Annotated in this window: 101 protein-coding genes and 1 tRNA gene (2 of these 102 cut by a window edge); 40 read left to right on the forward strand and 62 right to left on the reverse strand. The window is 45.6% G+C overall.

The genetic code is table 11. From position 1 onward, the window contains the following. The 3 genes from ACMXI2_RS27825 to ACMXI2_RS27835 form a co-directional block, all read right to left on the reverse strand. Positions 1-1244, reverse strand: the 5' portion of a protein-coding gene (locus ACMXI2_RS27825; protein ID WP_483779159.1) for a D-alanyl-D-alanine carboxypeptidase/D-alanyl-D-alanine-endopeptidase. It extends 49 nt beyond the left edge of the window; the window shows 1244 of its 1293 coding nt (coding positions 1-1244); its start codon is at positions 1242-1244; its stop codon lies beyond the left edge, outside the window. Positions 1245-1350: 106 nt separating this feature from the next. Then, on the reverse strand, positions 1351-2682 hold the full coding sequence (locus ACMXI2_RS27830) for a Gfo/Idh/MocA family protein (RefSeq protein WP_483779160.1): 1332 nt from the start codon (positions 2680-2682) through the stop codon (positions 1351-1353). A gap of 40 nt (positions 2683-2722) precedes the next feature. Next, on the reverse strand, positions 2723-3691 hold the full coding sequence (locus ACMXI2_RS27835) for a formylglycine-generating enzyme family protein (RefSeq protein ID WP_483779161.1): 969 nt from the start codon (positions 3689-3691) through the stop codon (positions 2723-2725). A 178-nt stretch (positions 3692-3869) separates the two neighbouring features. On the opposite strand from ACMXI2_RS27835, the gene ACMXI2_RS27840 reads away from it, so the two are divergent. The 4 genes from ACMXI2_RS27840 (at position 3870) to ACMXI2_RS27855 (ending at position 7481) form a co-directional block, all read left to right on the forward strand. Then, positions 3870-4802, forward strand: a complete 933-nt coding sequence (locus ACMXI2_RS27840; RefSeq protein WP_483779162.1) for a hydroxypyruvate isomerase family protein — start codon at positions 3870-3872, stop codon at positions 4800-4802. A 105-nt stretch (positions 4803-4907) separates the two neighbouring features. Then, positions 4908-5258 (forward strand): phage holin family protein, encoded by a 351-nt coding sequence (locus ACMXI2_RS27845; protein ID WP_079471432.1) that lies wholly within the window; start codon positions 4908-4910, stop codon positions 5256-5258. Between the two features lie 34 nt (positions 5259-5292). Further along, positions 5293-7266 (forward strand): alpha-ketoacid dehydrogenase subunit alpha/beta, encoded by a 1974-nt coding sequence (locus ACMXI2_RS27850; protein ID WP_483779163.1) that lies wholly within the window; start codon positions 5293-5295, stop codon positions 7264-7266. Between the two features lie 71 nt (positions 7267-7337). Further along, a complete protein-coding gene (locus tag ACMXI2_RS27855) occupies positions 7338-7481 on the forward strand; it encodes a hypothetical protein (protein WP_483779164.1) in 144 nt (47 codons plus the stop codon). 138 nt (positions 7482-7619) lie between these two features. Here the strand turns inward: ACMXI2_RS27855 and ACMXI2_RS27860 are convergent, their stop codons facing one another. From ACMXI2_RS27860 to ACMXI2_RS27870, 3 genes are all read right to left on the reverse strand, one after another. Beyond that, complete coding sequence (locus ACMXI2_RS27860) at positions 7620-8162, reverse strand: O-acetyl-ADP-ribose deacetylase (RefSeq protein ID WP_483779165.1); 543 nt, start codon at positions 8160-8162, stop codon at positions 7620-7622. A gap of 4 nt (positions 8163-8166) precedes the next feature. Then, a complete protein-coding gene (locus ACMXI2_RS27865; RefSeq protein WP_483779166.1) occupies positions 8167-8919 on the reverse strand; it encodes an NYN domain-containing protein in 753 nt (250 codons plus the stop codon). A 120-nt stretch (positions 8920-9039) separates the two neighbouring features. Further along, on the reverse strand, positions 9040-9510 hold the full coding sequence (locus tag ACMXI2_RS27870; protein ID WP_079471436.1) for a Dps family protein: 471 nt from the start codon (positions 9508-9510) through the stop codon (positions 9040-9042). 177 nt (positions 9511-9687) lie between these two features. Here ACMXI2_RS27870 and ACMXI2_RS27875 point away from each other — a divergent pair, with 177 nt between their 5' ends. Beyond that, a complete protein-coding gene (locus tag ACMXI2_RS27875; RefSeq protein WP_483779167.1) occupies positions 9688-10881 on the forward strand; it encodes an MFS transporter in 1194 nt (397 codons plus the stop codon). A 51-nt stretch (positions 10882-10932) separates the two neighbouring features. Here ACMXI2_RS27875 and ACMXI2_RS27880 read toward each other — a convergent pair whose 3' ends face one another. From ACMXI2_RS27880 to ACMXI2_RS27895, 4 genes are all read right to left on the reverse strand, one after another. Continuing rightward, entirely contained in the window at positions 10933-12375 is a 1443-nt protein-coding gene (locus tag ACMXI2_RS27880; RefSeq protein WP_483779168.1) for a DNA recombination protein RmuC, read from the reverse strand. A 148-nt stretch (positions 12376-12523) separates the two neighbouring features. Continuing rightward, a complete protein-coding gene (locus tag ACMXI2_RS27885; protein WP_483779169.1) occupies positions 12524-13600 on the reverse strand; it encodes an iron-containing alcohol dehydrogenase family protein in 1077 nt (358 codons plus the stop codon). Positions 13601-13620: 20 nt separating this feature from the next. Next, positions 13621-14346, reverse strand: a complete 726-nt coding sequence (gene kdsB, locus ACMXI2_RS27890) for a 3-deoxy-manno-octulosonate cytidylyltransferase (protein WP_483779170.1) — start codon at positions 14344-14346, stop codon at positions 13621-13623. 71 nt (positions 14347-14417) lie between these two features. Continuing rightward, positions 14418-15608 carry a DegT/DnrJ/EryC1/StrS family aminotransferase gene (locus ACMXI2_RS27895; RefSeq protein ID WP_483779171.1) on the reverse strand — a complete coding sequence of 397 codons (1191 nt, stop codon included), beginning with the start codon at positions 15606-15608 and terminating at the stop codon, positions 14418-14420. A gap of 118 nt (positions 15609-15726) precedes the next feature. Here ACMXI2_RS27895 and ACMXI2_RS27900 point away from each other — a divergent pair, with 118 nt between their 5' ends. Next, a complete protein-coding gene (locus ACMXI2_RS27900; protein WP_483779172.1) occupies positions 15727-16164 on the forward strand; it encodes a YybH family protein in 438 nt (145 codons plus the stop codon). A 459-nt stretch (positions 16165-16623) separates the two neighbouring features. Continuing rightward, positions 16624-17169 carry a CAP domain-containing protein gene (locus ACMXI2_RS27905; protein ID WP_483779173.1) on the forward strand — a complete coding sequence of 182 codons (546 nt, stop codon included), beginning with the start codon at positions 16624-16626 and terminating at the stop codon, positions 17167-17169. Here the strand turns inward: ACMXI2_RS27905 and ACMXI2_RS27910 are convergent, their stop codons facing one another. After that, a complete protein-coding gene (locus tag ACMXI2_RS27910; protein WP_079471445.1) occupies positions 17170-17439 on the reverse strand; it encodes a hypothetical protein in 270 nt (89 codons plus the stop codon). A 20-nt stretch (positions 17440-17459) separates the two neighbouring features. Continuing rightward, a complete protein-coding gene (locus tag ACMXI2_RS27915; protein ID WP_483779174.1) occupies positions 17460-18209 on the reverse strand; it encodes a glycoside hydrolase family 25 protein in 750 nt (249 codons plus the stop codon). A 132-nt stretch (positions 18210-18341) separates the two neighbouring features. On the opposite strand from ACMXI2_RS27915, the gene ACMXI2_RS27920 reads away from it, so the two are divergent. From ACMXI2_RS27920 to ACMXI2_RS27930, 3 genes are all read left to right on the forward strand, one after another. Next, positions 18342-19367 (forward strand): SPASM domain-containing protein, encoded by a 1026-nt coding sequence (locus ACMXI2_RS27920; protein WP_483779175.1) that lies wholly within the window; start codon positions 18342-18344, stop codon positions 19365-19367. A gap of 109 nt (positions 19368-19476) precedes the next feature. Further along, complete coding sequence (locus ACMXI2_RS27925) at positions 19477-19839, forward strand: BlaI/MecI/CopY family transcriptional regulator (RefSeq protein WP_079471448.1); 363 nt, start codon at positions 19477-19479, stop codon at positions 19837-19839. Between the two features lie 5 nt (positions 19840-19844). Beyond that, positions 19845-21545, forward strand: a complete 1701-nt coding sequence (locus ACMXI2_RS27930) for a TonB family protein (protein WP_483779176.1) — start codon at positions 19845-19847, stop codon at positions 21543-21545. On the opposite strand, the gene ACMXI2_RS27935 is transcribed toward ACMXI2_RS27930, so the two are convergent. Genes ACMXI2_RS27935 through ACMXI2_RS27945 form a run of 3 tightly spaced genes read right to left on the reverse strand, consistent with a single transcriptional unit; the run spans position 21493 to position 22550 of the window. Beyond that, a complete protein-coding gene (locus tag ACMXI2_RS27935; protein ID WP_483779177.1) occupies positions 21493-21840 on the reverse strand; it encodes a hypothetical protein in 348 nt (115 codons plus the stop codon). The genes ACMXI2_RS27930 and ACMXI2_RS27935 overlap by 53 nt on opposite strands. Positions 21841-21860: 20 nt before the next feature. After that, positions 21861-22331, reverse strand: coding sequence for a hypothetical protein (locus ACMXI2_RS27940; protein WP_483779178.1), 471 nt, complete (start codon positions 22329-22331; stop codon positions 21861-21863). A gap of 24 nt (positions 22332-22355) precedes the next feature. After that, positions 22356-22550 carry a YtxH domain-containing protein gene (locus ACMXI2_RS27945; protein ID WP_291916028.1) on the reverse strand — a complete coding sequence of 65 codons (195 nt, stop codon included), beginning with the start codon at positions 22548-22550 and terminating at the stop codon, positions 22356-22358. 218 nt (positions 22551-22768) lie between these two features. Between ACMXI2_RS27945 and ACMXI2_RS27950 the strand changes: the two genes are divergently transcribed. Further along, positions 22769-23845 carry an AI-2E family transporter gene (locus tag ACMXI2_RS27950; protein ID WP_483779179.1) on the forward strand — a complete coding sequence of 359 codons (1077 nt, stop codon included), beginning with the start codon at positions 22769-22771 and terminating at the stop codon, positions 23843-23845. Here ACMXI2_RS27950 and nadD read toward each other — a convergent pair whose 3' ends face one another. The 5 genes from nadD to paaA are packed head-to-tail and all read right to left on the reverse strand — an operon-like array spanning position 23846 to position 27182. Then, complete coding sequence (gene nadD, locus ACMXI2_RS27955) at positions 23846-24523, reverse strand: nicotinate (nicotinamide) nucleotide adenylyltransferase (protein ID WP_483779180.1); 678 nt, start codon at positions 24521-24523, stop codon at positions 23846-23848. Next, entirely contained in the window at positions 24498-24992 is a 495-nt protein-coding gene (paaD, locus tag ACMXI2_RS27960; RefSeq protein ID WP_483779181.1) for a 1,2-phenylacetyl-CoA epoxidase subunit PaaD, read from the reverse strand. The genes nadD and paaD overlap by 26 nt, the downstream gene beginning before the upstream one ends. 3 nt (positions 24993-24995) lie before the next feature. Beyond that, positions 24996-25760 carry a 1,2-phenylacetyl-CoA epoxidase subunit PaaC gene (gene paaC / locus ACMXI2_RS27965; RefSeq protein WP_483779182.1) on the reverse strand — a complete coding sequence of 255 codons (765 nt, stop codon included), beginning with the start codon at positions 25758-25760 and terminating at the stop codon, positions 24996-24998. Then, positions 25757-26125 (reverse strand): hypothetical protein, encoded by a 369-nt coding sequence (locus tag ACMXI2_RS27970; protein ID WP_483779183.1) that lies wholly within the window; start codon positions 26123-26125, stop codon positions 25757-25759. Before ACMXI2_RS27970 ends, paaC begins: the two co-directional genes overlap by 4 nt. Before the next feature lie 58 nt (positions 26126-26183). Then, positions 26184-27182, reverse strand: a complete 999-nt coding sequence (gene paaA, locus ACMXI2_RS27975; protein WP_079471457.1) for a 1,2-phenylacetyl-CoA epoxidase subunit PaaA — start codon at positions 27180-27182, stop codon at positions 26184-26186. Positions 27183-27345: 163 nt separating this feature from the next. Between paaA and ACMXI2_RS27980 the strand changes: the two genes are divergently transcribed. Both ACMXI2_RS27980 and ACMXI2_RS27985 read left to right on the forward strand, forming a co-directional pair. Beyond that, complete coding sequence (locus ACMXI2_RS27980) at positions 27346-27999, forward strand: hypothetical protein (protein ID WP_483779184.1); 654 nt, start codon at positions 27346-27348, stop codon at positions 27997-27999. 52 nt (positions 28000-28051) lie between these two features. Next, positions 28052-29497 carry a S41 family peptidase gene (locus ACMXI2_RS27985; RefSeq protein WP_483779185.1) on the forward strand — a complete coding sequence of 482 codons (1446 nt, stop codon included), beginning with the start codon at positions 28052-28054 and terminating at the stop codon, positions 29495-29497. Positions 29498-29542: 45 nt separating this feature from the next. Here the strand turns inward: ACMXI2_RS27985 and ACMXI2_RS27990 are convergent, their stop codons facing one another. From ACMXI2_RS27990 to ACMXI2_RS28005, 4 genes are all read right to left on the reverse strand, one after another. Further along, positions 29543-30475 (reverse strand): M28 family peptidase, encoded by a 933-nt coding sequence (locus tag ACMXI2_RS27990; protein WP_483779186.1) that lies wholly within the window; start codon positions 30473-30475, stop codon positions 29543-29545. A gap of 45 nt (positions 30476-30520) precedes the next feature. Then, positions 30521-32653 carry a ferrous iron transport protein B gene (gene feoB / locus ACMXI2_RS27995; protein ID WP_483779187.1) on the reverse strand — a complete coding sequence of 711 codons (2133 nt, stop codon included), beginning with the start codon at positions 32651-32653 and terminating at the stop codon, positions 30521-30523. Positions 32654-32830: 177 nt separating this feature from the next. Then, on the reverse strand, positions 32831-34585 hold the full coding sequence (locus ACMXI2_RS28000; protein ID WP_483779188.1) for a PspC domain-containing protein: 1755 nt from the start codon (positions 34583-34585) through the stop codon (positions 32831-32833). 35 nt (positions 34586-34620) lie between these two features. Continuing rightward, positions 34621-34959, reverse strand: coding sequence for a PadR family transcriptional regulator (locus ACMXI2_RS28005; RefSeq protein ID WP_079471462.1), 339 nt, complete (start codon positions 34957-34959; stop codon positions 34621-34623). 382 nt (positions 34960-35341) lie between these two features. Between ACMXI2_RS28005 and ACMXI2_RS28010 the strand changes: the two genes are divergently transcribed. The 3 genes from ACMXI2_RS28010 (at position 35342) to ACMXI2_RS28020 (ending at position 38254) form a co-directional block, all read left to right on the forward strand. Next, positions 35342-35635 carry a hypothetical protein gene (locus ACMXI2_RS28010; protein ID WP_133256129.1) on the forward strand — a complete coding sequence of 98 codons (294 nt, stop codon included), beginning with the start codon at positions 35342-35344 and terminating at the stop codon, positions 35633-35635. A gap of 208 nt (positions 35636-35843) precedes the next feature. After that, the gene (locus tag ACMXI2_RS28015; protein WP_483779189.1) at positions 35844-37493 is read left to right on the forward strand and encodes a SulP family inorganic anion transporter; all 1650 of its coding nucleotides are present in this window, start codon (positions 35844-35846) and stop codon (positions 37491-37493) included. Between the two features lie 83 nt (positions 37494-37576). Then, on the forward strand, positions 37577-38254 hold the full coding sequence (locus ACMXI2_RS28020) for a carbonic anhydrase family protein (RefSeq protein ID WP_483779190.1): 678 nt from the start codon (positions 37577-37579) through the stop codon (positions 38252-38254). A 123-nt stretch (positions 38255-38377) separates the two neighbouring features. Here ACMXI2_RS28020 and ACMXI2_RS28025 read toward each other — a convergent pair whose 3' ends face one another. The 3 genes from ACMXI2_RS28025 to ACMXI2_RS28035 form a co-directional block, all read right to left on the reverse strand. Then, positions 38378-39514, reverse strand: a complete 1137-nt coding sequence (locus ACMXI2_RS28025) for a methionine aminotransferase (protein WP_483779191.1) — start codon at positions 39512-39514, stop codon at positions 38378-38380. A 99-nt stretch (positions 39515-39613) separates the two neighbouring features. Then, complete coding sequence (locus ACMXI2_RS28030) at positions 39614-40705, reverse strand: mannose-1-phosphate guanylyltransferase (RefSeq protein ID WP_483779192.1); 1092 nt, start codon at positions 40703-40705, stop codon at positions 39614-39616. Positions 40706-40707: 2 nt separating this feature from the next. Further along, complete coding sequence (locus tag ACMXI2_RS28035; protein WP_483779193.1) at positions 40708-41682, reverse strand: KpsF/GutQ family sugar-phosphate isomerase; 975 nt, start codon at positions 41680-41682, stop codon at positions 40708-40710. A 156-nt stretch (positions 41683-41838) separates the two neighbouring features. Here ACMXI2_RS28035 and recQ point away from each other — a divergent pair, with 156 nt between their 5' ends. The 3 genes from recQ (at position 41839) to ACMXI2_RS28050 (ending at position 44994) form a co-directional block, all read left to right on the forward strand. Then, positions 41839-44040, forward strand: coding sequence for a DNA helicase RecQ (gene recQ, locus ACMXI2_RS28040; RefSeq protein WP_483779194.1), 2202 nt, complete (start codon positions 41839-41841; stop codon positions 44038-44040). A 30-nt stretch (positions 44041-44070) separates the two neighbouring features. Further along, on the forward strand, positions 44071-44835 hold the full coding sequence (locus tag ACMXI2_RS28045) for a DUF3050 domain-containing protein (protein ID WP_483779195.1): 765 nt from the start codon (positions 44071-44073) through the stop codon (positions 44833-44835). 86 nt (positions 44836-44921) lie between these two features. Next, positions 44922-44994, forward strand: a tRNA-Phe gene (locus ACMXI2_RS28050). Between the two features lie 117 nt (positions 44995-45111). Here ACMXI2_RS28050 and ACMXI2_RS28055 read toward each other — a convergent pair. Further along, positions 45112-45234, reverse strand: a complete 123-nt coding sequence (locus ACMXI2_RS28055; protein WP_483779196.1) for a hypothetical protein — start codon at positions 45232-45234, stop codon at positions 45112-45114. A gap of 167 nt (positions 45235-45401) precedes the next feature. Here ACMXI2_RS28055 and ACMXI2_RS28060 point away from each other — a divergent pair, with 167 nt between their 5' ends. Together ACMXI2_RS28060 and ACMXI2_RS28065 are read left to right on the forward strand one after the other, a co-directional pair. Then, positions 45402-45725, forward strand: coding sequence for an ISAon1 family transposase N-terminal region protein (locus ACMXI2_RS28060; protein ID WP_483777571.1), 324 nt, complete (start codon positions 45402-45404; stop codon positions 45723-45725). A 40-nt stretch (positions 45726-45765) separates the two neighbouring features. Then, the gene (locus ACMXI2_RS28065; protein ID WP_483782418.1) at positions 45766-46701 is read left to right on the forward strand and encodes an ISAon1 family transposase; all 936 of its coding nucleotides are present in this window, start codon (positions 45766-45768) and stop codon (positions 46699-46701) included. A 3-nt stretch (positions 46702-46704) separates the two neighbouring features. Here ACMXI2_RS28065 and ACMXI2_RS28070 read toward each other — a convergent pair whose 3' ends face one another. The 5 genes from ACMXI2_RS28070 to ACMXI2_RS28090 form a co-directional block, all read right to left on the reverse strand. Next, complete coding sequence (locus ACMXI2_RS28070; RefSeq protein WP_483779197.1) at positions 46705-46914, reverse strand: hypothetical protein; 210 nt, start codon at positions 46912-46914, stop codon at positions 46705-46707. A 126-nt stretch (positions 46915-47040) separates the two neighbouring features. Further along, positions 47041-47241, reverse strand: coding sequence for a hypothetical protein (locus ACMXI2_RS28075; RefSeq protein WP_483779198.1), 201 nt, complete (start codon positions 47239-47241; stop codon positions 47041-47043). A gap of 112 nt (positions 47242-47353) precedes the next feature. Further along, a complete protein-coding gene (locus ACMXI2_RS28080) occupies positions 47354-47824 on the reverse strand; it encodes a hypothetical protein (RefSeq protein WP_483779199.1) in 471 nt (156 codons plus the stop codon). Positions 47825-47951: 127 nt separating this feature from the next. After that, positions 47952-48752: a lipid II flippase Amj family protein gene (locus ACMXI2_RS28085; RefSeq protein WP_483779200.1), complete on the reverse strand. Its 801-nt coding sequence runs from the start codon at positions 48750-48752 to the stop codon at positions 47952-47954. A gap of 35 nt (positions 48753-48787) precedes the next feature. Continuing rightward, positions 48788-51193, reverse strand: a complete 2406-nt coding sequence (locus tag ACMXI2_RS28090) for an ABC transporter permease (protein ID WP_483779201.1) — start codon at positions 51191-51193, stop codon at positions 48788-48790. Positions 51194-51420: 227 nt separating this feature from the next. Between ACMXI2_RS28090 and ACMXI2_RS28095 the strand changes: the two genes are divergently transcribed. The 3 genes from ACMXI2_RS28095 to cls all read left to right on the forward strand — a co-directional run bounded on the left by ACMXI2_RS28095 (position 51421) and on the right by cls (position 56152). Then, positions 51421-53568, forward strand: coding sequence for an alpha-galactosidase (locus ACMXI2_RS28095; protein WP_483779202.1), 2148 nt, complete (start codon positions 51421-51423; stop codon positions 53566-53568). Positions 53569-53749: 181 nt separating this feature from the next. Continuing rightward, positions 53750-54634: a carotenoid biosynthesis protein gene (locus ACMXI2_RS28100; protein WP_483779203.1), complete on the forward strand. Its 885-nt coding sequence runs from the start codon at positions 53750-53752 to the stop codon at positions 54632-54634. A 39-nt stretch (positions 54635-54673) separates the two neighbouring features. Beyond that, positions 54674-56152, forward strand: coding sequence for a cardiolipin synthase (gene cls, locus ACMXI2_RS28105; protein ID WP_483779204.1), 1479 nt, complete (start codon positions 54674-54676; stop codon positions 56150-56152). Between the two features lie 3 nt (positions 56153-56155). Here cls and ACMXI2_RS28110 read toward each other — a convergent pair whose 3' ends face one another. From ACMXI2_RS28110 to mnmG, 4 genes are all read right to left on the reverse strand, one after another. Beyond that, positions 56156-56569 carry a hypothetical protein gene (locus tag ACMXI2_RS28110; RefSeq protein WP_483779205.1) on the reverse strand — a complete coding sequence of 138 codons (414 nt, stop codon included), beginning with the start codon at positions 56567-56569 and terminating at the stop codon, positions 56156-56158. A 109-nt stretch (positions 56570-56678) separates the two neighbouring features. Further along, a complete protein-coding gene (locus tag ACMXI2_RS28115; protein ID WP_483779206.1) occupies positions 56679-58028 on the reverse strand; it encodes an outer membrane beta-barrel protein in 1350 nt (449 codons plus the stop codon). Next, on the reverse strand, positions 58021-58608 hold the full coding sequence (locus tag ACMXI2_RS28120) for an RNA polymerase sigma factor (protein WP_483779207.1): 588 nt from the start codon (positions 58606-58608) through the stop codon (positions 58021-58023). The genes ACMXI2_RS28115 and ACMXI2_RS28120 overlap by 8 nt, the downstream gene beginning before the upstream one ends. Positions 58609-58964: 356 nt before the next feature. Beyond that, positions 58965-60833 carry a tRNA uridine-5-carboxymethylaminomethyl(34) synthesis enzyme MnmG gene (gene mnmG, locus ACMXI2_RS28125; protein WP_483779208.1) on the reverse strand — a complete coding sequence of 623 codons (1869 nt, stop codon included), beginning with the start codon at positions 60831-60833 and terminating at the stop codon, positions 58965-58967. A gap of 1168 nt (positions 60834-62001) precedes the next feature. On the opposite strand from mnmG, the gene ACMXI2_RS28130 reads away from it, so the two are divergent. Then, positions 62002-63210, forward strand: coding sequence for an IS256 family transposase (locus tag ACMXI2_RS28130; RefSeq protein WP_483782419.1), 1209 nt, complete (start codon positions 62002-62004; stop codon positions 63208-63210). 128 nt (positions 63211-63338) lie between these two features. On the opposite strand, the gene ybeY is transcribed toward ACMXI2_RS28130, so the two are convergent. Then, positions 63339-63773, reverse strand: coding sequence for an rRNA maturation RNase YbeY (gene ybeY, locus ACMXI2_RS28135; protein WP_483779209.1), 435 nt, complete (start codon positions 63771-63773; stop codon positions 63339-63341). A 164-nt stretch (positions 63774-63937) separates the two neighbouring features. Here ybeY and ACMXI2_RS28140 point away from each other — a divergent pair, with 164 nt between their 5' ends. Next, the gene (locus tag ACMXI2_RS28140; RefSeq protein WP_079471780.1) at positions 63938-64174 is read left to right on the forward strand and encodes a FeoA family protein; all 237 of its coding nucleotides are present in this window, start codon (positions 63938-63940) and stop codon (positions 64172-64174) included. 1610 nt (positions 64175-65784) lie between these two features. On the opposite strand, the gene nadA is transcribed toward ACMXI2_RS28140, so the two are convergent. Beyond that, complete coding sequence (gene nadA / locus ACMXI2_RS28145; protein WP_483779210.1) at positions 65785-66786, reverse strand: quinolinate synthase NadA; 1002 nt, start codon at positions 66784-66786, stop codon at positions 65785-65787. A gap of 771 nt (positions 66787-67557) precedes the next feature. Here nadA and ACMXI2_RS28150 point away from each other — a divergent pair. Further along, complete coding sequence (locus ACMXI2_RS28150) at positions 67558-69648, forward strand: peptidylprolyl isomerase (RefSeq protein WP_483779211.1); 2091 nt, start codon at positions 67558-67560, stop codon at positions 69646-69648. A 138-nt stretch (positions 69649-69786) separates the two neighbouring features. Beyond that, the gene (locus tag ACMXI2_RS28155) at positions 69787-70293 is read left to right on the forward strand and encodes a DUF2480 family protein (protein ID WP_483779212.1); all 507 of its coding nucleotides are present in this window, start codon (positions 69787-69789) and stop codon (positions 70291-70293) included. On the opposite strand, the gene corA is transcribed toward ACMXI2_RS28155, so the two are convergent. Further along, positions 70290-71396: a magnesium/cobalt transporter CorA gene (corA, locus tag ACMXI2_RS28160; protein WP_483779213.1), complete on the reverse strand. Its 1107-nt coding sequence runs from the start codon at positions 71394-71396 to the stop codon at positions 70290-70292. The two genes, ACMXI2_RS28155 and corA, sit on opposite strands and share 4 nt — an antisense overlap. A 299-nt stretch (positions 71397-71695) precedes the next feature. Continuing rightward, positions 71696-72955, reverse strand: a complete 1260-nt coding sequence (locus ACMXI2_RS28165; protein ID WP_483779214.1) for a DUF3472 domain-containing protein — start codon at positions 72953-72955, stop codon at positions 71696-71698. Positions 72956-73221: 266 nt separating this feature from the next. Here ACMXI2_RS28165 and ACMXI2_RS28170 point away from each other — a divergent pair, with 266 nt between their 5' ends. Next, the gene (locus ACMXI2_RS28170; RefSeq protein ID WP_483779215.1) at positions 73222-73818 is read left to right on the forward strand and encodes a type 1 glutamine amidotransferase domain-containing protein; all 597 of its coding nucleotides are present in this window, start codon (positions 73222-73224) and stop codon (positions 73816-73818) included. Between the two features lie 37 nt (positions 73819-73855). On the opposite strand, the gene ACMXI2_RS28175 is transcribed toward ACMXI2_RS28170, so the two are convergent. After that, positions 73856-74248: a septal ring lytic transglycosylase RlpA family protein gene (locus tag ACMXI2_RS28175; RefSeq protein WP_483779216.1), complete on the reverse strand. Its 393-nt coding sequence runs from the start codon at positions 74246-74248 to the stop codon at positions 73856-73858. A 150-nt stretch (positions 74249-74398) separates the two neighbouring features. Between ACMXI2_RS28175 and ACMXI2_RS28180 the strand changes: the two genes are divergently transcribed. Next, positions 74399-76135: a thiamine pyrophosphate-dependent enzyme gene (locus ACMXI2_RS28180; protein WP_483779217.1), complete on the forward strand. Its 1737-nt coding sequence runs from the start codon at positions 74399-74401 to the stop codon at positions 76133-76135. 46 nt (positions 76136-76181) lie between these two features. Here ACMXI2_RS28180 and tamL read toward each other — a convergent pair whose 3' ends face one another. The 6 genes from tamL to gltB all read right to left on the reverse strand — a co-directional run bounded on the left by tamL (position 76182) and on the right by gltB (position 91865). Next, on the reverse strand, positions 76182-78659 hold the full coding sequence (gene tamL / locus ACMXI2_RS28185; protein ID WP_483779218.1) for a translocation and assembly module lipoprotein TamL: 2478 nt from the start codon (positions 78657-78659) through the stop codon (positions 76182-76184). Then, positions 78643-83724 (reverse strand): translocation/assembly module TamB domain-containing protein, encoded by a 5082-nt coding sequence (locus ACMXI2_RS28190; protein ID WP_483779219.1) that lies wholly within the window; start codon positions 83722-83724, stop codon positions 78643-78645. The genes tamL and ACMXI2_RS28190 overlap by 17 nt, the downstream gene beginning before the upstream one ends. Positions 83725-83992: 268 nt before the next feature. Beyond that, a complete protein-coding gene (gene dinD, locus ACMXI2_RS28195; protein WP_111577204.1) occupies positions 83993-84823 on the reverse strand; it encodes a DNA damage-inducible protein D in 831 nt (276 codons plus the stop codon). Positions 84824-84931: 108 nt separating this feature from the next. Then, a complete protein-coding gene (locus ACMXI2_RS28200; protein WP_483779220.1) occupies positions 84932-85543 on the reverse strand; it encodes a hypothetical protein in 612 nt (203 codons plus the stop codon). 253 nt (positions 85544-85796) lie between these two features. Next, entirely contained in the window at positions 85797-87272 is a 1476-nt protein-coding gene (locus ACMXI2_RS28205) for a glutamate synthase subunit beta (RefSeq protein ID WP_483779221.1), read from the reverse strand. A 63-nt stretch (positions 87273-87335) separates the two neighbouring features. After that, entirely contained in the window at positions 87336-91865 is a 4530-nt protein-coding gene (gene gltB, locus ACMXI2_RS28210) for a glutamate synthase large subunit (protein ID WP_483779222.1), read from the reverse strand. Between the two features lie 352 nt (positions 91866-92217). Between gltB and ACMXI2_RS28215 the strand changes: the two genes are divergently transcribed. Then, positions 92218-92409 (forward strand): hypothetical protein, encoded by a 192-nt coding sequence (locus ACMXI2_RS28215; protein ID WP_483779223.1) that lies wholly within the window; start codon positions 92218-92220, stop codon positions 92407-92409. Positions 92410-92555: 146 nt separating this feature from the next. On the opposite strand, the gene ACMXI2_RS28220 is transcribed toward ACMXI2_RS28215, so the two are convergent. From ACMXI2_RS28220 to ACMXI2_RS28235, 4 genes are all read right to left on the reverse strand, one after another. After that, on the reverse strand, positions 92556-94097 hold the full coding sequence (locus ACMXI2_RS28220) for a glycoside hydrolase family 10-like protein (protein WP_483779224.1): 1542 nt from the start codon (positions 94095-94097) through the stop codon (positions 92556-92558). A 90-nt stretch (positions 94098-94187) separates the two neighbouring features. After that, positions 94188-96056, reverse strand: coding sequence for a mechanosensitive ion channel domain-containing protein (locus ACMXI2_RS28225; RefSeq protein ID WP_483779225.1), 1869 nt, complete (start codon positions 96054-96056; stop codon positions 94188-94190). A gap of 49 nt (positions 96057-96105) precedes the next feature. Beyond that, complete coding sequence (locus tag ACMXI2_RS28230; RefSeq protein WP_079471502.1) at positions 96106-96558, reverse strand: methylglyoxal synthase; 453 nt, start codon at positions 96556-96558, stop codon at positions 96106-96108. Positions 96559-96606: 48 nt separating this feature from the next. After that, the gene (locus ACMXI2_RS28235; protein ID WP_483779226.1) at positions 96607-97122 is read right to left on the reverse strand and encodes a ferritin; all 516 of its coding nucleotides are present in this window, start codon (positions 97120-97122) and stop codon (positions 96607-96609) included. Between the two features lie 154 nt (positions 97123-97276). On the opposite strand from ACMXI2_RS28235, the gene ACMXI2_RS28240 reads away from it, so the two are divergent. The 4 genes from ACMXI2_RS28240 to ACMXI2_RS28255 all read left to right on the forward strand — a co-directional run bounded on the left by ACMXI2_RS28240 (position 97277) and on the right by ACMXI2_RS28255 (position 100909). Then, on the forward strand, positions 97277-97873 hold the full coding sequence (locus tag ACMXI2_RS28240; RefSeq protein ID WP_370908889.1) for a NifU family protein: 597 nt from the start codon (positions 97277-97279) through the stop codon (positions 97871-97873). 123 nt (positions 97874-97996) lie between these two features. Further along, positions 97997-99694 (forward strand): PNGase F N-terminal domain-containing protein, encoded by a 1698-nt coding sequence (locus tag ACMXI2_RS28245; protein WP_483779227.1) that lies wholly within the window; start codon positions 97997-97999, stop codon positions 99692-99694. 70 nt (positions 99695-99764) lie between these two features. Then, the gene (gene pnuC, locus ACMXI2_RS28250; protein WP_483779228.1) at positions 99765-100388 is read left to right on the forward strand and encodes a nicotinamide riboside transporter PnuC; all 624 of its coding nucleotides are present in this window, start codon (positions 99765-99767) and stop codon (positions 100386-100388) included. Beyond that, the gene (locus ACMXI2_RS28255; protein WP_483779229.1) at positions 100385-100909 is read left to right on the forward strand and encodes an AAA family ATPase; all 525 of its coding nucleotides are present in this window, start codon (positions 100385-100387) and stop codon (positions 100907-100909) included. Before pnuC ends, ACMXI2_RS28255 begins: the two co-directional genes overlap by 4 nt. On the opposite strand, the gene mtgA is transcribed toward ACMXI2_RS28255, so the two are convergent. Then, on the reverse strand, positions 100910-101626 hold the full coding sequence (gene mtgA / locus ACMXI2_RS28260) for a monofunctional biosynthetic peptidoglycan transglycosylase (protein WP_483779230.1): 717 nt from the start codon (positions 101624-101626) through the stop codon (positions 100910-100912). It abuts the gene before it with no gap. Positions 101627-101701: 75 nt separating this feature from the next. Between mtgA and ACMXI2_RS28265 the strand changes: the two genes are divergently transcribed. Together ACMXI2_RS28265 and ACMXI2_RS28270 are read left to right on the forward strand one after the other, a co-directional pair. Further along, positions 101702-102319 (forward strand): L-threonylcarbamoyladenylate synthase, encoded by a 618-nt coding sequence (locus tag ACMXI2_RS28265; protein WP_079471508.1) that lies wholly within the window; start codon positions 101702-101704, stop codon positions 102317-102319. A 4-nt stretch (positions 102320-102323) separates the two neighbouring features. After that, the gene (locus ACMXI2_RS28270) at positions 102324-102692 is read left to right on the forward strand and encodes a hypothetical protein (RefSeq protein WP_483779231.1); all 369 of its coding nucleotides are present in this window, start codon (positions 102324-102326) and stop codon (positions 102690-102692) included. Between the two features lie 324 nt (positions 102693-103016). Here the strand turns inward: ACMXI2_RS28270 and ACMXI2_RS28275 are convergent, their stop codons facing one another. From ACMXI2_RS28275 to polA, 3 genes are all read right to left on the reverse strand, one after another. Then, positions 103017-104162 (reverse strand): C1 family peptidase, encoded by a 1146-nt coding sequence (locus ACMXI2_RS28275; RefSeq protein ID WP_483779232.1) that lies wholly within the window; start codon positions 104160-104162, stop codon positions 103017-103019. A gap of 127 nt (positions 104163-104289) precedes the next feature. After that, positions 104290-104814: a GNAT family N-acetyltransferase gene (locus tag ACMXI2_RS28280; RefSeq protein WP_483779233.1), complete on the reverse strand. Its 525-nt coding sequence runs from the start codon at positions 104812-104814 to the stop codon at positions 104290-104292. 149 nt (positions 104815-104963) lie between these two features. After that, the gene (gene polA / locus ACMXI2_RS28285) at positions 104964-107777 is read right to left on the reverse strand and encodes a DNA polymerase I (protein ID WP_483779234.1); all 2814 of its coding nucleotides are present in this window, start codon (positions 107775-107777) and stop codon (positions 104964-104966) included. A gap of 99 nt (positions 107778-107876) precedes the next feature. Between polA and ACMXI2_RS28290 the strand changes: the two genes are divergently transcribed. Continuing rightward, positions 107877-108206, forward strand: a complete 330-nt coding sequence (locus ACMXI2_RS28290; protein ID WP_483779236.1) for an arsenate reductase family protein — start codon at positions 107877-107879, stop codon at positions 108204-108206. A gap of 73 nt (positions 108207-108279) precedes the next feature. Here ACMXI2_RS28290 and ACMXI2_RS28295 read toward each other — a convergent pair whose 3' ends face one another. Next, positions 108280-109374: a glycosyltransferase gene (locus tag ACMXI2_RS28295; protein WP_483779237.1), complete on the reverse strand. Its 1095-nt coding sequence runs from the start codon at positions 109372-109374 to the stop codon at positions 108280-108282. Positions 109375-109740: 366 nt separating this feature from the next. Here ACMXI2_RS28295 and ACMXI2_RS28300 point away from each other — a divergent pair, with 366 nt between their 5' ends. Further along, on the forward strand, positions 109741-109989 hold the full coding sequence (locus ACMXI2_RS28300) for a hypothetical protein (RefSeq protein WP_079471515.1): 249 nt from the start codon (positions 109741-109743) through the stop codon (positions 109987-109989). A gap of 119 nt (positions 109990-110108) precedes the next feature. Next, positions 110109-111248: a formimidoylglutamase gene (locus ACMXI2_RS28305; RefSeq protein ID WP_483779238.1), complete on the forward strand. Its 1140-nt coding sequence runs from the start codon at positions 110109-110111 to the stop codon at positions 111246-111248. Positions 111249-111293: 45 nt separating this feature from the next. Here ACMXI2_RS28305 and ACMXI2_RS28310 read toward each other — a convergent pair whose 3' ends face one another. The 5 genes from ACMXI2_RS28310 to ACMXI2_RS28330 form a co-directional block, all read right to left on the reverse strand. Beyond that, the gene (locus tag ACMXI2_RS28310) at positions 111294-111695 is read right to left on the reverse strand and encodes a lysozyme inhibitor LprI family protein (protein ID WP_483779239.1); all 402 of its coding nucleotides are present in this window, start codon (positions 111693-111695) and stop codon (positions 111294-111296) included. 65 nt (positions 111696-111760) lie between these two features. Further along, positions 111761-112165: a lysozyme inhibitor LprI family protein gene (locus ACMXI2_RS28315; RefSeq protein ID WP_483779240.1), complete on the reverse strand. Its 405-nt coding sequence runs from the start codon at positions 112163-112165 to the stop codon at positions 111761-111763. 1 nt (position 112166) lies between these two features. Next, the gene (locus tag ACMXI2_RS28320) at positions 112167-112973 is read right to left on the reverse strand and encodes a class I SAM-dependent methyltransferase (RefSeq protein ID WP_483779241.1); all 807 of its coding nucleotides are present in this window, start codon (positions 112971-112973) and stop codon (positions 112167-112169) included. Positions 112974-113089: 116 nt separating this feature from the next. After that, on the reverse strand, positions 113090-114370 hold the full coding sequence (locus ACMXI2_RS28325) for a M16 family metallopeptidase (protein WP_483779242.1): 1281 nt from the start codon (positions 114368-114370) through the stop codon (positions 113090-113092). Between the two features lie 43 nt (positions 114371-114413). Beyond that, positions 114414-115343, reverse strand: the 3' portion of a protein-coding gene (locus ACMXI2_RS28330) for a M16 family metallopeptidase (RefSeq protein WP_483779243.1). 309 nt of this gene lie beyond the right edge of the window; the window shows 930 of its 1239 coding nt (coding positions 310-1239); its start codon lies off the right edge, out of view — the gene reads right to left on this strand; its stop codon occupies positions 114414-114416.

Raw genomic sequence — 115343 nt, forward strand, 5'->3', positions numbered from 1 at the left:
ACACTGGTAGCCGATTCATGATGATTATTCACCAGTACACTGAATACCAGTGTTCTCTTTTTCTTTGTTTCCAGGTAACCGCTTAACGCTACCACGCCATTCAGCGTACCCGTTTTGGCGTGTATCTTCTGTTGCTGATAGTAGTTCTTTAATGTGCCCCTGCCACCGGCGGGAAAAATCTGCCAGAGACGTTCCTGCGGAAACTGTTCCCGCATCAGGGTGAGCACGGTTACAAAGTCGCGGGGCGTAAACAGGTTATACCGGGAAAGACCGGAACCATCCTCCCACTGCGGCGGATGCGGCAGGCTTTTGAGGTCGCCGGCGAGCAGGTACTTAATGGTGCGGGCGCTGCTGATGGTATCCCATAAAGCGGAAGAAGCCATCATCAGTGTTTGTTCTGCAAAGAAGTTATCGCTGCGCTCCATCATCGGGATAAACAACGAATCTGCCGGGATGCTTTTCAGCACCCTGTAGTTTCCCGCCGGCGGTATAACGGCCAGCCCTATACGTTTATGCAAAGTGTCTTCCAGCCGTTGCCGCAGCTCCTGCACAGATCCGGTGATGAAAGGCACTTCCGCTTTTTTCAATGCCTGATCTTTCGGATTGTATTTCAGGTAGAATAAATTATTTCGTTCGTCCCTCGACGTGATAGTTTCGCTCAGGGTATCATCTTCCATAATATCCAGGTCATAGAAGGCTGGCGCGATACTGTTATTGTTCCCCTGGTGATAGATACGTACTACATTGCCATACATGGGCCATTCGTTCAGCTCCGGCTGATAGTCGTCGGCATAGTCGCCCCAGCCCCAGCCCGGCCCGAAGCGTTGATTGGCATTCACACCTGGCACCAGGTAGATCTTTTTAGCGGTTTGCTGCAACAGCTGCAGCAGGGGTTGGTAGTTATAGTCCGGGTGAAGAAAAGCCGGGTCGCCCATTCCTTTTACAAAGAGGGCCGTATCATTTTCATAATACCGCGCCGCCGGAAGAGAATCCCCCAGCAACTTCAATCCTGCGTACAACGAGAAGATCTTGATATTGGATGCGGGCGTAAAAAACTTATTGTCCTGGTATTGATACCAGTATTTCCCGGTAGCCGGTTCATAAATACAGATGCCCACATGCGCCTGCTCCATTGGTATTTTATGGAGCAGTTCTGCTGCTGCCCATTTCTTTATCGCCGCTACCTGGGCGGTTACACTTCCCCCGGTTAATATGGATATAATTACTACCAGTAATTTTTTCATAGATGGAAATTACGAATTGTGCATTATGAAACAGGGATTTATGAGAAGACCAATAAATGATCTTCCCATAAATCCCTGCTACGTTTTTTATGCCTGGTAACTTTTATCAGGTAAAGTATTTGGTAATCCCTGGTTTTGCGTAAGCATAATTACCAGATGCGTCCGGCATTACCGGCGGCTGCGCATCAAATGAATATGACTTAGGATGCAGATCCAGACCAGAGTTCAGCGCTACATTCCAGTCGATCACCTGACCGGAATAAGTAGCCAAACGGCCTATGATCGCAGAAAGGCTAGCCTGTGCGCCTCTTTCCGCATCTGCAAATTTGTATTCGCCTTTGGCAATGGCGGCAAACAGTTCGTCGTGTTCCGTCTGGTAAGGATTGTTTTCTTTCTTCTTATCAAACTGGTACAACACTTTACCTTTATGATCTACTATCTGGGCTTTATCACAGAAGATACGGCCCTTTGTTCCTACAATTTCCTCGTCTACTTTGCTGGGAGCGTCTTTCCAGTGGCGGCACTGGCTGTTCATCACAACGCCGTTGGCATAGCGGTATTCCACAAAGTGGTGGTCAAATATTTCACCAAACTCTTTGCCGGTACGCACAGCACGGCCGCCCATACCACCTGCGGTAACAGGGGTAGCGCCCATGAACCAGTTGCCGACGTCAATATTGTGGATATGCTGTTCTACGATATGATCGCCGCAGAGCCAGTTGAAATAATACCAGTTACGCATCTGGTATTCCATTTCTGTATATTCAGGCTTGCGGGGTTTTACCCACAGCGCGCCCTGGTTCCACCACACCTGCGCCGACAGCATATCGCCGATCATCCCATCCTGGAAGCGTTTGTATAGCTCGCGGTAAGAGTTCTGGTAGCGGCGTTGTAAACCTACTACTACGTTCAGTTTCTTGGTTTTAGCCACCGCAGCAGCTTCCAATACCTTTTTAATACCGGCGGGATCTGTTGCTACCGGTTTTTCCATGAAGATGTGTTTCCCCTGTTTAACCGCTTCTTCAAAATGAATGGGTCTGAAACCCGGAGGGGTGGCGAGGATCACTACATCTGCCAGTGCAATGGCTTGTTTGTATGCGTCGAAGCCAATAAATTTATTGCTTTCCGGAACGTTCACCCGGCTGGCTTTATCGCCCAGTGCTTCTTTAATATCGTTGAAGCTGTTACTCAGCCTGTCGGGGAAGGCATCAGCCATCGCTACCAGCTCCACATTTTCTTTTGTGCTGAGCGCCTGTGTGGCAGCACCTGTACCACGGCCACCGCAGCCTATCAGTGCTATTTTGATAACACCGGTAGATCCTGAGAAATAATTTGCTTTTGATAAAATAGGCATAGCCAGCAAACCGCCCGCAAGCAAGGTAGTTTGCTTTACGAACTCGCGGCGGCCTTCACCGTGGAATTTCTTTTCGTTGTCCATAAATGAATAAGATTTTTAGATTTTTGGATGTTGAATCTTTCTAGCGTGCTCCTTTATATTTTGCGATCATCTCTTCAAAAAATGTTGTGGCTTCTGCTGCTGTTGGTTGTTTCACCGGTCTTACTATCCTGAAGCCAACAAAGGGGGCGTCTGCATTCCACCAGGAGCTTTTAGGGATCTGCGGGTCCCGGCGGTTCCAGATGGGATCCGACTTCAGGCGTGCGGCGCTGCGGAGCAGCGGGGCTTCATCCTGGAAACTGCCGCCTTTCAGCAGCCGAGGAGTTTTAGCGGTAGGCTGTGTCCAGGGATCAGTAGCAGCCGCATTGGCTACGCCGTTTTCATCATATTGGTCCAGCGTCCATTCTTCCACATTGCCCAGCATATCGTATAATCCCCAGGCATTGGGTTTCAGCTGTCCCACCTTATGGTATTTATTATCGCTGTTGCCCTGGAACCAGGCATACTCTTTCAGCTGACCGGCATCGGCGCCAAAAGGATACGCTGTAGCGGAACCTGCCCTGCAGGCATATTCCCATTCTGCTGCTGTTGGCAGGCGATAAAAAACGCCTGTTTTTATATACAGCCACTGGCAATACATCAGGGCCGCATACTGGCTCATGCTGTTGGCCGGGAATCCACCGGATTTACCCATTCCCAAAGTTAGGTCAATATATGGCGGACTGGGGCGGGTCATTCCATCCGGTGTGGGGGTTTTATCCTTTTCCGCATCGGCATATATATCGTATTGGTCAAAAGTAACTTCAGTGGCGCCCATCCAGAAATCGGAAATTTCCACCTTCTTTGCCGGACCTTCATCTTTATTCCTTCCTTTTTCACTGTCGGGGCTTCCTAATTGAAAGCTGCCTCCTTTTACTGGTACCATTTTGAAACTGACATCGGTTCCGGGGATTTGCTGGCTATACGCTTCGAATGCCTGTTTGGATTGTGCTACAACAACAACCTGGCTGAACAATCCGCCCAACACTAAGGTCACATACTGTTTAATCATCTAACGTGTTTGAAAATATATAAGTGGGTGAATCTAAAAAAAACTAATCTGGAAAGCAATATTTTTTTATGAATGCGAAAATGGGCTGATGAATTGAAAATTTTTCATCAATATTAGTATTTCCTTAGAAAAGCGATTAAATTTAGCTCCCTGTCAATTATACAATCAATCAAACGTTATGGAAAGAAGAAAATTCCTGCAAAACGGCGCCCTGGCCGGTATTTCAGCACTGGCACTGGGAGGCGTCAGCAACGCTGCGCAGGCTGCCGGCGCCAACAACGCCAGCGTGGCCGGAAAGCCGTTTAACATGAACTATGGTCCTCATGATGGCATGTTTAAAAACAGTACCAATGGCGGCAACTTCCTGGACCAGATAAAATATATGCACGACCAGGGATTCCGGTCTATTGAAGACAACGGCATGCTGGGGCGCTCACCAGAGGAACAATCCAAAATAGGCGACCTCCTGAATAAATTGGGCATGACAATGGGCGTGTTTGTAGTAGATACCGGCAACAACTGGAAACCCTCCCTGGCCACAGGCAAACAGGAATTTAAAGATGCCTTTATTAAAACCTGCAAAGCCAGTCTGGAAACAGCCAAACGTTGTAACGCCAAATGGGCCACCGTTGTACCCGGCTACTTTGAACGAACACTCCCGATCGGCGTACAAACGGCACACGTTATCGATGCACTACGCAGCGGCGCGGAAATCTTTGAACCGCATGGCCTGATCATGGTGCTGGAACCCCTGAGCGATAACCCCGACCTGTTTCTCCGTACCGCCGAACAAAGCTTTGAAATATGCAAAGCCGTTAAAAGTCCTTCCTGCAAAATTTTATACGATATCTACCATATGCAGCGCAATACCGGCAACCTCATTCCTGTAATGGACTGGTGCTGGGATGAAATTGCCTATATCCAGATCGGCGACAACCCCGGTCGTAAGGAGCCAGGCACCGGTGAAATCAATTATAAAAACATCTTTAAACATCTCCACAACAAAGGATATAAAGGTGTACTGGGCATGGAACACGGGATAGCCGGAAAAGGAAAAGAAGGCGAAGACGCACTGATAAAAGCATACCGCGAAGCCGACAGCTTTATATAACAACTGATATTTAACTGTTGGCAGCAGGCAGATGATCTGCTACCAACAGTTAAACTTTGCCATTCACTTTTTTTTTCATTACCTTAACTAGTAAAATGACGTACAATGGGTTTCCTGCTTCGTATACTAGTTAGTGCTTTAGCTGCCATGTTAACCGCTTACCTGCTGAAACCGGCAGTAAAAGTAGATAGCTTTATTACCGCGCTGATACTGGCGCTGGTATTAGCGCTGTTAAATGCCCTGGTTAAACCCCTGCTCATTTTACTGACGTTCCCGGTAACTATCGTTACCCTCGGGCTTTTTCTCTTTGTTATCAATGCCCTGATTATCCTGCTCGCCGCTAAACTGGTACCCGGTTTTAAAGTGGACGGTTTTTGGTGGGCCCTGCTTTTCAGTATAGTCATGACCGTAATCAACAGCGTCATGATCAGCCTTGCCGGCGGTAACAACGATTAGCCCTTACCTTTACTGCCTGTTAAAAAGCCAATTCATGCACTTTGACCGGTCAGACCTTAGCGATGCGCAATTACTGTCTTTCTATAAAGCACTGGTATACCCACGGCTTATAGAAGAAAAAATGCTGTTGTTACTTCGACAGGGTAAAATAAGTAAATGGTTTTCAGGCATCGGGCAGGAGGCTATTGCCGTAGGCGCTACCCTGGCGCTGGAAGCAGACGAGTGGATACTTCCGCTGCACCGTAACCTCGGCGTGTTTACCACCCGCGAAATGCCGCTCCACAAACTACTGCAGCAATGGCAGGGAAGCGAAGACGGCTACAGTAAAGGCCGCGAACGCTCCTTTCACTTTGGCAGCAAGCCACATCATATATGTGGTATGATCTCCCATCTCGGGCCCCAGCTCTCCATTGCCGATGGCATCGCGCTGGCACATCAGCTGAAAAAAGAAGAAAAAGTATCCCTCACTTTTACCGGTGAAGGCGGTACCAGCGAAGGAGAATTTCATGAAGCGCTCAATGTGGCCGCAGTATGGGGCCTGCCGGTCATCTTCCTGATAGAAAATAATGGCTACGGACTAAGTACCCCTGTCAGTGAACAATATCACTGCGCCAACCTGGTGGATAAAGCCATCGGTTACGGCATGGAAGGCGTACAAATAGACGGCAACAACCTGCTGGAAGTGTATCAAACCATACGAACCGCAAGAGCTTATGCCATCAAAGAACAGAAACCAGTACTCATAGAAGCCATGACCTTCCGCATGCGCGGCCATGAAGAAGCCAGCGGCGTGAAATATGTGCCTCCGGCCCTGTTTGAGGAGTGGGGTAAAAAAGATCCCGTCACACAATATGAATCTTTCCTGGTAAAGACAAACATACTTTCTGCAGAAAGTATGGCCGCCATCCGGGAAGAGCTGAAACATGAAATAGAAGTACAAGTGGCCAGAGGCCTTACCGATACCCCGTTTAATGCCAATACACAAACAGAACTAAATGACCTTTATGCCCCGGCTCCTCCTCCTGTAGCCGCTTCGGGCCCATCTTCAGAAAAGCGTTTTATCAATGCCTTGTCCGACGGCCTTAAACAGGCGATGGAACAACACCCGGAGCTGATCCTGATGGGGCAGGACATTGCTGCCTATGGCGGCGCTTTTAAAATCACGGAAGGCTTCCTGGAACAGTTTGGCGCAAACAGGGTGCGGAATACCCCGCTGTGTGAAAGCGCGGTGATTGGCGCTGCGCTGGGCCTCTCCATCGGGGGATTCAAGAGCATGGTGGAAATGCAGTTCGCCGATTTTGTGACCTGTGGCTTCAACCAGATTGTAAACAACCTGGCGAAAATACATTACCGCTGGGGCCAACCGGCCGATGTGGTGATCAGGATGCCCGCCGGTGGCGGCGTTGGCGCAGGTCCTTTTCACTCACAAACCAATGAAGCCTGGCTTACCCATGTACCCGGCCTGAAAGTGGTATACCCTTCCAACCCGGCAGATGCCAAAGGTTTGCTGACCGCGGCTTTCGCCGATCCCAACCCCATCATGTATTTCGAACATAAGGCGCTTTACCGCAGTATCAGCGGACAGGTACCTGATAATTATTACACCCTGGAAATAGGAAAAGCAGCACTGGTACAGCCCGGAGAAGATATCGGCATCATTACCTGGGGCAGCGGCGTACACTGGGCGCTGGACTACGCCCAACAACACCCCGCGCTTTCTATCGCTGTACTGGATCTGCGTACCCTGCTGCCACTCGATTACGCCGCTATCCGCGAAATAGTAGCGGCAACCGGTAAAGTGCTGATCCTGCATGAAGCCACCCTGACAGGCGGCTTTGGCGCGGAAATCAGCGCCTGGATCGCCGAACATTGCTTTCCCCTCCTGGACGCCCCGGTGATGCGGTGTGCCAGCCTGGATACCCCCGTGCCTTTTGCCGGCGCCCTGGAAAAAAATTTTCTCGCCAAATCAAGGCTGGACAAGTACATTCAGCAATTAACCAACTGGTAACCGGCCGTTTGATTGGGAATATGCATTGAAAGTTTTAATTTGCATCCGGAATAATATAAAATCATTATACAATGTTGATGAATCTTTTAACAGTAGTACACACCACCAATTTTTATAAAGTTGGCGATAGTATCGGAGGTTTTCTGGCACCTGTGGCCATTATCATTTTTGCTGCCATGTTCATTTATGCATGGGTTAAATATGCAAAACTCTAATTGTAATAGTTTTTACATCGCATTATAAAAAGGGGCCATCTCAATGAGATGGCCCCTTCTATGTTTGGCATACTATAAAGTGTGTTTAAACTTCCAGCTTCTGATGGTAAACTGCTGCCACGCAGCAACAACGCCAGATTACTCCTCCGGTCGTATGTACTGATTATAATAGTGCTCCGTGTAACGTAAATTCTCTTCGTCAAAACATACCAGGATCACTTCTTTTATTTCAGTATTTTTCTCCAGGTACTCCACGATGCTATCCATCGCTATTTTTGCGGCAAGGTCTTTAGGAAAATGGTAGATGCCTGTGCTGATATTAGGGAAGGCAATACTTTTCAAATGATGGCGGGTGGCCAGCTCCAGTGAGTGCCTGTAGCAATTGGCCAACAGGAGATCTTCTTCACGGGCGCCGTTGTTCCAAACCGGGCCTACCGTATGAATAACATGTTTTGCCGGTAAACGACCGGCAGTGGTAATTACTGCTTCGCCGGTTTTACATCCTCCCTGCCGGGCAACAATGGCCCTGCAATCATTGAGTATATCCGGCCCGCCGGCGCGATGAATGGCTCCATCCACACCACCTCCACCCAAAAGTGAAGAGTTGGCCGCGTTGACGATGGCATCGGCCTTTACTTTTGTGATGTCGCCTTTAATTACGCTGATCTTTCTATATGCCATAGGATTATACAGTTCTTACGTACACCAGCTTCCCGGTTTTCTTTCCACTGTCCCTGATATCTATTTCAAAGTCCGGAAAACTTTTCAGCAATTGCACCAGTTTATTGAATCCAAAGTTACGGGAGTCAAAATCCGGTTGTTTCTTTAGCAACAGGTTACCAAGTTCTCCCAGGTAGGCCCATCCGTCTTCATCTGCAATATCATTGATGCTGGTGGATATTAAAGATACCAGTTGCTTATCCGCTTTACTGATGCTGTTCCGTTTATCTTTGGTGGTCTTGGTTGTTTTTTCGGTATCTGTTTTCTTTTCCCTGACCTGTAAAATTTCCAGGTAAATAAATTTGTCGCAGGCTGCCCTGAAGGCACTGGGTGTTTTTTGTTCCCCCATACCGTATACAATCATCCCGGCCTCGCGCAGGCGGGTAGCCAATCGGGTAAAATCGCTGTCGCTGGATACGAGGCAAAAGCCATCCACCCTGCCGGTATACAGTATATCCATCGCGTCAATGATCATCGCGGAATCGGTGGCATTTTTACCGGAGGTATAACTGTATTGCTGGATGGGAGTGATGGCATAATCGAGGAGTACCCCCTTCCATCCTACTACCGTGGGCTTCGTCCAGTCGCCGTAAATTCTTTTAAAGGTAGGATTACCATACTTGGCTATCTCTTCCAGCATACCTTTAATATTGTGATACGGGATGTTATCAGCGTCTATCAGCACTGCCAGGCGGAGATCTTTCGTGGTATTATCCATTATTTTAATTTTTGGGTTGAAGGGGAACACCAACAAATGTAGCCAATTACTGAAAACTAAAAACGTGCCGGCCACAGTTATTTACTGCCGCCAGCACGTTAGTTATTTTAAATGCTTTGTTTAGCTCAGGTATGCGCGGATCATCCAGGCCAGCTTCATGTGCTTTTGCAGCATTTGTGTGGCAAAATCTGCAGCGCCTTTATCTTTGTATTTCTCATCAAATTCATCGATGAGCCTGCGCAGGTTGCGGATAATTGTTTCATGATCATCCAGTAATTCTTTGAGTTGTTTTTTCTGGTCGTTGGAATACTCTGATTCGAGCAGGTTGGTCAGTTTCAATACATCGGCGTAGCGGCCTTCTGCGTAGTGTCCCAGTGAACGGATGTATTCTGCTACCTCATCACCAAAATCCTGCAGCTCTTCATATTGCGCTTCATAAAACTTATGCATTTCCATGAAATTACTTCCTTCGATATTCCAATGAGAATTGCGTGTTTTAGCATAAATCAGTAATTCATCAGCCAATACTTTATTCAGTTCTAGTGCTATTTTCTTTGTGTTTTCTGCTGAAACACCAATGTTTGCTTTCATATCATCAAGTTTTTTGGTTATTATAAATTTAATATTTCCCTGGTTAGCGGACTATGATGATTGTCATAATTTAACAACCGGTTAATATAAACAGACCACTGCTGATTTTTGTTCATAAGATCGCCGGGATGGCAATTACTTTGCTAAAATTGTACCATAGTTCCTAATTTTGTGTGCATGTATCAGTCGAAGGAAAGAATTTACACCCTGCATTTTATACTACTTTGTCTTAGTAATGCGCTCTTTTCTGCCAGCTTCAATATGATGATCCCTGAGCTGCCAGCTTATCTTACCCGGATGGGCGGCGCCGACTACAAAGGATATATTATTGGTCTGTTCACCTTAATGGCGGGGCTGTCGAGGCCATTCAGCGGGAAACTTACAGACACCATAGGACGTGTGCCTGTTATGATTTTCGGGTCGCTGGTATGTGTGGTGTGCAGCCTGATATATCCGCTGATCAGTTCTGTGGGTGCATTTCTGTTACTGCGGTTCTTTCACGGGTTTTCTACGGGGTTTAAGCCTACGGGTACTTCTGCCTACGTGTCTGATATGGTACCGGTTACGCGGCGTGGCGAAGCAATGGGGATGGTGGGACTATTCAGTACCATTGGTATGGCTATGGGGCCGGCTATTGGTGGATATGTGGCGGTACGATGGAATATTAACATTATGTTCCAGTTGTCCGCAGTATTTGCGTTGTTGTCGGTGGTTATTCTCATTGGAATGAAAGAAACCCTTACCAATAAGCAGCCTTTCCGGTTTTCCCTGCTAAAGATCTCCGGTAGTGAGATTTTTGAACCGTTGGTATGGTCGCCAGTGATCATTACTTTCCTCACCTATTTCAGCTATGGCGCTATTCTTACTATCATCCCGGATTTTAGCGCTTACCTGGGAATAAGCAATAAAGGACTCTTCTTTACTTTCTTCACTGCCAGCTCTATCGGTATCCGGTTATTGGCGGGCAGGGTATCAGATCAGTTTGGCCGTGTACCTGTTTTAAAGATCTCCGCGCTGATGATGGCTGGCTCCATGCTGATGATGGCGCTGGCCCACAATAGTATATTACTTCTTTCCTCTGCGGTGGTATACGGAATTTCTGTGGGGCTCAACTCCCCTGCCGTTACCGCATGGACGGTTGATTTGGGCCGGCCTGAACACCGTGGGCGTGCACTGGCCAGCATGTATATTGCTATGGAAGCCGGTATTGGCCTGGGGGCTTACTTTTCGGCATTCATTTATAACAATCACGCCACCAATTTCCCGGTTACGTTCTATGTATTTGCCGGTATCACGATAATGGCTACTTTATATCTCAGTTTTATTTATAAACCCCGGAAGACAGTTGATGCCGCCCCTCAGCAGGTGTAGTAAATTACGCCCTCCCTCCGGGGTCATTGATGCCCCCGCTTTTCCCGCATACTATTCCACAACATCCGCGTCAGTAATCCCTTTTGCAGGAATTACAGTAACCTGCTCTTCATCAGGTAATGACAGGTCTGCAGCCGGATCTGCTTTCAAATCTTTTGGCAGTACCTTCTTATTGTCAAGACCCAATTTGCGCATTCTTTCCGCACGGCCCACAAGATTGCCGTTCCCGGTGGACAGCTTAGTCATGGCGCTTTCATAAACATTCTGGCTGCGTTTCAGGTGTTCACCGATCAAGCCCATATCTTCTGCGAAGCCCACAAACTTATCATACAGGGCGCTTCCCTGTCTCACAATTTCTTCCGCGTTCTTATTTTGTTTATCCAGTCGCCACATATTATCAATCACGCGAAGTGTGGCCAGTAAAGACGGTACACTCACCAGTATGATCCTTTTACGGAAAGCGAAATCATACAAGTCTTCATCCACCTGCATAATGGCCAGTGCATAAGCCGGCTCAATGGGAATAAACAACATCACAAAGTCGGTGGTGTTTTTATACAGCGTATGATAGGCTTTGGCACTTAGTTCAGTTACATGGTTTTTCACCGACTGCAGATGCATCCTGAGTGCATGCTTCTTTTCTTCTTCATTAGTGGCGCTGCAATACTGTTCATATGCTTTCAGCGACACTTTGGAGTCGATCACCAGTTGCCGGTTTTCCGGCAACTGCAATACCAGGTCAGGTTTTCTCAGTTGTCCGGTTTCATCACGTTGCGCATCCTGGGTAAAATAATGCACTCCTTTTTCCAGCCCGGAAGCCTCCAATACCCTCTCCAGGATCATTTCCCCCCAGTTTCCCTGCTTCTTTGTATCTGCCTTCAGTGCATTTGTTAAGTTATTCGCTTCTTTAGACAGCGTTTGATTGAGCAGTAACAACCGCTGCAACTCATTCTTTAACTCGGTGCGCTGCGCCGTTTCCGCCACCAGTGACTGCTGCACACTACTGCGGAAGTTGTCAATCTTCTCGGCCAGTGGCTTCAGTACATCATCCATTTTCACCTTGTTCTGCTCCATGAACGTACCGGAAATACGGTGTAACAGCTGCTGGGCAATATTCTCAAACTGGATTTTAAAATCCTGCTGCACCTGTTGCAGCCGCTCCTTCTCCCCGCTCAATTGCAACTGGAAATACTTATTCTGCTCCATGATACGGCCCTGTTCAGACATCAGCGCCGAAAACTCTTTGTTTATCCGTTCCAGTTGCTCCTGCTTCTCTTTCACCAATGTCCCTTTATCATCCAGCATGTTCTGCAGGTACTGCTGCCGGGCCTCCAGCAGGTTATACCTTTCCTGCAGGGCGGCCTGGCTGGCCTGCCAAATACCCTGCTGCTGCGTTAGCACCGCCTCCTGGGCGCGCTGCTGTTGTTTAGCAGCGAACAAAAGGTAGCCGAACACCAGTATCACAATTCCCGAAATGACTATTAATGTGATCATGATAATTTCTTCTGAATGCAAAATAACTTGTTACTACGCATTGAATCTGCGTGGCGGTGGATGGATAAACTTCTTCAAAAATCATTAAAAAAGCAGGAACAACCGGAAATTGTTCCGCCCGTTCCTGCTTTAAATATAGTTAACCCTGTTATAAACGCTCGTACAGCTTACGCAGTCTTTCGCGGGTCATAATCTGCTGCCAGTCTTTGCCCAACGCATTTTCCCACAACGGGGCCATACCCAGCGACACATTGATCATCGTTTCAAACTGCTCATCTGTTAACCCTTTGGTGATACCCTGGGGGATATCAATCTTGTGCTTTTTCACCATCTGCTTAAACTTTATCACTCCTTCGGGATAAAATTCTTCCAGCTTATCGAACACTATACAGTTACCAATACCATGCTTGGTACCGAGCAGGTACGCCAGGCCATAACTCACCGCATGCGCCACTCCCACCTGGGAATACGCTATGCTCATCCCCCCTGCATAGGAAGCCATCATCAGCTTTTCATCGGCATCATCATCCCACTCATTCTTTTGGAGGAAAATTTCTTCACACAGTTCCTGTGCCTTTTCACCATATGATTTACTGAATGCGTTCAGGTAAGTACCTTCCAACGATTCCACACAATGAATAAAGCAGTCCATAGCAGTATAAAAACGCTGGTTTGCCTCTACGGTCCTGGTCAGCGCCGGGTCCAGCACAATCTGGTCAAACGGCGTAAAGTCGGAGTTCATACCCAGCTTACGGGTGGGTCCTGTTAATACACAGGTACGGCTAACTTCGGCTCCTGTACCGGAAATAGTAGGGATACCCACTTTATATACGCCGGCTACTTTCACAAGATCCCATCCCTGGTAATCAGCAGAAGAACCCGTATTGGTCATCATCAGGGATACTGCTTTAGCCATATCCATCACAGAGCCGCCGCCAATACCAATGATACCGGATACCGTACCGAATTCTGCTTTTAGTTCATCACGGATCTTATCTACCGTTTTCGTTTTGGGCTCATCGGTCACATCAATCACCACAATTTTGTCCTTACCTTCCAACGGAAGACGGGCCAAAAATTCGTTCTTATCCTGGAAGTACTCATCCACGAAGAATATCATGGGAGCATCACCTATGCGCCTGGGGGCCAGTATTTCACCCAGCTGATCAAAACATCCGCTGCCGTAAACTACATAGTCCACCATTTTAAAATTCCTGAATTTCATATATCCGTGTTAGTTAGGTATTATAAAAGTTTTGCAGCCTTCTCCAGGTCTTCCGGAGTATCTATTTCCACGCCCATGTAGGAAGTCACCACCATTTTCATGGGAATGCCATTCTCCAGGTAACGCAAACATTCAATTTTTTCGGCGGCCTCCAGCGGAGTCATCGCCAGCTGTGTGAAATCCAGCAGGGTTTGCTTACGGAAAGCGTAAATACCGATATGCTCATAGTAGATGCTTTTGACATCTTTATTCCGCGGGTAGGGAATAACGGAACGGGAGAAGAATAATGCGTTGAAGTTCTTATCTACCGCCACTTTCACGTAATTAGGATCTTCTATGGATGCGGGTTCTTTCAGTTCCTGCATCAGTGAAGCCACCTGTACTTTTTTTCCTTCTTCTCCTTCAAATACCTTCAACAGCTTTTCCAGCGGCTCTTTCTGTGTAAAAGGCTCGTCTCCCTGCACATTCACCACAATATCCACATCCATATCTACAACGGCTTCGGCGATACGATCGGTGCCGCATTCATGTTCCTTTTTGCTCATAACGGCCTTGCCTCCGTTATTTACAATTTCATTATAGATAAGATCACTGTCTGTCACTACCATTACATCGTCAAAAACCCCGGTGTTTACAGCAGATTCATAAGTTCTGAGTATCACCGTTTTATCACCCAGCTTAGCCATCATCTTACCTGGAAAGCGGGATGCTCCATAACGGGCAGGTATCAACGCTATTTTTCTCATGTAGTATTGGTTTAACTGCAAAGGCGCAGACAACAAATATACATTGCTGCCAGGCGCCTTTACCAGGTCAATTATAATGCGCTTTTAACCGCCTTCACGAGTTTATCTGCTCTTTCGCGGATTTCCTCATCGCTCCAGCCCAGGTTAATCGGGGTGGAAATGTTTCTGCCGATAATAGCATCTGAAGCAGGGAATTCTTTGGTTTTGTAAACGGCCATCGCCTGTTTCAGTTCTTTTGCAAAGGGAGTTAACACACTTCCTTCTTTAAAATGTTGCCACTGGCGGATGTAGTGCCAGTTGTTATCATAGTAATGGAAGGCGGCCAGTCCTGCGGCTTTCATCGCGGCAGCCGCTTTGGCTGCCAGGGCTGTTTCCGGCAGGAAAAACGACAGGAAGGTAGCGCTGTCGCCGGCTTCATCGGGCAAACGGCGGAAGGTTACACCCGGCACGGCAGCCAGTACATCTTTAAATATCTTCTTGGTTTTACGCTGTATTTCCAGGAAGGTATCCAGTTTGCGGATCTGCGCCAGTCCCACTGCAGCATGCAGTTCAGAAATACGGTAGTTGTAACCGATAAACGGATGAAGGTCAGCACCGCGGTCTACCCCCAGATGATCATGGCCATGATCCGTATAGCCGTCACATTTAGTATAAATGTCTTTATTATTGGTAATGATGGCTCCGCCTTCTGCGCAGGTGATTGTTTTTACGAAATCAAAAGAAAACGTACCGGCATCACCGATAGAACCCAGCGCTTTCCCTTTATAGGAAGCGCCGAAGCTCTGGCAGGCATCTTCCAGCAGGAACAGGTTATGCTTTTTGCAAATGGCCTGCAACGCGTCCAGATCGGCCATTGCACCACACATATGCACCGGCATTACCGCCTTTGTACGGGGAGTGATGGCGGCTTCTACTGCTTTGGGGTCCAGGGTAAGGGTATCATCCACATCTACCAGTACCGGTGTTGCGCCTACGGAAAATACCGATTCAAAGCTGGCCACAAAAGTAAAGGTGGGCATAATGATTTCATCGCCGGCGCCCAATCCCAGGGCTGCCATAGCGGTAGTTAACGCAGCTGTACCACTGGAGGCCAGCTGGGTATACTGTACATTCAGTTTATCGCAAATAGCCTGTTCCAGCTCCTTTGCTTTCCAGATGCCTTTACGCGGACCGTCGAATCCGTAACGCATCATTATTCCTGTTTCCAGTACGTCGTTTACTTCTTTCCTTTCCTCGGCTCCAAATAGTTCATATCCGGGCATAAACTGTTGATTTTAAAATATAATTTGAATGAGTGCTTTTTAAATAGTGCTGCAAAGTTACTATAATAGGCATTGCGTTACATCGGAAAAACTGTTTATCTTTTGCTAAAAATTCACCATGCGTTTTATATTGTTCCTTACCCTGTTGGGTGTTTTAGCCGGAATGTCCACCTACGCACAGGAAACCCGGCCCACCGATCAGCAACAGATTGCTGCACTCATGGCCACACAAACGTCTGCCTGGAATAAAGGGGACATCGGGGGCTTCATGGCTACCTACTGGCACTCCGATTCCCTGCTGTTTATTGGGAAAAACGGGGTAACCTATGGCTGGCAGGCCACGCTGGACCGCTATAAGAAAACATATCCGGATGCCGCCGCAATGGGTAAACTGGATTTTAAACTGCTGGAATTCAAACCCCTGGCTTCAGATACCTACCTCTTAATCGGGAAATGGCACCTGGAAAGGACTATAGGAGACCTACAGGGCCACTTCAGCCTCATCTTACAAAAAATAAAAGGACAGTGGAAAATTATTGCTGACCATAGCAGCTAAAAAAACCATCCCAGGAATAGGATGGCCGCTATACACCACAACATTAAAGAAGTTTTGGACTTCTTTATCTTTAGAAATAAAGTTTGAAAGTTTTCATGTGATATGGTAAAATGTTCAATGCTTTACATAGGGAATCACAAACACTATTCCACCTGCAAAACAGGCCGCTTTTGGGCACTTAGCGAACTGTGTCCGGGGCATCCGTTCCACAAAACCCTGATGCACAGTGAGAAAGAATAACAACACAACGGGTGCGGAAATATTGCAGTTATGATTAACATTAGATTTACAAAAACTATGATCATTATCTCATATCTTCGGTGCCTTAAACAAGTTTTAACCCGTAACCTCTGATCAACCACGAGTAGTTTTAATCAAGTTCCTCCTAAAGCCGATTTTAGTTTTAATCCAAGTCCTGTTTAGAACCCGGTATCTATTTACTATAACTTATTACTGGTTATGCCCGGGAAAATTATGCGTATTGCCACCGCACTGATGGCTGTTATTATTTATTGCAGTTGTACTAAAAAGACAGACCTGGCCCTGGACGAGCCGGAAAAAACACCTCCTGCAGATACGTTGGTGGTGCCCGAAAACAAAGTGGATCGCAGCGCCCTGTTGTTGCTGGTAAACGGCTTACGCAGCCGCGGCTGTAACTGCGGCACAGAACAGATGCCCGCCGTGAGCCCTGTTACCTGGAACGGCCTGCTGGAAAGAGCAGCCTATGATCATAGCAAAGACATGGTGCTGAATAAATATTTCGACCATACCGGGCTCAATGGCTCTACACCAGGCGCCCGTCTTGATGCCGCCGGGTACAAATGGAACTACTACGGGGAAAATATTGCCACCGGCAGCCTGGACGAACAGGCCGTTATACTCGGCTGGCTAAACAGCCCGAAACACTGTCATAATATGATGGATGCTAAATTTACAGAGATCGGTATCGGCCGCTACAACAACGACTGGACAATGGAATTGGGCAGAAGGTCCGTTGCCAACTAATCAGGGAGCGCTCATCTTTTTGCGCCACATGCGCCACACAAAATAAAGATATGCTGCCATAGAAATCCCAAACCAGCTATAGAAAAAGATCATCCTGCCGGGGGTAGACTCCTCCGGCACAGCAAATCCCAGGTACAAGCCCAGGAATACATTGATCATTAACCAGAAAAAGCCAATAAAGATGGTCCGCATAATTTTTATGAGGAAATGAAACAACTCATAATCCATCTTATTGGGATCCGGCGCCGGTTTTTCCTGTTCTTCTTCCATAATCTTTTATATCAGCCATACTAAGGTATGCACAGTTTGGCAAGGTCTGTACTGTCGCCCTTAAATACATTAAAATCCACCGTGGTCCGGATACCATTTACCCGGCCGATATCGCTGTGCTGCCAGAACAACCAGGCCCTGTCGGAACGTGGCCGTTCTTTCTGATAGTAATGTGCGATCCATAAAGGATAACGGTCAAATTCGCTGCCAAGATAAGTTTCGTAAAAATGTATATTGGTGTAGATGATGGGTTTCACTTTGTATACTTTCTCCATTTCTTCCAGCCAGATCTTTGCAGTGCTGCGGATAACCGCCGGAGGCTGGTTGTTGCTGGTTTCTATATCCAGCACCGGCGGAAGGTCGCCGGTTTGCAGGTCGGCCACATTATGAAAGTTAATGGCCTGTTTCAACGGGTCACGGGTGGCATAGAAGAAATGGTAGGCTCCCCGGATTAAGCCGGCCTTTCCGGCCTTGTCCCAGTTTTGTTTGAAGGCCGCATCCTGCCGTGTAATACCTTCTGTTGCTTTTATAAATGCAAAGGATATACGAATTTTATCCACCTGCATTTGCTTTACCGCTGCCCAGTTGATGTCTTTCTGGAATTTAGAAACATCTATACCATGTATCTTATAATTCACCGGCATGTCAATTCCAAATTCTTCATACCGTACAAATTTCACTTGCTTTTCCCGCTCGCGCCACCATAAATAAGCCACTGCGGCTAATACTACCAGTAATATTAATAATAATCGGATCCGGATGCTTTTCACTTTTGCTTCTGTTAGTTGCAGGGTAATTGGGTAAGGATGCTGTAATAAATGCCGGCAGTCCTATTTTTTACAGCAAGTATAGGTTATAATTTGTTTAAAGGAGCTACTTTTACAATGGTCAAGTGAATTTTTATGCCCGATTTTAACCTGAAGGATACCCTTAATTTGTTTTCCAAGTTCACGCTGCGCCGCGGTTTAAATGCCGGCAAAGTACTTGGGAGCTATTTTATGAGCAAGTGGACCGGCAAGCCGGTTCAGTGGGGCTACCCTATCTCTATATCTTTTGAGCCCACCACTTCCTGCAATCTCCGTTGCCCCGAATGTCCCAGTGGACTCAGGGCGTTTACCCGCCCTACCGGCATGCTGGAACAGGATTTTTTCAGGAAAACGATCGATGAAATTTCCAAAGAGCTGCTATACCTGATCTTTTACTTCCAGGGAGAACCTTATCTCAATACCGGTTTCCTGGACATGGTGAAATACGCAGCAGACAAAGGAATTTATACCGCAACCTCCACCAACGCCCACTACCTTACAGACGCCAATGCAAGGAAAACGGTGGAAAGTGGACTGGACAGGCTTATCATCTCTATCGACGGCACTACCCAGGACGTATATACGCAGTACCGTGTAGGTGGCCATCTCGATAAAGTGATACAAGGTGCAAAAAACATCGTAAAATGGAAAAAAGAGCTGAATTCATCTAAACCCTTTGTTTTCTTTCAGTTCCTCGTAGTAAAACCCAACGAACACCAGATAGAAGATATTAAACGGCTGGCTAAGGAAATAGGCGTAGACCAGGTGCGGTTTAAAACTGCGCAGGTATACGATTATGAAGAAGGCAACCGCTTAATCCCTACCATTGATAAATACTCACGCTACCACCGCAATGAGGACGGTACCTACGCCATAAAAAACAAACTGGGCAACCATTGCTGGCGCCTGTGGCACTCCCCGGTGGTTACCTGGGACGGCCTCGTAGTGCCCTGCTGCTTCGACAAAGACGCACAGCACCGGCTGGGCGATCTGAAGAAAGAATCCTTTAAGGCACTATGGCATAATAAAGAGTATATCCGTTTCCGTAGTGAAATCCTCGAAACCCGCAAAAACATAGATATCTGCGCCAATTGCAGCGAAGGCACCAAAGTCTGGGGATAATTCCCTTCCGCTGATTTTTTCTCATTGACATTCAATCTATTAACTACGTTTGTAGTTTAATACTACAAAAATAGTTTTTAAACTACAAAAATAGTTATAGATTAGTGTTATGAAAAAGCTATCCCGTAAAGAAGAAGAATTAATGCAGGTAATGTGGGATCTCGAAAAAGCATTTGTAAAGGATGCGATAGAACAGCTCCCGGACCCGAAACCTCATTACAACACCATCGCCACACTCATGAAGCGACTGGAAGAGAAAGGATATCTCGCCCATCATGAATATGGTGGCTCCTTCGAGTATTATCCCACCATTGCAAAGGAAAGTTATAAAGATACTTTTATGAAAAAAGTACTCAACACTTTCTTCGACAACTCCTATCTCAACATGCTGGCCTATTTCGCTAAGGAAGAAAAAATAAGTGCGGAAGAAATGAAGACACTGGTAAAGATGATTGAAAAAGATAAAAAATAACGTGTATGCCTACCCTGTTTATATACATTCTGCAAGCATCCTGCGCGATGACGCTTTTTTATCTCCTGTATATCAGCTGTTTTAAAAAAGAAACATTTTACAGGTATAACAGGATGGTCCTGCTGAGTGCTTTCATCTTCTCCGCCGCATTACCACTGCTCCCGCTTCCGGCACTGCGCTGGACGCAAGAGCCAACAGTAAACGCTTCCCCGGTAAACGTTTACTTCAGCGATAATTCGCACGCATCTACACCAGCGACCAACACGGCAGTCGTAAGCCACTGGTGGGATCCGCTGACACAACATGCCGCCACCATCCTGGTTGCTGCATATATAGCAGTAGCCATCCTGCTGTTGCTGCTGCATGCTCTGCAGCTCTTAAAGATCAGGCGGCTGGTGCGGGCAGGCAACGTGTATATGCACAACAACATACGCTATGTGCAACTCCCGGGAATAACGGCGCCCTTCTCTTTTCTGCGAACCATCTTCTTTGATCCTAACGCACACGCACACACGGAATTGCAACATATTCTCAAACATGAAGAAGCGCATGTGCAGCAACACCACTCTGCCGATATGCTGTTATCCGCCTTTTACTGTTGCATTTGCTGGATCAATCCATTCGCATGGCGTTGCAAAAGGGCACTGCAGCTGAACCTGGAATTCCTGGCAGATGAAGCCGTTATCCAAACTACAGATGCGCCGGATGCCTACCAGTATAGTTTACTGAAGATAGGACTTGCCGGCAACCGCGTAACAATCGTGAATCATTTCAGTAAATCGTTCATTAAAAATAGAATACTCATGATCAACAAAACCCAATCACCCCGGTTACGCACCTGGCGGTACCTGCTGCTACTACCGGTATTGGCGCTGGCAGCCGGACTCCTGGCCGCTACCGCTCCCTCTTCTACAAAAAGTGACGCGGGTACTAAATACCTGGCCACAGAAAAAGACCAGCTTTATGGAGTGGTTACCCGCTTAACTTCTGATAAAGATTTTGCAGAGATGAAAAAAGTGCTGCAAAAAAAAGGAATAACGCTGACCATTCCAACCCTCAAACGTAATGGGAACGGGGAAATCACAACAATTGAATTCATATTGACGTCTGAAAGGTGGTCAATGAAGGAAACATCGGAAAATCCGTTTGGCACTTATTTCTTCTATTGTTTTCCGAAAGAAGGCGGAATAGGACCTATCCCTGCGAAGAGTTGCCCGCAACCGTTGCTGGACCTGGCACTGGCAGAAAGCAATGGTGCCGTTAAAGGAATTACCACTGACTCTACTTTTTTGAATCGTTTTCCCGGCGGGGAAAGTGCATACCGCAAAACGTTTGCAAAAAATGTCCGCTATCCGAGGGCAAGCCAGCAAAGCAAAACGGCTGGTGTGGTTACGTTACAATATAAAATTCAACCCAACGGAACCATCAGTGATATAGAAGTATTGCAAAGTCCGGATAAAGCACTGGGTGATGAGGTAAAACGTGTTACAGGACTGCTTCCTGCCTTTGCAGCAGATCCCTCGGGGAAAACTGTTACCGTTTCCCTGCGCATATCATATATGCTGGATAATGGCGCAGGTGGATATATTAAAGGACCCGATGCAGACCATGCAGATATCGTTGTAGTGGGATTTTTACCAAAACCTATTTCCTTTATTCAGCCGTTGTCTCTTTCTTTTTTCGACGACCCTTCGTCACCTTGTTAAACAGGTTGATGCCTAATTGAACGCCTATAAACTCAAGTGCTGTCATTAATGCCCCGGTAGCAAAATTCTTAAATTTACCACTTCCCCAGGCAATCTTAGCCACACTCATGGCTACGTTCAGGGCGCCGCTATGTTTTGCGCTACCGGGGATAACAGCATTCAGGGCCATCTTTTTGTAGTTGTCCCTGAAATAATCCACCCTGTTACCCATCTCATTTTCCAGCCGCCTCGACTTCATTTTTAACCGTTCAATTTCCAGCTCCAGCGATTCGAAGCTGTTTATTTTCTTACTCATGTGTAAACATTTATCATTGTTTATCCTTTCATGGTGTTTTCGGTGGCCTCTTCATCCGGAACATACCCGGGATCCACAGGTTGCTCAGGATACTCCTTCGCCCGCTGATTGTGAATATGATTGGAATGCTCATCCTGGTCAGTGATTTCATCTACCAGCTCAGTTATCAGCAATTTAGCCAGCGGCCGCTGTATCAGCTGCTTACGGAACAACAAAATAACAAGAAATAACAAAATAAATAATCCCGCGGCACAGCTGAAACCAATCGTAAAACTATTGGTCATTTCTCCGATCCAGAAGCCCACTACCATGCCCAGGAACACAATCACAAAAAAGAACAACAGGAAAGCCATCAAAAGCGAGAAGAACAATCCCAACGCTTTTGACAGCTTTCCTGCTGCCTGGAGCTTAATCAGGTCCAGTCTGGTTTCCAGGTATTCCCTGGCTACTTTACCCGTTTGGGAAAAATAGTTGCTGAAATTATCTTCCATGCAAATCAATTTATTCAACTGGGGTTATGCCAACTCATTTTCTAACTCATCCTGGAATTGATCTTTTTTCTTTCTCCATTTTTCTTTCAGCTTTTCAGACTGATCTCTTAATTTTTCTACCAGTTCATCTTTTTTGTCTGAATTGAGGAAATACCCTACTGCAACGCCCACGGCTGCACCTACAATAAATGAAACCACGGCTTTGGAACTGTTACTCATAACTAAAGGTTTTTAAGATGTTATAAATTAGGTTTTCTTTTTTGGTAACAGAGGAGCAACAAACATTATTCCATAAATAACAATTGAATAAAAAGGGGTGTTAAACCTCCGCCAAATAAGAACAAGCTCTCCGCAATTTTGTTTAGGGTTTATAAAAGTATCACAACCCTCCCGGTCTGCTTTTTGACATACCAAATAATTATACGATATTATGTACTATGAGCTATCTTGACAACGACCATCTTAAACAAATTGGCTTTTTACTCCTGATCCTTTTTCTTGCGGTGCTCCTGTTTATGGAGATGTTTACCTTTTTTCCCGGCTTCCTCGGGGCCATTACACTATATGTGATCTGCAGGAAATGGATGTTCAGCCTTGTAGAACAACACCGGTGGAGGAAGAGCCTCGCTGCTGCACTGATGATGGTGCTGTCTTTTCTCATAATCCTGCTGCCCGTAGGCATGCTGATAAACATGCTCGGAGCTAAAGCCGCATATGCCGCCAACCACTCTACAGAACTCATTAACAGCCTGAAACAAACCAATACCCGGCTGGAAGAGAGCCTGGGGTTCGGCCTTCTCACCGCAGAACGGCTGCAAAAAATACAGGAAGGTATCACTGGTTTCCTGCCGGGATTCCTGGGCGCCACTTTTAACACGCTTACCACTATTGCCCTCATGTACTTTATGCTGTATTTTATGCTGGTAAGCGGCCGGAAAATGGAAGAAACCTTGTATGAATATATTCCCCTGAAAGATAAAAATGTGGAAAGACTGGGTAAAGAGTTCAACACTTTGGTAATTGCCAATGCCGTAGGTATCCCCCTCATTGCGGTGGTACAGGGTATCATTTCTTTGATCGGCTATTTAATTTTTGGAATCCCCCAGCCATTCTTCTGGTTTGTCATCACCTGTTTCACGGCAATGCTGCCGGTAATAGGCGCCGCCGCGGTATACGTGCCCCTGGGTATTTATTTACTGGCGTCCGGCAGTATCTGGCAGGGCATTGCTGTACTGGCGTATGGATTCGGCGTAGTAGGCACCTCCGATAATATCGCGCGGATGTTGCTGGCTAAAAGAATTGCAGACGTACATCCCCTCATCACTATCTTCGGTGTAATCATTGGCGTTAGTCTCTTTGGCTTCATCGGTCTTATTTTCGGGCCGTTGCTCATCTCCATGTTTATTCTTTTGCTTGATATCTATGGGAATGAATTTGTGATACGAAGAAGGGATATCGCCCGGAAAAAATCCTCCCCTGATACAGATATCCGTGACACGCCCGGAACAAGATGATCAGCGGTAATAATTATTCTCGGAGATATAATTAATCACATTATCAGGTACCATAAAACGTACAGATTTTCCTTCTTTCAGCCATTTACGGATATCTGTAGCAGAGATGTCCAGCATAGGCGCGTCCAGTATTTCAATCCTGGCGCCAAAGGTGTCTGTTATTTCGTGTCCCGGCCGGCGGTAAACATAGATCGGATAGTTTTTCACAATCTGCTCATAATTTTTCCAGCGCGGTAAATTCTGAAAGCTGTCGCTTCCCATAATGATGGCAAATTCCTGCGTGGGAAATTTCTCCTGTAAATAGGTGAGCGTGTCCACAGTATAGGAAGGCCGGGGTAACGAGAACTCAATGTTACTGGCGCGCAGCCGCACCTCGTCCTTGATGGCCAGCTCCACCAGGTGAAAGCGGTCGTGCTCATTCAATAAGGCCGACTGTGGTTTCAGCGGGTTATGCGGCGAAACCACCAGCCATACTTTATCAAGATCAGTATTGTACGCTACGTAATTGGCAATGATCAAATGCCCTGTGTGTATAGGATTAAAAGACCCAAAATACAAGCCTATTCTCATGTTTTCATCGTATAAATTACCAATGGCTACTTCATAATGCGTGTAAAAATAGGTATTTATAGCGGGAACATGGAAATAAGGCTTATTCCAATGGTTTGAATTGCTCAAACACCTGGCCGCAGGCCTTGCAAAAATGAATGGCACGGCACAACGTAGAGCCGAAAGGAGAACGTAAATAAGTTTGTTCGCTGCCACAATGCGGGCAAGGAACTTCCAGCATAATTTCTGTGCTTACCTCGCCGGACAATACCTTAGGAGGGGCTATCCCAAAGGCTTTCAGCTTTTCCCTGGCGGCTGGCGTCATCCGGTTGCTATGCCAATGTTCCTGTTTGTCCACTTCAACGCTAACGGCTACACCAAGTTCACTTTCCAGCGCCGTTTTAATATTATGCTGTATATAACTCACCGCCGGACATGCCGCAAAGGTGGGGATCATTTTAATATGTACCGCCGCCTCACCCAGCTCCACCCCCGTGATCATGCCCAGATCCACCACGCTCAATACCGGGATTTCCGGGTCCATCACATGTTCCAGTGACGCATATACTTTAGCTATCGTAATTGTTTGGGAAGACATCATTTACCAGCTGGCCTCCGCATCCAGGTTAAACACCTCACTCATTTCTTTCAGCAACGGTTGCAGGTGCGGAGTATGAAGTCCATGACGACCGCCATACACCGGCACAATAGCGTTCATCTCCGGCAGGTTCAGGGAAGCCTTCACCAACACCGGGTAAATACGATCCAGCCAGCGATGATACAGCTCCTCTTCACCAGGATACACTTTATCTTCAATCAATGTTTCTTCATAGTGCTGTGAGGGTTCAAAAATTCCTGCTGCCAGCGCAATGGTCTGGTTCAGCGCCTGCTGCATCCGGTCGTAGCTCTCTTCTCCTGCCCTGCTCAGTTGCATGATCCAGGCATTCGCATGCAGCGTATGATATTTCAACTCCCCCTTCACTTTTTTACTCAGCAACCGGAAAGGCTCATAACTGCTGTCCTGCAAACTTTCATACCGGACGGCCTCCGCCAGATCGAATAAAAAATGCCGCATCAGGCTGAAATCATATTCGCCATTAGGCATTTCCACCAGGTGTGATGATTTGAATTCTTTCTCCGGCCGCAGAAAAGCAAATGTATCCGGATGTTTTCCCCCGAGATCTTCATGAAGGATGCGGTACAACGCCCACGCATGGCCTATTTTGTCCTGTGCCATAGAAGAGAAGGCGATGTCTTCTTCCATCACAGGTCCCAATCCGGTCCACTCAGAATTGCGATGCCCCTGAATCAACTCATCGTCTGCCATTTTTATAATCAGATCTGTTAGTGCTGCGTTGTTCATCATTTGGATTGTTTGAATTTATTGATCTTCTCCATCACTTTAAAGCCACTGGCATCCCGATAGGTTTTCTCCATGTTGTTGGCAAATATATCTTCATCTTCCACATCAAAAGCCAGGATGTCCGCGCTTTTCACTACCCACAGGTTTACGCATTTTTTCCGCCGGGCAAACTGCTCCTTCGCAAATACCAGCGCCAGCTGAGGGTCTGGAGCATGCACACAACCCACATGCTCATGGTGAGCGCCTCTTTTTTCCTGGTGAAACACCTCGTATATATTCCAGTTCTCGCCCTCCTCCACTTTCACTACTTCCCCGGCCGGCCCCAGTTGCAGCCTGTTTACACGGGGATCTAAAGAATCGTTAGACATGAATATTTGAATAGTTTTAATGATAAAGTTTTGACGCAGCTGTTTCTACCCGCACATCCTATGCCACCGGCAATACCCGCTTTTCCGTTGGTTTCATGAGCGCTTTACGTACCCAGCGACCCTTTTCTTCTGCCCACTTGCGCACTTGCAAACGTTCCATATTACAGGGTCCGCCGCCGTTAATCACCCTGAAAAACTCATCCCAGTCGGGATCTGTATATTCCCAACGACCGGTTTCTGCATTCTTGCGCAGCGCCGGATCCGGCAGGGTGAGCCCCAGTTCCCAGATCTTGGGCACATAGGATTCCAGGAATTGATTCCGCATATCATCATTGCTTGCCATTTTCACTTTCCACTGCATCAGTTTTTCGCTGTGACTCGAACTTTTATCCGGGGGCCCAAAGAAATGCATGATCGGCTGCCACCAACGGTTAAGGGCATCCTGCAGCATTTCCTTCTGCGCCGGCGTACCCGTTGCCAGTTCAATAAAAGCATCATGGCCCTGTTTGAGATGGAAACTTTCCTCGTAACAAATACGCTCCAATGCCCTGCAATAAGGGCCGTAGGAACCTTTGGCATTGGCAACCTGGTTTACAATCGCCGCCGCATCAATCAGGAATCCGATAACTGCCACATCTGCCCAGGTTTCAGCAGGATAATTAAACACATTGGAGTACTTGGATTTACCGCTGAGGAGATCGTTGATCATGGCCTCCCTCGACTTACCAAGTGTTTCAGCCGCATTGTAAAGTAATTGCCCGTGGCCTATTTCGTCCTGTACTTTGGCGATCAGCGCCAGTTTGCGCTTAAAGCCCGGCGCCCTGGTAATCCAGGTCCCTTCCGGTAATGCGCCGATAATTTCTGAGTGAGCGTGTTGTTCAATAAGGCGTATTAACTGCCTCCGGTATTCTACCGGCATCCAGTCGCCGGGTTCTATCTTTTCCCCTTTGGCAATACGTTCCTCAAAAGCAGCGAGCTTTTCCGGCTCATCATGCTGTTGTTCTTCCCGCAACTGATTTCTGTTGGGTTCATCGAAAATATATCCACCGCCGTACATAGTGCGATTGTTTTGGTCGGTAGTAAATTACGGAAAAAACACCGTTTCAGCAGGAATAGATTGTTAAAACACCAGTACTCAAATGTTATAGAATCGCCAAATTTTCCCGGCATGAAACAGATAGCCGGCCATTCCCTTAATTTTATTAACTTCTAACCGATAAATGCTGTTTGCTGCTACCATACTGAGCTTTCTGTTGTTGCCCCACGGGCATAAAAAACCGTGTCCGGAGAACCGGCATTTTACCGTTATTCAGCTGAATTTTGAAGAAAGACAAGCCCCGGCGCCACCCGGATCCGATACTATTTATTATGACTTCGAAAGAAAGCTGCAATGGAAGGATTTTCAGGCTAAACCGTCGCCTAACGGCCCAAGCGCGGCAGTTTCCTACACCAGCTTCGCCTATGAAGGCAACAGCAACCTGGTAAACGATACCCTCCGGATCACATTAAGACTGCAAGTATTCTTTATAAAAAGCGCATCCTGGGTAAGACCCGAAGCAAGAAACAGCTATGCCCTGGCGCATGAACAGCTTCATTTCGATATTACCCGCCTGGTAGTGGAACGGTTTAAACAGAAGCTCCGGCAAACCGCGTTAAACCGCGATGACTACGATAGTATCATACAATATCAGTACCTTCAGTCTTTCCGGGAAATGAACCGCCTCCAATACCGTTTCGACCAGGAAACCCACCACGGACTAAACGCCGTGGAACAGATCCGCTGGCGGGATAAAGTAAATGTAGGACTGAAAAATAACGGGGTGCTTCCGGAAGAACTGGGTATTGAAGGCATTAACTTTACACCCATACAATAACAACCCGTTTTAACGTTTATTCATAGCGGTTATACAGCATAAAAAAGGATCTATGCAACCAAATAATTTCTACCACTCACTGCTCACTGGCTTGGCGCTCATTTTTTTGATGTCTGCCTGTAATAAAAAAGATAGTAACTCCCCGCGAAACCGGGGAGATAACGGCGTAACCGGCTCCGTCAACGACAGCGTCTTTTTTATCGCAAAAGATATTTACCTCTGGAACGACGTGCTACCCGACTCTGCAACGTTCAAGCCTAATCAATATGCAAACCCCATCGTGCTGTTTAACGCACTGAGAACTTATAAAAAAGACGCCTCCGGCAATAACCTCGACAGGTACAGCTTTGTAGACAATGGCGGCACCTCCAGGGCCCTGCAGGAAGGCATTGCAGGCGATATGGGCTTTGAAGTAGGATATCAAACAGATTCAACCTTATTTGTAGTATACGTATATCCCGGCTCACCGGCCGACAAAGCCGGTATTAAAAGAGGATGGGAATTAATTGCCGTAAATGGTGTTACCCGCTTCAGGGTGAATGACGGCACTACCGATAACATGCTGAATACCGCCTTCAGCAGCGCCAGTGCCTCCTGGGGTTTCCGTAAACCAGACAACACCACCGGGCAATATAATCTGACCAGCATAGACTATAAACTGAATCCTATTCTTTATTCACATTTATACGACTTCAACGGCAATAAAATCGGCTACTTTGTCTTTAATAACTTTGTAGCATTATCGGACGTTAAAGCGCAGATTGACTCCATCTTCGACGTTTATACAAAGGCCGGCGTAAAGCAGGTAATCATCGATCTGCGATATAATGGCGGCGGACTTATTGAAACGGCAGAATATCTTGCCAACATACTGGCACCTGCGGCCAAAACCAATACCACTATGTATTCCCAGTATTTCAATAATAACGTGAATACCAATAATTATGGCGCCTACTTCAAATACATGAAGGCCGTGCCTTATTACCCCAGCGTAAACTGGTCGGATATCTTCTACAGTGAAGCCACCACTTATAAAACAGCGAAGTTCCAGAAAAGCGGCGCCCTTGCCTTAAACAAGGTCACCTTCCTCGGAACTCGTAACACCGTATCTGCCAGCGAACTGCTGTACAATGTGCTGAAACCGGTAATGACCACCAAACTGGTAGGAAGCAACACTTATGGCAAACCGGTTGGTTTTATTAATATCTCTTTTGGCAAATACGATATGTATGCGGTAAACTTCCAGACAAAAAATTCGGCTAACGAAGGCGATTATTTCGGCGGCCTTCCGGCAGATATAAAAGCAGATGACGATTTCTCTCTCGATTGGGGCTCTCTCAGCGATCCACTGTTACGCGCAGCACTCACCGATATGGGTGTTGACGCCGGTTCACTGGGCCGCATGGCAAAATTAAACGGAAACAGGCTGGCTATAACACCTGCCAACAGGCTGGAATCCACTAAGTTTAAAGGAATGATACAAACCATCCGGCAATAATATTTACAGCCGGTAGCTCCGAAAAGAAACTACCGGCCCTCTTCTCTACATCGTTTTTGCGCCGCTGTATTTGTTCTCCGGCATATCGCTGTCCAGCTTCTTCACAACTTCCAGCACCGCCTGTACCGCCCTGTAATAGAAAGAATGATTAATGCGGGAATATTCGTCGGAAAGACGATGGTAATCGGGGTGATCTTCCACACCAAAGTACAGGAACGGAATTTTCTGCTTAAAAAATTCATACTGATCGCTCTGTTTCGTCCAGTCGTCCGTCCCACTTTCCGGTTTGTCATGACCGGCGATCAGCTTCACGCTACTGCGGGCAGCCACATCATCCGTATACTTCTTCAAACCAGGGAACTGGAAAGTGCCACATACATACAGTTCGTTTTTGCCGTTATGGGCAATCATATCCATGTTAATATTCTGCCGGATCTGTGTAAGTGATACCGGTGGCTGTGCTACAAAGGCTTTGGCCCCCTGCAGACCTTCTTCTTCTCCATCAAAAGCAGCGAAAATGAGGGTATAACGGGGCGGGTGCTTTTTAAAATAAGTAGCCATTGCCAGCAGTCCACCGATGCCGGACGCATTGTCATCTGCGCCGTTGTACACAGTGTCTGCACCATTGGTTTTGGAGGTAATACCAAGATGATCATAATGGGCAGAAATAACAATCACCGTGCTCAGCTTACCGGGAATATAGCCGTACAGGTTAGTACCCATAATTTTTTTATTTCCTTCCTGGAAATAAAAAGGATACTCGTAGGTATCGTGATAAGCGGATAAACCAATTTTTTTGAAGCGGTCGAGGAGATAAAACTGCGCCATACGGCTGCCGCGGGAGCCGGTTTTCCGGCCTTCCATCTTATCCGCAGATAACGTTTTAACATCCTTCATCAATTGCGTTGAATCAACGGAAGTTTGCGCCATCACAGGCAGCGCAAAAAGCAGGCAAAAGCTGTAACAAAGCCATTTCATAAACATTGCATTTATGGTTAACTATACCTGCAATGTACAAGATATTTATTTGAAGATATTAAAGATGATCAAACTGCATACATAGGCCAGTGCGGTCATATAAACAAGCTGTATCAGCGGGTATTTCCATGATTTTGTTTCACGTTTTACAATGGCCATCGTACTCATACACTGCATGGCGAATGCATAAAAAATCATTAAGGACAACCCGGAGGCCAATGTGTATACCGGCGCCCCATCAGGCCAGGTAGCCGATGACAGTTTTTCCCGGAGGGTGGCGTTATTATTGTCAGGATCTTCTCCCACACTATAAAGGGTAGCCATAGTACCCACAAATACTTCACGGGCGGCAAAAGAGGTGATCAGTGCAATGCCTATTTTCCAGTCAAACCCCAGCGGACGGATAGCCGGCTCAATTGCATGACCGAGCACTCCTGCGTAGGAATTGGATAATTTGGCAGATTGAAACTCTTTATTGAGCACCGCAGCTTCGGGAGATTCTGCCGGCACTTTTGCCAGGAGTTGTTCATATTTTGCATGTACCGGCTCCATTTTGCTGGCAGGGCCATAAGAAGCCAGGAACCAGAGGATCACAGATATTACCACAATCACCTTACCGGCGTCTTTCACAAATATTTTCGCTTTCTCCACCATCGTAGTTCCCACATTGGCCCAACGCGGGGAGCGGTACACCGGCAACTCCATGATGAAGTAACTCTTTTCCTTAATGCGCACAAACAGCTTCATGATGGCCGCAATAAAGATAGCCATGAAGAAGCCCAACAGGTAAAGCCCCATCATGATGAGTCCCTGCAAACCCAGTATGCCAAAGATCCGCTTGTCGGGGATGATCAGCGCAATCATCATAGTATAAATAGGCAACCTCGCAGAACAACTCATCAAAGGCGTTACCATGATAGTAATAAGCCGTTCCTTTTTATTCTCGATGGTACGTGTAGCCATAATAGCAGGTACCGCGCAGGCCACTCCGCTGATCAGCGGCATCACAGATTTTCCGTTTAATCCAACCTGCCGCATCAGACGGTCGGTCAGAAAACTGATACGGGCCATATAGCCGGTATCTTCCAGTATCGTGATCAAACCAAACAGGATCATGATCTGGGGGATAAACACGGCAAAACCGCTGATACCAGCCAGGATTCCGTTGATGAAGAAGTCGGTGACTTTATTATCGGGGAGGGTACTGCTCAGCCATCCGCTCAGCGCCCCAAAGCCGCCTTCGATCCAGTCCATCGGGTAAGAGGCCAGCCAGAAAATGCTTTGAAACAGGAGGAACATCACCACCAGTAAAATTACGTATCCCCAGAAGCGGTGCAGCAGGAGGTCGTCTATTTTCTCAGAACGCAATTGCTTCTGCAACGGATCGTTTTCCACTACCGTGGCTTTCATGATATGTTTGATCCGGCTGTACCGCTGCATGATCTCCTCTGCCTGGATCTTTGTTTTATTAAACTGGTGTTTTTCCAGCGAGTTGTGGATGGCCTTTTTCTGTGCATTGTCTACAAAAGGAAGGTCGTCTACGTTAACGGCTATATGTAAAGCGCCATAGTCACTTTTCACCGGTACTGTTTTACGTACCTCATCAATCACGTCTTTGGCCAGCGCGTTGTTATTAATAAAATCCCTCGGCGGAGTGCTGTAATGGGAGCGCATTGCCAGGTCTATTACTTTCTTGATTTCCGTAACGCCTTTGTTCTTTCTCGGATTGATGGATACTACGGGCACCCCCAGTTCTCTTTCCAGTCCGTCCAGGTCTATCTCTACTCCTTTCCTGCGGGCAATGTCCATCATGGTGAGGGCAATGATAACCGGGATTTTGAGATCGATGATCTGGGAACAGAATAATAAGTTGCGTTTCAGATTAGAGGCATCCGCCACAATGATCACGAGACGGGGGGAGTCTTCATTTTGCTGGTTGATCAGCACGTCATAGGTAACATATTCATCGGCGCTTTTCGGGTACAGGCTGTAAGTTCCCGGCAGATCGATAATATTGGCGGTTACGCCGGGTACTATCTGAGCTATCCCGGTTTTTTTATCTACCGTTACACCCGGAAAATTACCCACCTTCTGGTTTAAGCCGGTGAGCGCATTAAAAAGGGAACTTTTACCACTATTCGGATTACCTACCAGCGCGATGTTTATGGGAGCCTGCATTCCTTATCTTATCCTATTTATTAATATTAATTGCTGAAGGTGCAAAGTTAAACATTAATCAGCCGGTGGAATGATCCGATCGGGAAAATCTCAGAAAGGTAATCTGCTGGAAAAGATAAAGCGAAAACAATGGCTTGTTTTCGCTTTATCTTTTTAAAAATTAATTATTTATATAGATTAACTGTGAAACATGTTAATGAGGGAGTAAGCCAGGAAAGATACATCGCCTTCGATGGGCTGGTTCTTTTTTACCGCTTTAACTGCGTTTTCAGCGGCTGGTCCCTTGTAGCGGTAGCCCTCACTGGAAGAGTCGGTATTTACCTTTTCAGGAGCCGGCTTCTTTTCATTGAGATCATTGGTGCCATCGGGCGTCATTTTCAGATTCAGAGGTCCGGGCTGATCATTATCGAAGTCGTTATCCCAGTTGTCATCATCATGGTTATACCGGCTGAAGCTATAGTTACGGTACACTTCGCGGTCTATTTCAATATTCTTTCCAACCGGTACCTTAATGGTTACCGTAACGCGCTGGCCACGGTATTTTGAGTGCGGCGGCAGGGAGAACCCTTCCGGCAGATACAATATAGAGTCCTGCTGATTCAGGTGGAAGGCTATATCATGTGCCAGTGTTCTTGCCTGTTGAACAGTACGGCCCCTGGAGAAGCGGGATACATCTACAGAAAAACTGTCGGTCAGGCTTTTTTCAACCCTTATCCGGATGTAGTTAATCAGTACGGTATCGTCAGCGATCAGCAGGTGGTCGTCAAAGAAACTGATGTCATCGCCATTGATTTCAGACAGGATGCCGGGTGTTCTTTTCAGTACCAGCTTACCTTTCGATGGCTGTTGAATAGCCACGGTTTCGGTTTCAGTGGCCGGTCTTCTGAAGTCTTTTACAAAAGACGTAGCAATGATGGCCGCGAAAACCAGTCCGAGTAACCACAGGAAGGTTAAGGTGTAACCCGCATAGCGGCTGCTTTCCTTTACACCAGTGAGTTTACGGATGATGAATATAACCAGTGCAACAATCGGGATACCTATCAGCAATCCAACTGCAGGCCATAACAATGCGCTTTGCACCGGGGCGCCGAGTAACAGATCCTTGATGGGAAAAAGGGCCGCGGAAGTGGCTGCAATGGCTATTCCTACCACTATCAGGCAGATAAGCATCACTACAGCGAAGAAGTAAAAGAACCCTTTGGTAACAGCTACCAACACTTTACCTAATCCACTTGCCAGGCTCACAAAAAAGCGTTCGATATCGCTACCTACCTGCTTGCCGCGGCCCTGAGAAAAATTTCGGATATCATCTCCTACATTTTTCACCTGGCCTTTCATATGATTTAATTCATCCTGAATGGTAGATCTGATGGTATTCAGATCCACCTTCTCTCCTCTCATTTCCAGCTTCTCCGCTGCCGTGTCGGCAGACGGAGTAGCTATCCAGAGAATGAAGTATACCAGGATACCGCTACCGAAGCCGCCAATCGCCAGCAGGGCGAATATGACGCGGAAAAGCACCGGATCGATGTTGAAGTAAGCGCCTAAACCGCTACATACGCCACTCAGCACTTTGTTTTCAGGATCGCGGTACAGGCGTTTGCGGGGGCGGGGAATGTATCCCGCATAAGGATCGTCTTCTTTTTGTTGCTGGGTGCCTTCGCCGGTAGCATTATCGAACTGCTCAGGCGTACCCATAGAGGCTTTCACTGCAATCACATCTTCATCGGTAATACAATGAGCGCCCTTTTTTAATTTATCCTGGAATATTTCAGCAATGCGGCTTTCAATATCAGACACGATTTCATCCCCGCCTTCCTCTTTCGAGAAATACTTTTTCAGGCTCCCGAGATACTGGTTCAGTATCTCATACGCGCTATCCTCGATGGGGATAAGGCGGCCCGAAAGGTTTATGTTGATTATCTTTTTCATTACCAGTTGATTTTAGGTTTTAGGTTAGTCTTCCTTTACAGGGGTGTACTATTTTGTGTTAATTGATGCACGGCATTAGCCAGTTCATTCCAGGTGCTTTCCAGTTCTTTATAAAAGGTTTCCCCTTTATCTGTCATGGAAAAATATTTCCGTGGGGGACCTGAACTGCTTTCTACCCAACGGTAAGTGAGTAATTCCGCATTTTTCAATCTTGTTAATAAAGGATAAAGAGTGCCCTCCAGGATATCCAGCTTTGCTTCCTTCATCTTTTCGATGATATCTGAAGGGTAAGCTTCTCCTTGCTTAATGACGGACAATATGCAAAACTCCAGCACTCCCTTCCTCATCTGCGATTGTGTGTTATCAATGTTCATGGCAAGTGAGCTTTAATGTTTTTTTCTAATGGTGGTTTCTGATCAGTTATTAAAGTATTTGATAGCTATTCTTTCAACTTTACGATACAAAAATAGGAAACTTTTACTACTATGCAATACACAATACCATAGAAAGCAAAATAACTTGTTTAGAACGTTACCCGGCAAAACCTATAAAACCCAATACAGATATGCTTCTTCCTGAAAAAACAGGTTATAATGGGCGTGACAGTATAATGATGACCGGTTTTAGGCCGGGATAAGCGGAAAATTGCAGCTGGCGCTGCCTTTTTATGTTAAAATCCTTTAACATTTTTTTAATTGGGAATATTTACCATTTATGGTTATCCTCTATTACATTTGCATTAAGCGTATTATACACATGAAGAAATTAATCGGCATATTCCTCCTGGCACTGATGGTGTCACAACTGCTTCCAATCAAGGAAGTAGGGAAGCTGCTGTTTAATAATCAGATTGTGGAAGAACACCCGGTTGATTGTGGTGGCGATCATATAAAGATTGCGAAAGAGCTGAAGTTCTGTAAACAGTTTGATGAAATTCAATTTAACCCATTGCTCATTCTTGGTATTTTACAATATCATTTAATGGAAGATATTCCCAGCAACCCTGCTCAGGAAATACATGCCCCTCCTCCCAATATGCACATCGCATAATTTCGTTTTGCAGTTGTAATTACAACAGCTGTTTTTTCTATTTATTTATTACTGATTTTTTCAAATACTGCCCGGGCTACGTGTATCCATTAAGGCGATACCTGTATGTAAGCCGTTAACGGGAGTACTATTCTATCATTGTAGCTTCCACGGTTGCAGCATTGGCTGCTATCCGGAAGTGCGATCCCTCAACGGAAAAGCAAATTTTATGAACAAGCAAACATCGTTATTCTCTAATATAAAAGGCGATTTTTCAGCCGGCCTTGTTGTTTTCCTCATTGCGGTGCCGTTGTGCCTGGGTATAGCCCTGGCCTCCGGAGCCCCTTTGTTTGCCGGTATGATTTCCGGTATCATCGGGGGCCTGGTGATTGGCTTTTTAAGCGGCTCGCAATTGAGTGTAAGCGGCCCGGCAGCGGGTCTTACCGCTGTTGTACTGGTGGCTATCACCAAACTGGGCGCGTTCGATATATTCCTCCTGAGCGTGGTAATAGGCGGCGCCATTCAGCTAATCCTGGGATCAATTAAAGCGGGAACTGTAGCCAACTACTTTCCCTCCAACGTAATCACAGGCATGCTAACCGCTATTGGTATCATCATTATCCTGAAACAATTACCACACGCATTTGGCTATGATGCCAATTCAGAAGGTGATTTCAACTTTTTTCAGGTAGATGGCGAAAATACTTTCAGTGCGTTGTTGTCGGCAGTTAATCACATTAACCTTGGCGCAACACTGATCACTATAATCTCCATTTTCATTATTCTGTACTGGAGCAAGATCCCGAAGCTCAATGTAGTGCCAGCGCCACTGGTAGCAGTAATTACCGGTATATTGCTGAATACAGCATTTTCCGGCAGTGAGTTGCTGGCACTGGGATCTAATCACCTGGTATCTTTACCCGTAGCCAGTAGTTTTGGTGATTTCGTAAATCAGTTCACGCTCCCGAATTTCAGCGCTATCACTAACAAGGATGTATGGATCACTGGTGTTACTATTGCTATAGTAGCTTCCGTGGAAACCCTGCTGAATGTGGAAGCCACCGATAAACTGGACCCGATGAAACGCTACACTTCTCCTAACCGGGAATTGAAAGCACAAGGTATTGGTAACATGATCAGTGGCTTAATTGGTGGTTTACCAATCACCTCTGTAATCGTTCGGTCCAGCGCCAATATCAATGCAGGTGGTAAAACCAAACTGGCATCAATGACGCACGGTGCGTTGCTACTGATTTGCGCCGCACTAATCCCGGTGTTGTTAAATAAAATTCCATTGGCTACCCTGGCGGCAGTATTGCTGGTAACCGGTTACAAATTGTGCAAAATTTCCATTTTTAAGGAAATGTTCAAAAACGGTAAGTACCAATGGGTGCCTTTCGCTGTAACCGTAGTAGCCATCGTATTTACCGATCTGCTGATTGGTATTGCATTGGGTATGATGGTAAGTGTGCTCGCCATTTTACGTGGTAATATGAAGAGCTCTTACTATTTCCGCAAAGAAAAATACCATTCCGGCGACAGCATCCGCCTGGAGCTGGCACAGGAAGTTTCTTTCCTGAACAAAGCCAGCATCCTGCTTACACTGGATCATATGCCTGAAAATATCACCCTGGTGATTGATGCGCACAAAACTGCTTACATCGATTTTGATGTATTACAGACTATCCGCGAATTCAAAGACATTAAAGCGCCACAAAAAAATATCAAAGTAATCCTGACGGGGTTTAAAACTGTGTACAACATTCAAAACACACCAGACCTTTCTGCTGAAGAACAGTCAAGACTGAACTCCCCGCAGGTACACACTATTTCTTCCGGTAACCATAAAGAGTTGCTGAAAGAACTACAGTTAAATTAAAGGTATGTATGCCTCTGATGTAAAACGTAACGGAATGCCATGCTTAAGGTCCGTTCATTTTTCAATCTCAAAAAATGACAATAATGAAGACGCTGAATAAAATATCTCAAGCCAATATATCTCCTAAAAAAGCACTGGAATTACTACAAGCCGGTAACACCCGGTTTGTGGATAACCTTCGCCTGAACCGTAACCTGCTGCAAATGATAAACGATACGTCCGACGGCCAGTGGCCAATGGCTGCCATCGTTAGCTGCATGGATTCCCGCACCTCTGCAGAGCTGATCTTTGATCAGGGATTAGGCGACATTTTTAGCATCCGTTTAGCCGGCGCCGTTATTTCTGATAATGTACTGGGCAGCCTCGAATATGCCTGCAAAATAGCTGGCTCCAAATTTATCGTGGTATTGGGTCACACCAAATGCGGCGCTATCAAGGGAGCCTGCGACTCGGTTGAAATGGGTAACCTTACCGGCCTGTTAAATAAAATAGCCCCGGCTGTATTTGCAGAGAAAACGGTTAAAGAGGACCGCAACTCCCATAACAACGAGTTTGTAGAAGCCGTAAATGCTATCCATGTACAACGCTCTGTTCAGGCTATTATGGAACAAAGCAATATTCTCCGTGAAATGATCCAGAAAGGAGAAGTGGGTATTATCGGCGCCATTTACGATGTAGAAACAGGAATTGTGAGCTTTATGGAGCAGACCCTGATCCTGGAAAATAACAGACCGGAAGGGGCAACAGCCGTAGCTGTTTAATCCGTCCTGCTTTTTATAGAAGAGAATAAATTTGCTTTTTCATAAAAAGAGGGAGGCGCTGACGACACGTTTGATCAATTATTTAAAGGCATTGATCAAACTGTTATCAGCAGCCTCCTTTTTTTATATCTGTTGCAATCGCGCCGCGGCCTGTTCCAGTGTAGCCTGCTTTTTAGCAAAGCAAAAACGGACCACGTGATCATCTTTTCCATCCTGGTAAAAAGCCGATACCGGGATAACTGCCACACCAAACTCTTTAGTCATACGGATCGCAAAATCCTTATCCCCTTCATCTGATATCCGGTCGTATTTCATTAGTTGGAAATAACTCCCCTGGCTGGCCAGCGGGGTAAACCGGGTACCTTTCATTAATTCAAGGAAATAGTCTCTTTTCTGCTGGTAAAATGCGGGCAGCTCCAGGTAGTGTGACGGTGTTTCCAGGAATTTGGCCAGTCCATACTGCATAGGGGTATTTACCGAAAAGCACAAGTATTGATGCACCTTCCGGTACTCTTTCATCAGATGCTCGGGCGCTACACAATAACCCATTTTCCAACCGGTATTATGGAATACTTTTCCAAAAGAAAAAGTAACAAAGCTGTTCCTGAAAATAGCCGGATACCGCAATACGCTGTGATGCTGTGCGCCGTCAAAAACCAGGTGCTCATATACTTCGTCCGACAGTACAATCAGGTTAAACTCATCCACCAGTTTTTCCAGTTCCTGCATATCATTTTCCTGTAAGATGCTTCCCGTGGGATTATGCGGGGTATTCAGCATAATCATCCTGGTGCGGGGTGTGATTTTATTTCTTACTTCGTCCCAGTTGATCCGGTAGCCGGGAAACGAAAGGGAAATCAGCACGGGTATTCCTCCGTTTACCAATACATTTGGAATATAGCTGTCATATGCCGGTTCAAAAATGATCACTTCATCACCGGGATGTATACACGTAGCAATGGCGGTAAAAATGGCGTAAGTACCTCCGGGCGTAATGGTAATTTCCGTATCGGGATGTACCTGCTCGTGGTAAAGACTACTGATTTTTGCGGCGATGGCATTGCGTAACTGCGGGAGGCCCGGCATGGGGGCATACTGGTTATGGCCTTGCTGCATGGCTTCATTTACCATTGCTTTCAGCTCATCGCTGCAGTCGTAATCGGGAAATCCCTGGGAGAGGTTAATTGCCTGGTGGGAGGCCGCCAGGGCAGACATGACGGTAAATATAGTAGTGCCTACATTGGGCAGTTTTGAGATCATTGCCGGATTTTTAGATATTGAAATTCAGATATCTGCTGACAAGAAAATCTTTTCAGCCACTAAATATCTGAATTTCAATATCAAAAATCACAAAAATATTTACAGGAACTTCTCGCCTTTGTTGCGCTTGATTTCTCCTACATATTCCTTGATCTGTTGTTCATTTTCTTTTTTGCAGATGAGCAGTACGTCGTTTGTATCTATTACGATAAACTCATCCAATCCCTGCAGGAGTACCAGCTTTTCGTTTGGTACTTTCACCATGCATTTGGTAGCATCGATCACTACTACGTTCTTACCCTGCACCGCATTGCCGAGGTAATCTTTCTCCAGGTTCTCATAGGCGGAAGCCCAGGTGCCCAGGTCGCTCCATCCAAAATTGGACGGGATTACATACACATTGCTGGCCTTTTCCATAATACCGTAATCAATAGAGATGTTGGTACACTGCGGATACACTTTCTCCATGGCCTCTTTTTCCTGTGGGGTATTGAGTGCGGGAGTAGCCTGTTCAAAGAGTTCATCTATCTCCGGAAGATATTGTTTAAAAGCTGCCAGGATAGTTTTTACATTCCATACAAAGATGCCGGCGTTCCAGAGAAAATCGCCGCTTTGCATAAACGTTTTGGCCAGTTCCAGGTTAGGCTTTTCTGTGAAAGTTTTTACCTGGTATACATTATCTGCCACGTGTTGCGGTTCAAACTGGATATAGCCGTAACCGGTGTCGGGCCGGGTAGGTTTTACCCCCAGGGTAACCAGGGCGCTGTTTTTCTGAACAAACAACAACGCATTTAAACAGGCATTGGTAAACGCCGGTCCATCCATGATCAGGTGGTCGGCCGGCGCGCAAATAATATTGGCCAGCGGGTCCTGTTTATGGATTTTGTGGGAAATATAGGCAACACAGGGAGCTGTATTTTTACGGGATGGTTCGCTCACAATATTGGCTGTGGGCAGTTCAGGTAACTGATCACTCACCTTGCTGGTATATTGGTGGTGGGTTACCACGAATATATTTTCCTTTGGGATGAACTGCGCGAAGCGTTCATAAGTCCATTGAAGCAGGGTTTTTCCCGTGTTCAGGATATCCAGGAACTGCTTGGGATTGTCTGTGCGGCTGTGGGGCCAGAACCGGCTGCCTATCCCCCCTGCCATTATTGCCACATAAAAATGGCTGTTCAGCTGTGTCATTTCTAAATAATTCCTTCTCTGATTAAATCATGTAAGTGAATAATACCTTGATACCGTTCGCCGTCCATTACCAGCAGTTGGGTAATATCGTGCTGGCGCATCATCTCTAAAGCGTTGATGGCCAGCTGATCCTGCTGGATCAATTTCGGGTGAAGCGACATTATATCTTTTGCCGTTACAGCTGCTGTAGGAACGTCTTTCTCCAGCATTCTGCGCAGGTCACCATCTGTAATGATACCCTGAAGTAATCCATTTTCATCCACTACGGCAGTAACGCCCAGCATTTTAGATGAAATTTCCACAATCACCTCTCTTAATGAGCTGTTTGATAATACCTGCGGGGCCTTGTGCTGTTTGCTGAGATTCCCGACCTTAAGGTACAATTTCTTTCCTAAAGCGCCTCCGGGATGGAACTTTGCAAAGTCTGCTGCAGTAAATCCGTGCCATTCTATGAGGCAAACGGCCAGCGCGTCTCCCATCACCAGCTGGGCAGTGGTGCTGGTAGTGGGTGCCAGGTTATTAGGGCAGGCTTCCTTACTAACGGTGGTATTGAGTATGAAATCGGCCTCCTGGGCTAAAAACGAGCTGGTATTCCCCACCATCGCAATTAAAGTGTTGCCAAAATTCTTCACCAGGGGAACAAGTACCTTTATTTCGGCGGAAGTGCCGCTTTTAGAGATGCACATCACCACATCTTCTTCGCGGATCATCCCCAGATCTCCGTGGATGGCATCTGCCGCATGCATGAAAAGGGCCGGCGTACCGGTAGAATTAAATGTAGCCACTATTTTCTGGGCAATAATGGCGCTTTTACCAATGCCGGTTACCACGAGCCTCCCCTGGCATTGGGCTATCCTTTCAACAACTTTTTCAAAATCTGCATCTATAAAATGCTGCAAATCATTAATAGCTGATGCCTCCATCGCAATTGTGCGCCTGGCTACCTGTCCTATATTGATAGTTTGATTCCTTTTCATGACGATTTACAAATTTATCATTTTTTAACCAGCACTGGAGCGGTCAAGTAATTTATATTGATACTCCGCGCTTTTTTAAGTAACTTCGTGTCCCCTAAAAAACATATAAATATATTTCGTCATTTGATAGTTCTTTAGAGTTAAAATTTGAATGCAATGGCTGTTGTTAAGGAACGTTTGATGGATGCATTACGCGAACACTTCGGGTTCGATTCCTTTAAGGGAAATCAGGAAAAAATTATAAATAGCATCCTCTCAGGCAAAGATACTTTTGTGATAATGCCAACCGGCGGAGGTAAATCATTATGCTATCAACTACCGGCGCTGATGAGACCGGGTTGTGCGCTGATCGTTTCACCCCTTATTGCGCTGATGAAAAACCAGGTAGACCTGGTTCGAGGCTACAGCAGTAAGGACAATGTAGCACACTTTCTAAACTCCACTTTGTCCAAGGCGCAGATCAAGAAAGTGAGGGCCGACCTGACGGCGGGAAAAACCAAGCTGCTCTATGTAGCTCCGGAAACCCTCACCAAACAGGAAAACCTGGATTTCTTCAAGGAACTGGAGATTTCCTTTATTGCAGTAGATGAGGCACACTGTATTTCTGAATGGGGACACGACTTCAGACCTGAATACCGCCGCCTGAAGGAAATGATCGACCAGATCAGTGATAACCTGCCCATTATTGCCCTGACCGCTACTGCTACCCCCAAAGTACAAAGCGATATCGTAAAAAACCTGTGTCTGAATAAGGCCAATATCTTTATTTCTTCCTTTAACCGTCCAAACCTGTATTATGAAATCAGGCCTAAACGCAAAAAGGAACAAACCATCAAGGATATTGTTAAATTCATTCATCAGCATAAAGGCAAAAGCGGTATTATTTATACGCTGAACCGTAAAACCACCGAGGAACTGGCAGACATGCTGGTAGCCAACGGCGTTAAGGCTGTAGCCTACCATGCCGGCCTGGATCCCACCACCAGGGCACAGCGCCAGGATATGTTCCTTCATGAAGATACAGAGGTAATTGTGGCCACCATTGCATTTGGAATGGGAATCGACAAACCCGACGTACGATTCGTGATCCACTACAACATCCCGAAAAGCCTCGAAAATTACTACCAGGAAACCGGTCGTGCCGGCAGGGATGGACTGGAAGGACACTGTATCTGCTACTATTCCCATAAGGATGTACAAAAACTGGAACACCTTATGCGCGACAAATCGCTCAGCGAACGGGAAATGGGCGCACAACTGATTAACGAAACCGTTGCGTATGCAGAAAGCGCCGTATGCCGCCGCAGGGTTATCCTGCATTATTTCGGAGAACATTATGAAACGGAAAACTGCGGACAGTGTGACAACTGCCGTAACCCGAAAGAAAAAATAGAAGTCAAGAACCGGGTAGTGATCATGCTGAAAGCCATCCGCGCCCTCGAAGAGCGCTTTGGCAGCGAATATGTGATCAATATCATCACTGGAAAAACCAGCCCCCAGATCAGCACCTACCGCCACGATAAACTGGAAGTGTTTGGAGAAGGAAAAGAATTTGACGCGCACTTCTGGAACTCCCTGATGCGCCAAATGATGCTGGAAGGACTCATAGAAAAAGATATTGAAGAATACGGCCTGCTCAAAGTAACCGACAAGGGCGCCAAATTCCTCAAAAAGCCATACTCCATCATGGTTGCACTGAATCACCAGTTTGATGAGGATACATTGGAAGAAGATGAAGAGGCCGCAGCAGAAGCACAGGCATCTGCAGATCCTGCATTGTTTGAAATGCTGAAAGAACTGCGCAAGAAAGTATCCAAAGAAAAGAACCTTCCCCCGTTTGTTATCTTCCTGGAAACCTCCCTGGAAGACATGGCAACGCAATACCCTACCACCGTTCAGGAACTGGAAAAAATCCAGGGCGTGAGCAAAGGCAAAGCAGTTCGCTACGGCAAACAGTTTGTGGATGTGATCACTAAATACGTAGAGGAAAATAACATCACCAAGCCGGACGATTTCGTCATGAAAAGCGTGGTGAACAAAAGCGGGATGAAAGTATTTATTATCCAGAATATCGATAAGAAAATACCACTCGAAACCATTGCAAAAAATAAAGAGCTTTCCCTCTCCCAGTTACTCGATGAAATGGAAACCATTGTAGCCAGTGGTACCAAACTGAATATCGATTACTGCCTGGATGAAGAACTGGATGACTATGCACAGGATGAAATTATGGAGTATTTCAAAGGCTGTGAAACGTCCAGTCTTGCCCTTGCCAGGGAAGAACTGATTGAAAATGATTATTCGCTGGAGCAACTAAAGCTGATGCGTATAAAATTCCTGGTAGTATACGGCAACTAGTGCCGCCTGCCAGGACAATATTTACAACGAATGAGTATCAAACAAATACAGGAAACCATTGCCTCCGCCAGGGAGAAAGTAGTAACACACCCGTTATACGCTGAATTGCAAACATTGGATGATGTTCGCACCTTTATGCAGTATCATGTATATGCTGTATGGGACTTTATGTCTTTATTGAAAGGCCTGCAGCAACAACTCACCTGTGTAAACGTGCCCTGGGTACCCGTGGGCAATGCTGCTACCCGTTACCTGATCAATGAAATTGTTACCGGCGAAGAAAGTGACGTGGATAAAGAAGGAAACCGTTGCAGCCACTTTGAACTGTATGAACGCGCCATGCAACAGGCCGGCGCCGACACCAGCCCTATAGAGGCGATTATAGCCGATATAAAAGCCGGGAAATCCATTCAGGGCATTCTGACTACAGCTGCCCTTCCTGAGGCCGTAAAGGGCTTTCTTAGCTTCACCTTCAGGGTAATTGCTACCGGTAAGGCACATATTATGGCGGCAGTATTTACCTTCGGCAGGGAAGACCTGATTCCTGACATGTTCCTCGCACTGGTAAAAGATCTCGGTCAGAAGTTTCCAGGCAAGCTGGATACCTTCATTTATTACCTGGAAAGACACATAGAAGTAGACGGTGATCACCATAGTCAACTGGCCATGCAAATGGTCAATGAATTATGCGGCGCGGATAAAAATAAATGGGACGAAGCCGCTGAATATGCCCGCCAGTCGCTACATTGGCGGCATGAACTTTGGAGCAGTATTCTCAATGAAAAAGTGATTTAGTAAAATTTTCTCAAAAAAATTTTGCAATTCAAAAGAATGTATTACTTTTGCAATCCCCTCACGAGAGAGGGCAACAAAAAACGGATGGTGCGGTAGCTCAGTTGGTAGAGCAAAGGACTGAAAATCCTTGTGTCGCCGGTTCGATCCCGGCTCACACCACAATAAAAAAGGCAATCTCAGGATTGCCTTTTTTATGCCCGGAAGTGCCAATCCAGCAAGATTTTAGCATTTGTTATGCCCAGGAGCACTGACGCCACACAGGCGTATCCCATTTTATTAATGCGCCGCTTTGATATACCCCCACCCTTCTCTCTGTTTGGTGATTATTTCATAAATAGCATCCTGTACTACTTCAACACCCGGGATCAATTCACCGGCATCTTTATTACTCCGCTTCATGGTAGCGCCACATACTTTTACGCTCACTTTTTTATTGTTCAGCAGCTCAGTGAAGGCTGGTGTTATTGGATCAAGTTGAAAAGTTGGGGGATAGCGTATAAAATAGTTGTTTTGCAGCAGATTAGCCAACGACGCACATGGATCAGAACTTTCGTAAACTTGTAGAGATGCTATTACCCGCAGGGGTTTTAGAGTATTTTGACTTAATAGATTCAAGCCAGGACCAAGAGGGTATAAATATATATCTGGAGGAAAAGAATAAGATTCCAGTAGAACATCAGCATAAAAAAGCACACTCCAAAGGCTTCTTCTCAGAAATTGCAATTCAAGATTTTCCTATACGTGGTCAAAGGGTCACCCTACATGCCAAGCGGCGGCGGTGGGAGGTTTTAGAGGATGGAGAAATAATAACAAGAGATTGGGAAATAGTAAAAAAAGGCACGCGAATGACTCCAGAGTTCGGTGCTTTTTTAAAAGGATTACTTAGATAAATATCCTGTAAGCCCAGTACAATTAGGCCATTTCTATCAGATAGACGGAAAACAGTTAGGCCAGCAATACAAGCATCATCTTAGTGATTTTACAACCTGGGATCAAAAGGAACACGCTTGTGAATGGATGCTATTCGAGCAAAATATCGGCACCACTTTAAGCATAGACGAAACAGCCTTTTCAAGTGGAGAACTGTATACCATCGTTACTAATAAGCTAGCTAAAGGACGTAAAGGCTCAATAGTGGCTATGATCAAGGGTACTCAGTCTGAATTTCTGAAAGAAATTCTATTTAAAATTCCTAAGCGTCTTCGCGGGAAAGTACACGAAGTCACTGTTGATATGTCCGGCAGTTTGAATAAGGCAGTAAAAGCCTGTTTCCCTAATGCTCACCGGGTAATAGATCGTTTCCACGTACAACACCTGGCTTTTGAAGCGGTACAGGAAATAAGAATAAAACATCGTTGGGAGGCTCTGGAACAGGAGAACCTGGAATATGAACAGGCAAAACGAACAGCAGTAAAATATGAGCCTGTCAAGCTACCCAATGGCGACACCGCTAAGCAGCTGTTAGCCAGAAGCAGATATTTGCTATTTAAACATCCCAGGCTATGGACCAGGGAGCAGCGGCAGAGAGCGGAGCTCTTGTTTAGTAACTATCCTCTTATTCATAAATCTTACCAGCTATCCCTTCGATGGGGTGAGGTTTATAAGCACTGCAAGTGTAAAGAAGAAGCATTTAAGAAACTGGCTTTGTGGTATAATGACGTAGAGGAAGCGGGGATATTATCCTTCAAAACCGTTGCCAGGACTATCAGAACTCATTATCTGGGCATCCTCAACTTCTTCAATAACAGGGCTACTAACGCCGCTGCCGAATCTTTTAATGCAAAAATAAAGTCCTTTAGAAACGCCCTAAGAGGGGTACGGGATGTGGAATTCTTTCTTTATAGATTAACTAAACTGTATGCTTAAAATTTACACTATCCCCCAACTTTTCAACTTGATCCGTGTTATTTTTGATTTATCTTTTAACATCATATCCAATGCCTCGCCGTAAACGGCCACCTCCGGCTGTGCATCCGGACTACCTTTCAGTATACCGTTCGCCTGCCGCATCACTGTATTATGATCATTTACCGATTTACTGGTAATATCAATTGTCCCCCGGATGCAGAATAGGACCAAAAAGACCGTATTTATACTGTTTCTCGGAAAAGGTATCGCCGAACGGCCCGAAAGGATGATCTGCCGGCTTGGTGGTTAGTACTGGCCAGTCTTCCGGGAACTCTTTACCAGGACATGGTTGTGAATTTACAAAGGCACATATTTCTTATTAGTAACATCATAAACCTTATCCGGCGGGCCTATATTAAATACGATACTTTGAATAAGGTGTGGCAGTACGGTCATCTTCCGGCAGCCTTCTCCCCGGAAATCACTTTCCAGGATCAGGTAAGAAAGTACTAAATCCTGTAACAACCCGTGTGGCCGGAAAGATTGCACATGGAACATATTCAAATGCTTTACAGGTACAAATATCTGAAATATAATTAACCGTGGCTGAGATCGATCCTGATTATACAACGACACTTTTTCCGCATAACCGTCGTGCCCATCGGCCCTTTCATTGCGGATCTACGCCGATCGCTATTCCAAATATCTTTCCTATAGCTTCCTTTAGTTCTTCTACCCGCTCATTAAACCGTAATCCTGATTGGGTAACCAACCTTTCAAACAGGTGAATGCTGCCGTTTTCTACCAGTTGTTGCAGCTGAAATATATTCTCCTCTCTTATCACTTTCTTCTCAAACCAGCTCGAGTATAAAATAAAATAATAAACCTCGAAAGCAGACTGATTAAAATATAACAGGATCTTCCTGATATCAAAGGCACTGTTATCCAATACCAGGTTGAGATTAAAAAGAAAGGAGGTGTCTGATGCAGTATGGTACTGTATAACAGATTTAATGCGGTTAAGCTGGTCCTCTGCCCGGCAGTAAGGATCCGGAGTATTTACAACAATAAATTTTTCATTCCACAACGCATCCAGTTTTATGGGCTGTTTGAAGAGATAAAATTGTTTTCTCTGAAACAAGTATTGGATGGTTCTTGTTTTGCCTGAATGTGGATCACCAACAATGACAAATAATTTCCGTGGGTTAAAATTCATCTTCAAAAAAACACGGAAAACTTCAAAAAATTGTTAATCAATTGTGAACAGACTATACTTTTTCTGCCAGCCATGCAATTAATTGCGCACACGGTAACAGCAACAGCTGTGCAAGCAAAGTTCCGGCGATACGGGCAATTACCATATAGGAAACAAATCTCCTGAAAACCCCTTCTGAGAGCTTACCCAATACCACATCATCCGTAAGGATAGATAAATGCGGATCTATAAACAATACCATTAATACCGTGGCCAAACCGTTTATAACACCGGATAAATTACTGGCGGTTGTTCTGTACTCCGGGTTCAGATACGCGGCATAAACGCACGATAAAACAGAAATCGTTATGATAGCACTGGCCAACACATTGTAAATAAAAATACGCCAGGGAATATCCCTGTGAGCCGGCAATTCCAGAAACTGCTCCTTTGTTGGCATCCGCATACTTTCTTTCATAAACTGCATACCAGCGCCGGATAAGCCAACATAAAATAACCTGGGAATAGATTTATGCACACTAAAATGTGACACCGCTTTAGATAGCAAACGCTGAAAGGTGGGGATCAGCAATGCGCCAAGTATGGCACCAATTGTGCACGACAGGATAATATACCTGAATATCCCTGTATTGGAAGAAACCCCGTGTTTCAGATCCTGCTCTACTGTTTTAGCCAGTAACGGCGCCTGCAAAGTATTGGCGGTGCGGGATAAAAGAACGAGGATATTAAATAAAGAAAAAGTAATGGCAATTCTGCCGGTTTTCACACCCACCAACCTCACCGCATAGGATAAAGTTGTCATCCCGTTAATAAACATCGTAAGCACAAGTACAATGATAATCTGCGTGGCCATTTTAGTAATTCTTTAAACAATTACTAAAATAAACATTATTCTGTTCTCAGGCTCTTTACAGGGTTAATAGCCACTACCCGGTGGGTCATCCCTACAATGATCCCCACCACCAGTATTGCCAGGGTAAAACCCACCACCAGGAAAGGTGATAAGCCGATGTTGATCCGGTAGGCATAATCCATCAGCCAGCCATGTAAGAGATACCACGATAACGGCCAGGCAATGATATTGGAGACAACAATGATTCCTGAAAATTCTTTTATAAAAAGCAGCAGTATATTTAAGCCCGATGCACCGAGTACTTTTCTTATTCCCATCTCCTTATTCCGTTTTGCAATACTCATAGTAACAATTCCCAGTACTCCCAGCAACACAATCATCAGCGATACTACTGTAGCCGCTTTTGCAGCCTTCTGCATCTGTGTTTCGGTATCATACAGCTGTGCTATGCTGTCGTCCAGAAATTTGAAATCAAAAGGAGCATCAGGGAAAACCTGCTGCCATTTGCGTTGCAGTGCTGCTATTTGTGCAGCTGTATTTCCCGCGTTAAAGCGGAACGATAAATACCGGTATATATTCGCACCCCGCACAGGTTGAAAATAAACCGGGGTAATAGCGTCATGCAGGGTCCCAAAATGAAAATCGCGGGTAACGCCACTCACATGCAGCACCGGGCTAAAATTATGCAACCGCAGCGGCTTATTGATGGCATCTTCAGCACTCTTCCAACCCAATGCCTTTACGGCAGCTTCATTGATAACAATTTTTGCAGAGTCTCCCGGAGTACCGCTGTAAAAATTCCCCGCATCCAGTTTGATATCGTAGGTGGCCAGGTAACGCTCATCTGTAATAAGCGATACTGCTGAAATAGCAGAGCTGGAATCATTTTCCGGCCTGTAAATCCTGCTGGCTCCGCTGGCTGCTCCATCCGGGATTACATAAGCAAAGGTGGCGTCCTTTATTTCCGGCATGGCGCGAAACTCATCCCTCATACGTTCCATATGCGCTACACCGGCCGTGGTCCAGTCGCGCGGCACCGCTGCTGTTACCACCTTCTCCTTGTTATATCCAAGATCTGAATTGAAAAAGAAAGCCACCTGCCGGTCTATTACAATCGCGGCAATAAACACCACGATAGCCGTTACAAATTGCACCGTTATGAGCGACCGCCTGAATAATAATTTCTCCTTAACATCCTTCAGCTTTCCCTTCAATGCCGTTACAGAAGGCTGCGCAGACAATACAAACGCAGGATAAATCCCTGCGAGTAAGCCGGTAAACAGGATAACGATCAATGGCAACACGGCAAACCTGGCAGGAAAAGCAGATAGCGCGGGAATATCTTTCCCGATCACCTCACCAAATAATGGTCTTAATATAAAATATAAACCCAGCGATACTATAAAAGAAAAAGTAACGATCAGCACTGACTCAATGATAAACTGAAGCACCAACTGCAGCCGCTTTCCTCCCATCGCTTTTCGTACACCTATTTCCTTTAGCCTTGTTAATGAATTACCTATAGAAATGTTTACAAAATTTATAATCGCCATCAACAGGATAAATAATGCCACTGAGGAAAAGACAGCAATCATTTTTCCCGCCAGCCCTTTATTCATCATGAGATACCAGTTTTTCAAAGCCACCGGTGTTACCTCCAGCGTACGTTGAATCTCTGCAGTTGTATTGGTAGCTAACAATGTTTTTATCGGACCCCGCAGCTGTTCGGCAGTAACACCTGGTCTCAGCAATACATAACCCACAATATTGGGCGACAACCAGCTGGTAAATCCAAACTCCCTTCCGAAATAGCGGATACTGGCCGGTGAAAGGAATATCTCATTACCTGGTTTAAAAAAATTAGTGATGGTGTTAAAAGGCAGATCTTTTATTACTGCCGTCACTTCAAAATTATCATTCCTGCCATCGAAAGACTGTATCCTGAGTAACTTCCCTACTACATCCGTTTGGCCAAAATACTGCTTTGCTTTTTTCTCCGTGAGTACCACTGCATTAGGCTTATCCATTGCTGTACGCGGGTCGCCATAGGCAACCGGGAAATTAAACATCTCAAAAAAAGTAGAATCCCCTGGTTGTACACCTTCCCTGAAATGTTTTTCTCCTACTGAAATAACAACATTAATCCCATCATGGGCGTAGGTTTTTTCTATCAATGAAGGATAATTGTCTTGCAATGCTTTTGTTAGTGGTCCTAACGTTGCAAATTCCACCCCGGTTTCCAGGTTTGTCCATTTGCTTCTCAACAGAAAAATGCGATCGCTGTTCTTCACAAAGTGGTTCACCCGGTACTCTCCCCAGGTATACGCACCGATCAATAATACAAAGGTGATCCCGATAGCTAATCCCCAGATATTCACCACAGCAAAAAAACGGTTCTTCGCCATATTTCTCCAGGCAATCAGAAAGTAGTTCTTTATCATAAACGAATGAATAGTGGTTTCTTCTTCCCACGAAAAAAATGCCGGACCTCAACATATTGATGATCAACAGCATTACGAAGAGTTTTTGTCCGCTAGCGGACAATTTTTGTTCGCTTTTGCACGGGAACGCCGCTGTGGGAATGGTGCCTTTCTACGTAAATTATCATGTACACCCTTCCATTTTATTAGTATTTTGTACGCTTATTCTTCGTAGTAAATATATTAGCATGAAAAAACTGCTTTGCATAAGCTTTATATTGTTAACCTATTGGGCATCTGCACAAGAGAAAAATATTCGTATTGCCACCCGCAACATCAGCCTCCTATATGGCATTAACCACGAAGGCCGGTTAATACAACAATACTTCGGGCAACAATTACAGCCAACCGCCGCCGACACCCTGGCACAGGGAAAACAGGAAGCCTATGTAACCGCAGGAATGGAAAGCCTGCTGGACCCGGCTATCCGCATCGTTCACAACGACGGAAACCCTTCGCTGGAGCTAAAGTACAATACCCATGCTTCGGTAAAAACAAACGACGATATTACTGCTACTTCCATTACACTAAAAGATCCCGTATACCCGGTAACCGTTATCCTCCATTTTGAAGCATATTACAAAGAAGATATTATCAAAGCATGGACAGAAGTAAAGCATAACGAGAAAAAGCCGGTACAACTAACCACATACGCCTCTTCTATGCTTCACCTGAAAGCAGATAAATACTGGCTAACGCAATTCCACGGCGATTGGGCAAAAGAAGCCGGTATGCAGGAACAATATCTTACCACCGGGATGAAGATCCTCGACAGTAAACTGGGAGTAAGAGCCAACATGCTGCAGTCCCCCCTGTTCCTGCTGTCATTGAATCATCCTGCAGAAGAAGAGAACGGTGAAGTGCTGGCCGGAACATTGGCCTGGACAGGAAATTTCAAATTTGGTTTTGAATTAGATGAACATAATACCCTGCACGTTAATTCCGGGATCAATCCTTACGCGAGCGACTATACGCTAAAACCCAATGAAGTTTTTACCACGCCGGCATTCATCTTCACCCTGTCGGCCAAAGGAACAGGACAGGCCAGCCGGAACTTTCACCACTGGGCGCTCAACTACGGTATCCTCGATGGACATACCCCACGCTTAACCCTGCTCAACAACTGGGAGGCAACCGGGATGGACTTCAACGAACAACGGCTGACCAGTCTTTTCGGCGGTGCTAAAAAACTGGGCGTAGATCTGTTCTTGCTCGACGACGGCTGGTTTGCCAATAAATTTCCCCGTAATGCCGACAACGCAGGCCTGGGCGACTGGGAGCACAATACCACCAAGCTTCCGCACGGATTAGGATACCTCGTACAGGAAGCAGAAAAACAAAACATCAAATTCGGCATATGGCTGGAACCGGAAATGGTAAATCCACAAAGTGAATTGTATACCAAACATCCGGATTGGGTACTTCGCCTGCCAAACCGCGCGGAAAACTACTACCGCAACCAGATGGTGCTGGACCTTACCAACCCGGCTGTACAGGATTTCGTGTATGATGTGGTAGACAAAACCATGTCCGAAAACCCAGGCATCGCCTATATCAAATGGGATTGTAACCGGATGCTAACTAACACCTATTCTCCTCATCTGAAAGAAAAACAATCGCACCTTTTTATTGATTATACCCGCAGCTTATATAAAGTACTCGACAGGGTAAGAGCGAAATATCCTCACCTGCCGATCATGCTTTGCTCCGGTGGTGGCGGCCGCACAGATTATGGCGCCCTGAAATATTTTACGGAATTCTGGCCCAGCGACAACACCGACGGACTGGAAAGAATTTATATCCAATACGGATATTCACACTTCTTCCCGGCCAATACAATAGCAGCGCATGTTACCAACTGGGGAAACCAATCCCTGAAATTCCGCACCGATGTAGCCATGATGGGCAAACTGGGATACGATATCAAGGTGGATGATTTTACAGAGAAAGAATTACAGTTCAGTCGCGATGCCGTAACTACGTATAAGCGTATCAGTGATATAGTGTGGTATGGTAACCTCTACAGGCTTATTTCTCCCTATAAAGAAAACAGGGCCGTATTCCAGTATACCAGCAACGATCAGCAGAAAAGCATCGTTTTCAGCTACCAGATGAACATCGCCAAAAACGACATATTCGCAATGGTGAAACTACAGGGCCTGGATCCTCAAAAACGTTATCGCATCAACGAAATAAATCTCTTCCCCGGAATACGTTCTTCTTATCACTTTGATACGCTCTACAGTGGCGACTTCCTGATGAAAGAAGGTATTCAGCTGGTGCCCGGCAATGGCAGATCACTAAGCAGTAATATCCTCGAAATAACAGCCGAATAAGTACAGTATATTAAATGGGCTGTTTCCAACAATAATGGAAACAGCCCATTTTCTTTTGAGAAAAATGAATCGCAGCTGATTTATTATCTTCAGTACTTCAAACTACAGGGATATGCTTCCTTTCGCCAATATGCCTTACGGTGATGCACCCCGATACTGCTTTCCGCTAACGGAGATCTGTATGTACGCCCTACTGCTTATTTGTGGCTGGCATGCCCTTAAAAAGGGTACAGCGAACATTGCGTGGTTGCTGGGGGCGTTATGTTTCGGATTACTGTTGGAATATGTGAACGTTGCCACCAGCAGCGGTTATGTATATGGGCAGTTCTGGCTTATGTTGGGTAAGGCGCCTCATAATATTCCGTTTTGTATTGGCTCTGGCTGGGCAGTTATTATTTATTCGTCGCGTTTATTTACAGACAATTTTGGACTGCCGGTATGGGCCGCTGCGGCGTTGGACAGCCTGCTGGCTTTGAACATTGATGGAAGTATGGATGTAGTGGCGTATCGCCTGCATATGTGGCACTGGGATTGGGTGGGCAGGGGTTACCCTTCAGAAACACTTACGGGGCAGTGGTTTGGCGTGCCATATGCTAATTTTTATGGCTGGCTGCTGGTAGTCTTTTTTTATTCGCTCTTTGGCCGGTTGCTGGAAAAAGTGGCAGTTAACCGGATATGGAAAGCAGTGTTGCCTTTACTTTCCATTATCCTTTCACAGGCAGCCCTGTGGATATCCTTGTTCCCATTGGCCGATTTACTGAAACAGGCATTTGGCGTCAGCAGCATGCATCGGCTCGTTGTATTAATAATACTACTGGCGCTAATGGTAGCAACCGGCTTTGCCAGGAGAAATAAAATCAGCGATCATTATTTTCCGCTGGCAGCGTGGATTGTGCCATTATGGTTCCACGTGTATTTCCTGGTTTGGTTATTCCTGGGTGGGTTATTCCTGGAAAATAGATGGATGACAGCTTTCTCCCTGTTAAATGCAACAATCGGTATACTGATCCACTTGCCAATGCTGGTAAAAAAACGGCCCGTAACTATTTTAACGAAAACATGTTAATATTAATACCTTGTTTTACAGCTTAAATAACTATTACTGGTGACAACACTGATCGGTTATCTAACAGGTGCTGAATGGCATATTTATATCAAAATAGGCAGTATTGTCTTACTGATCCTTATTTTTATTGGTTTGATTGCCACTATTCTGCTTGAAAACCGCAACCCGGTAAAAGCTATTGGTTATATCCTGGTGCTGATATTTATTCCGGTGGTTGGTTTGATTGTTTACTACTACCTGGGACGTGATTTGCGCAAAAGAAGACGGTTTACCCTGAAAGGCAGTAAAGATGAGGTGTTATTTTCCAGGTACTGGGAGTCCCAGAAACCGCTGATAGAACAAATGCAGGTAGAACTGCGGCGACTGGCAGGAAATAAACAGGAGATTTCTGCCATGCTGCTCAATACCAGGCAGTCTATCCTCAGTAAAAATAACCGTGTACAACTACTGATTAACGGGGAAGAAAAATTCCCGGCGGTTTTCAGTGCCCTGCGTGCAGCGAAACACCATATTCATATCGAATACTACATGATTTCAGCAGATGATGTAGGCAATGAAGTAACAAACATCCTGATCGAAAAATTAAACCAGGGTGTACAGGTGCGCTTCCTATACGATGATATGGGCAGCGACCGGATCGGGGATATTCCAGAACGATTAAAAGCACATGGCGCCAGCGTATACCCTTTTTCCCCCGTACTGGTAGATTTTTATCTGAATGCCAATTATAGGAATCACCGTAAAATTATTGTGGTAGATGGCACGGTTGGTTTTGTTGGTGGCATCAATCTCGATGAACGATACATCAACAATGGCAAGCATCCTGTTTTCTGGCGGGACACCCATCTGAAAATTGAAGGCGATGCGGTGAACATCCTGCAGCTGCAGTTTCTGATGAGCTACCGTTATTGCAGCAAAGAAGTATTCCCTTTTGCAGAACCGTTCTTTCGCCGGTCTGATCTGACGGGTACCTGTTTTGTGGATATTGTTGCAAGCGGTCCCGATTCAGAATGGCCGGTGGCTATGCAAAGTATTCTCATGGCTATAAACATTGCCAAGAGAAGGATCAGGATTACTAACCCTTATTTTATTCCTACAGAAGAGCTGCTCACAGCCTTGCAAATGGCGGCGCTGGCCGGTAAAGACGTACAGCTGATACTTCCGCTGAAAGGTGATTCCTATATTGTACAACATGCGGCACTCTCCTACCTGAAACCATTATTGGCGGCTGGGGTAAGGATATTTTTCTATACCCACGGTTTTATCCATGCAAAAACGATGGTGATAGACGATAATCTTGCCTGGGTAAGCTCCGTTAATTTCGACAACCGTAGCTTTTACCTGAATTGTGAAATAGGCGCTTTGATCTATGACAATGAGGTGGCTACCCGCTTGAATAAAGTGTTTGAAGACGACCTTTTATATTCCGTTCCTGTACAGGAAACCCGCTGGAACAGGCGCAATCTTGTAAAAAAGTTTATGGACGCTGTGTGTCGTCTTCTTACTCCGCTGTTATAAGCCCTAATCTTTGTCTTCTTCCTGGTCGAGGAACTCACCATTGTCTTCTTCCAGATCTTCGTGCCTGTCGCCTCCTATGCTGTAAATATTGTTTTCCTCATCTTCCTCCCCAATGGCTTCTGCTTCATCGTCCAGTTCTGCACCTGGAATATCAAGGTCATCTCCTACTTTATCCTGGCGCCAGGTTTCTTCCTGTTCATCATTTTCCCTGGACTTCTTTTTATCCGGCGGTAATTCACTGTTTCTGCGGAAAGAGCCGGTTACCTCGTTGATATCCAGGTCTACTTCTTTATCCCGGTTCTTTTTGTTCATGATATCTTCGCTGGCAGGATATTCCGGGTATCCCGGAAATTGATCTTCCTCTTTTTTGGGCAGTTGCTGGTCTTCTTTGTTGATTTTATTTTTCTTGTTGCTCATAATCAAACCTTTTATTGAATAGAAAAGCAGAAAATGCCTTGCCACATAAAGCAGCAGGCATTATATCATGAAGATAACAAAGCAGGGGAATGTTTGTTTACAGGATTGATCAGCGTTTTTTTCCTACCAGGTTTAACTGCAGTGATAAGCCGGCAGAGTACAGCTTCACCTGTCCCAATCCTACCCCATGCAGGGGAATTTTTGCATACGGTTGTACCCCAACAATTAACCTTCTTCCCGCGGGATGCTGGTAAAGGGCGCCTACATTCAGGATGGCGAGATAGTGCTGGTTTTCATTTTCCACCGTTCTTTCCTTTTCAGGAGAGTACTTGTAGATATACTGATATTTTTCTTTCAGCATAATATAGTTGGAAATACCCAGTGTGGCACTCACCGTATTATTTTTTACCTGTAAGAAGGTATAATTTATATTCACCGGTATATCAAGCACATCACAATTTGCATTCACTTTCACAAGATCATACGGATTGGTGTAGTTGGGATTTTTATAATCGCTGCTCGTAGCGCCGTATAACTTTTTACTGTATACCACTCCACTTGTAACAAACCAATGCCTGTTAAAATAATAGTGCGCCAGTACGCCGGCATTAAAACCGATATTTCCATAATTAAACGAAGGTGCAACATTCAGATCTGGTCCAAATGTTACACCGACATAAAGTCCTTTTGAATTAATCTTTCGTCGTACAACTTTTTTGTCCTGATCCGGCTGTATCTCATTGTTTACCGGTATTTCACCGGGCATTCCTATTTTCGTATATACGTTAAAGTTATTAGCGTTCTTTGTTTTCAGCAAATCGAAGACGGCGTGTTTTACGGGAGGGAGTATGCCTTCGTTATTATCCGTTTCTTTTCCTGATTCAGCAGGAATATCTGGTATCGTTCTTTTTTCCGGTATATATTGATCTATTGTTTTATTTGCCTTCGGCAGATAGGTACCTGCTGTCGAAGAGGTTTGCTGGCGGCCGGTGTTTACGGCTGTCGCATTTGTTTTTGGCAGATGAATTCCTGATGAGCTTACCGTTTGCTGTTGGGAGGAATTTCCTGTTGCGGTATTCGTATCAGGCAGCTGTTTTCTTGAGGATACGTTATTTCCCTGCTGTGTTTTAGTTTTTGTAGAAGTTGTTATTTCCCGCAAATGAACCGCATTACTATCCGGAGCGGCGAGGCGCTGTCCGTCAGTTATAACGGCATGCTGTTCCTGCGGGGAAGCTAGAGTTGCACGTGAAACAGCTTTATCCGTAGCTGATGGTTGCATGATCCACCAGCCTAAGCCGCCCAGAACGGGCAATAATAACAGCCACCACCAGCCGGGCGGGCGTTTATTATTATCGCCTGCATCCAGCTTTGATTCCATTTTTTTCCAGGCATCCTGGTCAAAAGGAATATCAGCTTCATTCAGCTTGTTACGGATACTATTTTCAAATGCGTCATTCATTTTTGTATAAGGGCATATTTATGTCTATTCCATCAGTAGTACTCATGGATGCTTTAATAATTCTGTCTTTCAGTATTTTCTTTGCTTTGAATAAATTTGATTTGGAAGTTCCTTCTGAGATTCGCAACATACCTGCTATTTCCTGGTGCTGGAAACCTTCCATCACGTACAGGTTGAAAACAGTTCTGTAAGCCGGAGGCAAAGCCTGAACATGCTTTAGCAATTCATCATAGGATAGTTTATCAATTATTTTTTCATCTGTTCCTGGTTCTGGTACCTGGTTGATATCATCAGTAAAAACCAGTTTCTTTTTACCTCTTAAAAAATCGATGGAGGTATTTACCATAATTTTTGCCAGCCATGTTTTAAATTGCCGGGAGGTATCGAATGTTTCAATGTGTTGGAATATTTTAAGGAATCCGTCATTCATGATTTCAACTGCCTCATCTCTGTTTTGTGCATATCGCAAACAAATGCTGAGTCCATATCCGAAAAAATTCCGGTATAACGCTTCCTGACTGCTGCGTTCTTTTCTGCAGCAACCGGCAATCAGTTCATTAATATTATTCAGCTCGTGCACAAAAATATTCTTGCCTGCTTATTTTGGTATTAGGTGCGTTATTATTTTCTTATCGGGAAATGATTGTTTAAATAAAACTCCAAACTGAAGATAGATACGGTTGGAAATAGAAAAAGGTTGCTTTCGCTACAAAAATAAACTTTTCCTCAAAAAACGCATTTTCAGCCTCTTTTATCCCCTCTTGCCCTTTTTTAACACTTATATCCGCCTCAATAGAGATGATTAAAATTTACCCCGTTTCTGAAGGTCGATTTTCGGTCATTTTTGCCATTTTTTTTTGTTTGTGCCCGTTAAAAATAAAAAGCGAGCAAATTGTAAAAACAACTTTGCCCGCTTTTATAAAACCTTTTTATTTTCTATCGTCCCATATAAACCATCAGGATTTGTACATCACTTGGATTAACTCCACTTATACGACTTGCCTGACCTAAAGTATGAGGACGGATTTTATTAAATTTCTGTCTTGCTTCATTTGACAACGAAACCAGTTTAGCATAATCGAAATTGGAAGGTATTACGAGATCTTCCAATTGACTCATTTTCTGAACCAGTTCATTTTCTTTTTCAATGTATACATCATACTTAATCTGGATTTCTGCCTGTTCCAGGATATCCTTACTAAATCCTGAGAGTGCCTGTCCTATTTTTTCCACATGGTCTTTCATGGCAAAAATGTCGAGTCCCGGGCGTAACAAAATCTGATGTGCTTTCTGTTTCTGCATTAACGGAGCGGAGGATTTCTCTGCCAGTAGTCCGCCGATTTCATCTGGTTCTATTGATAATTCTTTCAGGATACGTTTTATCTGTTCAACGCCTTGTCTTTTTTCCTGCACTTTCTGCATTCTTTCTTCAGATGCCAATCCCATTTTATAGCTCCTTTCTGTTAAGCGGAGATCAGCATTGTCCTGGCGTAACAGAGTTCTGAATTCTGCCCTGGAGGTAAACATGCGGTATGGCTCTTCGGTACCTTTATTGATCAAATCATCAATCAGCACTCCAATATATGCTTCACTCCTTTTCAATATGAAAGGCGCCTCTTCCCGGGCCTTCAGGTGTGCATTTATCCCCGCCATAATACCCTGGCATGCAGCTTCCTCGTATCCGGTAGTGCCGTTAATCTGGCCTGCAAAGAAGAGGTTTTGAACCTGCTTTGTTTCCAGGGAAAACTGGAGCTGTGTTGGCGGAAAGAAATCGTATTCAATGGCATATCCGGGGCGGAACATCCGGCAGTTTTCAAATCCTGGTACCAGGCGAAGTGCTTTCATTTGCACATCTTCCGGCAAAGAGGTAGAGAACCCGTTTACATATATTTCCACGGTGTCCCAACCTTCCGGTTCTACAAATAACTGGTGGCGTTCTCTTTCCGCGAAGCGGTTAATTTTATCTTCAATGCTTGGGCAGTACCGGGGGCCTGTTCCCTGAATACGTCCCTGGAACATGGGCGATCTGTCGAAACCTGTACGCAGCATTTCATGCACAGCATCACTGGTATAAGTGATCCAGCAACTCCTTTGTTGCGCCGGTTTAATTTTTTCGACATCCAGGTAAGAGAATCCTACAATTTCTTCATCCCCTTTCTGTTCCTCCATTTTGGAATAATCGAGGCTCCTTCCATCAATACGCGGAGGTGTGCCTGTTTTCAAACGGTCGCTTTCAAAACCCAGGGAAACGAGTTGTTCAGTAATCCCGGTAGCAGCCTTCTCTGCTACCCTGCCGCCGCCAAATTGTTTATCCCCGATATGAATTACACCGTTGAGGAATGTTCCGTTGGTGAGTACCACCGCCTTCGCCTGAATTTCATGCCCTAATCCGGTGATAACACCGTGGCATCTTCCATCCTTCACTAAAAGACCTTTTACCATATCCTGGTAGAAGTCCACATTCGGTGTTTTTTCCAGTGCTTCCCTCCATTTTGCAGCGAAAAGCATGCGGTCATTCTGTGTACGGGGGCTCCACATTGCAGGACCTTTTGAACGGTTGAGCATACGGAACTGGATCATAGATTGATCCGTTACTATTCCGGAATATCCTCCGAGGGCATCGATCTCTCTTACAATTTGTCCTTTGGCAATGCCACCCATAGCCGGGTTACAGCTCATTTGAGCTATGGTTTGCATATTCATGGTTACCAATAAAACTTTGGACCCCATATTGGCAGCAGCGGCAGCGGCCTCACAACCAGCATGTCCTGCGCCTACAACAATGATATCGTATGATGGAAACATAATAACTTTAGAAAGTGCAAAATTACGTAGAAGAAAGGAGAATGTGGTTGCCAATGTGGAATGTTCCACGTGGAACATCGGTAAGAAAGATTTAAGTGTCTCGGCTTTTGCAACGGTCGCATATACTGCTCTCCGGAGAGTGAATGTTCCACGTGGAACATTTATTATAAATGCCAGTATGACTTCCTCATCTGATACCCCGTCCTGATCCAAATGGATTCCCGAAATTTCAGGATATCATGCTCATATGAACCAGGCTTCTTCTAAAAACTCATACTTAACGCCAAGAAATATTGTGGTAAATTTGATTCCTTCCTTCCATAAATTTATTCCCTCCCCTAACTTTCCTACAAGTCGTTTTCCTGAAGTAGTTTCTTTCATGGAAATAAATTGATAATAATCACTATTCTGACGTCTGTTCTTTTCTGTTATGAAGAGACCCAAACTCCCTGAATAGAAATTGCTCCCGGCTTACAACAGATGGCACCTCTTTGGAGATTTTCACTTCCTCTAACAGTAAGACCGAAAAATCCTTCAGTTTCTCTATGTCTCTGCATTATAAATACCTGGTGGCATCCGGAAACTGCACCCTAAGCCTATTTTTTCTCCTCATAAAAATACGCTCTATAAAAGCCACAAGTCATAAATATGCTCTTGTGGCTACGGCCAACAAAATTGCCATCATTTATTAAAAGATGCTAAGTCAGAAACAAGAGTTTAATCCGGTTGATTTGAAAACCTACCAGGAAAAGTATAAAACAGCCAAAATTGCATATTTGGAAAGAAAACTGCAGCAATTAAAGGAGGCGCATAATTAAGTTATATAGGAGACAGAGTGTATTGGGAGTGTATGAGAAGTGTATCATGAGTGTATCATGAGTGTATGAGGAATGTATGGGGAGTGTATGGGAACTATATAAGGACCGTATAGAAACTATATAGGGAATACGACGCATACACGAGTCCTAAGTACCGGATAAGTATGCGAGATGTATGCGAGATGTAACAATACTATTACCCCGGATATACTATTACCCAGGAGTGTTAAGATAACTGTGTAAAGGCCAAAGATAATATGTAGAGGCTGCTGTAGCAGCTTACAGTAGTCTCTAATTAAAATCTTACCTTTAAACTAATCAGTTATCTTATAGACAAGCTACAGCAGGCCATTGAAGAAGAACTGGCCAACCGTTTAAAAAGCGGCAAAATTAAATCCAGTAAAGATCTCTCCGATCTTTTCCATGAAATGTACCGCCTGGGCATCCAGGAGATGCTTAAAGCCGAAATGGACGAACATCTTGGTTATGAAAAACATGCTCCTGAAGGAGTCGAGCACGTCAACAGCCGAAATGGTTACGGCAAGAAAAAAGTCAAGTCCAATCTGGGTGAAATTCCCTTAGAAGTTCCAAGAGACAGAGATGGCAGCTTTGAACCTCAGTTAGTACCGAAGCGAAGTCGGGTAATGGCTGAAATAGAAGATAATGTCTTGAGTTTATATACTCATGGCATGACAGTTCGTGATATTGAAAGTCACGTTCGGCAGCTATATGGAGTAGAAATGAGTGAGGCAACTATCTCTCACATCACAGACCGGGTAATCGATCATATTGAGCAATGGAAGAACAGAAGGCTGGAACGGGTGTATATGATTGTCTGGATGGACGCAATAATATTCAAGGTACGTCAGGATGGCAAGGTGATAGATAAGGCCGTTCAGATAGCTATAGGCCTTAACAACAGTGGTTATAAAGAGGTGCTGGGGATGTGGATTTGCCAGAATGAAAGTGCTGCTTTCTGGATGAATGTATTGACTAATCTGAAGGCCCGTGGAGTTGAAGATATTTTGATCACCAGTACTGATAATCTAAAGGGTTTTGTGGAAGCGATTAAATCTGTGTACCCTCAGACAAAAACTCAAATCTGCATAGTTCATCAATTAAGAAACTCATTAAAATTTGTTGTTTGGAAAGACAAGAGGGACGCTGCCATTGCTTTACGCCAGATATACAGTGCTCCCGATGCTGATATAGCATTGACAGAATTACAGCATTTTGAAGACCAATGGGGCTCTAAGTATCCCTACATAGTCAAATCCTGGCGCAGCAACTGGGACCATCTCTCGACCTTTTTTGACTTCCCTTTACAGATCCGTAAGATCATTTATACGACTAATCTGATCGAAAACGTGAATCGGGGAATCCGAAAATACACCAAGGCCAGGAGCATTTTGCCTGGGGACCAAGCCGTCGAAAAAGTGGTCTATCTCAGCCTGATGCAAGCTCAAAAAAAATGGACCATGCCTCAAAGAGACTGGCCCATTATGTTAATACAGTTTATAAATATTTTTGGTCAAGACCGATGCAACTTACAGCTATGAACAGGATATACAGTTTACACAGTTATCTTAACACTCCCTATTACCCCGGATATAAATTCAGCCCTGTTATCACCCCCGTCTCTTAAATCAACTATCCCTAAAAAAGAAATGTTCCACGTGGAACATCCTCAGGCTATCTTACTACCAAAATACTTTACCAGGTACTCATCTTCCTTACTTCTCATCAGAACGGCATCCTTTTTACTTTTGTCCTTGAAGCCACATAGATGTAACGCGCCGTGAAAGATAACCCTATGCAGCTCCTGTGATACTGGCACCTTAAATTTATCTGCATTTTCTAACACCCTATCCACGCTAATATATATCTCACCTTCCGTAACAGCCGGATCCTCCCCCATCTCAAAAGTCACTATATCCGTGTACGTATCGTGTTGCAAAAACTGCTTATTAATATCCAGCAGGTAAGCATCCGAACAGAAAACATAAAGTAAACTCCGTAAACCCTGTCCTTCCGCAGAAAAAAGATCGCTTAAAAACAATTTCAATCTCCTCTTTTCCTTTAAATAATCCTTCACCTCATGCAATGTAAACTGAATAGCCATCTATAATCAAAAAATTTTATGTGGATGTAAAAGTAAAGTGAAATTTTGGATTGGATGACCTTTCTTTTTGCATATTGCCCATACAGAGGTAACTTTGCTTATCATTCATAAGTATGCACCCCCATTGTACTGGTACAAAGTTTAAACAGATTAACAAGCAGGAAATGAAAAAAGGCATTATAAAATTATCGTCCCTCTCAACAGGAAAAAGTGCGGTAATTATAGAATTTGCGAAAGACGATCTTCATATTAAACTGATGGAAATGGGCTGCGTACCAGGTGAAACAGTAAAAATTGAAAAAATTGCTCCCTTAGGAGATCCAATTTCAATTATGGTGGCTGGTTATAACTTGTCGCTTAGAAAAACAGAAGCAGATCATATTTGGGTAGAGGAAATTTAGTTTTCCTCTATTTTTTATCCCAAAAAAACCAAGAAAATTTTATAAAAAAAGAGCGTTTTTTCCAAAAAACACACTTTTAGCCCCACTTTTCCACACATTTTCGGAATTCTCCTATCCTTCAAAAGAAATTTTGACAGGATCACCTCACTTATCAACCAATTCTCCAAAGCCATCCTTTTTCATACTTCCAGGAGCATTCGTCCACTGATTTTACCACTGATTTATTAATAAATTTTCTCTTTTCCTCTCCTTTCCCCTATTTCCTGTCGCCAAATCTTCCTATAAAATCTTCTTCCAACATCCACTTTACAACAAATTCCGCTTTAGATATCAAAAAAATGAACGTATTCTTAATGCGTTTCTATAAATTTTTCCGGCGTTCCCCTACAGAATCTAAGAAAATGTAAATCTCAGCGCATTGACAAGGCGCTTACAACTTAACACACGTCTACATTTATCCGGCATAATGAAAAATGTTCGATTCTCAGCGCATACCCAATGAGGTGAGCATCCATCCATCCAGGAAAAAGCTGAGTATCTCTATAAAAAACAAAAAAATTCAATTGTCAGGCCCCTCATCAACCGCTGAGATGTGCTCCAAAAATGTGATCCCAGGATAAATCCACAAACCTTTCTGAATATTAAATTCTCACGCCCTTACCTAAACGCTGACAATCGTCTGAAATATTTCCCCTGTACTCATAAAAGATAAAAAGATAAATATTCAATTCTCAGCACACTAACAGTGACGTTAGGTTGCACCATAATCCGGAGAAGCAGGAACCATTGCGCAACGAAGTTAAATATCCAATTCTCAGCGCATTGACAACACGCTGAGAATTGAATGAAATCCGGCGCGTCGGGGATAGCCCAATCAACACCTTATTCTCAGCAAACTACAAGTCCACTGAGAATTGAATGAAAACTAAAATTCCGGGGGAACCCCAGTAAAAAAGAAAATAATCAATCCTCATAGCCTTCTTTAAAAATCATTTGGTTGACCTGTTGGAAAGCATGCGCTTGCCTCAAAAAAGATCAGAAGAGATCTACAAACAACCAGAAAACCAAGCCGACAAAAGGGAGAAAAAGCCATTCCCAAATTATTTGTGAAAAAATAAAGGGCTCGAGAATGTGACGAAAATGGAAAGCACGGGGAAACCCCATCGTCACAAAAAATATTGAATTGTCAACGTCCTTAAAAAATAACTACTGAGACTTCCCTGGAAGAAAATTCCACACGCTATTGCGTGATAAAAAAGAAATATCGCATTCTCACGCCAATATCAGCGCGCTGAGAATTAAATATTCATTCAAATCCTTCGTTTACCCAATGCCGATTATTTTTTTTCAATTCTCAGGGCACTAAAAAACAATTTCAAGGGGTTTTTAACATCAAAAAATATCAGGCCGTGCTGGCTTTTACGAAGAATGATACAGCTATGCTGCGGATATGAGTTTCTCACGGCCTTCGTAACGCGCTGAGAATTAACCGGTTCGTACCTAAACACGAAGGCCGTGAGAATATTAAATTCTCACGGCCTTCTGTAAACAATTAACTTCCTATATGTAAAAAGTGAAATCTAAATAACAGTGTAAATCAACATGTTATATTAAAGCCCAGCCTGTGCACTAATTTCCAACATGCGTTCAATTGGCTTTTTAGCGGCTATTCTCAGGCTTTCTTCCATTGTAATTTCCGGCTGTTCGTACTCCATGCACAAATACAATTTTTCAAGCGTATTCAATTTCATGTGTGGACAGTCGTTGCAAGCGCACGCATTATTGGGTGGAGCGGGAATAAATGTTTTACCGGGATTCTCTTTCTGCATCTGGTGCAGTATGCCGGTTTCAGTAACAACGATATATTCCTGCGCATCATCCTTTTGGCTAAACTTCAGTAAACCGGTAGTGGATCCGATGTAGTCCGCAATGGCCAGAACTGCAGGTTCACATTCCGGGTGGGCGATCACTTTGGCTTTGGGATGGCGAATCTTCAGTTTCGTGATCTTCTCCAGGGAGAAAATCTCATGTACCATGCAGGCGCCATTCCATAAAACCATGTCTCTACCCGTTTTTTTGATCAGATAGGCCCCTAAATTCCTGTCGGGGGCAAATATGATCGGCTGGTTGCGGGGAACGCTTTCGATGATTTTCTCGGCATTGGAGCTCGTGCAAATGATATCGCTGAGCGCTTTGATACCTGCAGAGCAGTTGATATACGAAATCACGATATGGTCCGGATAACGGTCCCGGAACTTCTTAAACAGCTCCGGAGGGGCACTATCGGCCAGGGAACAACCCGCCTTCAGGTCGGGTAACAGCACTTTCTTCCGGGGACTGAGAATTTTTGCGGTTTCAGCCATAAAATGTACGCCTGCAAAAACAATCATGTCAGCATCAGTTTTGGCGGCCTGCTGACTGAGGCCCAAACTGTCTCCGATGTAATCTGCGATATCCTGAATATCGGGTTCCTGGTAATAGTGTGCCAGGACGATAGCGTTTTTCTTCTTTTTCAAATTTTCTATCGCTTCAAACAAATCCAGGGAGGGATCGACTGATATATCCAAAAATCCGTTGCGTTGCAAATTTTTTTTCGCGTCAGCGATTTCCATAATCATAGCTATATACTTCTTTAAATATTTAAAAGAAAAGCCCACTACTATTAGGGCTGTGAATATGTGGAAATTTAATTTCCGGCTCACGTACAAATGTAGTTGTTATTCCTTTTTATTACGCTTTCCACACGAAATTAACATGCCATTTCCGCGCCAATACTGGCTTTTCCTACTTTCATCCACATACGTGGATATCCTCTCTGGTGAAAATCTTTTTCGTCAACCGTGTATTAGGAAAATGTTAAAAGAAGGCATTTGCTACCCACATTTCCATGCTTTGATTTTTAAGGGTAAATTTAACCACAATAACAAAATTAGTTTTACCTGTGGACAGAGGCACCTTTTCCCACCTTATTTTGCGTTTTACAGGGGTTTTTACACATCAATTGTGGAAAAGAAACTCCCGGGGATGAAAAATGGTCAAAATGCATACCCGCTTAAATTAGCCCTGTTTTATTCACAATTTTATGTGGATTAGAAAATCTGCTTTTTTAACATTTGTGAATAACCCTTTTTTAGATTCTGACACTTAATTTCGCCGGAATACCTGCTGTAATCAACATTTAAAAATATTTGGCTCGTGGAAAAGAAGAAGTTGTTAATAACCCCGTCATGTGGAAAACCTGTGAATGTTACATAGTCCATAAAAGTGTTATAACCACCTGAAATCCTTTACTGTATTGAGTTTCAGGACAAAAAATACTCTTTTGCAGTTACAGTTTATTTATTCTATTTTTGCTATCCTTAAAAATGTAGACTATATAATATATGTCAGTAATTCAGAAAATCAGGGACAAGTACGCCGTCATGATCGTTGTAGTGATTTGCCTGGCTATTGTTAGTTTCCTGTTGCAGGATGCCTTTTTTGGCAAAAGTTCTCTATCCCGCCGCGATACCAGCGTGGGTAAAGTAAATGGTGAAGATCTCGATTTAGCAGAGTATCAACGTCGTATTCAGGACGCAGAAAACAACGCGCGTCAGCAAATGCCCAATATTGACGAACAAACACGTCAGTATATCCGCGAACAGGTTTGGAACGAGTTTTTGAATGAACAAATTATGCAGGCTCAATACAAAACATTGGGTATCGACGTAACTGAAGCAGAAGTTGTGGACCAAATCAAAGGTAAAAACCCCAACCCGGTAGTTGTGCAACAATTTACCCGTGATGGCCAGTTTGACCGCAATGCGTTGCAACAGGCTATTTCACAGGCAGGCAGCAATCCGCAGATCCGTGAAGGGTTACACCAACTGGAAAGCTATATTGCCAAATACCAGGAGCGTTTGAAATATGTAACCCTTGTTAAACAAGGTATTTACTATCCAAAATGGCTGGCAGAACAACAACAGAAAGATAACAGTCAAACAGCAACGGTATCTTATGTAAGCGTTCCTTATGCTACCATCGCCGATTCTACTATTAAGGTAACAGACGCGGAACTCGATCGTTTTATCCAGGATCACAAGCAACTGTTTAAAGTAGAAGAATCCCGTAAAATAGAATATGTATCCTTTGATGCGATCCCTTCTGCCGCCGATTCAGCTGCTGCTATCCAGCAGATTATGGCAATGAAGCTGGAGCTGGATACCACAAAAGAAAATATTGCAGGGTTTATTAACCGCAATTCAGATATTAAATATTACGACGGATATATTTCCAGAAACGAAGCAAAAGTTCCTATGAAAGATTCTATCGTGAATCTGCCGGTAGGAACCGTTTTCGGACCATACTACGATAATAACCTGATCGTTTTTGCGAAAATGGTGGATCGTAAAAATATGCCCGACAGCGTAAAAGTTCGTCACATCCTCATCGCCTCCGGCGCCCAGGGTGGTTTACCGGACTCTATTGCTAAAAAACGTGCAGATAGCCTGGAGCTGGCTGTAAAAGGCGGCGCCGACTTTAAAGCGCTCGTTGATCAGTTCTCTGATGACCCGGGAAGTAAACAAACCGGTGGTGAATATGAGCTGACTCCATCTTCTCAATTTGTGCCTGAATTCAAAGACTTCGCTTTCGATGGTTCTAAAGGCCAGGTAAAAGTGGTAAAGACGCAGTTTGGTTATCATGTTATTGAAATCCTGGATCAGAAAAATATTGGTCCGGCTATTAAAGTAGCTTATCTCGGTAAGTCTGTAGAAGCCAGCAAAGAAACCAATAACAACGCCTTTAGCGCTGCCAGCGGTTTCGCCGGTAAAAGCGGCAATGCTGCAGCTTTTGAGAAAACAGTACAACAGGAAAAGCTGAATAAAAGAATCGCTGATAATGTGCGTCCAATGGATTTCGTGATCCCTGGCATCGGACAATCACGCGAACTGGTGCGCTGGGCTTACGAATCCAAACAAGGTGATGTAAGCAAAGTATTCACCTTCGATGATAAATACGTAGTGGCCGTTTTAACCAATGTACGTAAAGAAGGTACTGCTCCGCTCGCAGATGTTAGACCTCAGGTAGAAGCTGAAGTTAAGAAACATAAGAAAGCAGAGCAGATCATAGCTAAACTGCAAACCCCGGCTTCGCTGGATGCTGCAGCAAAAGCAACCAACCAACCGGTGCTGAATGCAGAAGGCGTTTCTTTCGCTACTCCGTTCATCGCTTCCCTGGGCTTTGAGCCACGTGTTGCCGGTGCATCTTTCAATAAGAAATGGGGTACTGCAACAGTATCCGCTCCAATTGAAGGAAATGCAGGTGTATATGTGGTTAAGGTAGATAGCTTCCAGCCGTCTGGTCAACCGGCTCAGGATATCGCTTCCCAACAGGCAGCTTACGAACAGGGTATTAAATCCATGCTGGATCAGCAATTGTTTGAAGTGTTGAAAAAGAAAAGCGATGTGAAGGATACCCGGGGTAAATTCTTCTAAACCACTACATTTTTTACTGACATAAGAAAAGGGAAGCACTACTGCTTCCCTTTTTGTTCCTCCTTCCTTCCCCCTTTCTCCCCTTATTCCTATTCCTGCGCCGATATTCGTAAATTTGTATTCTTAAATAGGGCTAAAATGGAAGAAATCATAAATAAAGTAGCGCAGAGTGGACTGGAAACCATTGATCTGGAACAGTTTTACCCAAAGGGAGAAATTGTTGTTTTTGATATGAAGGATTACCTGTTTATGGGACTTATCCTGAAGGAAAAGGATTTCCGGGCGGCGATGCAGTTGCACGATTGGGAACAGTACCGTGGAAAAAATGTAGGGTTAATATGCTCCGCGGATGCCGTTATTCCTTTATGGGCTTATATGCTGGTAATGACCAACCTGGAGCCTGTAGCGGCCTATGCAGCTTTCGGCAACGCTGAATTTATACATAATACATTGTATCTCAGGAACCTGGGAGAAATTGACCTTTCCGCTTTTACTGACAAAAGGATTGTTATTAAAGGATGTGGTGACAAACGGGTGGGAGAAATTGCCTATGCGGAAATTACCCGGCTGTTGCGCCCGGTAGTAAAGAGTATCATGTATGGAGAGCCCTGCTCTACTGTACCCGTATATAAGAAGAAGAGCTAAAACCAGCCTCTTTTCCGGAATATCATTATCATCAGCACCAATAATATGCCCATGCCTCCCAGGGTATAGTAATAACCGTTGGTAGATGCCAGTTCAGGCATGTTGTGAAAATTCATTCCATATATACCAGCGAGCAGTGTTGGCGGCGCCATTAACGTAGTAACCACCGCCAACACTTTCATGATTTCGTTCATCTTCAGGTTCAGCTGTGTATGATACATCTCCTGTAAATTCAACACCATATCCCGGTAGTTATCTGCCAGATCATTACATTGAATGATGTGATCGTATATATCCTTATAGTACTTAGTTACTTTATCATCCAGCAGATCACTTTCGCTTTTCAGAAAACCGTTCACCAGTTCTCTTACCGGTGCAATAGCCCGTTTGAACAGGAAAACCTGGCGGCGCAAATAATTAATCCGCGCCAGCGTACGGGTGTTGGGTTGATGTTGAACCAGGTCTTCCATCATTTCAATCCTTTCTCCCAGTTTATCCATCACGATGAAATAATTATCAATAATTACATCCAGTAATGAATAACAGAGATAATCCGCGCCACCATTGCGGATCCTGGATCCCGTTATTAAAAGTTTTGCTCTCACCGGATCAAATACATCCCGTGCGGGGTCTTCCTGGAAAGAGATCACAAAGTTTCTGCCTAATACAATACTCACCTGTTCCAGGTCTATAGAAGAAGTTTCGCTGTTGAAATAAATCATTGGAAGCAAACAAAACATCCGGTCATTGATTTCATCCATCTTTGCCCGTTGCCCTACACTCAAAATATCTTCTTCCAATAATGGGTGGATTATAAACTGTTCACATATGGCATGCACCTCCTCTCTCTTGATACCATCAATGTTGATCCAGCTTAGTTGCGGAGCGGTTGCATATTTGAAAGTTTCTTCTATTTTGTTTAGCAGCAGCTCTGAGCAAAGACTGATATTATAATCAAAAACGGTGATCTTGGTCTCTACCGCCGGCTTGCGGGTAGTTACTTCTTCTGCCGGGTTAAAGTTCATGATGCGTTGCTTCTTCACCTTGAATGGGTTTAGCACTTGTACTACGCCGGGAATAGGCAATTTATTTTTGAAGGCCATATGTGCTGATGTTACCAGGATTGATCACCGAATTTAAAGTAAAAATCGGTTAATAGTAGTGAGAATGCCTGCTATATCTTAATTAATTACACCTGTTGAAGGAAAGTTGTTTAGCCCCGGCTTTTGCCGGAAACCAATCGCACCGGGCTGAAAATAAATACGTAACTTAAATCCTATGGGGTATATAGACTATTTGCCTGATCCCGGGAAGGGCTATTTTTCAGAAAGATAAAAAAGAAATCGCCCGGCATTGTTACAGCCGGGCGACAAGGATTAAATATGATGAACTATATAATTACTTAAAACTTTGGCAGCTCAATAACCGGTGGAGTGCCGGTGGCCGGGCGTTCAAACAAATCGCCATATTGTGCGTTGGCTGGTTTGAAGCCACTGTTCCATAAATAAAACCATCCGTTTTCTGAACCGCCACCATAGTCAAGCCTGTCTTTCGCTTTAGCCGTAGCATCATTGGAGAATTTTGCTTTGGTAAGCTCTATCCATTCGCCGGTATTTGTTTTGATCCAGTGGTTACCGAAGTATCCTTTACGGCCGAGGTGACCATTTTCAAAGGAGAAGTTTTCCAGGAAAGAATAAAGATGCCCCATGTACTTCCCGTCTTTGGGGGCTCTGAAGCTGGCAATCAGTTTCCACTCTTTGTGTTCCGGTACATAAAAGTAGGCAGTGTAAGTAGTGGTACTGCCTGTTGGCACACTGTGCATCAGGAAACGATAAGTATCTCCGGCTTTCCAGTTGTATACCCAATGGCTATGTCCACCGGTGCCTTCGCCGCCAAACCCGCTGGCGTCCACACTATCTCCTTTTGCCAGCATTACCACCTGGTCTTCATACTTTACTTTGCTGCGTTCCTGCGGTTCCCCGCCAGCATCCCATACGGAAAAAATAATTCTTCTTTCGGCAGGAGAATTTACCTGCATACCAAAATATCCCCTGTGAAATCCACAGGACATGAAATAAGTACCCAGTTTATCTTCACCTTCCGGCACTTTAATTTCTCCATAAAACCACTCTACATTTTTACCTTCCGGAACAGGATAATTTAAATGTACAGAAGCCGCACGGCGCCAGGGTTTGGCGTTGTACTGAATATCTTTGGTGGCGGTGCCGGAAAGGGTTACATTTTTAACATCCGCATATACATTTCCTTTCTTCTCCACTCCTTTTAACGACACACAATAGAAGCCTGCTTTTTTAATAGTTGTTTGTAAAACAGGGATATTTACGAAATTATCATTGGTAGGAATGCTAACTATTTTTTCTGTACCATTTACCGAAACAGATACTTTGCTTTCGGCATCGGCTTTCGCTGATAGTGACACTTTGAGTGAGCCGGGAGTGGCTACATGAAAATAGAAATTAACGGTGTTGCTGTTATCCGTCCAGTGTACAACGCCGTGGCGTTCACTGATCTCTACATGTTCTTCTACCGGATCGGCATAGGCGGCAAAGCCGGGCAGCTCAGCCACAGGCGCCTGTGCAAAGGCGTTGTTTACAGCAACGCAAATAGCCAGCGATGCTGCAAGGAGTGTTTTCTTGTTCATTGTTCTTAATTGTATGTCAACAAATAAAGCAGCATCTGTTTCCAAATGCAATTTTGCCGGGAAAAAATTACAATCGAATGAGATTCCCATAGAATCAACGGTATGTGCATTAATTTATACAGGGAAGAAACGTACTGATCTTGTGAGAGGTACTGTGCGCGTAAGAGAAGGTAACGGGAATTGTTTTTGTGGCAGATAAGGATACTGCCGCGGTATTTATCTGCCGGAGGCAGAATATTTCCAAAAACTATATAAAACATTATTTTATGGAAAACCAATTAAAAGATAAGAAGGTAGCTATTTTAGTGGCAAATGGATTTGAAGAAGTGGAACTTACAAAGCCGCTGGAAGCGTTGAAGAATGCAGGCGCTACAGTAGATATTGTTTCCCCGGAAGGGAAAACTGTTCGTGCCTGGGCAGAAAAAAACTGGGGGAAAGACTACCCGGTAGACAAGGATATAAAAGAAGTGGCGGCATCTTCCTATGATGCGCTGGTATTGCCGGGAGGCGTAATAAATCCGGATCGTTTACGCACCAACGACCGCGTAGTTGCTTTTGTTACCGGTTTCTTCGAGGAAAGCAAACCTATTGCGGCCATTTGTCATGGTCCGTGGACATTGATTGAAACTGATGAACTTGATGGCCGGAAGGTTACGTCTTATCCATCGTTAAAAACGGATCTTGAAAATGCCGGTGCGTTATGGGTGGATGAAGAAGTGGTGACCGACAAAGGATTGGTTACCAGCCGGACACCAAAGGATTTGCCGGCGTTTTGCAAGAAGATGATTGAAGAAATTGCTGAAGGCCCCCACGATCAGCGTGGCAATGAAGCACGTAAAGGAGGAGTACACCAATTGGGATAATTATCACATACAGGAGTGAGGCGCCTCACTCCTGCTTTTATTTTTTCTTTTTCTTCTTTTTGTATTTCACTTCCACATTGGCAACACCTGTATTCAGCATGCCTATTTTAGAAGCTGCTTTATGTGAAAGATCAATAACCCGCCCCGGTACAAACGGCCCCCGGTCGTTGATACGGACCTTTACACTTTTTCCATTCGCAATATTAGTAACGGTAACGCGCGTACCGAAAGGGAGCGTTTTATGTGCGGCTGTAAGTGCCCGCTGGTGGAAGGTTTCACCGCTTGCGGTACGTTTTCCATCGAAAGAGTTGGCGTAATAGGAAGCTTTTCCGGTTTCGGTAATTTTCCGGCTACAGGAAGAGGCGCCCGTCATTATCAGGATAATGAACAGCAATACCCAATTGCGTTGTAAGGGTGCAGGGATACGCATGGCGGATAGCGATTTAGACAAGGACCTAAAAATAAGTCAATTTTCCGAGGCTTTCAATGACCAGTGGCGGGGAATTTGATGAATGGCAGACAGCTGAACAATGTGAGAGATCAGCTGTTTTTATCTGGCACTCATCCTAACAAATTATTTATGGCAAAACTTGTAGCGGATCAATTAGTAGAGATGCTGGCAACCGCCGGTATCAAGCGTATTTATGCCGTAACCGGCGATAGTTTAAATCATATCAACGATGCCGTGCGCCGTGATGGCCGGATCCAATGGATTCATGTACGGCATGAAGAAGTAGGCGCTTATGCTGCAGGTGCGGAAGCACAATTGAACGGACTGGCCTGTTGCGCCGGTAGCAGCGGGCCCGGACACGTTCACCTGATTAACGGTTTATATGATGCACACCGGTCGGGCGCTTCGGTGGTGGCCATTGCATCTACCTGTGCCACCAATGAATTTGGAAGCGACTATTTCCAGGAAACCAATACCATTAAGTTATTTGACGATTGCAGTCATTATAACCAGGTTGCTGCAACTGCAGAACAGGCACCCAGGATGTTGCAGGCGGCCTTGCAACATGCCGTGCATAAGCATGGTGTGGCGGTTTTAGGATTACCGGGAGATGTGGCCGCCGCTGATGCAAAGGAAATTCCTACTGCCACGAAGCTGTATCATCCGAAACCCGTTATTTGTCCTTCTGTTCCGGAATTAAAGCAACTGGCCGGATTGCTCGGCGATGCGAAGAAAATTGCTATCTATTGTGGTTTGGGCGCCGTAGAAGCGCACGACGAAGTAGTAGCCCTTTCCCAGTTGTTAAAAGCGCCCATTGCATATTCGTTCCGGGCAAAAATGGGGATTCAGTACAACAATCCCAATGAGGTGGGCATGACCGGCCTGCTGGGGCTTGCATCGGCTTATAAAAGTATGCATGAAGCAGATGTATTGCTACTGCTTGGAACAGATTTCCCTTACACGCCTTTTATTCCTGAGAAGGCGAAGATTATCCAGATAGATATCCAGCCGGAAAGGCTCGGGCGCAGGGCTGCACTGGAGTTGGGGCTGTGCGGGGATATTGCGGATACGCTGAAGGTGCTTTTGCCAATGCTGAAAGAAAATACCGACCGGCGATTCCTGGATGAGATGGTAGCATTTTACCGGGAAGTGCGGAAGAAAATGCAGACCTACGTGGAAGACACCGGCAAGGAAAACGCCATCAGCCCTGAGTTTGTGGCTTCTACCCTCAATAAAATTGCGGCTGATGATGCCATTTTTACCGTAGATACGGGCATGACGAACGTTTGGACGGCACGCTACCTCGAAGGCACGGGCAAACGCACGCTGCTGGGATCTTTTAATCATGGTTCTATGGCCAACGCCATGCCGCAGGCCATTGGCGCAGCACTGGCGCAACCGGGCCGGGAAGTGTTTGCGCTGTGTGGCGATGGAGGGTTAACGATGTTGCTGGGCGACCTGATGACCATTAAACAATATCAACTGCCGGTAAAAGTAATTGTATTTAATAACCGGGCCCTGGGCATGGTAAAGCTTGAAATGGAAGTGGCCGGTCTCCCCGATTGGCAAACCGACATGGTAAATCCTGATTTTGGGGCCGTTGCTGTGGCAATGGGTTTCACAGCGTTTACGATCCATAAGCCGGAAGATGTGGAAAGCATTTTATCCCAGGCAGCGGAAACAGCGGGGCCGGTGCTGGTAAATGTATTTACCAATCCGGAGTCGCTGGCCATGCCGCCGAAAGTGGAGTTTGCCCAGATGAAAGGATTTGCGCTGTGGATGGGAAAACTAATCCTCAGCGGAAGATATGAGGATGTATTTGATGCGGTGAAATCTAACTACAAGCACCTGAAAGATGTGCTGTGAGTATGAATTTACGGGGAGATGATTTCAGGACCATCTCCCCGTAATATTAAAACGGATACCCGATAGCAATGTTAAGAATAAGGTTCTTTTTGCGCCAGTCGGGATCGCCAAAATTTATTTTATCAAATACCCAGCGTTCGTTTTCCGGAAGGTAAGGAATGCGGAAGGGAATGGCCAGATCGAGGCGTACTACCACAATAGATGCATCTATGCGTATGCCTACACCCCCGCCAACGGCAATGTCTTTATAAAAAGTGTTGAAGGCAAATTTGCTGCCTGGTTTATCCGGCACATCTTTCTGCAACCAGATGTTACCTGCGTCTACAAAGGCAGCCACATTAAATACACTGGCTACGTGTACACGCAGCTCGGAGTTGAATTCCAGCTTAATATCACCGGCTTCATTGGCCAGCAGGGCCGAAGTATCCACCGCGGGATTGTGATATGATCCCGGCCCGAGTGTACGCGCCCTGAATGCCCTGATGCTGCTGCTACCACCGGTGAAAAATTGTTTTACAAAAGGCAGGGTGGATGAGTTGCCGTATGGTAAACCATATCCGAGTAACAGGCGGTTTACCCATTGTTTACCCTTGCCTAACTGCCAGTAGTGGCGCGCTTCTGCGGTGAACCTTTCATATTGCGCAAATGAATTTCCAAATAATGTTTTTTGCCCGGTATCATTTTTTGGAATGATTAATCCGGCTATGTTCCCCGAGATATCTATATTCCCACTCAGGTAGAAGCTGTGTACCCGGTTGGCCTGCTGGTTGTTGTAAGTGATGGTGTAGTTCCCTCCCAGGATGAATTGTTTTTCAATAGCGTTGCGCTGACTTGGATCGTTTGCCAGGATACTGTCGTATGCCGGTGTTGTTTTAGTAGGCAGTACATATGTAAGCGCCACCGGTGCAAAAATATGACTCAGGTATTGTGTCCGTTGCCACAGGTATTGTAGCTGTAACGTGTACGCGTTAAGGTTATACAGGTCTGCACGGCTGTATAGTTCATAGCTGGCGCTTATTCTTGTTTTAGGCACATAAGGGGTACGGATATTCAGTCCGCGGAAAGGCGTAATGAACCGCGGGAAAGTAACGGCCACTTCTCCACCGAGGCCGTACGAATTGGATCCGCCTGCATTTTTATTACCGGTTTGCCATTCCAGGCCGCCACGCAATCCTATTTCCAGCAATGCCGCAGAATGCAGCCAGTTACGGTTTTTAGCGGTTATCTGTATCTGTGATCCAATGAAGCCGTTAGATTTGGACGTACCACGTAATTCTGTTTGAAGGGAACGCCGCTTGTATGGGGTGAGGAAAAGTTTTGCATCCAGCCATCCACTGTCGAGCGCCACCCGGTTATTTACCATCGCCCTGTAATTGCTGGCCTGGGAGGTATCACGGGAATATGTGCTATCGCGCCGGTTCAAATTTCTGCCGGAAGCATCCCGCCTCCTGGAGCTGTCCCTGGCGCCGGTAACATTTGGGTTACCTCCTGTTAAGTTGTGAAGAGAAGTATCCCGTACCGGCGAAAACTGCCCTTTTACAAATTTGAATACGCCCAGGTTAATCAGCCTTTGCAACGTAATATTATGTGAGCTCAGGCGATACAAACTATCCGGCCGTAAAAACACGGACCGGTCAAATGCAGATGATTTGAACCGGTGGGCAGAGTCCACAATGTAAATGCCTTTGTATCTTACGGGAGTCCCCTGTGTAGAAGCGGAGTCGTTGTCCAGCGAGTAGTCAGGGAACAGTACTATGTCATGCATCCTGTAAGGGCGGAGCGCTGCCAGGGGTGTGTTATCTTTTATCTTCACAAACAGATCTACGGTACCGCTATTGGTACTATCTACCTGTACCAGTAAATAATCGGGGGTAAAGTAATAATAACCCTGTTCTTTTAGTGCGGCGTGTATGCGTTCCCGTTCGGCCCTGATTGAATCGAGCGAATAATTGGCGCCAATGATCAATGAGCTTTCCGGTTTGGTATAAGTAACGGTTTTGCCGATGGCGCTGCTATCTGTTAAATAGGTGACGCTTTTTATAGTATACCGGTGATTGGGCGTAGCGGCGTAATTCATGGAAGCCTTTTTCTTACCGGACAATTTAACGGCAGATGTAACCCCTGCCTGGAAATAGCCATTATCCACGAGGTATTCTTCCAGCACCTGCGAAGTATAGTCGGGTTTGGCCTGGCTCAGCAAAACGGGCGGTTCTCCCCACTTTTTACGCAGCAGGTAATTCAACCCTTTCCCCCTGGGTTCATTGCCTAAATTATACAGCCACAGCTTTATGGGCATACCGAGGAATTTACGGTTCCTGTTAGGGCGGATTCTTTTATCCAGTCCTTCCATCAGGGAGCTATAATCTTTCGGTCTTTTTTTAGCAATGCTATCAGTGATCCATTTTACTTCGCTGCCAGTATATAGCCGGTCTCCTTCGGGTACGGTACGCGTGGTACTGCAGGAGCTGATTACCAGGCAAACCAGGCTACAGTAAATGATGATATGGCTATTTACTTTTCGCATCAGGCGTTGTCGTATTTTTATCGTCTTTCTTATTTTTTTTGTTATCGCGGAGTTTCTGTTTTTGAGCATCAGATTTAGACCGCTGCAAAATTTCACGGAATTCATCATAGTCCATGATCAGTGCAAAAGCTACTCCGGTTTCCACCACCTGTCCTTCCAGCACGGTTTGGCTATCGTTGCGCTGATATACCCTTATCCGGTAACGTCCGTCGCGCGTAAGTTTATATTCCACAGAAATATCGCCGATCAGGGAGCTGGCATTTTGCTGGTTTCCCTGCAACATGATATTGGAGCCAACGGAAACGGATAAACGATCATTGAATAATTGTTTGGAGGCGCCCACTTTCAGATTGGTAGATTCCTGTGCAGTGCCGGTGGAATAATCTTCCTGGTTCTGCAGATCGAAGTTGAGATCCACTCCTTTGATCAGGTTGCCCGCCATGTTATTGAGCTGTTGTGAAAGTATTTTACTTACACTGTTTTTCGCTGCCTGTCCTACTCCCCCGCCGGCGCCATCGAGTGTATTCATAGGATCATCGGGAATAAAGGAGTTGAGCACCAGCAGTCCCATCACCTGTTTATTCAGTTCAGAAGGCACCTGGTTAATTTGTTTCAGGCGGTTATACGGTGTTCCATTCAGCGTATTCCGGTCTTTCTCTGCCAGATCCAGGCGGAAGCTGATATCCGGCTTCATCAGGTTGCCTTTGATCATCAGGTACACCTGGAATGGCATCCGTTGTTTATAGGTATTGCGTTGTTCGGCAGACATGCTCTGGAGCTGGTCTGCCACGAGATCGTAGGCCGGAGCATTCACCGTATATTTGGCGGTGATGTCCAGATCGGCGCTGGTAGCGTCTCCATTGAAAGACACGAAGCTGCCTTTTTCTATGTCGAAAGAGCGTTTAATGAGCTGGTTGAGCGACATCTCATATTTACCTTCTGTTATTTCGTAGCGGCCGGTAAGACTTAACTTACTGCTGGGGTCCAGTGTGGCATTGATACTGGCGGTGCCCTTTGCCTGTACATAATCACCGTTCTGTGAATCGATAATAATTTTAAGAACAGATTCTGGTGTAATATCGAGGTTGCCGGATAGGAACATGCCTTTTAACCGCGTGGTTTTAAACCGGAGGCTATCCTCACGGGCCAGTAGTGCGGAATCGACAGGATTGGATTTATCCACAAATTCTATTACGCCTTCCCTGTTGGCGAGTCCTGGTTCTTCCTGTGGCAGCGTCATGGTAACGCTGGATTTGTCGCGTAACTTTACGATGGCATCAATTCTTGGCAGATCCAGTGTGCCGCGGACCTTCACCTTACTATCTATATAAGCAGGACCATAAATCCATTGATCCGGGTTTTGTTGCCGGCCAAGTGCCATGAAGTTATCGGCGGTAACATCGAGGTTAAAGCTATAGCGGGTAAAGTTCCTGGTATTGATGCGGCCATCTACTACCAGTTCATTATTGGCACTGTCGGCTATTACCAGGTTATTCAGCAATATACCTCTTTCATCTATCACAATATCTTCATCCGGCAGATGGAAAGTACTGCCAATCATGGTTACCATGCCGGCGGCATTATCAAAATGCAGGCTTCCCAATACTTTGGGAGCGGAAGGAGGACCTGTAATATTGAACTGCCCGGTGGCGTTGCCGGACATTTTCGTCATACTGCCCATCATGAATGGTTCCAGGGAGGCAATGCTCAGTTTGTTGATATCAAGCTGGGCGTTGATAGTAGTGTCGTAGGTACCATCTACTTTTATATCATTATCGTTACCGGTTAATCCGGCTATAAGTTTATATTGCCCCGGGCCACTGTTTTCAACATTGGCATCCAGTGTTCCCATGCGTGTATTCTTCACCGTTAGACTGTCTACTTTCAGTGTAGCGTGGATCAGCGGCGACTGATTCCAGTTCCTGACTGTGGCTTCCGCATTCAGGATACCGTTGGCCAGCAGCGTGTCTGTTGCCAGCAGTGCGGTAATGGTAGACAATTTGAAATTGGCAATGTTGGCCTGAATTGAAGGAACTGTGCTGGTATCCGGCTGGGTCACAATCTGGATGGACTGATCGCCCTGCGACAGTTTGATATTTGCGGTATCCGGTGCGCCGTTTTTCATCCGGAGAATATTGTTTTCTGCCACCGTCCATTCCTGTTTATTCAGCAGCAGTCCGGGTTTAAGGGATAGCTGCATGGCATTCTCTTTCAGGAAGGTGAAAATGCCGCCCAGTTTATATTTGGGTTGTCTTTTAATATCATCCAGCACAACGTCAAAATCAACCACACCGGTATTGGCATACGCTGTGAAATAGGTGTGTTGCAGCGGGAATGAAGGGTGTGCCATATGGGCGAGGGAAGCCCCAAGCCGCATAGAAGTATCCAGGATAGAAACGCCCATACGCAGACTGTCGACCTGCAGGGAATCGTAATTAACTTTCGGAAGATATGCATTTGCGGTAAGCAGGCTGCTGTCGCTGTTAAGGCGGCCATTCATCACCAGTGGCACTTCCATGCGCAGTGTCGGGATCATCTGCTGCAAACTCTTTGGCCATTGTAAAGAAGCATTCCATTGCAGTGATTGTCCGCCGGGAACCTGTACAATAACGCCCGAATCGGCCGGCAGTAAGGGCTTGCTGATAATGTTGGTGAATGCGGCGCCCACCTTTGTATAATCGATATGGCCGTTGGCGCTGATCAGGCCAAACGGACTTTTTAAAGTAATGTATTGCTGATCCTTGTATTCTGTTAGCAGGGAGATACTGTCCAGCGGAAATACCTGTCCCTGTGTGGCTATCTGCCATTTTGTTAAAAAGGCGTTGCCTTCAATGCGCTGTGGTTCAATGCTGTTAAAATCTGCCAGGAGGTTTCCCTGTATAGTTAACGGTTCTGTATACCAGTGGGTGGCATAAAGGTCGGCTTTAGCCAGTTCCATATTTACTTTCAGTCCCTGGATGGTAGTATCCACCAGTTGCCCGCTGATATCGAAAGTGGCGGTGATGCTGCTGTCTGCGCTTTCGCCCTGTGCTTCAAAGTCGCCTTTGTTGATACCGGCCATTACACTTACATCATGATACGTATAGGCGTTATAGGTAGCTTCATCCAGTTGTACGGTGGCTTTGGCTACCATTTGTTTTAGCGTATAGCCCTCACCGGTAGCACTCATTTTTCCGGACATCCAGCCGTAGGTGGTATCGTATAGCATGGCGCCGGGGTTTATGCGGAAGTAGGGAATACTGATAGTATAGCTGCTGCGGATGCTGTCGGTGATATTAACGAGGCGCGAATTGATATTGGCGTTGGCGGTTTCGCTTTTCAGCTGCAGTTGGGTAACCAGGTCTTTCATACCACCTTTGAACATACCGGTAATCAGCATGTTTTCCGGCAGGCGTGGCGTATCTGGCAGCGTACCGGCAGGCAGCCAGGCGCGCAATGGTTTGTTTCCTGTTTGTATATGAAGTGTAGGAAGATCGGCATTGAGGCGGTCGGGATCTGTAGCATGGAACAGCTGGCCATTGTCTGCTTTAATCAGGTTGCCTTCGTGATCGTTGACGTAAAGCTGTTTAATATTCAGTTCTCCAAGATTTCCTTTTAGTATAGCCGCCAGCGTTAGTTGTTTATTCCAGAGCTGGTCGAATGATTTATTTTTGCGGGCATCAGGAACAAAAGGCAGCCACTCTCCCAGCGCTACATGCACAGAGTCGAGATTAGCATCCAGCCCGAGTTGATCCAGGTGGTCGGAAATGCCTGACCAGGAGGGCACGGTTACAATGATCTGTTTGCGGAATATGCTTTTATTGGTTTGCAGCAGGAAATTGCGCAGCGCTAGTGTATAAGGCGTAAATAGTACGTCCATATTGGCTTTGCGGATAGTAAAGCCAGACTTATCCCGGGCGGTCAGTGACTTTATACCCACCATAATGCTATCGGGCTTATACCGGATATTGCTGATTTTACTGGAGAAGCGGGTCAGGAACAGGTGGTTAAAGTCAGGATCAGGTCCTGCGGTCTTTGGCGCCGTTCCGCCATTATCATAGCGTAAAGCCAGCTTATCGAGATTTACCTGGGTGGCAAATACCTGCCATGTATTTGGCGTGGTGTCGTTTGGCGCGACAGGAACGGAATCTTTTCCGGGCGCCATCATCACCAAACCAGTGGTATTGCTGATGGAGAGATCTCCCACCTGTATCCGGGTGGAGTCCTGGTCCAGGTTGCTGTTGCGTAATTGCAGCGCGCCTATTTTCCAGGCCGTGGTAATACCGGAACCTTCATCTGCATACAGGAAATTACTGTTATTGATCTGTAGTTTTTTCAGGAGCAGGTGCAGGGATGCACTGTTGGTATCAGCAGGAGGCGGAGGCGGAGCGGCCGATGTTATAACAGGAGCGATGTATTGTTGCCGGAAAAAGCCTTTTAGTCCATCGAGGGTAATACCCCTGAATGCGTAAATGCCGTCATCTATAAGCAGGTCGTCCGGATCAACATGTAAACTATCCCAGATGAGTATGGCAGACATGCCACCTTGTGCATCGGCATAGCTTACTTTTACTTTACGGAATGAAATGTCTTTCAGCCGGTACTGTAAGGAGGTACCGGTTTCCGGGGCCAGGGTATCTTTTTTACCAGAGGGTGTTACAAATGCATCAACCGCAAACTGGTAATTAAAAGCGGAATCGCCGGGATGCCGGTATACATTTACCAGCAAGGTATCCCATTCCAGTTTATCTATTTTCAGTTCGTTGCTGATCAGCGACAGCAGGTTGTAATGCACTTTGAGGGAACCGGTGTAAAAAAGGGCCTGGTTGGAGGTATCTGCCACATATACATTACGCAGTTCCAGGTACTGCCAGCCACGTGCGCGCAGGTAGCCGATCTGCACTTTTGTGTGCAGTTTCTTCCGCAGGTATAATTCTCCCTGTTCTCTTAAATAATTCTGGACGCCGTTCAGTTGTAATAATAAAACAGCCATTACGGGCAATAGGAGCACCGCAACAACAATCCATATAAGCCATCGCCACCAGGGGCGGCCGTGTTTTTCTCCGGTTTCTGCTGGTTCTGTCACTATGATATATTACAAAAGTAAATTACTGAATATAAACGCAAAAGCGTGCTTATGGTTTACTTTACCGGCAGGATAGTGCAACCGGGCGCTTGCCTGCCGGTACAACAAAATCCATACCTTATGGTCACCAGTATAACTGGTAATTGCAAGAATACATTAAATACGGTAACGGACATACTTTTTTTGGTGGCGAAAACAGAATGGGGCGAGTAGTAATATGCACAGATTGGCGAACGGAAAATGGATCGGACGGGTTGGTTTTTATTACTTAGTTATCCTGATTCAGGGCATTTTTATCTTCTTTTTCAATTCGTTTTTTAACTTTATCCACATCTTCTGCCGGTGGGAGACTTTCCGGTTTTACACCTCTTTCGAGAAGTACATTTCTGACGGCAGTATTGTTATCGACATGTTCTTCTGTAATATCATCTTCTCCTTTCAGATCTTTCTCTACTACATTATGGCTGGTGATTTCTGCTGCCAGGTCTTTTGCCTTAATAGTAATGGTGGGAAGGAAATCTGCCAGGGCTCTGTTTTCCGGAACAATAAGTTTTCTCTTCATATCGCGGGTTGTGAATCCGCCGAAAAGGGCTTCATCGCCTTTGGACCGGATCCGGGCAAATCCTTTATCATCCACCCCTCTTTCGTAAATAATACCAGATAGAACCTTTTCTGACTTCGATAGTTTTTCCCGGGCATTAAGGCGGTCAATATCCAATAGTCTTTTTTCAACAATTTCCTGTTTGCGGGTTTGTACGGCGAAGTAGGTTTGTGCAAATGCAATCGGATCTTTTTGGGTATCGCCGCTTTGAGCGATCAGGTAACAGGCGTAACGGGTGAGGGCGATATCCTGAAGTTGTCTTTGGCCTCCTTTGGGAACAGGTATCGATTTCGTGATGTCACGAAAATGATCGGAAACGACAATCCCGCTGTTTTCACAGGAGTTTTTGGCCTTTTCAATGACTTTGAAAAAGTTTTCCCATCTCAAGTAACCAAGAATTTGTTGCAATTCCCTGGCACTCCAGCACTCAATACCTTTGTGTTCATAACAAGCCTGCTCAAATTGTTTAAACAGTGCTTCAATCAATTCTTTTTTCATGAAAAAGTGTTTATTCATCTCACAATATTGTGATAGGCACAATATACCAAAGCCACAACAGCAGCAGGTTAACGAAACTTAAACACTATCATTTTGCAAGAAATTTAATTACTTTATTTCTGGCTTGTTCCTTTGGTTAAAACGGAAAATATAATATTCCAGCTGATCTTTCTTTTCCCTGTCGGCCCTGAATTCATCGAGGAGTACGCTATCCTGTGGAAGGATATATTTTTTGAGATTGTAGGCAGATAATTCCAGTATCTGACCAGTTACTACATTCAGCACTTTTTTGAGTACCACCGGTGTGCTGATGCTGTTGGTAGTCATATCGGCCTGATTGATATAGCCGCGCGAGGGTTGAATGCCATGTAAAGCATATATGCAGTAGTAGCCGATTTCCTGTAATCTATTGAGACCGTTGTCTTTGATATAGATATTCTTCCCGTCGCAGAAGCCCCAGTAATTTTTCAGTTTGTGTTCCTGGCCGGCGCCATCCCGGAGTACCAGTTCATTTCTGTTGGCCAGCAGATAGATTTGCGCGGCGGAGCTACGGTTTTTGATCACCAGGTCGCCTTCTTCCGAAGGATTATTTGATTGAAATTCCTCAAAGGTCTTGTACAGCCCTTTCTTTAGTTGAGGGGCATCGGTAATCAGCACATTTTGCCCCGTTACGGAGATACCGAGCAGCAGCAGGCTCCAAAAACACAACAGTTGTTTCATAATTTAACAAATGTATTGGGTTTAGGGTGTGGCGATACCCGGAAATAGCTGAACACCTGCTTTGTTTCTGCTGATGTTTGAATTATGTCTTTAAAATCCGGAGGGAAGGCTGGTATTAAACAGGAACAGGCCGTTTCGGGGAGAGGATCCTGTCTTTTAAAAAAATATAGGCCGGGTAAAAACCCGGCCCGGCTGAAGGTTACAACAAAATCTAAACCTGCTTATGAGAAAAAATTTGAATTACATAATTGAATTATAAGGCCATTGCCTGCAATGAATGGTCTTTGCTTTCCAGCTGGGAGCTACCCATCAGGAATTCGTCCACTTTTCTTGCGCACTCGCGACCTTCGCTAATAGCCCATACCACCAGTGATTGTCCGCGGCGCATATCGCCGGCAGTGAACACTTTGGGGATGGATGTCAGGTAGTCTTTTTCGGTAGCTTTTACATTACCGCGTTCATCTCTTTCCACTTCCAGCTGATCCAGTAAACCGGTGTGCTGGGGATGTACGAAGCCCATAGCCAGTAAGGCCAGTTCGCAGGGTACATCTCTTTCTGAACCGGGTACTTCCGTGAATTTTGCCGGTCTGCCGTCGGCGCTGGCGGTCCATTGCAGGTCTACCAGGCGCAGGGCTTTCAGGTGGCCGTTGTCATCTCCGATAAAGGATTTGGTAGCGATGGCCCATTTACGGTCTGCTCCTTCTTCGTGGGAAGAGGATGTTTTTAAAACCATTGGGTAGGTTGGCCACGGCATATACGGCGTACGTTCACCCGGAGGCTTTGGTAATAATTCCAGCTGTGTAACGCTGTTGGCGCCATGACGGTTACTGGTTCCCACACAGTCGGAGCCGGTATCACCACCACCAATTACAATTACATTTTTGCCGGTTGCCAATATATCGCTGCCTTCTACTGCAATATTGCTAACTCTTTTGTTCTGTTGCTTCAGGAAGTCCATTGCATAGTGTACGCCTTTCAGCTCACGGCCCTGAATCGGCAGGTCGCGTGGAATGGTGGAACCACCAGCCAGTACAATTGCGTTGTATTCTCTCAGCAGATCATTGGTACTGACGTTAACGCCTACGTTAGCATTGCATTGAAACACCACTCCTTCTTCTTCCATCAGTTTCACGCGGCGGTCTACCACCCATTTTTCCAGTTTGAAGTCTGGAATACCATAGCGTAAAAGTCCACCTGGCGCGTCATCGCGTTCAAACACGGTTACGGTATGGCCTGCGTAGTTCAACTGTGCTGCTGCGGCCAGGCCGGCGGGGCCGGAACCAATAACAGCTATTTTTTTGCCGGTACGCATACGGGGCGCTTTCGCCTGTACGAGACCTTTATCGAAAGCTACTTCAATGATATGTTTCTCTATTTCCTCGATAGCTACCGGGGGCTGGTTAATGCCGAGCACACAGGCGCTTTCGCAGGGAGCAGGACAAATACGTCCGGTAAATTCCGGGAAGTTATTGGTAGCCGACAGTATATCATACGCTTCTTTCCAATCCTGACGGTATACGGCATCGTTAAATTCCGGTATCACATTGCCCAGCGGGCATCCGCTGTGGCAAAAAGGCACCCCGCAGTTCATACAGCGGGCCGCTTGCTGATTTAACTTATTATCGGGGAAGCGTTCTACAAATTCATTATAGTGACTAACCCTTTCCCGGGGATCCGCTTTCCCGGGCAGCTCGCGTGTAAATTCCAGGAATCCTGTAGGTTTACCCATAATTTTCCTCCACAAGTCCCTTACCTGCAAGGGATATTTTGATGATGAATGTTAATTGTTCAATTAGTGACCTACTTTCTGACCCTGTACTTTGTCTGATTTCAACGCGGCCTTGTATTCTTTCGGGAATACTTTCACAAAATGACGCAGTTGGTTTTCCCAGTCTTTCAGGATAAACTTCGCCACAGTGCTGTTCGTGTAGGCATGATGTTTAGTGATCAGGTCCTGCAGCAGTGCTACATCTGACGGATCCAGCGGATCCAGGTCGATCATATCCCTGTTGCAATAGTTGGCGAAAGTGCCTTTTACATCGTATACATAAGCGATACCGCCGCTCATACCTGCTCCGAAGTTACGGCCGGTTTCACCCAGTATTACCGCTTTACCACCGGTCATGTATTCACATCCGTGATCACCTACTCCTTCTACTACTACCGTAGCGCCGGAGTTACGTACACAAAAGCGTTCGCCTGCCTTACCGCGGATGAAAGCTTCGCCGGAAGTAGCTCCGTAGAAGCAAACGTTACCTGCGATAATATTTTCTTCCGCCTTGAATCCTGCTTCTCCGTGTGGATAGAGGATCAGTTTGGAACCAGACAAACCTTTACCGAAGTAGTCATTGGCTTCTCCTTCCAGTTCCAGCGTTAAACCTTTAGTGGTAAAGGCGCCGAAGCTCTGGCCTGCAGATCCGATAAATTTGAAGTGCAGGGTGTCTTCCGGTAATCCTTCGCTCTTGTAGCGTTTGGATATTTCGTTAGACAGGATGGTACCGATGGTACGGTCTGTATTTTTTACAGGGAACTGCTGATATACCCTGGCTTTCTTTTCCAGTGCAGGCTGCGCAGCCTTCAGCAGTTGCCAGTCGATTACCTCGCTGATGCCGTGATCTTGTTCTTCCTGTTTGTACAGGCCGGTTTCGGCAGAAGCTTCTTCTTTATATAAGATCGGTGACAGATCCAGTTTTTGTGTTTTCCAGTTGGTGATGTTATCACGCATCTGGAGGCATTCTACCTGACCCACCATTTCATTGATGGTACGGAAGCCCAGATCAGCCATGATTTCGCGGAGTTCTTCCACGAGATAGGTGAACAGGTTTACCACATGTTGCGGATCGCCGGTGAAGCGTTTGCGCAGTTCAGGGTCCTGGGTAGCCACACCAACAGGACAGGTGTTTACATGGCATTTACGCATCATGATACAACCTTCTACCACGAGGGCAGCGGTGGCAACACCCCATTCTTCAGCACCCAATAAGGTAGCAATCGCGATGTCGCGGCCGGTTTTCAGCTGACCATCTGTTTGCAGTACTACCCTGCTGCGGAGCTTATTTTTTACGAGGGTCTGGTGTGATTCAGCCAAACCAAGCTCCCACGGCAAGCCTGCGTGTTTGATAGAGCTTTCCGGAGAGGCGCCGGTACCGCCATCGAAACCTGAAACCAGTACCACATCGGCGTGTGCTTTTGCAACACCGGCTGCGATAGTGCCAACACCAGCCTTAGATACCAGCTTCACGCTGATACGGGCGGCACGGTTAGCATTTTTCAGGTCATAGATCAGCTGTGCCAGATCCTCAATAGAATAAATATCGTGGTGAGGAGGCGGAGAAATGAGACCCACACCCGGTGTGGAGTGTCTTACTTTTGCGATCCAATCATCCACTTTATGGCCGGGCAACTGTCCGCCTTCGCCGGGTTTTGCACCCTGCGCCATTTTAATCTGTAATTCGTCGGCGTTGGTCAGATAGTAGCTGGTAACCCCGAAACGGGCGCTGGCAACCTGTTTGATGGCGGAACGCATAGAGTCGCCGTTTTCCAGCAGCTCATAACGCAGCTCATCTTCCCCTCCCTCACCGGTATTGCTTTTTGCACCGATGCGGTTCATGGCAATGGCCAGTGTGGAGTGTGCTTCGTGGGAAATAGATCCGAAGCTCATGGCGCCGGTAGCGAAACGCTTGAAGATGCTGGAAGCAGGTTCTACTTCATCAATGGAAATAGATGGGCGATTCTTTTTAAACGTAAACAGACTACGTAAAGTGGCTGCTTTTTCGCTTTGATCGTTTACTGCCTTTGAATACTTTTTGAAAGCAGCATAGTCGCCCATACGGGTAGCCAGTTGCAGATAGTGAATAGTAGTGGGGTTAAAGAGATGGAATTCTCCTTTACGTTTCCACTGATATACACCACCTTCTGTTAAACGCTGAACCGGAGTTTCTTTACGACCGTATCCCATCCAGTGTTTAGCGAGTGTTTCACGGGCAATTTCATCGAGGCCCAATCCCTGTATACGGGAAACGGCGCCGGTGAAATATTTATCAACAGTTGCCTGGTTGATACCCAATATTTCAAAGATCTGTGCTCCCTGGTAAGATTGCAGGGTAGAGATGCCCATCTTGGAAAATACTTTCAGAAGGCCATCACAGATTGCTTTAATATAATTTTTCTTCAGTTTATCTACGTCGAGAGCGGTGTCCAGTTTGCCATTCAGCTTCATATCGCGGATAGTGCTGAGTGCCAGGTAGGGGTTGATGGCGGTTACGCCAAAGCCCAGCAGGCAGGCAAAGTGGTGTACTTCCCAAACATCACCGGCTTCCACGATTAGTCCTACCTGACCACGGTAACCCTTGCGGATCAGGTGGTGGTGAACTGCAGATGCTGCCAGGATAGAAGGAATAGCGGCGTGTTCTGAGTCGATGGCACGATCAGAAAGGATGATCACTTCAAAACCATCTTCCACTGCATCTACCGCGTAGCGGCATAAGCGGGCCAATCCTTTTTCCAGGGAGCCGGGTTTACCGTCTGCCTTGAAATAAGTATGTAATGTTTTGGCCTGGAATAAGCCGGTGTCGATACTGCGGATCTTTTCCAGTTCGTGGTTGTTGAGAATCGGGTGCCGCAACGCCAATCCGTGGCAGTGCAGCGGATCTTCATCCAGCAGGTTGCCGTTGTTGCCTACAAAAGTAGCCAGCGACATCACCAGTCTTTCCCTGATGGGATCAATCGGCGGGTTGGTTACCTGTGCAAACAATTGTTTGAAATAGTTGCAAAGATGTTGTGGCTGATTGCTCAGTACGGCCAGCGGGGTATCTGTACCCATAGAGCCAACAGGTTCCTTGCCGTCAATTGCCATCGGGGCAATGATGTGGTCCAGGTCTTCTGTGCTGTAACCGAATGCGCGCTGGTATTTAAAGATCTGGTCGTGTTCCAGGTGAGTAAAGGTTACTCTTGGTTCCGGCAGTTCTTCGAGGCGGATTTTGTATTTATTCAGCCATTCGCCATAAGGTTGCTGGGAGCAGATCTGTTGTTTCAGCTCTTCATCACCTATGATACGGCCCTGGTCCATGTCTACGATAAACATTTTACCAGGTTGCAGGCGGCCTTTCTCTTTAATATTCTTTGGATCGATGGGTAACACACCGGCTTCAGAAGCCATGATTACGCGATCATCTTTCGTTACTACGAAGCGGCTTGGACGTAAACCATTACGATCCAGGGTAGCGCCAATGATTTTACCATCGGTGAAAGAAATGGAAGCAGGACCATCCCACGGCTCCATTAGGGAGGCATGATATTCATAGAACGCTTTCTTTTCTTCGCCCATGTCTTCGTTGCCATCCCATGCTTCCGGTACCAGCATCATCATTACATGTGGCAGGGAGCGGCCTGTCATGGTGAGCAGTTCAATCACGTTATCCAGGCTGGCGGAGTCGGACTGGCCTTCTTCCACAATGGGAAGCAGCATTTCCATCTCTTCTTTGCTGAAGTATTTGGAAATAAAGTCCCTTTCGCCGGCACGCAGCCAGTTAAGGTTACCTTTCAGTGTATTGATTTCACCGTTGTGGGCGATGTACCGGTAAGGGTGAGCCAATCTCCAGCTGGGGAACGTATTGGTAGCAAATCTGGAGTGGATGAGGGCAAAGGCAGACACCATTTTCTCATCGCTCAGGTCTGTATAATAGTGACGCACCTGGTAGGTGGTCAGCTGACCTTTGTATACAATTGTTTTATAAGAGAGGGACGCAATGTAAAACAGCGATTTCTCTTTTGGAACGGTATTGCGAACAGTTTTGGAAACGTAGTTGCGGAGCACAAAGAGTTTGCGCTCAAAAATTTCCGGATCGCTGATATGATAAGGACAGGCGATAAATACCTGTTCAATTTCCGGTTCTACAGAAAGGGCAGATTCACCAATGCCATCCGGGCGTACCGGTACTTTACGATAGCCAAGAATTTCCAGCCCCAGGTTCTCTGCACTGCGTTGAAATATCTCGCGGCATTCTTCCCGCCAGCGTGGTTCTTTCGGAAAGAAGACCATGCCTACACCGTATTTTCCAAATTCCGGTAAGGCGATGCCCAGTTTCAGACACTCATCATACAGGAACTCGTGGGGTGTTTGAAACAGTATCCCTGCACCATCTCCCGTGTTCTGCTCACAACCGCAGGCTCCGCGGTGTTCCATGTTTTCCAGCATGGTTAAGGCATCACGTATAATATGGTGGGATTTACGACCCTTGATGTGGGCAGTAAAACCTGTTCCGCAGGCATCATGTTCAAATTCCGGACGGTATAAACCTTGCGTTTGCTTCACTTCATCCATTTGGTTTAGATTTTTTGCTTTGGCACACCCTTCCCTTCTGACTTGCGCCGCGGGTGATGGTGTACGATATAATTCGGGAACGGTTTAAAGATACTAAAGGAATGCGGTATTTTTTGTATAAACTTTTGTCAGACGGTTAAAATTTAGAAAAATATAAAAAGAGGAGGTTAATTGTTAGAATTTTTGAAAAAATGACTGCCTCCTCAGGACAAATTGACCCCCTTTTAAGGCTCAGGCCGACAGGTTTAAAGGCGCCCCTGATTATAACACTTTTATGCGAGGTGCTTTTTCTGCCGCCTTGTATTATATTTGAATGATACCCTTTACCAACATGAATGCCTATACCAATTTTATGCTCCAGAAGCTATTCATAAGTGCGTTTTTAGTGTCTGCCGGGTTTCTGCTGCCGGCTCACGCACAGGACACAGCCGACGCACCGGCTGCTATCTCACAAAAAAAAGTAAGCCTGGGTAAAGCCTCCCCCTTTACAGATAGCCTGCAGGATATGAAAAAAGACAAACAGCCATCATTGGCGGGGCTTTAATTGGAGGGGTTGCCGGCGGGTTGATGGGGTTCACTATAGCCCTGTAACATACAGACGCCTTTCCGGAACTAAAACTTCCCGCAGAGGCACCCGCGATAAATATGGAAACAGGCGCACTGATTTTTTAATGCGCCTGTTTCCCGCAGCTATGGCTCAAAAAGGAATTGCACTTTGCCATTTGCCTGCCGCATACGCAGTGGTTCACTGATATGACTTTCATTCTGCAGTCTGTCGAGTGCCGTCACTATATAGGTATACAGCTTTCCTTTCACATAAGTGAGGTCCTTAAATTCGGGATCGGAAGACTGCGACAGGATGCTGATGATTTTCGTAGGGTCGCCGACGTTAATCGCTTCGTTTTGCTCAAACCGGTACAATACATATTGTTTGGTATGGCCGCTGGTGTCATCATCTGCCCAGTGTATTTCCAATCCTCCCGGCCGTTCAAAGGCGTCAATAAAGTAAGGCGCTTCCGGTGTTTCCTTTGGCAGCCACGACATGATTGGCCGTAGCGCCGGGTATTTATAAACGCGGGTGCGCAACGCATCTTCAATACCCAGCGGGTTGCCGCGGAAAGAGGCGGCACTGTAAAAAATACTACCCTGGATGGTGTTCAGCGTTCTTGCCTCTGCTATTTGAGCCGGTAACTCATTAGGGTTTTTCCACGCAGCATTACTGCCAATACGGTATACACCGTGACCAATATACACCTGGCGGCCATAGCCATGCTGGCTCCACCAGTTCAGTAATATTTCGTAGTCGGCCAGCCGGTGTCCGCGCTCCCAATAGATCTGCGGCGCTACATAATCGATCCAGCCGTTTTTGAGCCACTTCAGGATATCGGCAAAGAGATCGTCGTAGTTGGTTTGACCGCCCTTTGTATAAGATCCCTCCTGGTCCTTGTCCTTATTACGCCAAACGCCAAAAGGACTGACACCAAATTTAACCCAGGGCTTTTCTGCTTTGATGGCTACGCTCAGCATTTTTATGATGGCATCTGTATTGGTACGGCGCCAGTCGTCTTTCATCATATTATTGCCATACAGGCGGTAGGAGCTGTTATCCGGGAATTCTTTTCCGGGAACGCGGTAAGGATAGAAATAATCATCGAAATGTACGGCATCAATATCGTAGCGTTTCACCACATCGCGGATAACCATCGTTACATATTCGCGCACTTCCGGAATGCCCGGATCAAAATATTTTTTATTGTCGTAGGTAACAAACCATTGTGGTTTCAGGCGGGTGATGTGATTGGCGGCTACGCTGCTGCGGCTTGTATTGAATACGGCTCTGTAGGGATTAAACCAGGCATGAAATTCCATACCGCGTTTATGTGTTTCTTCTACCATGAACTGTAACGGATCATAGTAAGGATTTGGCGCCTGCCCCTGTACGCCGGTGAGGTATTCGGACCAGGGTTCATATGGGGAAGGATAAAAGGCGTCGGTAGCCGGGCGAACCTGCACCACTACCGCATTCATACCATTTCGCTGTTGCTGGTCGAGTATGGCAATAAACTCTTGTTTTTGCTGTTCTGTACTTAACCCGCGCCGCGATGGCCAGTCAATATTTTCTACAGTGGCGATCCATACCGCTCTCAGTTCGCGTTTGGGGGGCAATTGCGCCCATGCCTGCTGCATTCCAATAATCAATAGTATTGCGCCTGCTATAAATTGCTTCAACATCAGCCTGACTTTTTAACCGTAAGATGCGAAAATAGCAAAAAGCAAGGCTGATCCGATACAAATATGTGATTCTTATGAAGATAGGGGAAACTAATCTTTTTCCATCTTCAACTTCGTGGCAGGTGCCTGGTAATCTTCGGGTAAATATTCTGCAGGGACTGTGGTCATATTTCCATCACGGTGGGCAATAAAATGCGGCGACATAATTTCAATGCCTGCAGCATTAAACTCGTCGATAATATGCCGGTGGAGATCAGAGTAGATGACCGCCATTTTATGGGAATGATCGGTGTACACATTGATTTCGTATGCGATGGCAAAATCATCCAGGCTGGTTTGTAAAACAAAAGGAGGTTTGTCTTTCATAATGCCATCCGTATCTATGGCTGCTTTGATCAGCATTTCATGTACTTTTTTCCAGGGCACTTCATACCCGATTGTAACAGTAGTATGTAAGATGAGGCCGAGGTCTTTACTGGACGTGGTGAAGTTAATGGTATGGCCACTTAATATACTGGCGTTGGGTACCGTAATTTCCTCGTTCTTAATTGTGCGCAGCCTGGTTACCAGCAGGTTCTTTTCTATCACATCTCCCGTAATTTCCCCGATTTTCACCCGGTCACCGATCTTAAACGGGCGCATATAGGTAATAACAAAACCCGCTATCACATTGGAAATGGCGGAAGAAGAACCTAATGAAAACAGGATGCCGAGGAAAACTGAAACGCCCTGGAATATTTTTGAATCCGATCCGGGTAAATAGGGAAATATTACCACGAACATAAAGGCATATAGCAGGAATTTGATACCGCTTCCGGTAGGTCTTGCCCAATCGGCATAAAAGCCTTTGATGGAGAGGTTGCCGGTTGCTACTTCTTCGGCGAGGTAATTCACGAGTTTTACGAGGTACCGCGTTATAAAATAGATCACGATGATCGTGAGTAATTTTGGAAGATAGTGTAAGAAGCTTAACAGGATGGATTTTATGGGAGCTAATGTCCAGCTGATCAGCTTATCGGCGATCCCTTTTGTCCAGGGAAAGATACTGAATACAAAGGGAAGGGCTATATAAAAGACAAGGAGAATCGCTACGATCCTTATTACGCGCAATGCGCTAAAAACGATACCTATCTGCTTTTGCTGGTTCAGCAGCGCATAGTCTTTTACTTTTACGCCTTTAAAGTAGCGGTCTTTTTCCCGGACAATCCTTTTGCGCAGGCGTTTGAACAAGCGGTTGATGCCGTATACGATAATAGAAAAAACAACGATGATAAGCAGTAGCCAGCCTATCCTGGTAAGGACATTCTGCAGGCTGCTGTCTTCCTTTTCCTGTAGTATCGCTTTGCGTACAGCGGCAGCATATTGTTGCGCTACCTGTGCTTTGTCGTGGTCCAGCCAAAGGGCATCGTCGTCGGTTACGCTTAACAACACCAGTTCATCATAGATAACGTCTATATTGTTTTCGTTTGATATAACCTTAATGGAGTCGGGCACAAAAAAGGGATCATCGGCCAGCTGCGCCAGTTTGTGGTTAATGTTCGCTGCCCGGTCGCTGGGATGCAGTGGTCCCAGTTTATTATAAATATAGAAGAGGGTGTCGCGGCGGAAGGGTACCACCGGAATGCCTTTGTTGGTGGCTTTCAATTGAATAATGCGCTGCCTGGCGGCTGCCTTTTTCAATGAATCGGCCTGTTCAAAAGCGGAGAGTTTCTGTTGCAGTTCTTTCTTGCGGTTATCGTTGTCGTTAGTGATCAGCAGCAGTTGTTGCTGCAGTTGTTTTTTTTGTTCGTTATCCGCTTTCTGGAGGGAATCGCTTTCCCGGAGCAGGCGGGTGGTCAGGATCAGTTGTGAATCGGTGAGAGAGTCGCGGGAGGCTTTGCTGCTATCGTTTTGCGCATTGCATAGCAAAGCCCAACCAGTCAGTATGGTAGTAAAGTAAAGGGTAAAAACAATTTTCATTCCCGAAGCTTTTGTTTAAAGTACGGAAAATTCGGGTAGCAGCAGGGGGCTATATCTTCCTTTTTGTATACTGGCTGTAATCCGGCAGACTGGCTTCGTACTCCTGGTGCATCAGGGGAGATGTAAGGAGGAAGTCGGCAGACGCGCGGTTGCTGGCCATCGGAATATTCCACACCACGCCTAAACGCAGCAGGGCTTTGATATCCGGGTCATGCGGCAACGCTTCCATAGGGTCCCAGAAGAAAATGATTACGTCAAGTTCCCCGGTGGCCACCAGGGCGCCAATTTGCTGATCGCCGCCCAGGGGGCCACTCAGGAGTTTTCTTACAGATACATCCAGCGCCTGTTCTATCAGCAGGCCGGTGGTTCCGGTTGCATATAGTTCATGCCGGCTCAGTACCGTTTTATTATAGATGGCCCATTCAATTAACTCCGCCTTTTTATGGTCGTGCGCAATAAGGGCAATTCTTTTGCGGGCTTTTAAAACTTTTGATGTTTGCATATATGATCACAAAAGTAATAAGTGACACGCAATAATTAAATCTGATGTTTAGTGTTTGTCGTTGTTGTCCAGAACGGCCAGGTCCCGGTCAAAAATATAAAGGCCGCCCTTGTCCTCTCCTATCAGTTTTAATTTATCGAGAATATGGCGGGCCAGGCGTTCTTCTTCAATTTGTTCGGTTACATACCATTGCAGGAAATTGTGGGTGGCGTAGTCTTTTTCGCTCAGGCACATATCCACGAGGTTGTTGATTTCTTTGGAAACCAGCAGCTCATGACTAAATACGTGCTCAAAAATGGCATGTATGCTTTTGAATTTCACGGTAGGCTGTTTTAATGCCGGAACCAGGCCATGACCGCCTCTTTCGTTGATAAATTTCAGGAGCTTCAGCATGTGGGCCCTTTCCTCATCGGAATGCCGGTACAGGAACTGGGCTACGCCGTTATACCCCTGCACCTCGGCCCAGGAGGCCATCGCAAGATAATATTGGGAGGAGGCTGCTTCCATTTCTACCTGTTGGTTCAGTGCGTCATAGATTTTTGGAGAGAGTTCTTTCAATAACATAACGAAAAATTTGTATAATATGAAGAAGATCAAGGTGAGACGGGGATATCACCGGGAACTATACCGGGATTGTAAATTTCGATAGACTACATTCAGATGCATCCCGGAAATCTGCCTGAAAAATGCTACCTTTGCATAAGTAAATTAGGATAAAATGATTAAAACAGGAAATCCAATCATCAGCATATATACGGAGATGACGCCAAACCCGGAAACGATGAAGTTTGTGGCAAACAAGCTTCTCTACCCAGGCAAGAGCATTGATTTCCCGGATGAAGCCAGTGCCAAACCGTCTCCTCTAGCCATAGAGCTGTTTAGCTTCCCTTTCATCAGGGGCGTATTTATTATGGCTAACTTTATTACGCTTACCAAAACCAGCGAAACTGACTGGAACGATATAATTCCTACTGTTAAGGCCTTCCTGAAAGAATACCTGGAAGACTCCCGCCCTGTTATCAACGAAGATGAGGTTATTATCACCAAATCTACTGCGAGCAATGAAGTGAGTGCAGACGATACAGATGTGGTAAAACGAATTAAGGAATTACTTGAAAACTATGTGAAACCTGCGGTTGAAATGGATGGCGGCGCCATTCAGTTCAAAGACTATGAAAATGGTACGGTTACACTGATGTTGCAGGGTTCCTGCTCAGGCTGCCCCTCCTCCATGATCACGCTGAAAGCCGGTATTGAAGGCATGATGAAACGTATGATCCCTGAAGTGAAGGAAGTTGTGGCAGAAGCAGAATAAGCCATAGTTGAGTGAATGATAGTGTTAAACGAAAGCACAGTCTTTATGGCTGTGCTTTTTTTTGGCGTTTAACCGTGTAATAAATGCCAACCACTCCCTGACAACACAAAGCAAACAGCTACAATGAGAAGATTACTACTGATCGTTACCGGCATGGCTCTCGCCCTGCAACCGGTACAGGCGCAAAGAAAAAAGAATGTGGACAGCGCCTCGGCCGTTATTACCTATGGATTTAGCAGCAACGGGAAAGCCATCCCCGGCAACGAATTGCAACTGATGATTGACCATCACCGGGCACACATCGTTCCCGGCGGCAACAAACAAAAAGAACAGCAGTTCCTGGATTTGCAGGAACAAGCCACCCTGCAGGTGTTAAGTCTTCCCAACGGAGAAGTATATACGCTGAAAAAAAATTGCTCTGAATATACCACTCCGGAGCTACTGCCGGATACGGCCACCATCCTCGGATATGTATGTAAAAAAGCAAGGTTCTTTATCCGCTCCAATACTATAGAAGTATGGTATACCAACGATCTCCCGCTGAAAGGGACTCCTAATCTTACTCTCGCGCCCGGCCTGGGCCTGGTGCTTAAAACGGTACGCAATGGCAATAGTGAAACAGTTGCAAAGAAAATTACCTGGCGTAAAATTACAGATGCAGAACTGGCCTGGCCGTCCAATACCGGCGCACTGGTAAACGATGCTGCGTATACACGGCAGGTAATAGACAGCCGCTATACTACCCTGCCGGTATTTAACCAGGAACAGATCAGCTGGGGCAACAACGCGCCTAACCCTTCGGGGGAGCAACTGAATCAAACCTATCATTTTGCAGGAGGCACCGTGATCCTTAAAAAGGTAAGCTTGCCCGCTGTAAAGAAGGGCCAGACACTGTTTGCGGAACTCACGCAATACTCCAACGGGGATGCGTACGACAGAACCGGCTCCGTATTTATGATCCCGGCAGATAAAGCCACCTCTTTCCTGGATGGTTTGCAAAAGGGCGTTGGGGCGTTACCGTTATTCACTGCTAAAAACGGCAAGCAATACCAGGGTATGGTGGCCACGGATAACTATTTGCCTGCACTGGAAGTGCTGCGCTTCTTTACGCCTTTCGGCGTGCGGCAGTTTAACAACCAGGTTAAGATTGCCGGTTACAACTGGGCGGATTCCGTAATCTATAAGCAGGACATCACAGAGCTGCATGGCCGCCTCCAGGGCGATGTGTGGCTGGGGGTATATATTGGCAACTATGATAAAGGCGGCCATAAAGTAAGCCTTAGCCTTAAATATTATCCAGGTGATCCGGAAGAGGAGAACCGTCTGGCAGCCAACTGGATTTACCCGGTTTTCAATACCACCAACCTGATGGAAATGGCCGGGCAGGAATATGCTACCCTCTTTGACAAAGACTCTCTGAAGGTAACCGTTACCATTCCGGAAGGGATTAAAAATATTCAGTTAAGGTTCCTGACTACCGGTCACGGTGGCTGGGGTGGAGGCGATGAGTTTAATCCTAAGCAGAATGAAATTTTTGTAGATGGAAAACGGGTGTATCATTTTATTCCGTGGCGCACAGATTGCGCTACCTATCGTTTATCCAACCCTGCTTCCGGTAATTTTGGCAACGGGCTTTCTTCCTCTGACCTGAGCCGTTCCAACTGGTGTCCGGGTACGCTTACTTCGCCGGTATTCATTTCTTTACCCGATATCACTCCTGGACAGCATACCATACAGGTGGCTATTCCGCAGGGAAAGCCGGAAGGCAGCAGCCAGAGCTTCTGGAATGTATCCGGTACACTGATCGGAGAAACAAAATAATTTTTCCGGGATGTAGCTGCTGCTGCATCCCGGATGCTATAATCCGGAATTATTTATCCACTTTCGCACTATGAACGATTTATACCAGGGCATATTAGAAGGTCTTCACCAGATGACCTGGCTGGAAGCAGTAGCTGTTTTCTTTGCTGTCTTATCGGTCATCTTTCAAAAAAACAATAACATACTGGTGTATCCTACCGGCATTATAAGCACGGGTATTTATACCTATCTCCTGTCGAGGGAGCATTTCAAGCTGTATGCCGATGCCGCACTGAATGCGTATTACCTCGTGATGAGCGTATACGGCTGGATTTATTGGGCCAAAAAGGGTCCGGAGCAGCCGGCAACGCCGGTGATGCGCAGCAACAGTAAAGAGTTGACCACCGCGGTTTTCATTGCACTGGCCGGCTGGGGAATTTTCTATTTCCTGTTAAGCCGTTTTTCCGACTCCAATGTTCCGGTGATGGATGCCTTTGTATCTGCCACGGCCTGCGCAGGTATGTGGTTGCTGGCCAAACGGAAACTGGAAAACTGGATCCTGCTCAATATTTCCAACCTTGTAGCCATCCCGCTGTTGTTATACAAGCACCTGTATCTTACTGCCGGGTTAACTATCTTTTTATTTACCATTGCCATATTCGGATATCTTAGCTGGAGAAAAGAAGTGCTGCAAAGAGAAATGTCTCATAAATGAAGAAAGTAGTTGTTATAGGGCCCGAATCTACCGGGAAGAGCACCCTCAGCGAAAAGCTGGCGGCGCATTTTAATACCGTATGGACGCCGGAATATGCCCGTGAGTATATTGATCAACTCCAACGGCCATACGAAGAATCCGATCTGCTGGAAATTGCCGCCGGCCAGATGGCGCTGGAGCAACATATGGCCCGGCAGGCCAGCAATGTGCTGATCTGCGATACGGATCTGTACGTGATTAAAGTGTGGAGCGAACATAAATACGACCGTTGCGATCCGCGGATCTTACAGCAAATTGCCCGCCAGCAGTGCGATCTGTATCTGCTCACCTATATTGATCTGCCGTGGGAAGAAGATCCGCAGCGGGAATATCCCGACCCGGAAATGCGCCATTATTTTTATGATATTTACCGGGAAATAGTAACTAATTCCGGCGCTGAATGGAAAGATATCAGGGGCGGTTATGAAGAGCGCGAAGCCCTGGCGATAGCTGCAGTGCAGGAGTTGCTGAGCAGACCCTGATTATTTTCTGCCGGTAACCAACTCCATGATATCCGGATCCGGCGCCAGGTTACGCATTTGTACCAGTATTTTACGCTGCCGGTAAGCCGTGAGCCGCGCAGGCGGATTGATGGTATACTTAAGCGGGTTGGGTAAACAGGCGGCAATCATGGCGGCCTCCTCCCTGTTCAGGCTGGCGGCGCTTTTTTGATAATTTGCCTGGGCCGCGGCTTCCACCCCAAACACGCCCTCCCCCATTTCTGCCACGTTCAGGTATACTTCCAGGATACGCTGCTTGCCCCATATTTTTTCAATCATGAAAGTGAAATATACTTCCAGCCCTTTGCGGAGCCAGCTGCGTCCCTGCCAGAGGAAAACATTTTTAGCTACCTGCTGACTGATCGTACTTGCGCCCTTTATTTTTTTGCTTTGCTGGTTATGCTTCATCGCTTTCTCGATGGACTTAAAGTCGAAACCATTATGATCCGTAAAAAGCTGGTCTTCGCTGGCTATTACAGCCAGTTTGGCGTGTTGTGATATTTCATCGTAGCTCACCCACGTTTTCTGTAATTTTTTATCTGTTCCCCAAAGGCTGAACCAGCTGGAGATTTCTGTAATGGTAATAGGCGGGTTCACCCATTTCAACAAGAGGATGTATAAAAATTGTGCAACAATTAAAACCAGTACAACTCTCTTCAATCTCCTCCACGTTCTGGGAACAATGCCTTTTAGATTCATCGCGTAGGTTTAGAAAAATCGGGACGAAAGGTAGGCTAAAAACCTGAAAGTGAAACACAATCGTTAACTTTATATATGCTATTAAACGTACATCCGGATAACCCGAATCCCCGTCATTTAAAAACGATCATTGAATGTTTAAAAGACGGAGGAATTATTATTTATCCAACCGATACGGTTTATGGTCTGGGCTGCGATATTACACAACATAAGGCCATAGAGCGTATTGCCAGGATTAAACAGATAGATCCGAAAAAAGCCAATTTTTCATTTATTTGCTACGACCTGAGTCATTTGTCCGACTACGCGAAGAGTGTGGATACGCCGGTATTCCGTATGCTGAAAAAGGCATTGCCGGGCCCGTATACCTTTATTTTGCCAGCCAGCAGGATGGTGCCCAAGTTATTGAAAACGAAAAAGGATACTGTGGGTATCAGGGTGCCGGACAATAATATTTGCCGCACCATTGTAAAAGAACTCGGGAATCCTATTATGAGCACCACGCTGCCGATAGAAGATTATGTGGAAGAATACACGGACCCGGAGATCATTTATGAGAAGTTTGGCAACCAGGTAGATATTGTAATAGACGGTGGCCCCGGCGGCATGGGTTTTTCTACCGTGGTGGATTGTACCGGTGCAGAGCCGGTGTTGATCCGCGAGGGCATTGGCAGTTTTGAAGAAATATCCTGATCATATGCAAAAGCGGTGGTGGATAAGTGTGGTTTGTTTATTCCCCGGCATGATGGCCGGGGCGCAAACGGTTATGTTGAAACCGGTAGCGCCGGTGTCGTTGGTAACGGTGAAGCCATTGCCTTTTATGTTGCATGATACTGCTGGCTTCAGGTTAAAACCGGCTATATTATTTTCCTCTTCCACTCGAAAATTCTCTGCTCCGGTTCCTGTAGCCGCACCGGTTTACCGCCTTGCAGCCGATGCTTATTACCAGCAGCACTTTGGCTTTTTTTGTAAGAAAGAATGGATTTGGCAAAAACAAACAGGCCTCCCCCTCAAGTTCCGTTTAGGAAGTTATTCCTATGCCCAGCAACAGGAAGGAAAACGTTGATCTCTTTTGCTGTATTTATTTTGGAAGATAATAATTGACGAAGTCAATGATAATTAGTTGATCAAAGCAAATATATTTTAAAAAGATAAATATGATTAACAGGGTAAAAAGGATGCATTAAACGCCGAAAATTTTGACCTGGAAAACGCCGGTGAGTTGTCCGGAGGTTGAAAGAACCATATAAATGATTAAGGGAGATATAAGCGGATATTCGCTTTTTATCTTCCTTAATCATTTAAAAAAATCCCTGAAAGCAAAATGAAATCAGTATAATCAGTGTAATCCTGCTCCAAGACAATTTACAATCGCCGGAGGCGATCATCCTTATTTAATCCCCAGTTTCTTTGCGATATCTGCGGGTAATGCTTTTTTGTTTACCATGTAGCAGGTGGTTTTATATGCGAAGTAAGGCTCAGAAGCGTAGAAATATCCCTGGCCAGGATTGTCGGTGCCCCAGGAGTTTTTCACGCGGAAGTATTTGTTACCGTTCTGATCTTTCACCAGTCCTACGATGTGCATACCGTGATCATCCTGTGTTTCGAAGTTATCGAAAGCCTGTTGGCGAACCTCAGGTGTGATTGTTTTTTCTTTACCTGGTTCAAGGAAAGCATTTTTTCTTTCTTCAGCAGACATATCAGCCCAGTCTTTTTCAGGAACAATGGCGAGTCCGTCTTTAAAATTGAATCCTTTTTCGCTTACATCAGCAGCCCATGCAATGGAATAACCATTCAGGATGGCATTTTCAGCGATGCCGGTAAAGTCATTCAGGTTTACGTTATATACTTTTTCCCAGTTCCAGTTATCCGGAACTTCCAGTACAAACTGTGAATTGTACGGGTGGTGGGTGAAGGAAGAAATCAGTACGTAATCATCGGCATTCAGGCCCAGCTCTTTTGCAAAGGTCTGTGGCGTGTAGGTTTTACCGTTATACTGGAATTTTTCCGGAGCGTCGCCCATATAGGCATTGAGCACACCATCAAAAGCTTTTGACCAGTCGGGGTTGATGGTGCCGGGTGTGTTACCTATTTTATTTACCATACCTTCCAGGAGGCTTTCCATTTCAGCATGGTTGTACATTTTACCTTTATTGCCATCGTATGCGCCCTGTGGAACCAGGCCGTATTCACGGAGGCAGAGCAGGTCATCCGGGAAACCGCCACCTTCGCCAAAGTTGGCTTTTCCATGCATACGTACATAGTTAGCGGCTTTCAATGGATACATTTTGCGTACCACGTACATTTCACTGAGGTTCAGTCCTTTATTTTTACCGGTACGGAGTATTTCTGATTCAAAGAAAGACAGGCCGGAAAAAGACCAGCAGGTGCCGGTACGTCCCTGGTTCTGTACATCTCCTGCATCCAGGTTCTTTAAAACGGTAAACTGATAGCGGCTTCCCTCTGCGTTGGTACTGTTTTGTGCATACGCGCCTATGCTGTAAAGCATGGCTGCACACATGATCCATTTCTTCATGAGTATATCAATGATTGGTTTAAAAACAAGGACCAAAAATAAGGGAAAGCGGGTATTTGACAGATGAAAAGATGGATGAACGGGGCTTGCTACAGCTACTTTTAATGATTGTTCACGTGAATTACGTTTATTTCTCCTGGTAATGATTACGGGTAATTTCCCATTCCCAGAGATCTTCTCCTTCTTTATTTTTAAATGTACCGACAAATCGCATCCCCGCTTTTTGTAATATTTTAACGGAGGCGTTGTACTCTTCTTCGGTGTGGGCAATCACCCGGTGAACGTAAGAATGTCCGAAGGCAAAGCGGATAAGCCCTTTGGCCATTTCGGTGCCCAGTCCTTTTTCCCGGTAGGCGGCTGTTATTTCATACCCCATTTCCACGAGCCCGTCTTCATTGGGCTTGCCTTTAAAGCCGCCGGCGCCAATTAACCGCCTGTCGGCGCGGTGAATCACCAGGTAAAAGAACCAACCAAGCATGGCGGGGTCGTTGCGTAGCTTATCATATGCTACCAGGACCATTTCGGGATACTCCGTCCAACCTTCCGGGATAGAAATGCCAAGCAGGTCGGCCAGGTGATCGTTGCCCTGTAATAGCAATTCGAAATGCTCCAGTGAGCACGGCAACAATTGTAGTCGAGGTGTTTGGATCATATTTGAAAACTAGTAAACTGTTTTGGGAAATACAATAGCAGCTTTTTGCATTTAATTCATTAGCTTTTAGCATTTAACAACCCCGCCGGGGAAAATATTCCCACGGATCAGATGTTACCTGCTAAAAGCCAATTGCCACAGCCAAAATTTTAATGCGCTTCCAGCCAGTTATTACCGGTGCCCATTTCCGCTTCAACGGGAACCGACAACGGCAAGGCATTACGCATAAGATCTAATATCAGGGGTTTAATAATCTCCAGTTCAGAACGATGTGCATCAAAAACCAATTCATCATGTACCTGCAACAGCATGCGGGACTTGAGGTTTCGTTCTTTGAATGCTTTATGTATAGCGATCATCGCCAGTTTGATCATATCTGCAGCAGTGCCCTGAATAGGCATGTTAATGGCGTTCCTTTCGGCAAAGCCACGTACCACCGCGTTAGATGAGTTGATGTCCTTTAACCAGCGTTTACGACCCAGCAGGGTTTGAACATAGCCCTTTTCTGACGCAAATTTTATCTGGTCATCCATATATTTTTTGATAGATGGATACTGGGCAAAATAATTATCAATCAGCATTTTGGCCTCACTGCGGGGAATGCCCAGGTTCTCTGACAAACCAAAGGCGCTTACGCCGTAGATGATTCCAAAGTTTACACTCTTTGAATTGCGGCGCATATCGGACGTAACCTCTTCCAGGGGTACGTTATACACCTTCGCCGCAGTAGCAGCGTGGATATCTATTCCCTGCTGAAAGGCGGCCATCATTTCTTTGTCTTCACTGATGGCGGCAATAATGCGCAACTCGATCTGCGAATAATCGGCCGACAATAACACAAACTCCTCATTGCGCGGAATAAAGGCTTTCCTTATTTCGCGGCCCCTGTCTGTGCGGATAGGAATATTCTGAAGGTTGGGGTTATTGGAACTTAAACGACCGGTTACCGCCACCGCCTGATTATAGGAAGTGTGTATCCGGTTGGTGCGTTTATTCAGCAATAACGGCAACGAATCTACGTAGGTAGATTTCAGTTTACTCAGCTCCCTGAAAATGAGAATGTCCTCTACTATTTTATGTTTGTTGGAAAGCTTTTGCAGCACATCTTCACCGGTGGCATACTGGCCGGTACGTGTTTTCTTTGCTTTGGGGTCCAGCTGTAATTTTTCAAACAGCACTTCTCCCAGTTGCTTTGGCGAGGCCAGTTTGAAACGTACGCCTGCCTGTTCGTATACACTTTCTTCCGCCCGTTTAATTTCTATTTCCAGTTCTTTTGAATAGTCGGTCAGCGCCATTGTATCGAGGGCAATGCCTTCGTATTCCATGTCGGCCAGAACTTTCACCAGCGGGTTTTCAATATCGTAGAATACTTTGTCCACGGCCTTTTCAGGCAGCATCGACGCAAATTTTTCTTTCAGCTGCAATGTGATGTCGGCATCTTCCGCAGCATATTCTTTGATCTTTTCTATCTCCACATCCCGCATGCTGCCCTGTCCTTTTCCTTTTTTACCGATCAGCGATTCTATGGAAACAGGTTCATACTGGAGGTATTGGGCGCTCAGCACATCCATGCTCCTGCGGCCTTCCGGCTCAATCAGGTAATGGGCCAGCATAGTATCAAACAGGGCGGTGGTAATTTCCATACCGTACCATTTCAGGATCAGCATATCATACTTGATATTCTGACCGATGAGCACAATGGACGGGTGCTGGAACAGTGGTGTAAATTCATGAATGATGGCGCGGGCGGCGGTGTTATCTGCCGGCATGGGAATGTAGTATGCAGCGCCTTTTTTGAAGGAAAAACTCATGCCTACAATTTCCGCGTCGTTGGCATCGGTGCCGGTTGTTTCTGTATCAAAGGAAACCTCAGATTGTTGCAGCAATTGTTGAAGGAGAGCGGTTCTTTTTTCCAGCGTATCGATCACCTCGTATTCATGAGGGGTATTGTGAATATTTTTATCTGCCAGCAGGATGTTGCCGGTTTCCACTGTTTCTGTGGTTACGGTTACTTCTTCTGTAACAACAGTGCCGAAGAGATCTGTTTGTACCACCCGCGCTTTAGCCTCCACACTGGCGCTACCGGCAAAACCATCTCCCAGTATTCTTTTACCCAGTGTTTTAAATTCCAGCTCCATGAAAATGTCGGTGAGCTTTCCTTTATCACAATCTTTGATACAGAAATTTTCTTCATGGAAGGTAACCGGTACATCTGTGATGATAGTAGCCAGTTCTTTGGACAGCAGGGCATTTTCACGACCCGCTTTGATCTTCTCTCCCATTTTACCACCAATGGTATCGGCGTTATCCAGCACATTTTCGAGGGTGTGATATTGAGCCAGGAGTTTCATCGCCGTTTTTTCGCCGATGCCGGCAATACCGGGGATATTATCCACTGCATCACCCATGAGGCCGAGGATATCAATTACCTGGTGTACATCTTTGATCTGCCACTTTTCGCACACTTCCTTTGGCCCCATGATCTCTTCCTTGTTGCCCATGTATGGCGGCTTGTAGATAAAAATATTATCACGTACCAGTTGTCCGTAATCTTTATCCGGGGTTACCATATAAACGGTGTAGCCTGCATCAGCCGCCTGCCATGCCAGCGTACCGATTACATCATCCGCTTCATAGCCATCCAGTTCTACCACAGGGATATTGAACCCTTCAATGATCCGTTTGATGTCCGGTAAGGCATCCAGCAGATCCTCCGGTGCATCTTCACGATTAGCTTTATAATCAGTATAAGTGGTATGACGCTCGGTAGGCGCGTGCGTGTCAAAGGCAACGGCTATATGGGTAGGTTTTTCTTTATTGATGAGGTCCAGTAAAGTAGTGGTGAAACCAAACTGCGCATTGGTATTTCGACCCGCACTGGTGATGCGGGGATTCCTGATCAGGGCGTAATAAGCCCTGTAGATCAGCGCCATAGCGTCCAGTAAAAATAATTTCTTTTCCATTGCTAAACCTACAAGATTTAATTTGAATCTGCAAAATTAAGATAGTACTACCATATACGGTGAGGATGTAACTTTACAAATAAAAAAAAACAAAAAAGGATGAATAAAATTTATCATTTGTCGACCTGCGGAACCTGTAAGAAAATTCTGGAAGAAACGAAGGCAAAGGAGCGCGGATTTATTTTGCAGGATATCAAGAAGGACAAAATAACGCCGGAGCAGTTGGATGAAATGAAGGCGCTTTCCGGCAGTTATGAATCTTTATTCAGCCGCAGATCGCAGCAGTACCGGCCAATGGGATTACATGAAAAAAATTTAACGGAAGATGATTACCGTAGCCTGATATTACAGGAGTATTCATTTCTGAAGCGCCCGGTGGCTATTACGGGAGGAAAGATCTATACCGGTGCGGAGGTAAAAAATATTTAGCAGTCTTTTTTATGGATATGGAACAAAAAGGGGATGTCTGAATTTTTCAGACATCCCCTTTTTTTAAATAACCTCAGAGTGACTGTACAAACTGTTGTACTACCTGTTTGTACTGGTTCATATCCTGTTCATGGTGAAAAGACCGGAATGGGAAGCGGGATGCTTCGTCCAGCGCCGTTTTCAGATGAAAGCGTTCCTGGGGAAGGGAATAGAAGTACCCCTTCTCCATCAGGTATTCGCCCAGGTATACCTGCTCTGATTGTCCGGGTGTAGGGATAAGAATTGCTTTTTTATTCAGTTTGGCCAGGTCCATCAGGGTAGTATACCCGGAGCGGCTCAATACCATATCTGATGCCAGCATGGCATCGTTTAATTCGCTGGCGTTGAGGTGATTAATTTGCGTAACGCCCGGGGCTACCTGTTCGTGTTGCGGTGTGCCGGGCTTCCCGCTTACGATCAGTGCGGTGATGGACAAGGATTTAACCTGGTCCAGGATCAGCTTTTCCAGGTTGGAGCGCTGTGGCTCGGGTCCGGAGATCAGCACCAGCAGATCGTACTTTTTTTCCACGCCGGGTTTTGGTTCAAACCTGCTCAGGCAACCGATATAGGTGGTGTGGGCAGGCAATTGGCCGGGATGCGCCAGTTCGCCGGAAAGGTTGTTGCTGCCGGGGAAATCGGGAATCCAGCAGGCGCTGTATTTGTTAATAAAACGATAATTTATTTTTTGCAGGGTCCGCTCTATCCAACCGCCAAAAGGCGTTTTAATCAGGAGTTGATGGGTAATGAAAACAGTAGGAATATTTTTATGATATAAACCAAAGCGGTTGTCTGAAATAACTGCATTGATTTGATACTCAGCGACTATCTTCTTCAACCATCTCTGCTCATAGTTTACGGCACGGAAAATCTTGGGAATTTGCTGGATGATTTTCAGTCCGAAAAACTGCCCTTTTTGTGCATATTGAATGCGGTAGCCAGGGAGTGGAAGTATGGTCAGTTGTGGGAATTCCTGCTGTAACAGGGCCGCGTGTTTGCCTTCTGCTGCAATAAAAACCTGACAACCTGCGTTTAGCATTTCACGGATGAGCGGAATATCCCGGGTGGCGTGTCCAAGGCCCCAATCCAGGGGAACGATTAAAATTTTTCGGGACGCAATAATTGTGGACAAATATTTTAATATTTTTTACGAATTTAGCTTAAATTACAAAAGGGCATTGTTAAGAAAAGGTAAACACTTAAGGAAGGTATTCAAAAATAGCCAGTATATAATTAGCAGTATGAAAAGTATAAAATGGATCGTAGTCTTTTTTCTTTGCGGATGCCTGGTGATGGAAGGGTGTAAAGTTTTTAAGAAAAACGATTGCGGTTGTCCTACCATGAATAAAAAAAGAATGCACTAAATAAGACGATCTGTTTGATAGCAACGACGACTTTGACAACGACTGACGACTAAACAATTTTTGCCTTATCTTTTTGAACTATCCTTTGATACCTGGCCAAACAATATTTCGGGGAACAGTCAAATTTTTTATTCATGAAACCTGTAGATAGAGATTTATTAATCCTGCTACATGAAGATAGGTACACGGAACAGCAGATCCAATCTGCGGTGAGACAAATCAGCGAAATGCTTTCGTTGATTGAGACGATGGATTATCTCTGTGCAGTTATGGAAGTTATGGATTGTAACAAGAGCCGGATTACCAGCAAACGAACCGTGCTGGAAAAAGCAATTTCACGTAAGTCGCATAAGCCTTTCGAATTTATTATTCACAAGAACTAGTAGCCTTACCTCTACAAATTCCCGTTATAGTAGCTTTGACCTGCTGCTCTTATCTGCCTGGTTTTGCTTTTTTTTAAATTCTTGTTGTACGTTTGCCATCAAATAAACGCAATTTACTGATGGCAGATTTTTCGCATCTGCAGGATTTCCTACATCCTGTTTCAAAGGCATTTTTAAACGATGACCAGGAATACGATCCATTCCAGGTGGGTGGTGTAATTGACGCATACGAAGATGATCACCATCCGGATATAGACGCAGCAGATATTATTTTGCTGGGTGTAGGAGAAGAAAGAGGTGGAGACTCCGGCAAAACGGATACCCACGGTCCTGATGCTATTCGCCGCGAATTTTTCCGCTTGTACAACTGGCACCGCGATATCAAACTCGCGGATGTTGGTAACCTGCTGCCAGGCGCATTTCTCGCAGACGCCTATGCTGCCATGAAAACAGTTGTCGCAGAATTATTAACCGCCAATAAAACCGTGATCATCCTGGGCGGTTCGCACGATCTTACCTACCCGCAATATAAAGCCTATGCGTCGCAGCAATTAATTATTGAAGCCACTGTTGCCGATGCGCTGATCGACCTGAAAGAAGACTCCAGTATACGCAGCGAACGCTTTTTAATGGACATCCTCACAGAGCAACCCAACTACCTGCGTCATTACAATCATATCGGTTTCCAGAGTTATTTCGTACATCCGCGGATGTTAGAAACGCTGGATAAGCTCCGCTTCGACTGCTACCGTCTTGGCCGCATCCGTGAAAATATGGAAGAGGCCGAACCGGTGTTGCGCCACTCAGATTTATTTAGTCTTGATATCAATATTATCCGGCACACAGATGCGCCGGCCAACCAGCTTTCGCCCAATGGTTTCAGCGGTGAAGAAGCCTGCTCCCTGGCCAGGTACGCCGGTATGAGCAGCCGCCTCTCCTCTTTTGGTATTTACGGCTACCGGCCTGAAAAAGACAAAGAGCACCTGACCGCCCGGCAAATTTCCCAGATGATGTGGTATTTTATGGATGGACGCGCTGTGAAAAATAAAGAAGCCCGGCTGGACGACCGCGATGCTTTCTGGGAATTTCATATAGCCTTCTCCGATATAGAAACGGTTTTCCTGAAGAGCAAGAAAACAGGCCGCTGGTGGATGCAGCTACCCGACCGCGAATTTGTGCCGTGTGCGTATAACGACTACCTGATGGCCAGCAACAATGAAATGCCGGAGCGCTGGCTGCGTCACCAGGAAAGACTTTAATCGTTATTATCTCCGTACAATGAATATCATTGTACGGAGATAATATCAAATATTGAGAAGGGCAGTTAATCTCTCTTTGATGAATGCAGCCTTATTATCGGTGGAAATCATTTCATCATCCAATCCTTCCATTGTGCGTTTATGCATCTTCTCCACCCGCTCATCTATCCTCTTAAAGTATTCTTCTTTCTTTGTTTCCCATGCCAGCTGTTCTTCCTGCAGCTTTTGCTGCTGCCCGGTATTCAGGCTGGAATAGAGCTGCTGGAGGGTGGTATTCAGTAAACTGTCCAGCTGCTTATAGTAGGTAACTGCGCAGTTATACGTATTGTGGCTATCGCCAAGACATTGCTGGTAGCGGATTTCAAGTGTGTCCAGCGCGGTGTGTTGTGATTGTGAATACGCTTTCGAACACAGGAATACCGCAAGAAGGATGATCAGGTTTCGCATAGGTATTGTGTGATCGTCAAATATACAAAATATATTTAATAATATACTGATGTCAGTAATCCTTGTTATTGGTTGCCCAGTTTATCGCCGATAGAGCCGGTGCAAACATCTCCCTGTGGCAACCCGTTCAGCCAAACCCGCAGGGCTTCGGTACGCTGATTTGTGAGTTCGGTGAGGTAACCGGCCCGGCACATGGGAAATGCACTGCCATAGCTTTTGGCGGCAGCAGGGTACATCGCCTGTACCTGTGCATCACGGAATTGTATCCAGATCCGCTGCGCGTCTTTCAGGTTTTTAATGAATGCTTTGTTGGCGGCATAATCTTTCAGGATCAGCTTGTAGATATCATTCAGTTTCTTGTCGGCCTCTTTATATTCCTGACCGGCCTGTTTATTCATTTCTGACTGCGACTGTGAAAAGGCGGCTATGCTGCCTGTAACCAGTAAAAGAAATAGAAAAAGAGATTTCATGTTATAAAGGTTTGAAGAATTTAAAAGCATATACCATTGGCAGTTTTCCTTCCATTCCCCGGATATAATAACGGCCATCTTTTTCAATAGTGTTATTAAAACAGTTATAGGGAGAATAATCAAACTCCTGGAATACCCGGAGCTGCAATCCCTGTGCGGTTAATGAAGAAACAATATCACTCAGCGGATGATTCCAGGAATAGGAAGTATGCCGGATATCGCTGCCACCATCGGTGTAGGTTCCGGTTGTTTCTTCCACAATGGTTTGGGTGTTAAAATAGCTGTAGATGATCTCTTTAATGTTGTCGTCAAACATCCATATAACGGGATGAAAATCCGCCATTACGAATGAGCCGCCCGGCTTCAGAAAATGGTTTACTACAGCTGCCCATTTATCAAGGTCCGGTAGCCAGCCAATAGTACCGTAAGAGGTGAATACCGTGTCAAAAACACCTTCCAGGTGATTGGGCGCGCTATAGAGATCGCAGCAAACGAAGCGGGCTTTTTTCTCAAGACCGGATTGAACTGCGAGGTCATTTGCCATCGTAATGGCAGCATCGGAAAGGTCCACTCCTGTTACGGTGGCGCCCATCCTGGCAAGAGACAAGGTATCCTGCCCGAAGTGGCATTGCAGGTGAAGGATCTGTTTATCCTGTACCGTTTCAAGCAACCGTAATTCTATTTCTTTCAGGGAGTTTTTCCCATCAAGAAAGCCGGGCAGGTCGTAAAAGCCGGAGCCCACGTGAACGCCTGTACGCTTATTCCAGAGCTCTTTATTTGTTGAAAGATAATCAGGTAATGGTTCCATGAGCACAGTGTTTAAGGTACTTTGATTTCCGGTGGATTGGGATAATACAGGTTATCCAAAAATAAAAGGTTTCCGTTTAATGGAAACCTTTTATTTTTTTGTCAGCACATATCTTTTTAAATCACTACCAGTTCATAAAAATCGCCCGGCGTAAAGTACTGTTTCGCCAGCTGCTGCAATTCTTCAGCGGTAATGGTCTTGATGGTTTTGATGTTATTGTAGAAGTAGTTTTCATCCAGGTCGTTCAGGATGAGGTTTTTCCAGCGCTGGATCAGCTGGAAAGCGCCGTCCAGGTCGCCCAGGATGGAACCGATCATATAGTTGCGAACGAGGTCCAGTTCTTCTTTCGGAACAGGTTCATTCTGCAGGCGTAACAGCTCCTTGTAAATTTCATCGATGGTGGCTTCGCAAACATCGCGGCCAGCCTCCGTTTGGATGTTCAGCGCACTGGTTTGACGGAAGTTATACAACTGTGAATAAATGCCGTAGGTATAACCTTTTTCTTCCCGGATGTTACTCATCAGGCGGGAACCAAAGTAGCCGCCAAAAATGGTGTTTAACACCAGCATCTTTGGAAAGTCGGGATGGTAACGGTTGGGAAAATGACGGGCTACGCGCACGGCCCCCTGTACGCCATTTTCATCATTGAAGATCCTGAACTTTTTTTCTTCCGCCGGTTGTATTGGCAGGTCGAGTCTAACCAGGTGTGTATCCCCGTTCCATTGGGTGGTACCAAAATACTGGTTCAGCAACGGGATCATGTTGGCTGGCAGGTTGCCGGCTACAAAGATCTTACAGTTGTTGTAAGTATAATGCTTCTTATAAAACGCCTGCAATCCTTCGGGTTGGAGGGCATCATATGCCATCATGGAGCTTACGCGGCCATATGGATGGAATTCCCCGAACAGGTATTTATCGATAAAACGGTTCCCTACAAAATCGCATTTAAGGAGGTTTACCGCCAGTTTTTGTTTCTGGTTCTGCTTGTACAGGTTCAGTTCTTCTTCCGGGAATATAGGGTCCAGGATCACTTCCTGCAGCACCGGGAGGAGTACCTCTGTATGCTTGGTGAGGCAATGAAGCGTATAGGTGGCATTTTCATGGTACGCATTACGGTTCAGGTAAGCGCCGTAATAATCTATGTTTTCATTGATTTGCTGCGATGTATGTTTGCCGGTACCATTTTTCATGAGAAAGTTGGTGGCCGCGGCTTCCAGGCTTTCGCTTTCATACCAGCTGCCTGCAGGAAATACCAGCTCCAGCTGTAATGTTTCCTGTTCGTCAGATTTCATTACATATACCGGGATGCCATTGTCCAGGTTGAACCGTTCATATGGCTTAAGTTTTATATCGAAATCCACCGCATCTTTAATGGGAGGGGCAATAATTCTGTTCATCGTGAGTTATTTAAAGGGTGAGGGCCGAAAACAAGTCACTGCTTTAGTTGGCAGCGTAATAGTAAATGGTATTTGAATTCTTCTCATCAAAAAGGAGTTTCGCTTCCTCATGTATTTCTGCTGCGGTTACTACTTCATAATTTTCAAATTCGCGGTTCATCAGAGCAGCGTCGCCCAGCAGTTCATAAAAAGCCAGGTTATTGGCGCGGTTGAGCAGGCTCATGTCTTCAAAGGCCAGCAAACTTTCTACGCGGTTTTTTACTTTTTGCAGTTCTCTTTCTGAAATGACTTCCTCTTGCAGTTTTTCCAGTTCCTGCTGGATGGCTTTTTCTGCATCTTTCATCTTTACGCCTTTTACCAGCTTGCCTTCTATGGTGAGCAGGCCGGCATCGAGACTGCCAAAATGATAACACTCAATATTGCTGAATAGTTTCTTTTCTTTTACCAGCACCTGGTGTAAGCGGGAAGAGCTGCCGCCACCGAGGATGTCGGAGATCAGATCAGCTGCGTAGTAACGCTTATCGGTACGGGCGTACATGTGGTAGCATTTATACAAGGCATCCAGTGGTACATTGGCCTTTACTTCCAGTTTATGCGCGGCCGTTTGGGCGGGTTCAACCGGCAGGTTGCGATGATATTTTTCGCCGGAAGGAATATCGCCGAACCATTTTTCTGCGAGTGCTTTTACCTGGTCTACCGTAACGTTGCCGCCTACGGAAAGAATAGCATTTACCGGGCGGTAATACTTAAAGAAAAATGCTTTTACATCTTCCAGTTTAGCATTTTCAATATGTGATAATTCTTTACCGATGGTCATCCAGCGATAGGGGTGGGTAGTGTACGACAGCTCGCGCATTTTATGCCATACATCTCCATAAGGTTTATTGATATAATGTTCTTTAAATTCTTCTGATACTACTTTGCGTTGCACATCCAGGCTTTTTTCATCAAAGGCCAGGGAGAGCATGCGATC

It is taken from the genome of Chitinophaga sp. G7 BAM 1005 (assembly GCF_057126945.1).

Coding starts and splice junctions, on each gene's coding strand:
- ACMXI2_RS27985 (WP_483779185.1), top strand. CDS start 28,052: ATGCAACCAAATAATTTCTACCACTCACTGCTCACTGGCTTGGCGCTC.
- ACMXI2_RS28090 (WP_483779201.1), bottom strand. CDS start 51,193: ATGATAAAGAACTACTTTCTGATTGCCTGGAGAAATATGGCGAAGAAC.
- ACMXI2_RS28180 (WP_483779217.1), top strand. CDS start 74,399: ATGGCAAAACTTGTAGCGGATCAATTAGTAGAGATGCTGGCAACCGCC.
- ACMXI2_RS28150 (WP_483779211.1), top strand. CDS start 67,558: ATGTCAGTAATTCAGAAAATCAGGGACAAGTACGCCGTCATGATCGTT.
- ACMXI2_RS27935 (WP_483779177.1), bottom strand. CDS start 21,840: ATGAGTAAGAAAATAAACAGCTTCGAATCGCTGGAGCTGGAAATTGAA.
- ACMXI2_RS28000 (WP_483779188.1), bottom strand. CDS start 34,585: ATGAAAAAGATAATCAACATAAACCTTTCGGGCCGCCTTATCCCCATC.
- ACMXI2_RS28290 (WP_483779236.1), top strand. CDS start 107,877: ATGAATAAAATTTATCATTTGTCGACCTGCGGAACCTGTAAGAAAATT.
- ACMXI2_RS28175 (WP_483779216.1), bottom strand. CDS start 74,248: ATGCGTATCCCTGCACCCTTACAACGCAATTGGGTATTGCTGTTCATT.
- kdsB (WP_483779170.1), bottom strand. CDS start 14,346: ATGAGAAAAATAGCGTTGATACCTGCCCGTTATGGAGCATCCCGCTTT.
- ACMXI2_RS27910 (WP_079471445.1), bottom strand. CDS start 17,439: ATGGAAGAAGAACAGGAAAAACCGGCGCCGGATCCCAATAAGATGGAT.
- polA (WP_483779234.1), bottom strand. CDS start 107,777: ATGGAAAAGAAATTATTTTTACTGGACGCTATGGCGCTGATCTACAGG.
- ACMXI2_RS27835 (WP_483779161.1), bottom strand. CDS start 3,691: ATGATTAAACAGTATGTGACCTTAGTGTTGGGCGGATTGTTCAGCCAG.
- ACMXI2_RS28275 (WP_483779232.1), bottom strand. CDS start 104,162: ATGAAGAAATGGATCATGTGTGCAGCCATGCTTTACAGCATAGGCGCG.
- ACMXI2_RS28265 (WP_079471508.1), top strand. CDS start 101,702: ATGCTATTAAACGTACATCCGGATAACCCGAATCCCCGTCATTTAAAA.
- ACMXI2_RS28165 (WP_483779214.1), bottom strand. CDS start 72,955: ATGAACAAGAAAACACTCCTTGCAGCATCGCTGGCTATTTGCGTTGCT.
- recQ (WP_483779194.1), top strand. CDS start 41,839: ATGGCTGTTGTTAAGGAACGTTTGATGGATGCATTACGCGAACACTTC.
- ACMXI2_RS28245 (WP_483779227.1), top strand. CDS start 97,997: ATGAGAAGATTACTACTGATCGTTACCGGCATGGCTCTCGCCCTGCAA.
- ACMXI2_RS28255 (WP_483779229.1), top strand. CDS start 100,385: ATGAAGAAAGTAGTTGTTATAGGGCCCGAATCTACCGGGAAGAGCACC.
- corA (WP_483779213.1), bottom strand. CDS start 71,396: ATGGCCTTCAAAAATAAATTGCCTATTCCCGGCGTAGTACAAGTGCTA.
- ACMXI2_RS28030 (WP_483779192.1), bottom strand. CDS start 40,705: ATGACACAGCTGAACAGCCATTTTTATGTGGCAATAATGGCAGGGGGG.
- ACMXI2_RS28240 (WP_370908889.1), top strand. CDS start 97,277: ATGATTAAAACAGGAAATCCAATCATCAGCATATATACGGAGATGACG.
- paaC (WP_483779182.1), bottom strand. CDS start 25,760: ATGATGAACAACGCAGCACTAACAGATCTGATTATAAAAATGGCAGAC.
- ACMXI2_RS28270 (WP_483779231.1), top strand. CDS start 102,324: ATGCAAAAGCGGTGGTGGATAAGTGTGGTTTGTTTATTCCCCGGCATG.
- ACMXI2_RS27860 (WP_483779165.1), bottom strand. CDS start 8,162: ATGGCATATAGAAAGATCAGCGTAATTAAAGGCGACATCACAAAAGTA.
- ACMXI2_RS28155 (WP_483779212.1), top strand. CDS start 69,787: ATGGAAGAAATCATAAATAAAGTAGCGCAGAGTGGACTGGAAACCATT.
- ACMXI2_RS28110 (WP_483779205.1), bottom strand. CDS start 56,569: ATGAGCAACAAGAAAAATAAAATCAACAAAGAAGACCAGCAACTGCCC.
- ACMXI2_RS27925 (WP_079471448.1), top strand. CDS start 19,477: ATGAAAAAGCTATCCCGTAAAGAAGAAGAATTAATGCAGGTAATGTGG.
- ACMXI2_RS27830 (WP_483779160.1), bottom strand. CDS start 2,682: ATGGACAACGAAAAGAAATTCCACGGTGAAGGCCGCCGCGAGTTCGTA.
- nadA (WP_483779210.1), bottom strand. CDS start 66,786: ATGGAAATCGCTGACGCGAAAAAAAATTTGCAACGCAACGGATTTTTG.
- ACMXI2_RS28060 (WP_483777571.1), top strand. CDS start 45,402: ATGCTATTACCCGCAGGGGTTTTAGAGTATTTTGACTTAATAGATTCA.
- ACMXI2_RS28280 (WP_483779233.1), bottom strand. CDS start 104,814: ATGATCCAAACACCTCGACTACAATTGTTGCCGTGCTCACTGGAGCAT.
- ACMXI2_RS28100 (WP_483779203.1), top strand. CDS start 53,750: ATGTACGCCCTACTGCTTATTTGTGGCTGGCATGCCCTTAAAAAGGGT.
- ACMXI2_RS28115 (WP_483779206.1), bottom strand. CDS start 58,028: ATGAATGACGCATTTGAAAATAGTATCCGTAACAAGCTGAATGAAGCT.
- ACMXI2_RS28140 (WP_079471780.1), top strand. CDS start 63,938: ATGAAAAAAGGCATTATAAAATTATCGTCCCTCTCAACAGGAAAAAGT.
- ACMXI2_RS27870 (WP_079471436.1), bottom strand. CDS start 9,510: ATGAAAGCAAACATTGGTGTTTCAGCAGAAAACACAAAGAAAATAGCA.
- ACMXI2_RS28005 (WP_079471462.1), bottom strand. CDS start 34,959: ATGAACATTGATAACACACAATCGCAGATGAGGAAGGGAGTGCTGGAG.
- mnmG (WP_483779208.1), bottom strand. CDS start 60,833: ATGTTTCCATCATACGATATCATTGTTGTAGGCGCAGGACATGCTGGT.
- ACMXI2_RS27850 (WP_483779163.1), top strand. CDS start 5,293: ATGCACTTTGACCGGTCAGACCTTAGCGATGCGCAATTACTGTCTTTC.
- ACMXI2_RS28315 (WP_483779240.1), bottom strand. CDS start 112,165: ATGAAATCTCTTTTTCTATTTCTTTTACTGGTTACAGGCAGCATAGCC.
- ACMXI2_RS28205 (WP_483779221.1), bottom strand. CDS start 87,272: ATGGGTAAACCTACAGGATTCCTGGAATTTACACGCGAGCTGCCCGGG.
- ACMXI2_RS28325 (WP_483779242.1), bottom strand. CDS start 114,370: ATGAACAGAATTATTGCCCCTCCCATTAAAGATGCGGTGGATTTCGAT.
- feoB (WP_483779187.1), bottom strand. CDS start 32,653: ATGCAGGCTCCCATAAACATCGCGCTGGTAGGTAATCCGAATAGTGGT.
- ACMXI2_RS28170 (WP_483779215.1), top strand. CDS start 73,222: ATGGAAAACCAATTAAAAGATAAGAAGGTAGCTATTTTAGTGGCAAAT.
- ACMXI2_RS27980 (WP_483779184.1), top strand. CDS start 27,346: ATGCTGTTTGCTGCTACCATACTGAGCTTTCTGTTGTTGCCCCACGGG.
- ybeY (WP_483779209.1), bottom strand. CDS start 63,773: ATGGCTATTCAGTTTACATTGCATGAGGTGAAGGATTATTTAAAGGAA.
- ACMXI2_RS28075 (WP_483779198.1), bottom strand. CDS start 47,241: ATGTTCCATGTGCAATCTTTCCGGCCACACGGGTTGTTACAGGATTTA.
- ACMXI2_RS27875 (WP_483779167.1), top strand. CDS start 9,688: ATGTATCAGTCGAAGGAAAGAATTTACACCCTGCATTTTATACTACTT.
- dinD (WP_111577204.1), bottom strand. CDS start 84,823: ATGAAAAAAGAATTGATTGAAGCACTGTTTAAACAATTTGAGCAGGCT.
- ACMXI2_RS27905 (WP_483779173.1), top strand. CDS start 16,624: ATGCCCGGGAAAATTATGCGTATTGCCACCGCACTGATGGCTGTTATT.
- ACMXI2_RS27895 (WP_483779171.1), bottom strand. CDS start 15,608: ATGCCCGGATATGAACTATTTGGAGCCGAGGAAAGGAAAGAAGTAAAC.
- ACMXI2_RS28045 (WP_483779195.1), top strand. CDS start 44,071: ATGAGTATCAAACAAATACAGGAAACCATTGCCTCCGCCAGGGAGAAA.
- ACMXI2_RS28085 (WP_483779200.1), bottom strand. CDS start 48,752: ATGGCCACGCAGATTATCATTGTACTTGTGCTTACGATGTTTATTAAC.
- ACMXI2_RS28220 (WP_483779224.1), bottom strand. CDS start 94,097: ATGTTGAAGCAATTTATAGCAGGCGCAATACTATTGATTATTGGAATG.
- ACMXI2_RS28095 (WP_483779202.1), top strand. CDS start 51,421: ATGAAAAAACTGCTTTGCATAAGCTTTATATTGTTAACCTATTGGGCA.
- ACMXI2_RS27855 (WP_483779164.1), top strand. CDS start 7,338: ATGTTGATGAATCTTTTAACAGTAGTACACACCACCAATTTTTATAAA.
- ACMXI2_RS28035 (WP_483779193.1), bottom strand. CDS start 41,682: ATGAAAAGGAATCAAACTATCAATATAGGACAGGTAGCCAGGCGCACA.
- ACMXI2_RS28230 (WP_079471502.1), bottom strand. CDS start 96,558: ATGCAAACATCAAAAGTTTTAAAAGCCCGCAAAAGAATTGCCCTTATT.
- ACMXI2_RS27990 (WP_483779186.1), bottom strand. CDS start 30,475: ATGAAATGGCTTTGTTACAGCTTTTGCCTGCTTTTTGCGCTGCCTGTG.
- gltB (WP_483779222.1), bottom strand. CDS start 91,865: ATGGATGAAGTGAAGCAAACGCAAGGTTTATACCGTCCGGAATTTGAA.
- ACMXI2_RS27840 (WP_483779162.1), top strand. CDS start 3,870: ATGGAAAGAAGAAAATTCCTGCAAAACGGCGCCCTGGCCGGTATTTCA.
- paaD (WP_483779181.1), bottom strand. CDS start 24,992: ATGTCTTCCCAAACAATTACGATAGCTAAAGTATATGCGTCACTGGAA.
- ACMXI2_RS27970 (WP_483779183.1), bottom strand. CDS start 26,125: ATGTCTAACGATTCTTTAGATCCCCGTGTAAACAGGCTGCAACTGGGG.
- paaA (WP_079471457.1), bottom strand. CDS start 27,182: ATGTACGGCGGTGGATATATTTTCGATGAACCCAACAGAAATCAGTTG.
- ACMXI2_RS27930 (WP_483779176.1), top strand. CDS start 19,845: ATGCCTACCCTGTTTATATACATTCTGCAAGCATCCTGCGCGATGACG.
- ACMXI2_RS28200 (WP_483779220.1), bottom strand. CDS start 85,543: ATGAAACAACTGTTGTGTTTTTGGAGCCTGCTGCTGCTCGGTATCTCC.
- pnuC (WP_483779228.1), top strand. CDS start 99,765: ATGAACGATTTATACCAGGGCATATTAGAAGGTCTTCACCAGATGACC.
- mtgA (WP_483779230.1), bottom strand. CDS start 101,626: ATGAATCTAAAAGGCATTGTTCCCAGAACGTGGAGGAGATTGAAGAGA.
- ACMXI2_RS28305 (WP_483779238.1), top strand. CDS start 110,109: ATGGCAGATTTTTCGCATCTGCAGGATTTCCTACATCCTGTTTCAAAG.
- ACMXI2_RS28320 (WP_483779241.1), bottom strand. CDS start 112,973: ATGGAACCATTACCTGATTATCTTTCAACAAATAAAGAGCTCTGGAAT.
- ACMXI2_RS27900 (WP_483779172.1), top strand. CDS start 15,727: ATGCGTTTTATATTGTTCCTTACCCTGTTGGGTGTTTTAGCCGGAATG.
- ACMXI2_RS27920 (WP_483779175.1), top strand. CDS start 18,342: ATGCCCGATTTTAACCTGAAGGATACCCTTAATTTGTTTTCCAAGTTC.
- ACMXI2_RS28025 (WP_483779191.1), bottom strand. CDS start 39,514: ATGATCTCAAAACTGCCCAATGTAGGCACTACTATATTTACCGTCATG.
- ACMXI2_RS27940 (WP_483779178.1), bottom strand. CDS start 22,331: ATGGAAGATAATTTCAGCAACTATTTTTCCCAAACGGGTAAAGTAGCC.
- ACMXI2_RS28010 (WP_133256129.1), top strand. CDS start 35,342: ATGAAGAAATTAATCGGCATATTCCTCCTGGCACTGATGGTGTCACAA.
- ACMXI2_RS28020 (WP_483779190.1), top strand. CDS start 37,577: ATGAAGACGCTGAATAAAATATCTCAAGCCAATATATCTCCTAAAAAA.
- ACMXI2_RS28225 (WP_483779225.1), bottom strand. CDS start 96,056: ATGAAAATTGTTTTTACCCTTTACTTTACTACCATACTGACTGGTTGG.
- ACMXI2_RS28310 (WP_483779239.1), bottom strand. CDS start 111,695: ATGCGAAACCTGATCATCCTTCTTGCGGTATTCCTGTGTTCGAAAGCG.
- ACMXI2_RS27945 (WP_291916028.1), bottom strand. CDS start 22,550: ATGAGTAACAGTTCCAAAGCCGTGGTTTCATTTATTGTAGGTGCAGCC.
- ACMXI2_RS28015 (WP_483779189.1), top strand. CDS start 35,844: ATGAACAAGCAAACATCGTTATTCTCTAATATAAAAGGCGATTTTTCA.
- tamL (WP_483779218.1), bottom strand. CDS start 78,659: ATGCGAAAAGTAAATAGCCATATCATCATTTACTGTAGCCTGGTTTGC.
- ACMXI2_RS27885 (WP_483779169.1), bottom strand. CDS start 13,600: ATGAAATTCAGGAATTTTAAAATGGTGGACTATGTAGTTTACGGCAGC.
- ACMXI2_RS27845 (WP_079471432.1), top strand. CDS start 4,908: ATGGGTTTCCTGCTTCGTATACTAGTTAGTGCTTTAGCTGCCATGTTA.
- ACMXI2_RS27950 (WP_483779179.1), top strand. CDS start 22,769: ATGAGCTATCTTGACAACGACCATCTTAAACAAATTGGCTTTTTACTC.
- ACMXI2_RS27865 (WP_483779166.1), bottom strand. CDS start 8,919: ATGGATAATACCACGAAAGATCTCCGCCTGGCAGTGCTGATAGACGCT.
- ACMXI2_RS28055 (WP_483779196.1), bottom strand. CDS start 45,234: ATGAAGCGGAGTAATAAAGATGCCGGTGAATTGATCCCGGGTGTTGAA.
- ACMXI2_RS28300 (WP_079471515.1), top strand. CDS start 109,741: ATGAAACCTGTAGATAGAGATTTATTAATCCTGCTACATGAAGATAGG.
- ACMXI2_RS28235 (WP_483779226.1), bottom strand. CDS start 97,122: ATGTTATTGAAAGAACTCTCTCCAAAAATCTATGACGCACTGAACCAA.
- ACMXI2_RS27880 (WP_483779168.1), bottom strand. CDS start 12,375: ATGATCACATTAATAGTCATTTCGGGAATTGTGATACTGGTGTTCGGC.
- ACMXI2_RS28215 (WP_483779223.1), top strand. CDS start 92,218: ATGCTCCAGAAGCTATTCATAAGTGCGTTTTTAGTGTCTGCCGGGTTT.